The following is a 92,358-nucleotide window of genomic DNA, read 5'->3' as shown; positions in this document are numbered from 1 at the left end:
AGCGGTTCGATCCCGCTTGGCTCCACCACTTACTGCTTCTGTTTGAAAGCTTAGAAATGAGCATTCCACCCTGCAATACAAAGGGTGCATGAATGTTGATTTCTAGTCTTTGATTAGATCGTTCTTTAAAAATTTGGGTATGTGATAGAAAGAAATATAGACCGGGCACCTCTTTCACTGGTGTGTGTCCGGGCTAAGGTAAAGTTTGTGAAATGCAAACTTTCGGCGAATGTCGTCTTCACAGTATAACCAGATTGCTTGGGGTTATATGGTCAAGTGAAGAAGCGCATACGGTGGATGCCTTGGCAGTCAGAGGCGATGAAAGACGTGGTAGCCTGCGAAAAGCTTCGGGGAGTCGGCAAACAGACTGTGATCCGGAGATATCTGAATGGGGGAACCCAGCCATCATAAGATGGTTATCTTGTACTGAATACATAGGTGCAAGAGGCGAACCAGGGGAACTGAAACATCTAAGTACCCTGAGGAAAAGAAATCAACCGAGATTCCCTTAGTAGTGGCGAGCGAACGGGGACCAGCCCTTAAGTTGTATTGAGATTAGCGGAACGTTCTGGAAAGGACGGCCATAGTGGGTGATAGCCCTGTACGCGAAAATCCCTTTGCAATGAAATCGAGTAGGACGGGGCACGAGAAACCTTGTCTGAATATGGGGGGACCATCCTCCAAGGCTAAATACTACTGACTGACCGATAGTGAACCAGTACCGTGAGGGAAAGGCGAAAAGAACCGCGGAGAGCGGAGTGAAATAGATCCTGAAACCGTATGCGTACAAGCAGTGGGAGCCCACTTTGTTGGGTGACTGCGTACCTTTTGTATAATGGGTCAGCGACTTATTTTCAGTGGCGAGCTTAACCGAATAGGGGAGGCGTAGCGAAAGCGAGTCTTAATAGGGCGTCTAGTCGCTGGGAATAGACCCGAAACCGGGCGATCTATCCATGGGCAGGTTGAAGGTTGGGTAACACTAACTGGAGGACCGAACCGACTACCGTTGAAAAGTTAGCGGATGACCTGTGGATCGGAGTGAAAGGCTAATCAAGCTCGGAGATAGCTGGTTCTCCTCGAAAGCTATTTAGGTAGCGCCTCATGTATCACTGTAGGGGGTAGAGCACTGTTTCGGCTAGGGGGTCATCCCGACTTACCAAACCGATGCAAACTCCGAATACCTACAAGTGCCGAGCATGGGAGACACACGGCGGGTGCTAACGTCCGTCGTGAAAAGGGAAACAACCCAGACCGTCAGCTAAGGTCCCAAAGTCATGGTTAAGTGGGAAACGATGTGGGAAGGCTTAGACAGCTAGGAGGTTGGCTTAGAAGCAGCCACCCTTTAAAGAAAGCGTAATAGCTCACTAGTCGAGTCGGCCTGCGCGGAAGATGTAACGGGGCTCAAACCATGCACCGAAGCTACGGGTATCATCTTTTGATGATGCGGTAGAGGAGCGTTCTGTAAGCCTGTGAAGGTGAGTTGAGAAGCTTGCTGGAGGTATCAGAAGTGCGAATGCTGACATGAGTAACGACAATGGGTGTGAAAAACACCCACGCCGAAAGACCAAGGTTTCCTGCGCAACGTTAATCGACGCAGGGTTAGTCGGTCCCTAAGGCGAGGCTGAAAAGCGTAGTCGATGGAAAACAGGTTAATATTCCTGTACTTCTGGTTATTGCGATGGAGGGACGGAGAAGGCTAGGCCAGCCTGGCGTTGGTTGTCCAGGTTTAAGGTGGTAGGCTGAGATCTTAGGTAAATCCGGGATCTTAAGGCCGAGAGCTGATGACGAGTGTTCTTTTAGAACACGAAGTGGTTGATGCCATGCTTCCAAGAAAAGCTTCTAAGCTTCAGGTAACCAGGAACCGTACCCCAAACCGACACAGGTGGTTGGGTAGAGAATACCAAGGCGCTTGAGAGAACTCGGGTGAAGGAACTAGGCAAAATGGCACCGTAACTTCGGGAGAAGGTGCGCCGGTGGAGGTTAAGCATTTACTGCGTAAGCCCCTGCCGGTCGAAGATACCAGGCCGCTGCGACTGTTTATTAAAAACACAGCACTCTGCAAACACGAAAGTGGACGTATAGGGTGTGACGCCTGCCCGGTGCCGGAAGGTTAATTGATGGGGTTAGCGCAAGCGAAGCTCTTGATCGAAGCCCCGGTAAACGGCGGCCGTAACTATAACGGTCCTAAGGTAGCGAAATTCCTTGTCGGGTAAGTTCCGACCTGCACGAATGGCGTAACGATGGCGGCGCTGTCTCCACCCGAGACTCAGTGAAATTGAAATCGCTGTGAAGATGCAGTGTATCCGCGGCTAGACGGAAAGACCCCGTGAACCTTTACTATAGCTTTGCACTGGACTTTGAATTTGCTTGTGTAGGATAGGTGGGAGGCTTTGAAGCGTGGACGCCAGTCTGCGTGGAGCCAACCTTGAAATACCACCCTGGCAACTTTGAGGTTCTAACTCAGGTCCGTTATCCGGATCGAGGACAGTGTATGGTGGGTAGTTTGACTGGGGCGGTCTCCTCCTAAAGAGTAACGGAGGAGTACGAAGGTGCGCTCAGACCGGTCGGAAATCGGTCGTAGAGTATAAAGGCAAAAGCGCGCTTGACTGCGAGACAGACACGTCGAGCAGGTACGAAAGTAGGTCTTAGTGATCCGGTGGTTCTGTATGGAAGGGCCATCGCTCAACGGATAAAAGGTACTCCGGGGATAACAGGCTGATACCGCCCAAGAGTTCATATCGACGGCGGTGTTTGGCACCTCGATGTCGGCTCATCACATCCTGGGGCTGAAGCCGGTCCCAAGGGTATGGCTGTTCGCCATTTAAAGTGGTACGCGAGCTGGGTTTAGAACGTCGTGAGACAGTTCGGTCCCTATCTGCCGTGGACGTTTGAGATTTGAGAGGGGCTGCTCCTAGTACGAGAGGACCGGAGTGGACGAACCTCTGGTGTTCCGGTTGTCACGCCAGTGGCATTGCCGGGTAGCTATGTTCGGAAAAGATAACCGCTGAAAGCATCTAAGCGGGAAACTTGCCTCAAGATGAGATCTCACTGGAACCTTGAGTTCCCTAAAGGGCCGTCGAAGACTACGACGTTGATAGGTTGGGTGTGTAAGCGCTGTGAGGCGTTGAGCTAACCAATACTAATTGCCCGTGAGGCTTGACCATATAACACCCAAGCAATTTGCGTCGAATGACCAGATTGCGGTGACTGTGAAGATGACACGAACCGAAAGTTTGCGTCACGAACGACACCTGAAACAGCTTGCTATCACATACCCGATTTGCTGAAGCGCGCCGCAGGGCACGATTCGGTACCCGAATTTCTTGACGACCATAGAACATTGGAACCACCTGATCCCATCCCGAACTCAGTAGTGAAACGATGTATCGCCGATGGTAGTGTGGGGTTTCCCCATGTGAGAGTAGGTCATCGTCAAGATTAAATTCCAGAAACCCTCATCGCTTATGCGTTGAGGGTTTTTGTTTGTCTGGGGTTCCAGAAACCTCTGCATTCTCCTGAACTCATAACTCCACCTCTCCGGCAGTCATCCAGACCCACGTGCTTATGGCAATCCGGCGCGCTTGCCCTTATGGTTCGGCATCAGGTTCCACGCACCCGTCAAGGAAGCAAGCATGTCCGTTACAACCTCTCTGAGTGCAGGCTTCATGGTGGTTCAAGGCAACCGCCCTGATGAACTGCGCAGTCTGGTTGTGTCCTGGATGCGGCGATATCCATTGGCGCCCCTGGAAAACGAGATTGCTCTGGTGCAGAGCAACGGCATTGCGCAATGGCTGAAGCTGGCCTTGGCCGAAGATGCTCAGGATGAAGATAACGGTGGCTGTGGTATCGCTGCCGCCATCGACGTCCAGTTGCCCGGCAGTTTCATGTGGACGCTGTATCGCATGGTGCTGGGGGCGGATGAGATCCCCCAGACGTCCTTGCTCGACAAGACCCCTTTGACCTGGCGCTTGATGCGCTTGCTGCCGTCGCTGATCAATCAGCCACACTTCGAGCCCCTGCAGCGCTTCCTGACCGACGACACGGATCTGCGCAAGCGCTATCAACTGTCCGAGCGCCTGTCCGATCTGTTCGACCAATATCAGGTTTACCGCGCTGACTGGCTGGAAGACTGGGCTGCTGGCCGTCATCAATTGCGCGATGTACGAGGTCAGTCCAGACCATTGTCAGCTGCCAATTGCTGGCAAGCCGAACTGTGGCGCGCGCTGCTTGACGACGTCGGGGCTGAAGGGATGTCGCAGAGCCGCGCGGGGGTGCATCAGCGTTTTATCGAGCGCATCGGCAACACGACCGAAGCGCCACCGGGCTTACCGGCACGGGTCATCGTTTTCGGCATTTCGTCACTGCCGGCACAAGCGCTTGAGGCGTTGGCAGGGCTGGCCAGGTTCAGTCAGGTTCTGCTCTGCGTCCACAATCCGTGTCGTCATCACTGGACCGATATCGTCGCCGACAAGGACCTGCTGCGTCACCAGTACAAACGCCAGGCGCGCAAGAGCGGAATGCCGATGGTCCTCGACCCGCAAGCGCTGCATCAGCACGCTCACCCATTGCTCGCGGCCTGGGGCAAGCAGGGACGTGATTACATCAACCTGCTGGACAGCCATGACGACCCGCGCAGCTACCGTTCCTCGTTCAAGGACGAGCGCATTGATCTGTTCAGTGAAGCGCAGCCCACCACCCTGCTGAACCAGTTGCAGGACGATATTCTCGAGCTGCGTCCGCTGGATGAAACCCGTGAGCTCTGGCCGGCAGTCGATCCTCTCGAGGACCGCTCGATCCGCTTCCATGTGGCCCACAGCGCGCAGCGCGAAGTGGAAGTGCTGCATGACCAGCTACTGGCGAGATTCAGCAAAGACCCTGGCCTGCGCCCGCGTGACGTGATTGTCATGGTCCCGGATATCGACAGCTATGCCCCACACATACGCGCGGTATTCGGGCAGATCGAGCGCGAAGATCGTCGCTTCATCCCCTTTACGCTGGCTGACCAGGGCCAGCGCGGCCGCGAGCCGTTGCTGATCGCTGTCGAGCACCTGCTCAAACTCCCGGACAGCCGTTTCCCGGTCAGCGAGATTCTTGACCTGCTGGACGTTCCGGCCTTGCGCGCACGCTTCAGGATTCAGGAGCGTGACCTGCCAACGCTGCATCGCTGGATAGAAGGCGCAGGCATTCGTTGGGGCCTTAATGCCCAGCAGCGTGCTGGTCTGGGGCTGCCGGATGCCCTTGAGCAGAACAGCTGGCATTTCGGCCTGCGTCGTATGTTGCTGGGTTACGCCGTGGGTGCCGGTGCGGCTTATGACGGCATCGAACCTTACGATGAGATCGGCGGGCTTGATGCGGCGTTGATCGGTCCGCTGGTCGCGCTGATTGACGCCCTTCAGGTCGCCCACACAGAGTTGTCGACACCCACCACTCCGGAAGCGTGGGGTGCCCGTCTGCAATCGCTGTTGCAGTTGTTCTTTCTTGCCGACAGCGAGCATGACGATTACCTGCTTGCCCAGTTGGAAACACTGCGCGAGAACTGGCTGGAGACCTGTGCAACGGTAAGGCTGACCGATGAGCTGCCGCTGACCGTGGTGCGTGAGGCTTGGCTGGCCGGGCTCGATCAAGGGCGCCTGTCCCAGCGTTTTCTCGCGGGCTCGGTCAACTTCTGCACGCTGATGCCCATGCGCGCCATTCCGTTCAAAGTGGTCTGCCTGTTGGGCATGAACGACGGCGATTACCCACGCGCGCAACCGCCGCTGGATTTCGACCTGATGGGCAGCGATTACCGCCCCGGCGACCGTTCCCGGCGTGAAGACGATCGTTACCTGTTGCTGGAAGCCTTGCTCTCGGCCAGGGACCAGCTGTATGTCAGTTGGGTTGGCCACAGCATTCGTGACAACAGTGAGCGTCCTGCTTCGGTACTCATCGGACAGTTGCGCGATCACCTCGCCAGCGGCTGGAAGCTGGCCTGCGAGACCGACCCGGACGTTAAACAGGATGATGAGCGCTTGCTGAAGGCCCTGACTGTGAATCACCCCTTGCAACCCTTCAGCGCCAATTATTTCCACGCCGGCACAGGTTATTTCAGCTTCGCCCGCGAATGGCGCCTGCTGCATGAAACCGACCTTCAGGTGCCCGTGCCTCAAGCACTGCCCGCTCATGAACAGGAAGAACCGCTATCCATTGCGCAGCTACAGGATTTCCTGAGAAACCCGGTAAAGCACTTTTTCAGCCAGCGTCTGAAGATCTATTTCGAAGTCGCTGAAGCGCCGTTGGCTGATGAAGAACCGTTCGTGCTCGATGCCCTTGAACGCTATGGCCTGAGTGAAAGCCTGCTTGGCGCTGGCATGTCCTCTCCGGACAACATGGATGCTGCTCTGCAGACCCAAGCGCTGAAACTGCAAGCCAGTGGTCTGTTGCCGCTCGCAGGTTTCGGCACCTTGATGCAGAGCGAACTGATCGAGCCGCTGCCGGACGTACTCAGGCGCTACCACGATCTGTTGACCCTCTGGCCCGAGACCCTGAGCAGTGCTTTACCGATCAGCTTCAGCCATGCGGGTGTCAGCATCGACGGCTGGCTGGGCGGACTGCACCGTAATGCCCGTGGCGAGCTGTTGCTGGTCACCGCCATTCCCAACAGCATCGGCTCGAAAAAGACCCGCAAGTGGCACCGGCTGATTCGGCCGTGGGTCAATCATCTGGTGGCGTGCGCCTGCGATCTGCCGTTGAGCACGGCACTGGTCGCCAGTGATGAAACCCTGATGCTGGAGCCGCTGGACAAGGCGAGTGCCGTCACCACGCTCAATCACTTGCTGACGGCCTGGCTGCACGGCATGCAAGAACCCCTTCCGGTCGCGGTCAAAACCGCCTTCGCCTGGTTGGGCCAGCCTGCCGACAAAACCGAAGCGGCTGCCCGCAAAGCCTACGAAGGTGACGGACAGACCACCGATGGCGAGCGTCGCGAAAGCACGGCACTGGCCCGGCAGTTCCCGGACTTCGACGCACTGATGGGCAGTGAAGAATTCGCAGGCTGGTGCGAGACGCTCTACAGACCGATTTACGATGCGCCCTGGCAGTCATTGTCCGGCGGGGAGGGCGGCGCATGAGCGAGCAATCCCTTCCTCTCGCGCTGCGCTTTCCACTGCGCGGCAGTCAGCTGATCGAGGCCAGCGCCGGGACCGGCAAGACCTTCACCATCTCCGCCCTGTACTTGCGTCTGGTACTCGGCCACGGCACCGAGCAGTCCGGCTTTGGTCGCGAACTGCTGCCGCCACAGATCCTTGTGGTGACCTTCACCGACGCCGCGACCAAAGAGTTGCGTGACAGAATTCGTACCCGGCTGGCGGAGGCTGCCCGCTTCTTCCGTGACGAGATCGCCGCCCCCGATGGCCTGATTGCCGACCTGCGTGAACAGTTCGAAGCGTCGCTATGGCCAGCCTGCGCCAGCCGTCTGGACATCGCTGCTCAGTGGATGGACGAGGCCGCGGTCTCGACCATCCACAGTTGGTGCCAGCGCATGTTGCGCGAGCATGCATTCGACAGCGGCAGCTTGTTCACCCAGACGCTGGAAACCGACCACAGCGATTTGCTCGGCGAAGTCCTGCGTGATTACTGGCGCCGCTTCTGTTACCCCATGAGCGGCGACGCACTGCTCTGGGTGCGGGAAAACCTCAGCGGTCCGGCGGCGTTGTTGCCGCGTGTGCGAGGTCTGTTCGGCCGCGAGCGCAGTCCACTCAGCCAGGAACCGGCCGAACTGATCGCGGCGTCATTGCAAGAGCGCCGGGCAGCGCTTGCCGCGCTGAAAGCGCCGTGGGCCGTTTGGTCCGACGAGTTGTATGCGCTGTGTCAGGACGCGGTCGCCCGCAAGGCAGTCGACGGCCGCAAGATGCAGGAACGCTACTTCAAACCCTGGTTTGAAAAGCTTGCCGCCTGGGCCGCTGACGACACACAGGAAGCGCTGGATCTGGGCACCGGTTTCACTCGTCTGACCCCCGAAGGCATTGCCGAAGCCTGGAAGAGCGAGCCACCTGTGCACCCGGCCTTCGAGGCCATGGCGCAGCTGAAGGCGGCGCTCGACGGCTTGCCAAAACCCGATGCTGCCGTGTTGCAGCATGCGGCGCAGTGGGTCAGCGCGCGCTTTGAAGAAGAGAAGCGTCGCCGCGCCGAGATGGGCTTTGATGACATGCTGCTCAGGCTCGACGCTGCCTTGCATGGCGCTGGCGGCGAGCGTCTGGCCACCCTGATTCGCGAGCAGTTTCCGGTGGCGTTGATCGACGAATTCCAGGACACCGATCCGGTCCAGTACCGGATCTTCGACAGCATCTATCGTCTCGAGGCCAACGATGAGCAGACCGGGCTGTTCTTGATTGGCGACCCGAAACAGGCGATCTATGCGTTTCGCGGTGCCGATATCTACACCTACCTGCGTGCCCGTCAGGCGACCGATGGCCGTTGGCATACACTGGACACCAACTACCGCTCCAGCCATGCGATGGTCGAGTCGGTCAACCATGTCTTCACGCGGGCAGAGCAACGTGAGCAAGGTCGAGGTGCGTTCCTGTTTCGCGATGAGCACGGCAATCAGGTGCCGTTCTCCGATGCGCTGGCCCAAGGCCGCAAAGAGACGCTGCACGTCGACGGTGCACCCCTGACGGCGCTGACGTTCTGGAACCTGCAAAGTGACCAGCCGGTGTCCGGCGTGGTTTATCGTCAGCAGTTGGCAGCCAGTTGCGCGAGCGAGATCGTGCGTCTGCTCAATGCCGGTCAGCAGGGTAGTGCCGGTTTCGTTACGCCCGAAAACACAACACGCGGGCTGCGTCCCGCCGACATTGCGATTCTGGTCCGCGACGGCAAGGAAGCGCAGGCGGTGCGTCAACAACTGACCGCGCGCGGCGTGCGCAGCGTGTACCTGTCCGACAAGGATTCGGTGTTCGCCGCTCAGGAAGCCCACGACCTGCTGTCCTGGCTCAAGGCCTGTGCCGAGCCGGACTCCGAGCGCACGCTGCGTGCCGCGCTGGCGTGTATCACGCTGGACCTGCCGCTGGCCGAGCTGGAACGCCTGAATCAGGACGAGCTGGCATGGGAGCGGCGCGTCATGCAGTTTCGTGGCTATCGCGCCATATGGCGCAGCCAGGGCGTGCTGCCGATGCTGCGCCGTCTGCTGCATGACTTTGCTCTGCCACAGACCTTGATGACCCGCAACGACGGCGAGCGAGTACTCACCAACCTGCTGCACCTGTCTGAACTGCTGCAGCAGGCCGCCGCCGAACTGGATGGCGAGCAGGCGCTGATCCGTCATCTGGGCGACCACCTGGCACTCTCCGGTCAGGCCGGGGAAGAGCAGATCCTGCGTCTGGAAAGCGACGAGCAACTGGTCAAGGTGGTCACCATCCACAAGTCCAAGGGCCTGCAGTACCCGCTGGTGTTCCTGCCGTTCATTTGCTCCTCGAAACCGGTGGACGGCAGCCGCTTGCCTCTTCAGTTTCATGACGCCGACGGCAAGTCCCAGATCAGCCTGCAGCCTACCGAGGCGCTGATTCAGCAAGCCGATGATGAGCGTCTGGCCGAAGACCTGCGTTTGCTCTACGTCGCACTCACCCGATCGGAACATGCCTGCTGGCTGGGCGTCGCCGACCTCAAGCGTGGCAATGCCAACACCTCCATGCTGCACCGCTCCGCACTGGGTTACCTGCTGGGCGGTGGCGCAGTGCTGGCCGAGTCGGCGGAGTTGAACGTCTGGCTGCGTGATCTGGCCCAGGGGTGTGAGGCGATTGCCTTGCAGCCTGTTCCGGAGCCCACCGACGAGCGCTTCAGTGCGCCGCGCAACGAAGCGGCGCTGGTCAAGCTGCTGGTGCCCAAACGTCGCGCTGCCGAGAACTGGTGGATCGCGTCCTACAGTGCCCTGCGTATCGGCGACACGGTAACGGCCGGTGCCGATGAATCGCCTGACAGCCCGCAGGCACAGAAACTGTTTGACGACGAGCGTCTGGACCCCGAAGCCCCGCGCGACATCCTGACCAGCGGCGGCGATATCCATCGTTTTCCGCGTGGCCCCAATCCCGGCACCTTTCTGCACGGATTGCTCGAGTGGGCTGGCAACGAAGGGTTTGCGATCACCGCGCACGCGCCGGAGAAACTGCAGGACGCCGTCGCCCGGCGCTGCAATCGACGCGGTTGGGCAGGCTGGATCAATACCCTGAGCGATTGGCTGCAACACATGCTGAACATGCCGCTGCGCTTGTCGCCTGATGCCGCACCGGTGGCCCTGGGCGAACTGGATCAGCCCAATCAGTACCGTGTGGAAATGGAATTCTGGTTCGCCAGCAATAACGTCAACGTCGCGCAAATGGACGCCCTCGTGCGCCGCTTCACCCACGACAACGCGCCGCGTGCTGCGACCGAGACGGTCTCGCTCAACGGTATGTTCAAGGGCTTTATCGACCTGACGTTCGAACATGAGGGCCGGTATTACGTGGCGGACTACAAGTCCAACTGGTTGGGCAGTGACGACAGTGCGTACACCCAGCTGGCGATGGAAACCGCCATTCTCGACAACCGCTATGACCTGCAATACGTCCTCTACCTGCTGGCCCTGCACCGTCAGCTCAAGACGCGGATGGCCGACTACGATTACGACCAGCACATGGGCGGCGCTCTGTACCTGTTTCTGCGCGGCAGTCGTTCGGCCTCTCAGGGTGCGTATTTCACCCGTCCGCCACGTGAGCTGATCGAGAGTCTGGACCTGCTGTTTCAGGGCAAACCGATAGCGCATGACCTGCCGGGAGCATTGGCATGAGCCGCTCGTTCGATGATCTGTTGCCTACCGCGCTGGACGACATCAGCCTCGCGGAGTTGAGCCCGCTGACGCGTGTCAGCGATCTGCTGATCCTGCTCGAACGTTGGGTCGAGCGCGGCTGGTTGCGTGCTCTGGACAAGGCGTTCGTCGCGTTCCTCAGTGATCTCGATCCGCAGGCCGATCCGTTGGTGCTGGTGGCTGCGGCGCTTACCAGCCATCAGCTCGGCCACGGTCACGTCTGCCTCGATCTGTACGAGACCCTCAAAGAACCGGACTTCGCCCTGTCACTGCCACCCGAAGGCGATCAGCAGAGCGCGCCGATGCTGCTGCCCTCACAACTGCTGGCAGCGCTGGATGGCGCCGCCTGGTGCCAGGCGCTGGCAGACAGCATGCTGGTCGCCGAGGTGGGCGATTCAAGTGCCGAAGCGCGACAAAAACCGCTGGTGCTGGCCGAGCGGCGTCTGTACCTGCGTCGCTACTGGACTTACGAACGGCGTATCGCTGCAGCCTTGCGTCAGCGCCTGGCCCAGCGTGAAACGCCGCCGGAGGGTCTGCCGCAGCAGCTCGACGCGTTGTTCGGTCCGGCCGATCCCTCGCCACAAGCCGTCATCGACTGGCAGAAACTTGCCTGCGCGCTGGCGACCCGCAAGGGTTTCAGCATCATCACCGGCGGCCCCGGCACCGGCAAAACCACCACGGTGGTGCGCCTTCTGGCCTTGTTGCAAGCCCCGGCGGTACAGAATGGCCAGCCGCTGCGTATCCGTCTCGCGGCGCCCACCGGCAAGGCGGCGGCACGTTTGACCGAGTCCATCAGCCAACAGGTGCAGAGCCTGGATGTCAGTGACGACGTACGACAGAAAATCCCCAGCGAGGTGACCACCGTCCACCGTCTGCTGGGCAGTCGCCCCGGTACCCGGCACTTCCGTCACCATGCGGGCAATTTGCTGCCGCTGGACGTGCTGGTGGTTGATGAAGCGTCCATGATCGACCTGGAAATGATGGCCAATCTGCTCGACGCACTGCCGCCGCATGCACGCATGGTTCTGCTGGGCGACAAGGACCAGCTGGCGTCCGTTGAGGCGGGGGCGGTCCTCGGGGATCTGTGCCGCGACGCCGAAGAAGGTTTCTACAGCCCCGACACCCAGGCCTGGCTGGAAGCCGTCAGCGGCGAAGACCTCGGCAAGGGCGGTTTGCGCCAGGGCGATGCGCAGCAGCATCCGTTGGCCCAGCAAGTGGTGATGCTGCGCCACTCGCGTCGTTTCGGCCAAGGCAGCGGCATCGGCCAGTTGGCCCGGCTGGTCAACCAGCAGCAGGACCAACAGGCCCGCGCGCTGCTTGCGGCGGGCAGTCATGACGACCTGTTCGCCCTGGCCCTCAAGGGCGAGCAGGACCTCAAGTTCGAACGCCTGGTGCTCGACGGTCTTGGCAGGGGCGAGCAAGGCCCGCAGGGTTACCGGCATTACCTGAACGTACTCGCCGCCGAGCGGCCCGCCGATAATTCGGTACTGGACGATGAGTGCTGGACGCGTTGGGCGCGCTCGGTACTCAGCGCCTTCGACGCCTTTCAACTGCTGTGTGCCGTACGCAAAGGCCCGTGGGGCGTGGAGGGTTTGAACCAGCGCATCACTCACGCGTTGTTCAGCGCGAAGCTGATCGAAAGCGAACAGCAATGGTACGAAGGTCGCCCGGTGCTGATGACCCACAACGACTATGGCCTCGGCCTGATGAACGGCGACATCGGCATCACCTTGCGCCTGCCCGAGCGCGACGGCGAGGGCAAACAGGTACTGCGCGTCGCCTTCCCCCGCAACGACGGCAGCGAAGGCGTACGCTTCGTCCTGCCCAGCCGCCTCAACGAGGTCGAAACCGTGTACGCCATGACCGTACACAAATCCCAGGGCTCGGAATTCGCCCACACCGCCCTGATCCTGCCGGAAGCGCTCAACCCGGTACTGACCAAGGAGCTCATCTACACCGGCATCACTCGCGCCAAGCACTGGTTCAGCCTCATCGAACCGCGCCAAGGCATCTTCGAAGAAGCCCTGCGCCGCAAGGTCAAACGCCTGAGTGGGCTGATGTTGGGGCTTTGATCATGTCCGGGCTGTCTGGCGATTTGCAGGCACGAATTCGAGCGTCATAATCCCTAGGCTCTTCAATTGGGTTCAAGAGGCAACTGAAAAGGCCAGGGTGTAACTGCATGGCGGCGGATAAAGCGTGTGCTGTGGTTCTGCGTGACCGGGGAGTGCTGGAAATTCTGGCATTTGAGCATCCGTTGGCTGGCCTGCAATTGGTCAAGGGCAGTGTGGAACCAGGCGAGTCAAGTGGCGCGGCTGCTGTGCGGGAGTTAATGGAGGAGGCCGGGATTCAAGCGACAGCAAAGCGAAACCTGGGTGAGTGGCACTCCACCATAACGGGACATATCTGGGCATTTCATGAATGTGAGGTGGCTCAAGACCTTCCCGATAACTGGGTGCATTTTGCAGAGGATGATGGAGGACATGATTTCAGATTCTTCTGGCATCCGCTGATGAGTGAGCCGTCTGACAGATGGCATCATATTTTCAAGGATGCCTTGAGCTTTCTCAGGGAGACCGTTACTTGAGTCTGGGTATGGGGCAGCTCTTCTTTAGGTGCCGGGAGTGTCTTCTGTGTTTACTCATTGGCTGTGCCGAGTTTGACGTGGCGCGGGTCGCACGCCTCAGGGCTCGAAGGGGTCTGGTCGCCCCGGACACTGTTTCAGACGAGCAATGACCTCAGGCGCCGTTTTCGCCGTGTCGATCCTGCCGATATCATCAAGATAGATGTCTATCGTACTTCCCCATTTAGGCGTGATGTCGATGCACCGTGGCGGGGCCTTATCAGCCCACCAATCGAACATCATAAAGAAATCCTCGTCGGGCAAAATATGACCGGTGTCACCGGTTGTCTCGCCGGGCAGCAAGTCCCGTCGTAAGATTGAATGCTGCGTATTGAGTACGTAATGAAATCCTTTTGAGCCATCGGCTGAGTAATAAATGACGACCCTTGGCAGTGCTAAATACCATCCAGCGATCAGGAGGCAAGCAAAGCCTATAATCCATCGCGCTAGGTAGAAATTTTTCTCACTTGCAGACATGCGGTTGGACCCCTGTCGCCCAGTGGCTTATAGGTACGGCCAACACTTTGTCCATAACGATCTTTCCGGTAAGGCCGCCGTTTGGATACTCCTTGTACAGATTCATCCCTATCATGATCGAAACCCTATCGGGGGTGTCATCCCATGCACGCATACCCTCAACGCCCTCAGTCCTTCGCGGGCCATCAAATCTCTTAGGGTCTTTTATGAGACGCCAAGTGTCTGACCCAATCTGCTCAATACCCGCACCGTCCAGTAACACACTTTCAGAAAACCTACCTGCCACGCCAACGTAACCGTAATGAACGTTTGACCAGATATCATAGAAATATTCGTACTCTCCTTGCTTTTGCCATATCCCACCGAAGAGTTTCGCCAATATTGGCTTGTGGTCCCATGGCCTGTCTTGGCCGACACGCTCAGTCCAAATGGCAAACGCTTTGGTCTTTTTCACCAGTGCCATAGTGTAAAAATCCGGCCCTTGGCCGAGTCGCAGGTAAAATGGCAGTGCAGCGTATTTACGTGTTTCCTCATCAGGATCAAAGCTGTTCAGTTCTTGTATCTGTAGCACTTCTGGGCTGTTGATGTTGGCGTTCATCTCTCCAGCAATATAAGTCGCTAGCTCTTCCATCCTGTCAGGGTGTTTGCAAACAACAGGTTCCGCTTTTGACTCAGGCTGCGCATCTGACTTCTTGCCGGCTGCCTCAGGGCCTACCAAAGCATTCGCCGCCAAGGCTTTCTCCGTGAGCTTCGGGTCAGCCAGCAAGGTCGCCATCTTCTCATTATCCACGGAACCGTCTGGCCGGAAGGCCCCCAGCGCCATGAAGTTAATAAGGGTCGCGCCACCAGCGTCGCCCATGACGAAGCCGCCACCAACATTGCCTGAGCCCGTGATGATTGTCCCGCCGTGACTGGTGGGGCTTCCTAGGTGGGCCATAGGACGGCCATTCACCAGAATTGAAGGAAAGCCTGTAGTGATGACCGCGCCACACCCACAGGTATCCCCCACACGTGCCGCGCCCATGCCGTTGATGTTGACGTCACCGGATGCAGAAGCGATAGGCGTTGTACCGTGCCCCGGTAATGGGCAGGCGTGCTTGTCGCCCAATCGGGCTGAAGAAATCATTGCATCCCGTCCCTGCGTTTTGATCCGTAGACAACCAGCGTTTAGTTGACGCGTGGGAGGCTACCGGAAGCGCAAAAAGCGGTATGTAGGGGAAATCTTAGTTTTGCGAAGGACCTTGAGAACCTGATCGAAGAGTCGGGGTTACCTCAATGGTTGCGAACCAGCATCCGTGTCACAAACCGTCGGCCAACTCCGGTCTGCCCCGCTACGATACGGCCACCTGATCCCTTGAAAATCTGTCATTGAAGGAAGCGAATAGCGCGGTTTTCCCCCAACAAAAACCCCTTATTCAACTCCGTCACCTCCCGAATGTAATCCCACAGCAACGTGATCCGCTTCAACTTGCGCAGGTCCTCCCGGCAGTACATCCAGAATTGACGAGTGATGTTCACTTCCTCCCTCAGCACCGGCAGCAGTCGTGGGTCTTGGGCAGCGAGGAAGCATGGCAGGATGGCCAGTGCGCGGCCCTGCAGGGCGGCGGTGTATTGGGCGATGACGCTGGTGCTGCGCAGTTGTGCCTGGGCGTTGGGCAGCAGGTTGCTCATGTATAGCAGCTCGGAGCTGAACGCCAGGTCGTCGACATAGCTGATGAAGACGTGCTCGCTCAGGTCCGCCTTGTGTTTGATGGGCGAGTGGTTGTCGAGGTACGCCTGGGTCGCGTACAGACCCAGGCTGTAATCGCAGAGCTTGCAACACACGTAGGGGCCGTGTTCGGGCCGCTCCAGGGCGATGACGATATCCGCCTCGCGTTTCGACAGGCTGATGAAGTGCGGCAGCGGCAGGATGTCCAGCGAAATGCTCGGGTAGCTGTCGAGAAAGTGGCTCAGTTGCGGGGTGATGAAGAAGCTGCCGAAGCCTTCGGTGCAGCCCATGCGCACATGCCCGGACAACGCGACGCTGGACCCGGAAACCTGTTCGCAGGCCATGTGCAGTGTGCTTTCGATGGACTCGGCATAACCCAGCAGGCGCTGACCTTCGGCGGTCATGATGAAGCCATTGTTGCGCGATTTCTCGAACAGCAGCGTGCCCAGCGAGGTTTCCAGCGAGTTGATGCGCCGCGACACGGTGGTGTAGTCGACGCCCAGGCGGCGGGCCGCGCTGCTGACTTTTCGGGTGCGTGCCACCTCAAGGAAAAACTTCAGGTCATCCCAGTTCAACAACCCTAGGGAGGTGATGTTTTTTTGCATGTTGACCCTGCTTTTATCTGCGTTCTTGTTAGAAGTTTGCACATCTATACTCCAAAGCACGCCCCCTGACCAATTCAAAAACAAGACTGCCGGGAGGCCACGATCATCCTTCTGCACAGGCTGTGGATGCGTGGTTTGCTGAAGGGAGAATCGCTGAAATGAATGCCTCACTGAACCACACGACGACCTCGATTGCTCGCGTGAAACTGCTGATCAACGGCGAGTGGACTGACTCGCAAAGCAGCGAATGGCAAGACATCGTCAACCCGGCCACTCAGGAAATCCTCGCCCAGGTGCCATTCGCCACGGCCAGTGAAGTGGACGCCGCCGTCGCAGCCGCTCACGCGGCCTATCGAACCTGGCGTGAAATCCCCATCGGTGTGCGTATGCGCATCATGCTCAAGCTGCAGGCGCTGATTCGCGAGCACTCCAAGCGTATCGCGGCGGTACTCAGTGCCGAGCAGGGCAAGACGCTGGCCGATGCCGAGGGCGATATCTTTCGGGGGCTGGAAGTGGTCGAGCACGCCTGTTCGATCGGCACGCTGCAAATGGGTGAGTTTGCCGAGAACGTCGCCAGTGGCGTTGACACCTATACCCTGCGCCAGCCGATCGGCGTGTGCGCCGGGATCACGCCGTTCAACTTCCCGGCGATGATTCCGCTGTGGATGTTTCCGATGGCGATCGCCTGCGGCAATACATTCGTGCTCAAGCCTTCTGAGCAGGATCCGCTGTCGACCCTGTTGCTGGTCGAGCTGGCGATCGAGGCGGGGGTGCCGCCCGGTGTGCTCAACGTGGTGCATGGTGGCAAGGAGGTGGTGGACGCGATCTGCACGCACAAGGACATCAAGGCTGTTTCCTTCGTCGGTTCAACGGCGGTCGGCACGCATGTCTACGATCTGGCCGGTCGGCATGGCAAGCGGGTGCAGGCAATGATGGGGGCGAAGAATCATGCCGTGGTGCTACCCGACGCCAATCGCGAGCAAACCCTGAACGCGCTGGTAGGCGCAGGTTTCGGTGCTGCGGGTCAGCGGTGCATGGCGACTTCTGTGGTGGTGCTGGTCGGCGCGTCTAGACAGTGGCTGCCCGACCTCACGGCGCGGGCGCAGAAACTCAAGGTCAATGCCGGCCAGGAGCCGGGCACCGACATCGGGCCGGTGATTTCACGACGGGCCAAACAACGCATTCTGGATCTGATCGAGAGCGGCGTGCGTGAAGGTGCGACGCTGGAACTGGATGGTCGTGATGTTTCAGTGCCGGGGTACGAGGGCGGCAACTTCGTAGGGCCGACCTTGTTCTCGGGCGTCACCACCGACATGCAGATTTACACCCAGGAGATTTTCGGGCCGGTGCTGGTGGTGCTGGAGGTCGATACCCTCGATGAGGCTATCGCGCTGGTCAACGCCAACCCGTTCGGCAACGGCACCGGGCTGTTCACCCAGAGCGGTGCGGTGGCACGCAAGTTTCAAAGCGAGATTGATGTCGGGCAGGTCGGGATCAATATTCCGATTCCCGTGCCGGTGCCGTTTTTCAGTTTCACTGGCTCGCGGGGTTCCAAGCTGGGCGATCTGGGCCCTTACGGCAAACAGGTGGTGCAGTTCTACACTCAGACCAAGACCGTCACCAGCCGCTGGTTCGATGACGACAGCGTCAACGATGGCGTGAACACCACTATCAATCTGCGCTGAGCGCTGGCGGTCAATTCGCCCGGGAGAACAACCATGAACATCGCATTTATCGGTCTGGGCAATATGGGCGCGCCCATGGCCCGCAATCTGATCAAAGCCGGTCACGCCTTGCAGGTGTTCGACCTGAACAAGAGCGTACTGGCTGAATTCGCCGAGCTGGGCGCACAGGTCAGCGACTCGCCCGCACAGGCGGCCCAGGGCACTGAACTGGTCATCACCATGCTGCCCGCAGCGGCGCATGTGCGCAGCGTGTACCTGAACGACGACGGCGTGCTGAAAGGCATCGCGTCCGGTGTCTCGGCAGTTGATTGCAGCACCATCGACCCGCAGACCATCCGCGACATCGCCGCTGTCGCTGCGCAGCAAGGCGTGGTGTTGGGCGATGCGCCGGTGTCGGGCGGCACCGGTGGTGCGCAGGCCGGAACCCTGACCTTCATGGTCGGAGGTTCTGCCGGGCATTTCGCTGTGCTCAAACCGGTGCTGGAACAGATGGGCCGCAACATCGTGCATTGTGGTGACGTGGGCACCGGCCAGATCGCCAAGATCTGCAATAACATGCTGCTGGCGATTTCCATGATCGGCGTGGCCGAGTCCATGGCGCTGGGCAATGCACTGGGTATCGACACCGAAGTGCTGGCCGGCATTATCAATACTTCGACCGGTCGTTGCTGGAGTTCGGAGGCCTACAACCCGTGGCCCGGCATCGTCGAAACCGCTCCCGCGTCACGCGGTTACAGCGGCGGCTTTGGCGCTGAGCTGATGCTCAAGGACCTGGGGCTGGCAACCGAGGCCGCGCGCGCTGCGCATCAACCGGTCATCCTCGGCGCAGTGGCGCAACAGCTTTACCAGGCCATGAGCCTGCGTGGCGATGGCGGCAAGGATTTCTCGGCGATCATCGAGGGGTATCGCCCGAAAGCCTAGGCGTCACCCGTGTCGGGAATCAGTGGGGCGTTGCTGTGTATCCGGTTTTTACATTAGGAAAACGCGGCAGAACCGGCTACTTTGGACCCCGTCAGATCAGCGCAGGGATGCTCGGTACGCTTCGATGAGAAGTGCCGCATCCTCGCCTAGAGGCTGGCGCTTCACTCATCAAACGTCCCTGACCCAGAAAAAGAAGAGATCGACCATGAAGTTCGAACCCCTCGCCAGATCGTTGATCGCGACGGCACTGATTGTCGCGTATTCCCCCACATTCGCCGCGTCACAAGCCCCGGTCGCTGCCGAAAACGGCATGGTCGTGACGGCTCAGCACCTGGCTACTCACGTGGGTGTCGATGTACTCAAGGCTGGCGGCAATGCGGTCGATGCGGCCGTAGCGGTTGGCTACGCACTGGCGGTGGTCTATCCCGCTGCGGGCAACCTCGGCGGTGGTGGGTTCATGACCATTCAACTGGCCGACGGGCGCAAGACCTTCCTCGACTTCCGTGAAAAGGCGCCGCTGGCCGCGACTGCCAACATGTACCTGGACAAGGACGGCAAGGTCATCCCTGACCTGAGTGCCAAGGGCCATCTGGCCGTCGGCGTGCCGGGCACTGTGTCCGGTATGGAAATGGCCCTGAGCAAGTACGGCACCCGCAAGCGTGAAGAGGTCATCGCCCCGGCGATCAAGCTTGCCGAGGAAGGTTTTGTGCTGGGGCAGGGCGATGTCGACATGCTGTCGAGCGCCACGGATGTGTTCAAGGCGGACATGGCCGATTCCGGCTCGATCTTCCTCAACAAGGGCGAGCCGATGCAGGTCGGTCAGAAGCTGGTGCAGAAAGACCTGGCCAAGACCCTCAAGGAAGTGTCCGAGAAGGGCCGCGACGGTTTCTACAAGGGCTGGGTTGCCAAGGCGCTGGTCGACTCCAGTCAGGCTGGCAAGGGCATCATCACCCAGGCGGACCTGGACCATTACAAGACCCGCGAGCTGGCGCCGATCGAATGTGATTACCGTGGCTACCACGTGGTCTCGGCACCGCCTCCGAGCTCTGGCGGTGTGGTCATCTGCCAGATTCTGAACATCCTCGAAGGCTACCCGATGAAAGAGCTGGGCTTCCGCTCGGCGCAGGGCATGCATTATCAGATCGAGGCCATGCGTCACGCCTACGCAGACCGCAACAGCTACCTGGGCGACCCGGACTTCGTCAAGAATCCGGTCGAGCACCTGCTGGACGTCAAGTATGCCGCCAAGCTGCGCGCAGCCATCGATCCGCAAAAGGCCGGTGACTCGAGCAAGATCAAACCCGGCGTCGCGCCCCATGAAGGCAGCAACACCACTCACTATTCGATTGTCGATAAATGGGGCAATGCGGTTTCGGTGACCTACACCTTGAACAACTGGTTCGGCGCGGGCGTCATGGCCAGCAAGACCGGCGTGATCCTCAACGACGAAATGGATGACTTCACCGTCAAGGTCGGCGTGCCCAACATGTACGGACTGGTGCAGGGCGAAGCCAACGCCATCGCGCCGGGCAAGACGCCGCTGTCGTCGATGAGCCCGACCATTGTCACCAAGGACGGCAAGGCTGTGATGGTCGTCGGCACGCCGGGCGGCAGCCGCATCATTACCGCCACGCTGCTGACCATGCTCAACGTCATCGACTACGGCATGAACATTCAGGAAGCGGTCGACGCGCCGCGTTTCCACCAGCAATGGCAGCCTGAAGAAACCAACATCGATACCTTCGCGGTCAGCCCTGACACGCTGAAGATTCTCGAGAGTTGGGGTCAGAAGTTCGCAGGTCCGCAGCCGCTCAATCATGTGGCGGCGATTCTGGTGGGCGCGCCCTCGCTGGGTGGCAAACCGGTCGGTAACAACCGCTTCTACGGCGCCAACGACCCGCGTCGCAACACTGGCTTGTCGCTCGGCTACTGAGTCACGCTGTTAATCACGCCACGGCCCTGAGCTTCAGGGTCGTGGCGTTTTGCGTTCTGAGGTCTGCTCAGTTACGCACCCAGCGCTGCCTGCTCCAGCCGCTCAATGCGTCGACGGCGAATACCAGTATCAGCATCGCCAGAATCACGGTACTGGCCTGCGCTTCCTGAAACAGGCTGAGGCTGACATACAGCATTTGCCCCAGACCGCCCGCGCCGACAAAGCCCAGCACGCTGGCCATGCGAATGTTGTTCTCCCAGCGATACAGCGTATACGCCAGCAGTTGTGGCCAGAGGTTGGGCAGGGTGCCGTAGCTGAACGCCTGCCAGGCGCTGCCGCCCTGCAGACGAATCGCTGCAGCGGGTTGCGGCGCGGTATTTTCCAGCGCCTCGGCAAACAGACGGCCCAGAACGCCCGTGGTGTGCAGCGCCAGTGCCAGCGTGCCGGCATTGGGGCCGAGCCCGGCAGCCAGCACCATCAACACGGCCCACACCAGTTCCGGAATGGCGCGCAGCGCATTGAGCAGCAGGCGACTCAGGCTGCGCAGGAACCAGCCGAAGCGTCCGGCAGCGGGCAGTGCCAAGAGCAAACCTGCAATGGCGGCCAGCAAGGTGCCGAGTGCCGACATGGCCAGGGTTTCCAGGGCGCCCTGGCCGATTGCCTGCAGATGAGGGCCGCTCAGGTCCGGGCTCATGAAGCGCAACGCGTAACGGCCCATCTGTGTCAGGTTTTCGTGACTGCCCAAGGTGAGCAGGTCGAGGCCGAGGTACACAAACGACGCGATCACTGCTGCGATCAGCGCCAGCACCAGCAGCAGATTACCTGCGCGCTTCATGTGAACTGCCTGCGCAGCAAACGGCTGAGCTGGTCGGCGAGCAGCACCAGCAGCAGGAAGGTCAGCAGCATGCTCGCCACTTCGTCACCGGCGAACATGCGCATCGACAGGTCGATCTGCTGACCCAGTCCGCCTGCGCCGACGAAACCCATGACCACTGAAGCGCGCACGGCGCACTCCCAGCGGTACACGGTGTAGGAGGTCAGTTCGGCTGCCGCGTTGGGCAGGATGCCGTAAGCCAGTGCGGTCAGGCGACCGCTGCCTGCCTGGAGCAGCGCGTGGGCCGGGCGTTGGTCCACCGATTCGAAAATCTCCGCGTACACCTTGCCAAGCATGCCTGCATAGGTGATGGCGATGGCCAGTACGCCCGCCGTCGGGCCCAGGCCGACCGCGCGCACGAACAGCAGCGCCCAGACGATTTCCGGCACGCTGCGCAGAAAGATCAGTACCCCGCGTGCCGGCCAGCGCAGGCACTGGCCGAGCCAGCCTGGGCGGCCGCCACGGGAGGCGGCCGACAGCGACAATGCCTGGCTGGCGAGCAGGCTTGCCGGTACGGCCAGCAGCAAGGCAAGGGCAATGCCGGCTGTGGCGATCGCCAGGGTTTGCAGCGTCGCATCCAGCAGCAGCCCGAGGAATTCCGCAGAGTGCGCCACCGGCCAGAACCCGGCGAGAAAGCTGCCCATCGTCCGCGCATTATCGGCTTGCAGCAGTACCCACGGATTCAGTTCGGCCAGACGAATGCCCGGCCAGAGCAGGGCGACCGCCAGCAATGCCAGTAACAGGCGCGGCGTTGCCGCCGGGTCGCGCTGATCCCGACTCAGCATCGTGGCGTCCAGCGTGTTTCAGCTGCATCCGAAACCGCCTGAGGGCTGAGTTGTTCGTTGGCATACAGCGTGTCGAGATGCTCCCGGCCGACCTCGCTGGCGGCGAGGTCGAAGTGAATTCGCCCGTCGCGCACCCCGATGACGCGCGGAAAATGCGCCAGCGCCAGTTCCACCGCATGCAGGCTGGCGACCAGCGTCACGTTGTGCTCGATGGCGTGCTGACACAGCAGCGCCAGGGTGTGATCGGCGAGGCGCGGGTCCATCGCCGAAACCGGCTCGTCGGCCAGCAGCAGTTCGGGTTGCTGATACAAGGCGCGGGCAATGCCGACACGTTGCAGCTGTCCACCGGACAACTGCTGGCAACGTTCGAAAAGTTTGTCCGCCAGGTCCAGACGCGCCAGTACCTCGCGGGCGCCGCTGATGTCGAGGGGATGCAGCAGGTTCAGCAGGCTTTTGCCCAGCCCCCACTGACCAAGCCTGCCCGCCGACACCGCAGTCACCACCCGCTGGCGCGGCGGCAACGGCGGTGCCTGATGAATCAGCGCAATGCGGCTGCGCAGGCGCTGGCGTCGTGTGCTGGAGAGCTGCCAGGGATCAGTCCCCAGTACCTGCAGTTGTCCGGCACTGGGCGGCAGAGCGCTGGCCAGCAGGTTGAGCAGCGTGGTCTTGCCCGCACCGGACGGCCCGATGATCGCGACCCGTTCGCCACGAGCGATGCTCAGGTCCAGGCCGCGCAACGCCAGTGTGCCGTCGCTGTGGCGCAGCTCGATGGCGGACAGACGCAGGGTCATTTCAGCAGGTCGGCAGCGCGTGCGGCTTCTTCGATGCCTTTGTAGTTCTCGGGCTTGGTCTCGATGAAGCGGCTGGCGGCCTGGAGATCGAGGATCGCCTTCTGCTCCGGGTTGGCCGGGTCGAGGTCGAGGAAGGCCTGTTTGATCTTCGCTGCCAGTGCCGGGTCGAGGCTGCCGCGCACCGTCCAGTTGTAGTCGAAATAAGCCGGTGTGGTCTGGAAGACGTGAACCTTGTTGGTGTCGACCTTGCCGCTGGCGACCAGCTTGTCCCACACGCTGGCGTTGAGCACGCCTGCATCGACCTTGCCCGCCTGAACCCACGCGGCGGTTGCGTCATGCGCGCCGGAATAGGCGACGCGGCTGAAGAACGTTTCCGGCTTGATGTTTTCCTTGAGCATGAAATAGCGCGGCATCAGGCTGCCGGATGTCGACGACACCGAGCCGAAGGCAAACGTCTTGCCCTTGAGGTCCGCCAGGGTTGTCACGTTCGGATCGGAGGTGATGAATTTGCTGGTGAACTTGGCGTCCTGCTCACGCTGTACCAGTGGCACCGCATTACCGGTTTTGAGGTTGACCTGCACGAAGGTAAAGCCGCCCAGCCATGCCATGTCGAGCCGGTCAGTGGCCAGCGCTTCGACCACTGCCGGGTAATCCGCGACCGGAACGAACTCGACTTTCATGCCCAGCCGTTGCTCCAGATAAGCCCCCAGCGGCTTGAACTTGCGCAGCAGTTCGGTAGGCGCTTCGTCGGGAATGGCCGAGACGCGCAGGGTGTCGGCAGCGTGGCTGGTCAGGGCGGAGAAGGACAGGGCAAGGCCGGCGGCGAGCGCCAGGGTACGCTTGAGCATGGAGGTTCTCCGGTTCAATAGCGGAAAAAGGATAACGTGAAGCCCGCGTGCACGAGCAGGCGGCGCTTCACAGGATTCGGTGGTGATGCGCGGGGATTATAAGAGGCATGGCGAGAAAGGCCAGTTCGGCAGATTCACCGCCCGAATGCACGGCCGGCGCACGACGCGGTTTGCGCTGATAAGGGAACAGCCCCTAGACTCCACAGCCTGTTTCCCGGTAACCGAGAGTGTCGCGATGAATGAGCCAATCCGCCTGACCCAGTACAGTCACGGAGCAGGGTGTGGCTGCAAGATTTCCCCCAAGGTGCTGGACGTGATCCTCGCTGGCAGTGGCGCTCAGAACCTTGACCCCAAGCTCTGGGTTGGCAATGCCTCGCGTGATGACGCGGCAGTCTATGCGCTGGATGACGAACGCGGCGTGGTCTCGACCACGGACTTCTTCATGCCCATCGTCGATGACCCGTTCGACTTCGGCCGTATCGCCGCTACCAATGCCATCAGCGACATCTATGCGATGGGCGGCGACCCGCTGATGGCCATCGCCATTCTCGGCTGGCCGGTCAACATCCTGCCACCCGAAGTGGCGCGTGAAGTCATTCGCGGTGGTCGTGCCGTCTGCGACGCTGCCGGTATTCCGCTGGCGGGAGGGCACTCCATCGATGCGCCGGAGCCGATCTTTGGTCTGGCGGTGACCGGCGTGGTGCAGAAAAAGCACATGAAGCGCAACGACACTGCCCTGGCGGGGAGCACCCTGTACCTGACCAAGCCCCTGGGCATAGGCATCCTCACCACGGCCGAGAAAAAATCCAAGTTGCGCGATGAAGACATCGGTCTGGCGCGTGACTGGATGTGTACCCTGAACAAGCCGGGCAGCCGTTTCGGCAAGCTCGACGGGGTGCAGGCAATGACCGATGTCACCGGCTTCGGTCTGCTCGGGCATCTGGTTGAGATGGCGGACGGCGCAGGTCTGACCGCGCGTCTGGACTACGCTGCTGTACCGCGTCTGCCCGGCGTCGAGCATTACATTGCCGAGGGCTGTGTGCCGGGCGGCACATTGCGCAACTTTGAAAGTTACGGCGACAGGATCGGCGCACTGAGCGATGCCCAGCGTGACCTGTTGTGTGATCCACAGACCAGCGGCGGTCTGTTGGTCGCGGTCAGCCCTGAAGGTGAAGCCGAGTTTCTGATCGTGGCTGCCGAAATGGGACTGCTGCTCAACCCTATCGGCACTCTGCACGAGCGACAGACCCACGCCGTCGAGGTGTTCTGATGGCCGACAACAGCAGCGACTACCGCGCACTGTTTCTCAACGACGTGCCGATGATGGACGCTCGCGCTCCGGTGGAGTTTTCCAAAGGGGCTTTTCCTGGCGTGATCAACCTGCCGCTGATGAATGACATCGAGCGGCAAAGGGTCGGCACCTGCTACAAGCAACACGGCCAGGACGCCGCTATCCAGCTAGGGCATCAATTGGTCTGTGGTCAGGTCAAGGATGAACGCGTCAATGCGTGGATCGAGTTCGCCAAAGCCAATCCGGATGGCTACCTGTACTGCTTTCGCGGCGGGCTGCGCTCGCAGACGGTACAGCGCTGGCTGAAGGATGCCGGGGTCGACTACCCGCGGGTTCTTGGCGGCTACAAGGCGATGCGCACGTTTCTGCTGGATACCCTGCATGAGGCGGTGAGCGAATGCAGTATCGTCGTGCTCGGCGGAATGACCGGCACGGGCAAGACCGAAGTATTGACGCAGCTGCCTAACAGCGTGGACCTGGAAGGCATCGCCAATCATCGCGGCTCCAGCTTCGGCAAGCGTGCCACTGGGCAGCCGGCGCAGATCGACTTCGAGAACCGCTTGGCCATCGACCTGCTCAAGAAGCGCGCAGCCGGTATCGAACAGTTCGTTGTGGAAGATGAAAGCCGTCTGGTCGGCAGTTGCAACGTGCCGCTGGAGCTGCACCAGGCGATGCAGGGCTGCGCGATGGTCTGGCTGGAAGACAGCTTCGAGAACCGCGTCGAGCGCATTCTCGAGGACTACGTGATCAACCTCTGCGCAGAGTTCATCACCGTCAAGGGCGAAGAGCAGGGCTTCGGGCTGTTCGCCGAGCGTCTGTTGCAAAGCCTGAACAACATTCACAAACGCCTCGGCGGCGAGCGTCACCAGCGCCTGTCGGGCCTTATGCAGGCGGCGCTGGAAGAACAGCAGCGCAACGGTGCGGTTGATCTGCACCGAGGCTGGATCGAAGGGCTGCTCGGCGAATATTACGACCCCATGTACGCTTACCAGCGTGAACACAAGGCGGCGCGTATCGAATTCGCAGGTGATCAAGCGCAAGTGCTGGCCTACCTGCGCGAGCGCTCAGTAAAAGGTTAAGCCTCGACCTCTATCCATCTGGCAAGGGACGCCATGCACTCGATTCTCGACTTCTATCAAACGCTGGGCTGGGGCCTTTCGGCGCTGGTGATCGGCACCTTTCTGCTGGCCGGAACGGTCAAGGGTGTGATCGGCCTGGGCTTGCCCACGGTGGCAATGGGGTTGCTGGGGCTGGCCATGCTGCCGGCGCAGGCTGCGGCGTTGCTGATCATCCCGTCGACGTTCACCAATGTCTGGCAACTGGCGGCGGGTGGCAATCTGCGGCCTTTGCTGAAGCGGCTGTGGCCGATGCTGAGCATGATTTTCATCGGCACGCTGGTCGGGGCGTTCTGGCTGGGCATGAGTGGCGGTCATTCAATGACCCGCGCGTTGGGTGGCGCTTTGTTTCTCTACGCACTGAGCGGGCTGTTCCTGCCGACCTTCAAGGTTGCTGCCGCTGCCGAGCGCTGGCTGGGCCCGCTGTGCGGTTTGATCACCGGGGTGATCGCGTCGGCCACCGGGGTGTTCGTGATTCCCGTGGTGCCTTATCTGCAGGCGCTCGGGCTTGAGCGCGACCAACTGGTCCAGGCGCTGGGGTTGTCCTTCACCGTCTCGACGCTGGCGCTGGCGGCGGGTCTGTCGTGGAACGGCGCACTGGGCGGCGCAGAGCTGGGCGCATCCACGCTGGCGCTGATTCCGGCCCTGTTGGGCATGCTGTTGGGGCAATGGCTGCGCCAGCGAATCAGCGCAGTACTGTTCAAGCGTGTGTTCTTTATCGGCATGGGCCTGCTGGGGCTGCATCTGCTGATAAAAGGCTGATGAGTCATGCGCTGTATCGCGGGCATGCGCGACTTGCACTGAGGATTCAGTTTTTCCGGATTTCATGCAGGACAAGATGAAGGGTTACGCGCTGACTGCCATTTGCCGAGCCCGTCGCTGGACGGGCTTTTGACTGCTACGGATATCAGTGCGTACGGGCGACTGCAAACTCGCTCAGTTCGACCAGTGCGTCGCGGTACTCGCTGGGCGGCAGCGCGTCCAGGCAGGCAATGGCGCGGGCCGCGTAGTCGCGGGCGAGCTGTGCGGTGTAATCGAGGGCGCCGGCGCTTTCTACTGCGTTGCGGATGCTTTCCAGATCTTCCAGACCACCTTTCTGGATCGCCTGACGAACCAGTGCGGCCTGTTCCGGGCTGCCTTCGCGCATGGTGTAGATCAGCGGCAGGGTCGGCTTGCCTTCGGCGAGGTCGTCACCGACATTCTTGCCCAGCGTCTCGGCATCGCCCCGGTAGTCCAGCAGGTCATCCACCAACTGGAAGGCCACACCCAGATGGTCGCCGAACGTGCGCAGTGCTTCGCTCTGTTCCTGGGGGGCGTTGCACAGGGCTGCGGCGCTGTGGGTCGAGGCTTCGAACAGCATGGCTGTCTTGCCGCGAATCACTTCCATGTAGGTTTCTTCGGTGGTGCTGGCGTCACGAATCTTCGAGAGCTGCAGCACTTCGCCTTCGGCGATGATGCGGGTTGCCTTGGACAGAATCTTCATGACCTCCATCGAGCCCAGTTCGACCATCATTTCGAACGAGCGCGAATAAAGGAAGTCCCCCACCAATACGCTGGGCGCATTGCCCCAGAGCGCGTTGGCGGTGGAACGACCGCGACGCATGCCGGACATGTCGACAACGTCGTCATGCAGCAGGGTGGCGGTGTGCAGGAATTCGATAGTGGCGGCGAGCAGGCGAACATCATCGCCTTCGCGACCCAGTGCCTTGCCGCACAGCAGCACCAGCAACGGGCGCAGGCGCTTGCCACCTGCCGACGTGATGTAATCACCGATTTTCGAGACCAGCGGTACGCGCGACGTCAGTTGCTTTTTGATGATAAGGTCAACGGCACTAAAGTCGTCCGCCACCGCGCGGTAGAAGGCTTGGGGTTGCATCAGCGACAGGTGCTCCGGATAGGTTGCGCCGCATGCTAGGTCGCGGGGTAGAGCGTGTCAAGGTATGACGAGCCGCCTCTTGCAACACGCGAATGCCTTGCGTACAATCGCGCACCCTAACTTTCCTGGGCAGCACCTGCCTTACGCAATGCAAACGGGCCGTTCCAGCCCCATGCAGCCATGCCAGCCGATACTCTTCTTATAAAGAGCTGGGTGAGCAGGATTTTCGGAGAAATACCATGTACGCAGTAATTGTTACCGGTGGCAAGCAGTACAAAGTCGCCCCAGGTGAATACCTGAAAATTGAAAAACTGGAAATCGCTACTGGCGAATCCGTTACGTTTGACCGCGTTCTGCTGGTTGGCAATGGCGACGACGTCAATATCGGTGCTCCCGTTGTTGCTGGCGCTACCGTTGTGGCTGAAGTGGTTTCGCAAGGTCGTCACGATAAGGTTCGTATCATCAAGTTCCGTCGTCGTAAGCACCACATGAAGCGTATGGGCCACCGCCAGTGGTACACCGAGATCAAAATTACAGGTATTCAGGCTTAATTCAGCCTAATCCTCAACTGGAGAATTGACTCATGGCTCACAAAAAAGCTGGTGGTAGTACCCGTAACGGGCGCGACTCAGAAGCCAAACGCCTTGGCGTGAAGATGTATGGCGGCCAGGCTATCATCCCTGGCAACATCATCGTGCGTCAGCGCGGCACCCAATTCCACGCTGGCTACGGCGTTGGCATGGGTAAAGATCACACCCTGTTCGCGAAAGTGGAAGGCGTGATCAAGTTTCAGGTCAAGGGCGCCTTCGGTCGCCGCTACGTGAGCATCGTTCCGAAGACTGAAGTCTCCGCAGCGTAATCACGCAGTAGCTTAAGAGCCCTGTCTTGCGACGGGGCTTTTTTGTTTGTAGAGGTAGAGAGGCAGGTGAGTCTCTTGCAAAACTGTTTGTGCGGGCTGTTGTGATGTTGACCCATGGGGTCGCTGGTTTCTGATCGGTATCGCAACGCTCATTTTTGCAAGAGTCTTATGTAATTTATGTGGTTCTGCTCGTCCCTGTGGCGGGAGGCGTGCGTTATGAAATTTGTAGATGAAGTATCCATTCGAGTAAAAGCCGGTGACGGCGGCAACGGTTGCATGAGCTTCCGTCGCGAAAAATTCATTGAAAACGGTGGTCCTAACGGTGGTGATGGTGGTGATGGCGGCTCGATCTTCATGGTCGCCGACGTCAACCTGAACACGCTGGTCGACTACCGTTACACCCGTCACTTCGACGCCGAGCGCGGCTCCAACGGTGGCAGCGCCGACTGCACCGGTCGCAAGGGTGAAGAACTGGTGCTGCGTGTGCCGGTCGGGACCACCATCATCGACGCCACCACTCAGGAAATCATCGGTGACCTGACCAAAGATGGTCAGCGCTTGATGGTTGCCCAGGGCGGCTGGCACGGTCTGGGTAACACCCGATTCAAGTCCAGTACCAACCGCGCTCCGCGCCAGACCACGCCGGGCAAGCCTGGTGATCAACGTGATCTCAAGCTCGAGCTGAAAGTGCTGGCAGACGTCGGTCTGTTGGGCCTGCCGAATGCCGGCAAGAGCACCTTCATCCGTTCGGTGTCTGCGGCCAAGCCAAAGGTTGCCGACTATCCGTTCACCACGCTGGTGCCAAACCTGGGCGTGGTCAGTGTCGATCGCTGGAAAAGCTTTGTGGTTGCCGACATTCCGGGTCTGATCGAGGGTGCATCCGACGGCGCGGGCCTGGGGATTCGCTTCCTCAAGCACCTGGCGCGTACCCGTCTGTTGCTGCACCTCGTCGATATGGCGCCGCTGGATGAAAGCAGCGCTCCGGATGCGGCTGAAGTGATCGTCAACGAGCTTGAGAAATTCAGTCCGTCGCTGGCCGAGCGTGATCGCTGGCTGGTGCTGAACAAGTGCGATCAGATTCTCGAAGAGGAGCAGGAGGCGCGCAAGCAGGAGATCGTCGATCGTCTGGAGTGGACCGGCCCTGTTTACGTGATCTCTGCCATTGCCAAAGAAGGCACCGAGCAGCTGACTCGCGACATCATGCGTTACCTCGAAGAGCGCAGCCAGCGTATCGCCGAAGAGCCTGGTTACGCCGAAGAGCTGGCCGAGCTCGATCAGCGCATCGAAGACGAAGCCCGTGCCCAGTTGCAGGCACTGGACGATCAGCGTGCCCTGCGTCGCAGCGGCGTGAAGAGCGTGCATGACATCGGTGACGATGACTGGGATGAAGAAGACGTGGACGATGAAGACGGTCCGGAAATCATTTACGTCCGTGACTGATCGCTTGAAGTAAACTTGAACGCCGCTACGATTGTCAGCGGCGTTTTTGTATCCCGAATTTGAAAATCTCTGGCTAGGGTTGGAAGAAGATGCGCAGCAAAGTGACGGGCGCCCAGCGCTGGGTTGTGAAGATTGGCAGTGCCTTGCTGACGGCTGATGGCAAGGGCCTGGATCGCAACGCCATGGGTGTTTGGGTGGAGCAGATGGTGGCGCTGCACGAGGCGGGTGTCGAGCTGGTACTGGTGTCTTCCGGGGCGGTGGCTGCCGGCATGAGCCGTCTTGGCTGGACGGCCCGACCCAGTGCCATGCATGAGCTTCAGGCTGCTGCGGCGATTGGTCAGATGGGCTTGGTGCAGGCGTGGGAATCGAGCTTTGCCGAGCATGGCCGACATACGGCGCAGATCCTTCTGACCCACGACGACCTGTCGGACCGCAAACGCTACCTGAATGCCCGTAGCACCCTGCGCACACTGGTCGAGCTTGGGGTTGTGCCAGTCATCAACGAAAACGACACAGTGGTTACCGACGAAATTCGTTTCGGCGATAACGACACGCTGGCGGCGCTGGTTGCCAATCTGGTCGAGGCTGATCTGCTGGTCATCCTGACCGACCGTGACGGCATGTTCGACGCCGATCCGCGCAACAACCCGGAGGCGCAGCTGATTTACGAAGCGCGTGCCGATGATCCGGCACTGGATGCAGTGGCTGGTGGTACGGGTGGTGCGCTGGGGCGTGGCGGCATGCAGACCAAGTTGCGTGCAGCGCGTCTGGCGGCGCGTTCCGGTGCGCATACTGTCATCGTCGGCGGGCGCATCGAGCGCGTTCTGGCGCGGCTCAAGGGTGGTGAGCGGTTGGGCACGCTGCTGTCCCCTGAGCGTGGCATGCTCGCAGCGCGCAAGCAGTGGCTGGCAGGGCATCTGCAGACCCGCGGTACGCTGGTGCTGGATGATGGCGCGGTTGCGGCGCTGGCCAAGGATCAGAAAAGCCTGCTGCCGGTAGGCGTCAAGCTGGTCCAGGGCAGCTTCCGGCGCGGCGAGATGGTGGTATGCGTCGCCCCGGACGGTCGCGAGATCGCTCGCGGGCTGAGTAACTACAGTGCCATCGAAGCCCAGAAAATCATTGGTCACTCTTCCGAATCCATCGTGCGTGAGCTGGGCTATATGGCCGAGCCTGAGCTGATTCATCGGGATAACCTGATCCTCGTCTGACTCAAGACTGCAAAAAAGGACTATTTGATGCGCTTCATGAAAGGTTTGTTGGCCGCTGCGTTGCTGATGCCGGTGCTGGTCTCGGCCGAAGAGATCGGTCAGGTGTCGACCGTGTTCAAGATGGTCGGGCCTAACGATCGAATTGTGGTCGAGGCGTTTGACGATCCCAAGGTGGACGGTGTGACGTGCTACCTGTCACGCGCCAAGACGGGCGGCGTGAGGGGTGGTCTGGGATTGGCCGAGGACCGTGCCGAGGCGTCCATCGCCTGTCGTCAGGTCGGGCCGATCCGTTTCAAGGAAACCCTCAAGGATGGCGACGAGGTATTCAAGGAGCGTACCTCGCTGGTTTTCAAGACCATGCAGGTGGTGCGTTTCTTCGACAAGAAGCGCAATGCATTGGTGTACCTGGTCTACAGCGACCGGGTCATCGAAGGCAGCCCGCAGAATGCCGTGACCGCCATTCCGATCCTGCCATGGACAACCGCGCCCGCGCCTTGAGTCTGTAGCAGGATAGTTACAGGTCTATCGTTCCTCACGCTCCAGCGTGGGAATGCCCTTCGTGACGCTCTGCGTCACATCTCTGCGCCGCGCTGCACATTGATGTTTCCCGCTAATTTCCAGCAGGCAATAAAAAACCGACCCTGAGGTCGGTTTTTTAACAAGCGGGTCGCTTAGGCTGCAGCAGCAAGGCTCAGAGCCTTGATGTGACCGTTCAGGCGACCTTTATGGCGAGCAGCCTTGTTCTTGTGGATGATACCTTTATCGGCCATACGGTCGATAACAGGAACAGCCAGAACATAAGCGGCTTGCGCTTTTTCTGCGTCTTTTGCGTCGATGGCTTTAACTACATTCTTGATGTAGGTACGAACCATGGAACGCAGGCTGGCGTTGTGGCTGCGACGCTTCTCAGCCTGTTTTGCACGTTTTTTGGCGGAAGGTGTGTTGGCCACCGTCGAGCTCCTCGAAAGACTTTGTGAAATAGCAAACAAAATAGGCCGCGAATCATGCCGATGAGTTGAAGTCTTGTCAAGGGCAGTTAAGGTGTTCCGCTGAGTGGTTGCGACATTTGACTGGAGGATTTATTTCCGGCCTGTGACCTGTAAACTCGCGGCCTTTGCTTCGGGCGTTTTTGCGGCGCGAAGTATTGCATAAATGGCTGGCTTTATCGCCCATCCTTTGCCGAGGCGCACAACTCTTTCAATGAATCTACTCAAGTCACTCGCCGCCGTCAGCTCTATCACCATGGTTTCCCGGGTTTTGGGCTTTGTACGCGACACCATCATCGCGCGCACTTTCGGTGCCGGAATGGCCACGGATGCGTTCTTCATCGCCTTCAAACTGCCCAATCTGCTGCGCCGAATTTTCGCCGAGGGCGCCTTTTCCCAGGCTTTCGTGCCGATCCTGGCCGAATACAAGAGCCAGCAGGGGGAGGAGGCGACGCGCACATTCATTTCCTATGTCACCGGATTGCTGACCCTGGCGCTGGCCCTGGTGACGCTGCTCGGGGTGATCTTTGCGCCCTGGGTTATCTGGGCCACCGCGCCCGGCTTTGTCGACACCCCGGAGAAATTCGCCCTCACCTCGGATCTGCTGCGGGTGACCTTTCCTTATATATTGCTGATCTCCCTGTCCTCGATGGCCGGTGCGATCCTCAACACCTGGAACCGTTTTTCAGTGCCGGCGTTCGTGCCCACGCTGCTCAACGTCAGCATGATTTTCTTCGCGCTGTTCCTGACGCCGTATTTCGATCCGCCGGTCATGGCGCTGGGCTGGGCGGTTCTGGTGGGCGGTCTGCTGCAACTGCTTTACCAACTGCCGCACCTGAAAAAGATCGGCATGCTGGTGCTGCCGCGCCTGAATCTGCGCGACACCGGGGTCTGGCGGGTAATGAAGCAGATGCTGCCCGCCATCCTTGGCGTTTCGGTCAGTCAGATTTCTCTGATCATCAACACGATCTTTGCCTCGTTCCTCGTCGCCGGTTCGGTGTCATGGATGTACTACGCCGACCGCCTGATGGAGCTGCCTTCCGGCGTGCTGGGTGTGGCGCTGGGTACGATTCTGCTGCCGATACTGTCCAAAACTTACGCGCAACGGGATCGCCAGGAATATTCGCGAATTCTCGACTGGGGTCTGCGACTGTGTTTCGTGCTGGTTCTGCCTTGCACTCTGGCGCTGGGGCTGCTTGCCGAACCGTTGACCGTTTCGTTGTTTCAGTATGGTAAATTCGACGCGCTCGACGCTGCCATGACCCAACGTGCGCTGGTCGCCTATTCGGTCGGGTTGCTGGGGATCATCCTGATCAAGGTGCTGGCCCCCGGTTTTTATGCTCAACAAAACATCCGCACCCCGGTGAAAATCGCGATCTTCACCCTCATAGTGACTCAATTGCTCAACCTGGCCTTCATCGTGCCCTTGCAGCATGCCGGTCTGGCGCTGGCGATCAGTGTGGGGGCGTGCATCAATGCCGGGTTGCTGTTCTGGCAGTTGCGCAAGCAGGATCTGTTTCAGCCGCAGCCTGGCTGGACGAAGTTTCTGTTCAAGCTGGTGATTGCCGTCGCGGTGATGTCGGCGGTGCTGCTGGGGGTCATGCATGTCATGCCGGCGTGGGACGAAGGTCACATGCTGGAGCGTTTTCTGCGTCTGGGTGCGCTGGTTGCCGCCGGCGTCGTGACCTATTTCGCCATGCTTCTTTTATTAGGCTTCCGCCTCAGGGATTTCGCCCGCAAAGCCATTATGTAGGGCGCGTCGCAGGGGTTGACCTTCGGTTTTTGTCGCCACACGCCGAGAACCTTCATCCGGTCTTGGTGTGTTGCCTGTCGTCCACGGCCGTGTGTGGTTATAATCGGCCACTTTATGAGCAAGAAGTGCGTTATGCAGCTGGTTAGAGGCCTTCACAACCTGCGCCCCGAACATCGGGGCTGCGTCGCCACGATTGGCAATTTCGACGGCGTTCATCGCGGCCACCAGGCTATCCTGGCGCGTCTGTGCGAGCGTGCCGTCGAATTGGGTGTGCCCAGCTGTGTGGTGATCTTCGAGCCGCAGCCGCGTGAGTTCTTTGCGCCCGAAACGGCGCCGGCCCGTCTGGCCCGCCTGCGTGACAAGCTCGAGCTGCTGAGTGCCGAAGGCGTTGACCGGGTACTTTGCCTGTCCTTCAATCAGCGTCTGTGCAAGCTCAGCGCGGCGAGTTTCGTCGAAACCGTGCTGATCGACGGCCTGGGTGTTCAACACCTTGAAGTGGGAGACGACTTTCGTTTCGGCTTCGACCGGGTCGGTGACTTCGACTTCCTGCAACAGGCCGGCACAACGTATGGTTTTACCGTAGAAGCGGCGCAGACCGTTGAAATAGATGGCATCCGGGTCAGCAGTACCAAGGTGCGCAAGGCTCTGGCTGCGTCAGACTTTGCCCTGGCCGAGCGCATGCTCGGTCGTCCGTTCCAGATAGCCGGGCGGGTGTTGCACGGCCAGAAGCTGGCCCGTCAGCTGGGTACGCCCACCGCCAACGTGCAACTCAAGCGTCGTCGTGTACCGTTGAGCGGGGTCTATCTGGTCAGCACGGAGATCGATGGCAAAGCCTGGCCGGGGGTCGCCAACATCGGCGTACGCCCGACGGTAACGGGTGATGGCAGTGCCCACCTTGAAGTGCATCTTCTGGATTTTGCCGGCGATCTTTATGACCGGCGTTTGACGGTGGCTTTCCACCACAAGCTGCGTGATGAGCAGCGTTTCGCCTCACTGGAGGCGCTCAAGACGGCGATCAATGCGGACGTCGCCGCCGCCCGTGCCCATTGGCATGGCTAACCGCTAAACAAGAGCCTGAAATGACTGACTATAAAGCCACGCTAAACCTTCCGGACACCGCCTTCCCTATGAAGGCCGGCCTGCCCCAGCGCGAGCCGCAAACTCTGCAGCGCTGGGACAGCATTGGCCTGTACCAGAAGCTGCGCGAGATTGGCAAGGATCGTCCCAAGTTCGTCCTGCACGACGGTCCTCCGTACGCCAACGGCAATATTCACATCGGTCATGCGGTCAACAAGATTCTCAAGGACATGATCCTGCGTTCCAAGACCCTGGCGGGCTTCGATGCCCCGTATGTGCCGGGTTGGGATTGCCATGGTCTGCCGATCGAGCACAAGGTCGAAGTGACCCACGGCAAGAACCTCTCCGCAGACCGTACGCGTGAGCTGTGCCGCGCCTATGCGTCCGAGCAGATCGAAGGCCAGAAGTCCGAATTCATCCGTCTGGGCGTGCTGGGCGACTGGAGCAATCCGTACCTGACCATGAACTTCGCCAACGAAGCCGGAGAAATCCGCGCGCTGGCCGAGATGGTCAAGGGCGGTTTCGTCTTCAAGGGCCTCAAGCCGGTCAACTGGTGTTTCGATTGCGGCTCGGCACTGGCTGAAGCCGAAGTCGAGTATCAGGACAAGAAGTCCTCGACCATCGACGTTGCGTTCCCGATCGCCGACGAAGCGAAACTGGCCGCCGCGTTCGGCGTGCCGTCGCTGGGCAAGCCTGCGTCCATCGTGATCTGGACCACCACACCGTGGACGATCCCGGCCAACCAGGCGCTGAATGTCCATCCGGAATTCGAATACGCACTGGTCGATGTCGGCGACAAACTGCTGGTGCTGGCTGCCGAACTGGTCGAAAGCTGCCTGGCCCGTTACAAGCTGGAAGGTACCGTCATCGCGACCACCACCGGTCAGGCGCTTGAGCTGATCAACTTCCGCCATCCGTTCTACGACCGCCTGTCGCCAATCTATCTGGCTGACTACGTCGAGCTGGGTGCGGGCACGGGCATCGTTCACTGCTCGCCTGCCTATGGCGTAGACGACTTCAATATCTGCAAACAGTATGGCCTGAGCAACGACGACATCATCAGCCCGGTGCAGAGCAACGGCGTGTATGTCGAGTCGCTGGAGTTCTTCGGTGGCCAGTTCATCTTCAAGGCCAACCAGAACATCATCGACAAGCTGGTCGAAGTCGGCAGCCTGATGGACACCGAAACCATCAGCCACAGCTACATGCACTGCTGGCGCCACAAGTCGCCCTTGATCTACCGCGCGACCGCGCAGTGGTTCGTGGGCATGGACAAGCAGCCTGAGAGCGGCGACACCCTGCGCAAGCGTGCGGTCAAGGCCATCGAAGACACTGAATTCGTTCCGGCATGGGGGCAGGCGCGGCTGCACTCGATGATCGCCAACCGTCCTGACTGGTGCATCTCGCGTCAGCGCAACTGGGGCGTGCCGATTCCGTTCTTCCTGCACAAGGAAAGCGGCGACCTGCACCCACGTACCGTCGAGCTGATGGAAGAAGTGGCGCAGCGTGTCGAGAAAGAGGGCATCGAGGCCTGGTTCAAACTCGACGCCAGCGAGTTGCTCGGTGACGAAGCCGGCAAGTACGACAAGATCTCCGACACCCTGGACGTCTGGTTCGACTCGGGCACCACGCACTGGCATGTGCTGCGCGGTTCGCACCCGATGGGCCATGAAAGCGGTCCGCGTGCCGACCTGTACCTCGAAGGCTCGGACCAGCATCGCGGCTGGTTCCACTCCTCACTGCTGACCGGCTGCATGCTGGACGATCACGCACCGTATCGCGAGCTGCTGACCCACGGGTTCGTGGTCGACGAGAACGGCCGCAAGATGTCCAAGTCGCTGAACAATGTGGTAGCTCCGCAGAAGGTCAACGACTCGCTGGGTGCCGACATCATGCGCCTGTGGGTATCGGCGACCGATTATTCCGGCGAGATGGCGGTTTCCGACCAGATACTGCAGCGCAGCGCCGACGCCTATCGTCGTATCCGCAACACTGCACGCTTCCTGCTCTCCAACCTGACGGGCTTCAACCCGGCGACCGACATCCTGCCTGCTGAGGAAATGCTCGCGCTGGACCGTTGGGCCGTGGACCGTACGCTGCTGCTGCAACGCGAGCTGCAAGAGCATTACGGCGAATACCGTTTCTGGAACGTGTACTCGAAGATCCACAACTTCTGCGTGCAGGAGCTGGGCGGTTTCTACCTCGACATCATCAAGGATCGTCAGTACACCACGGCGGCCAACAGCACTGCGCGTCGTTCGTGCCAGACGGCACTGTTCCACATCTCCGAAGCGCTGGTGCGCTGGATCGCGCCGATCCTGGCGTTCACCGCCGACGAGCTGTGGCAGTTCCTGCCCGGCGAGCGCAATGAATCGGTGATGCTCAACACCTGGTACGAAGGCCTGACCGAAATGCCTGCCGACTTCGACATGGATCGCGCCTACTGGGAGCGGATCATGGCGGTGAAGACCTCGGTCAACAAGGAAATGGAAAACCTGCGCGCTGCCAAGGCCATTGGCGGCAACCTGCAGGCCGAAGTGACCCTGTATGCCGAGGAGTCGCTGGTGGCTGACCTGTCGAAGCTGAGCAACGAGCTGCGCTTCGTGCTGATCACCTCGACAGCCAGTGTGGCACCGTTCGCATCCGCGCCAGCCGATGCCGTGGTCACCGAAGTTGCCGGTCTGAAGCTGAAAGTGCTCAAGTCCAGTCATGCCAAGTGCGCCCGTTGCTGGCATCACCGCGAGGATGTAGGGGTAAATCCCGAGCATCCGGAAATCTGCGGTCGTTGCGTAGACAACATCAGCGGTGCAGGCGAGGTCCGTCACTATGCCTAACGCCTCGTTCGGCCGCCTGGCCTGGCTGTGGTTGAGCGTGCTGGTTCTGGTCATTGACCAGGCCAGCAAGTATTACTTCGAGAACGCGTTGAGCCTGTATCAGCAGATCATCGTGATTCCCGACCTGTTCAGCTGGACCCTGGCCTACAACACCGGTGCCGCCTTCAGTTTTCTGGCAGACGGTGCCGGTTGGCAGCGCTGGTTGTTCGCCCTGATCGCAGTAGTGGTCAGCGCTGTGCTGGTCGTCTGGCTCAAGCGTCTGGGGCGTGACGACACGTGGCTGGCCGTTGCACTGGCGCTGGTATTGGGCGGCGCACTGGGTAACCTCTACGACCGTATCGTGTTGGGCCACGTGATCGACTTCATTCTGGTTCACTGGCAGAACCGCTGGTACTTCCCGGCGTTCAACGTCGCGGACAGCGCCATCACCGTCGGTGCAATCATGCTGGCGCTGGACATGTTCAAGAGCAAGAAAACCGGAGAGACCGTCAATGACTGAGCAATCTTCGACTCAAGGCTCGTCTGACGAGCTGCGCATCGGTCAGAATACGCAGGTCACTCTGCACTTCGCCCTGCGTCTGGAAAACGGCGATACCGTCGACAGCACCTTCGAAAAGGCCCCGGCCACGTTCAAGGTCGGTGACGGCAACCTGCTGCCTGGCTTCGAAATGGCGATTTTCGGCTTCAAGGCGGGCGATAAAAAGACCGTTGAGATTCTGCCGGAAAACGCCTTTGGTCAGCCCAACCCACAAAACGTGCAGATCATGCCACGCTCGCAGTTCGTGGGCATGGAGCTGTCCGAAGGGTTGCTGGTGATCTTCAATGACGCCGCCAATACCGAGTTGCCCGGCGTGGTGAAAGCGTTCGATGACGAGCAGGTCACCATCGACTTCAATCACCCGCTGGCAGGCAAGACTCTGAGCTTTGAAGTGGAAATCTTTGAAGTGAAGGCGATTCTGGCTTCCTGACCTTCGCCGTCAAGCCCGGCTCAGGCCGGGCTACCCCGTACCAATCATGAGGCATCGCATGCAAATCAAACTCGCCAACCCCCGCGGCTTTTGTGCCGGAGTGGACCGCGCGATCGAAATCGTCAATCGCGCTCTGGAAGTGTTTGGTCCGCCGATTTATGTGCGCCATGAAGTTGTTCACAACAAATTTGTCGTCGAAGATCTGCGCTCTCGCGGTGCGATCTTCGTCGAAGAGCTGGATCAGGTGCCGGATGACGTCATCGTTATCTTCAGCGCCCACGGTGTTTCCCAGGCTGTACGTACCGAGGCGGCAGGCCGTGGTCTGAAAGTGTTCGATGCTACCTGTCCGCTGGTGACCAAGGTGCATATCGAGGTCGCCCGTTACAGCCGTGATGGCCGCGAGTGCATCCTGATCGGCCACGCCGGTCACCCGGAAGTCGAAGGCACCATGGGCCAGTACGACGCCGCCAACGGCGGTGCGATCTATCTGGTCGAGGACGAAGAGGATGTTGCCAGCCTGCAGGTGCGTAATCCTGAAGCCCTGGCCTTCGTGACCCAGACCACCTTGTCCATGGATGACACCAGCCGGGTGATCGATGCCTTGCGCAAGCGTTTCCCGGCCATTGGCGGGCCGCGCAAGGATGACATCTGCTACGCCACGCAAAACCGTCAGGACGCAGTCAAGCAACTGGCCGATGAGTGCGATGTGGTGTTGGTGGTGGGCAGCCCGAACAGCTCCAACTCCAATCGCCTGCGCGAGCTGGCCGAGCGCATGGCGACTCCGGCGTACCTCATCGACGGCGCCGAAGACATGCAACAAGGCTGGTTCGACGGGGTCGAGCGTATAGGCATCACTGCGGGCGCTTCGGCCCCCGAAGTGCTGGTGCGCGGCGTGATCCAGCAATTGCAGGCCTGGGGCGCCACCGGTGCAGATGAGCTTGCCGGCCGCGAGGAGAACATCACCTTCTCGATGCCCAAGGAATTGCGCGTCAAGTCGCTGCTCTGAGGCTATTCAGCCACACAGCGCTGCATCGATTTTCGTGTCCTCGACCCTCACGCGCCCGGCCGGTGCGACTATCACTCGATAGTTGCTCACCGGCTGGTCTGCAGCGCAAACGTGCAACGTCCTGGCGGTTCTGCGCCGCAACGTCCCCAAACCATTGAAACTGATCTCCTCCACACGCTTGCGGTTATCGACCACTCGCGCTGTGCCGCTATTGGCGCGTTCTATCAGCACCGGATCGTTTTCGTCGGGACCTTTGCCATCCGCGTCGAGTATGATCCGCCAGCCGTTGCTCCAGTCGTTCTCGATGGCATGAAGCGTAACGATCTGATTGCGTGTGATTGCGGCCGCTCTCGCCGAGCGAATGCCGCTGGCCAGCTCCCGGGCGGTTGCAAGGCCGCGGCTGGAATCGATGAGTTCCTTGAAAGAAGGGGTTGCTACGTTAGCCAGGATGGCCACCAGTGCAACGACGATCAATAATTCGATCAGTGTGAATCCTGCATGCTTCATATGCTTTCCTCCCTGGAAACCGCCGTTTCAACACTCTGCGGGCGTTCGTCGTCGCAAAACAACCGTACGTCCCGCTATGGATTTTCCAGCGGCGTTGCTGCCTTATAGTCGTAACGTCTAGGAGACACTCAATGCGTCATATAGCCAAGGGATTCAGCCTGATCGAATTGTTAGTCACTGTGTCCCTGGTGGGCATCCTGGCGGCTATCGCTATCCCGAATTTCACCAGCTCCATCCAGAGCAACAAGGCCGATACCGAGCTCAGCGATTTGCAGCGGGCGCTCAACTATGCGCGACTCGAGGCGATAAACAGGGGAGTGGCGGTGCGTATAGCGCCGACCAGCGGGACGGCGTGGACCAACGAATTGCAGGTGTATCTGGTTTCCGATACTCAGGCGACACCCACGGCGTTGCGAAAAGTAGCCGCCATGAGCAGTGGTGCCACGCTGGTGGCCGATAACAATGCCACGGCAATTGATTTCAACAACCTGGGCGCGCTCATTGCCCCGGCTGCGGCGGTGACCATGACCTACACCCGAGGCACCATTAGCAAAACCATAAAGGTCTGTCTGACCGGTCGGATCACCCTGGGTGGAGGCTGCTGATGGCCGGTGAAACCCGATATCGCCAGACCGGCATGACCTTGATCGAGGTGCTGGTCTCGGTATTGATTCTGGCCATCGGCCTGCTGGGCGCTGCGGCCATTCAACTCAATGCGCTCAAGTACACCGACAGCTCGGCCATGACCAGCCAGGCGAGCTTCATTGCCTACGACATGATGGATCGTATCCGCGCCAATGTTGATGGTAATGCCAGTGCCAATGGGTCGACCAATGTACTGGCGAGCTATGCATTGGCAAGCCTTGCTACAGCACAAGTTGCCAATTTGAACGATGCCAGGGTACAGGACTTGTTTGATTTCAAGACCAATATCGTTGGCTTCGCGGGCGCGAGCGGCACTGCCAGCATTGATGTCAGCAAGGCTCCGGAAGTGACTATCACCATCGGCTGGAGCGATACACGCGCTGCCGGGTCGAGCAATCAGGCCACCGGGAACACGACCGGCAGCCCAGATCCCCAGAGTTTCAAACTGGTCTCCCGGATCGGGGTCAACCCATGAGAAAGCTCTCCAGAGGCTTTGGCCTGGTCGAAATCATGGTGGCGCTGGTCCTGGGGCTAGTGGTCAGTCTGGGTATCGTGCAGATATTCACTGCGGCCAGAGGCACCTACCAGAGCCAGAATGCTGCAGCGCGGATGCAGGAGGATGCGCGTTTCCTGCTGAGCAAGCTGATTCAGGAAATCAGGATGACCGGTTTGTATGGTTGCCTGAGTTTCAAGGATTACTCGCCTACGCCGCCTGCAATCAACTGGCCTGTCGCGCTTGATAACCCCATCCTCTGGGATAACGCCAACAGGACGCTGACCTTGATAACCAGCGACGTGGGTACAGCGGGCAATGCACCTACCTGGACAATATTATCGGATTGCAGAACCGACACTCAGCTTTATACGGGGGCCCAGTCTCCGCTCGCAGGGCAGACGGCTTTTCCGTTGCGGCAATTGCTCTACACGCTGACCGGAACGAATCTGAACATCCAGTACGGAGCAGGGGGCGCTGTGCAACCGCTGTTACAGAATGTCTTGGATTTTTCAGTTTCCTTTGGAATGGCAGGCAACCCGATGTCCTATACCACGGCCGTCACCAACGCCAACGCTGCTAACGTACGTAGCGTTCGCATAAGCCTGACGCTTCAGGATGGTCAGAACGGCGTGGTGAAGAATCAGCAGTACAACGTCGTTGCTTACTTGCGTAACCGCTTTTGAACGGGCCGAGCATGAACAAGACCGTGCGATATCAAACGATAAGGCCTTTTCCTGTCAGGCAACGTGGCATGGTGTTGCTGGTCAGTCTGGTATTCCTTTTACTTCTCACGTTGTTGGGGATTTCTTCGATGCAGAACGCTACCCTTCAGGAAAAAATGGCGGGTAGCGTGATGATTCGCAATCAATCGTTCCAGTCCGCTGAAGCTCAGTTGCGCTTGGGAGAGTCCTCGATACTGGCCGCCAATTTTGCGCTAGCGGCTTGCAATACTTCCGCCAGCTGCGCGCCGCCTGCGGAGTCCACTGTGATTACAGCTGCTGGCGTAGGTGCTTCCGGGGTGAAGTGGATTGGCGGAAATGGCGCGTTTTACGGCATTCAGAACTTGGGCGCGCCCTTCGGTCCTCTTGTTAAATGCTCAAACCCTGACCTGCTCAAAAAAACGGTATACCGGGTGACGGCTGTCGCCATTCAAGGGCCATCGCGCACTGTTCTGGAGAGTATCTATGTCACGGGTTGCTAAGTCGCTCCGCCACTTCTACAGGTATATTTACGGAATCCTGCTGGCGTTGTATCTGACAACGCCGGTCTACGCATTTACCCCTGTGCAGGTTCCGTTGCTCAGCGCACCTGCCGTGCCTCCCAACCTGATGCTGCTCGTGGATAACTCGGGCAGCATGTACAACATTATCTGGGCATCGGGTTTTGATCCAACGGTCAATCGTCCCGACATCGGTTATTACTCCACCCAATGCTTGAGTGGCCTGGTTACCGTAGTTTGCCCTTTCATGAGTACGATTTCGGGAGACGATACCCTGACGTTGGGCGACATCAACGCTATCAGCGTGGTCAATCAGTCATTAATGTGTCTCTTCGGCGGCCGCTCGGTTTTTCGCAACGGCATCCAGTACTGTCTCAACCTGCCCGATCCTGCGGGAAACGGGCTCACGCGTTATACCGCCAACTACCTTTCCTATCTGATTGACCTGGTCAACCCCAATCTGTTCGGAGTACGTAACTACACCAATGGTGTTATCCCCAACGATTACCGGATGAATGTTGCAAAAACAGTGGCGACCAGCCTGGTCTCAAATAACCTGACACTCAGGATCGGACTTGCTTCCTACAACGAACCCATTAGCGGCGATCCAGGGCCTGGAGGAAAAATTGCCCGGGTCGTTACGGATCTTTCTCCGGTCACTGCCACCCCTGATCAGCCTGCTGGCGTTACCCAGTTCCAGGCAACGGCGAACGTCAATGCCCTGAAACAGGCGATTGCCAACCTGACGCCCTCGGCCAACACGCCGTTGGCTGAAACCTATTACGAGATTACCCGATACTTTAGAGGCATGACGCCGTTCTATCAAAGTGGCTCGACCTATGTAAGCCCGATCCAGTATCGCTGCCAGAAAAACTATGGCGTGGTGATAACTGATGGCTTGCCAACCTATGACCGAACTTTTCCGGTCAACGACCCTGACGACGTTCTGGATACCACTCGCTCACTGCCCAATTGGGATCTGAACGCCGCTAACGACGGTGACAATCTGGCTGGCGACGGTGAGGGGGACACACTCTATCTCGATGATCTGGCCAAGTTTGCCTACGATATTGATCTGCGCCGTGATGCCGTAAACGCCGGGGGGGATCTGACCGGTAAAAGTTGGGACACGGCAGGTTTCGCCAAGCAGAACATAAGTACCTACACCGTTGGTTTTACTCATTCGAACCAGATGCTGATCGATGCGGCAGACGATAATCACGGTCATGGTAAGTACTTTCAGACCAACGACAGCTTGGGGCTCAGCTCTGCGTTGAACCTGGCGCTGAGTGATATCTACGCCAGAATGGGATCGGGTGCTGCAGGCGTGGGCAATTCTTCCAGGCTCCAGGTGGGTACTCAGTTCTATCAAGCGCTTTACGATCCGACCGATTGGCACGGTACCATCAGGGCTTTTAATCTGGACCCGTCAACAAATACCTTGAGTGCGCCTGTCTGGAGCACGGACACGGCCATCGTCAGCGGATCAACTGCCCCTGTATTCGAGTCATGGAGCACAGTTGCCACACCGGCGAAAATAGCTCTGGATTACGCAAATTTCAGCCCTGCACAGCAGGCTGCCTTGAACGCCACATTACCGCCCAATGTTAGCGGGACAGAATTGATTTCCTGGGCCAAAGGGGCTGCCAGTTCGAAGCTGCGTACACGTACCCGGCTATTGGGCGATATTGTCAATTCGTCACTTGGCGTAGCGATACCTGCGCAAAAGACAGCTATCAGCCTGTTAGGTGATACCAGTTACATTACCTATCTGGCAACCAAAGCCAGCAGCATGAATTCCAGCATTCTGGCCAATGCCAACGATGGTTTTTTCAACGTAATCAATCCTGCGGATGGCTCCAGACGGTATGCCTATATGCCGTCGACTGCTCTGACGTCCCTGGCGACTATTGCATCGACCACTTATGGATTAGGCGTTCACAGATTCACCGTGGATGGTCAAATAGCCGTCTTCGACACGCAGCTTTCCGCGGGTTCCGCATGGCGGACCGTTGCTTATGGCGGTACCGGAGCGGGGGGCAAGGCGTTTTTTGCGATCAAGTTGTTTGAAGGCGTCAGCAATACCATCGGCGCACTGTGGGAAGTCAAGGCGCCTGACACCTCGGATACCACCAATAAGTTTAACAATTTGGGGTACGCATATTCAGAGCCCGATGTCGCTCGAATGGCAAATGGTACCGGGATCGTTGTGGTCGGTAACGGTTACGGCAGCTTCACCGGCAGAGCTTCGCTTTTTGTGCTGAATGCCAACACCGGGGCATTGATTGCCGAGATTCAAACGCCTGCCCTGAACAACGAAACCGACAATGGTTTGTCATCAGTCAAGCTGCGGGTCAACTCTCAGAATGTGGTTCAGGCCGCCTACGCAGGCGATCTGAAAGGACGACTGTGGAAGTTCGACATGAGCGGGGCCAGTGCTGCCAGCTGGAAAGTGGCGTTTTCGGGTGCACCGCTGTTTACCGCACCGCGCGGTGCCAATCAGCCGATAACCGTTCAGCCGTTTCTGCTCGATCATCCACTCAACGGCAAGATCGTTTATTTTGGAACTGGCAAGTTTCTTGAAGTAGCAGACAAACAAACCACAAGCCTGCAGGACTTCTACGCTATCTGGGATGCTGACGGTGGAACAGGAGGTATTGTCGAAGCAAATCTGCAGGCGCAGGCGGTCAATGGCACTATTGTCAGTAACGGGACTACCTACTTCACGTCAACTTCCAACGACGTGGATTGGTCAGTCAAAAAGGGGTGGTTCATGCCGCTCGCCACCGTTGCGCCTTATGTGGGGGAGCGGATTATCTACCCTGCGCTGACCAGCCGAGACCGGATAATCTTTCCCACTGCTTCCGTAAACTCAACTGATCCCTGTGAAAGTACGGGGACCGGCCGCGTGTTTGAACTGAATGCTGCCACCGGGAGTATGCTCAATTATCAGGTGCTTGACACCAACGGCGATAAACGTATTAACAGCTTTGATCTGGGGGTAGCAGGGTTTTCTGTGGGTTCGGGTATACCGGTAGTAGCCGCTGTTTACAGTGTCAAAAATACTGAGGTCAAGACCGTAAACGATTCCAGTGGTGGCCCTCCGACGGTGCTGCCTGAAGCCGGGAATAACCAACGCATCATGTGGCGACAAATCCAATAGGGAAACGAATCATGCGAGCGACATCCAGGGGCTTTACGTTGATCGAACTCATGATCGTCGTGGCGATTGTCGGTATTCTGGCCGCCATCGCGTATCCCAGTTACACCGAGTACGTGAAACGCACTCAGCGTTCGGCAATTGCCAGTCTGCTGTCCGAGCAGACCCAGGCGCTGGAGCGGTTTTACTCACGAGCGACCCCACAGCCCACTTACATGGGGGCCAACGTGAGCTTAGGCAATACGTACTACAAGATAACGTCGACCCTTAACGCTACCGACTTCACCCTGACAGCTGACCCCCTTGCAGGCACGCTGATGGCTGGCGACAAGTGTGGCAGTTTCGTGATCACTAGCACCGGGTCGCGTACCAACACTGGCGCAACCAGCGGTGTCACTGTCAAAGACTGCTGGGGCCGCTAAACCGTTTCCTTGTCACGAGACCAAGATGTCCAAGCAAAAAATAGTCATTGTCGGCGGTGGCGTCATAGGTCTGTTGACCGCCTTCAATCTGGCGTCCGAGCAGGTCAGCGTCGTGCTGCTGGATCGTTCGGGCGTTGGCCAGGAATCTTCCTGGGCGGGCGGCGGGATTGTTTCGCCGCTTTACCCGTGGCGCTACAGCCCGGCGGTCACCGCGCTGGCGCACTGGTCGCAGGACTTCTACCCGCACCTCGCCGAGCGTTTGTTGGCTCAGACCGGTATCGACCCTGAAGTACACAGGACCGGCCTATACTGGCTCGATCTTGATGACGAGCAGCCTGCGCTTGAGTGGGCGGTCCGTGAAAAACGCTCGTTGAACCGCGTGGATATCTCGGCGGTGAATGATGCCGTGCCGGTGCTGGGTGAGGGCTATTCGCGGGCGATCTACATGGCCGATGTGGCCAACGTACGCAATCCCCGTCTGGTCAAATCGCTCAAGGCGGCGTTGCTGGCAATGCCCAATGTCGAGATTCACGAGCAGTGTGAAGTCAGCGGCTTTACCCGTGAAGGCGGCAGGATTTCGGGTGTGCAGACACCTTCAGGGGATATCACCGGTGATCGGGTGATTCTGGCGGCGGGTGCGTGGAGCGGCGAGTTGCTCAAGACCTTGGGGCTGGAGCTGCCGGTCGAGCCGGTAAAGGGCCAGATGATTCTCTACAAGTGTGCATCGGACTTTCTGTCGAGCATGGTGCTGGCGAAAGGGCGCTACGCGATCCCGCGTCGTGACGGGCATATCCTGATCGGCAGCACCCTGGAGCATGAAGGGTTCGACAAAACCACCACGCAGGCCGCATTGGAAAGTTTGAAGGCGTCGGCCGTCGAATTGCTTCCGCCATTGGCCCATGCCGAGCCCGTCGCCCAATGGGCTGGCCTGCGCCCTGGCTCGCCTGAGGGCATCCCGTTCATTGGACCGCTGGAAGGTTTTGACGGCCTGTGGCTCAACTGCGGGCATTACCGCAATGGTCTGGTGCTGGCGCCGGCGTCCTGCCAGTTGATTACTGACCTGCTGTTGGACCGTGAGCCGATCATCGATCCGGCACCCTACGCGCCGGCGGGGCACCTCGCAGGCTAGTCATCCTGTCGGTCACGCGGAGCGTGGGGCGCGACGATGTTCTCGCGCGCACCTATCGTTCCGCACGCGCCAGTGGAATGCCTTTCGTGACGCTCTGCGTCACACAGTCTTTGCCGCGCAACGCATTCAATCCAGCCCCAGTTTCTTTAGCCGGTAACGTAGCGATCGGAACGACAAACTGAGCCTTTCTGCTGCAGCGGTGCGGTTCCAGCGGGTTTCTTCCAGCGCCTGCAGAATGAGCTGGCGTTCGACGCTTTCCAGGTAGTCTTCAAGGTTGTCGATGTCGGCCAGGCTCGGGCCATCGCCCTCCTGAGGGCTGGCGGACTCTGTCAGGCGCAGGTCGCTGGCGTGGATTTCGTCGTTCTCGCACAGCGTGTAGGCGCGCTCCAGCATGTTTTCCAGTTCGCGCACGTTACCGGGGAAGCGGTAGCTCTTCAGCGTTTCCAGCGCCTGCGCGTTCAGGCGCGCGACGGGTTGTGCGCCGTTCCCGGCAAGTCGCTTTAGCACGCTGCCCGCCAGCTGGTCGATATCCTCACGCCGCTCGCGCAATGAGGGCACGCGCACTTCGATCACGTTCAATCGGTAATACAGATCCTGACGGAACCGACCTGCCGCGACCTCCGCATTCAGGTTCTTGTGGGTGGCGCACAGAATGCGCACGTCGACGATCTGCTCTTGCTGGCCGCCGACGCTGCGAATGGATTTTTCCTGGATAGCGCGCAGCAGTTTGACCTGCATGGCCAGCGGCAGGTCGGCGACCTCATCGAGAAACAGCGTCCCGGTGTGCGCCGCCTGAAACAGACCGGGCTTGTCTTCGTGGGCACCGCTGAAACTGCCTTTGCGATGGCCGAAGAATTCGCTCTCCATCAGCTCGGAAGGAATGGCGCCGCAGTTCACCGGTATGAAAGGTTTGTCGATGCGCGGGCCCTGCTCGTGGATCAGACGCGCTACAAGCTCCTTGCCGCTGCCGGACTCGCCGCTGATGTAGATCGGCGCCTGGCTGCGGGCCAGCTTGCCGATCTGATTGCGCAAGGTACGCATTGCCAGCGAGTCGCCCAGCAGTCGGTTGTCGATGCTTCGCGTGGGGGGCGCGCCGGGCAGGCTCAGCGCGCTATTGACCAGCTCGCGCAGCCTGCCGAGGTCGACCGGCTTGGTCACAAAATCGAAAGCCCCGGCCTTCAGCGCGTTGATCGCGGTATCCACATTGCCGTGTGCAGTGATCATCGCCACCGGCACGTGGGGGTAGCCGTGCTGTATGTGTTGCACCAGCTCAAGGCCATTACCATCAGGCAGACGCATGTCGGTCAGGCACATGTCGAACGGTTCGCGGGCCAGCCAGTCATGGGCTTCGGCAACGTTACGTGCACTGCGGGTGTCGAGTTTCATGCGTCCCAGCGTGATCTCCAGGAGTTCGCGAATATCCGGCTCATCATCGACTATCAGGATTTTTTGCCGTTGGCTCATGCTCAGCTCGTCTTGAACGGGTGGGCGAAGGTAATGCGCAGGCAGCTGCCACCCGTGGGGCGGGGCGCATATTCCAGATGCGCCTGATTGCTTTCGCACAGTTCACGTGACAGATATAGACCAAGGCCAGTGCCTTTGCTTTCTGTGGTGAAAAACGGTTCGAAGATCTTGCTCAGGTGTTGCTCGCTGACCCCCGGCCCATCGTCCAGCACTTCCAGCGTAGGCAAATCGCTTCTCGGTTCATTGTGCAGTTTCAGCCAGACCTGCGCTGACGGATGATTCTTGCCGCTGTAGCGCAGGCCGTTCTGCACCAGGTTGGTCATGATTTGCGTCAACTGTCCAGAATCCATGCGGGTTGTCAGCGTGCCGGGGCTGATGTCGACATGAATCGCCTGATTGGGCGCTGTGGAACTGCGAAATTCAGCGACAAAGTGTTCCAGCCAGGTTTTCAGATCGAGCAGTTCGGGTTGCGCTTCGCGTCTGCGCGACAATTGCAGGACATTTTCGATGACTCGGTCAATGCGCCCCGACTGCTCATGAATGATCTGCCCCAGGCGTCGATCCGCTGCACTGAGCTCTTCCGATTCATTAAGCAGTTGAGCCGCATGACTGACGGCGCCCAGCGGATTGCGTATCTCATGGGCAATCCCGGCGGTCAGGCGTCCCAGTGCGGCGAGCTTGAGCTGCTGCGCCTGGTGGGCGATCTGCGACAGGTCTTCGAGAAAAACCAGCGTCTGACGCTGATCGCCACGGTTGAGTGTGGCAAAGCTCGGTTGCAGTACCAGCCCGACGGGGGCGGTGGTGATACTGCGCGGCACCATGATCGGATTGACGAGCCACTGGCGCAGGCGTTCAACCAGATGCGGCGAGCAGGTGTCGATCATCTGGCCGACCAGTTGCTCCTGGCCCAGCAGGTGCAAGGCACTCTGGTTGGCCAGCAGCACCTGGTGATTGGCATCCAGCACCAGAATGCCGGTACGCATGCGCTGCAAAATGAGTGCGTTGAGTGCCTCGAGGCTGTCGACATCCGCTGCGCGCTGTTCGGCCAGTACCTCGCTGACCTGCATGCGCGCTGTCAGCGCCTGCACCAGCAGGGCGGCGGCGAAGCATAAAGCGCCCAGCGAGCCAGCCTGCACGTAGTCGTTGGAGACCGAGGGTGTGCCGAAGCTGATGTAGAACGTCAGGTAGATGATGCCGATGGCCGAAACCGCAGCGATCAACAAGCCGATACGGCCGCGCAGCAACACGTTGCTGATCGCCACCGAGGCAATCAACAGGTTGCCGATACCGCTTGAAGGCCCGCCCGCTGCATAGAACAGCGCGGAGAGCATGATCGCGTCAGTCATCGCCAGGCCGAAAAACTGTGCCTGACGGCTGGGGCGTTCCAGCAGCACGACGACCAGAATGTTGAACACCAGATACAGCCAGCAGCCCGAGCGGAACAGGTTCGGGTTGGCCAGTTGCAGCAGCTCGGTTTCCAGGCTGCTGGAAATCAACAGCACCAGTACGACGCCGATGGTCAGTCGATAAAGGTGGTACAGCCGCAGAATCCGCTGTGCCTGCGGGCTGACAAGGGACGGTGAATCAGCGGTCACGTGCCGCGGGGCCTTGCAGCCTGTGTGCCTCGCTGCAATACCATTGCTGTGCCTGGCTCAGTGCACGATCCTGTGGCAGATGCACGCCACATTGCGCGCATCGCACCATGGGTGTCGACGCCAGTTCAGGCGGCTCGGCGCGGGATTTGGGCTTGGGGGGATTGATCAGACGCTTGACGAACCAGACCACCGCCGCGATCAACGCGACCCACATAAGTAAGCGAATCATGACTACCAGCTTAGTGATTGACGATGGCGCAGTGTAGCCAAGCCGCGAGCGGGCGCACAGTGGCAAAATTGATGCACAAAAAAAGAGGCCCGAAGGCCTCTTTTTTCATGCGCTCAGGATCAGTCGAACAGACCCAGGGTCATGTAGCTGAACCACGAACGGCTCTTGGTGCCTTTCGCTTCGGCGTCTTTTGCTGCCTGTTCGTCCAGCTCGGCCTGATTCTCCGGCAGCAGCTCTTTCGGAATGGAGTCCTTGGCGTCCTGGTACTGCTTCTTCATGTCCTGATCGGCGCGGGTCTGGCCCGGTGGCAGCGGTGCGCTGCCGTCGATCAGGCCAAGGGTCGCTTTCGACAGCCATGAGCGGTTATCGGCTTCTGCTTCACGCGGGGTGAATTTGCCGTCAGCCAGTTGCGGGTGGTTCGGGTAGTTGGTCTTCAGCACTTCCAGGCTGGTGGCAGCCAGGTCGTCAAGGTGCAGACGCTGATAAGACTCGACCATCACCGCCAGACCGTCGCCGACCGAAGGCGTCTCCTGGAAGTTTTCCACTACATAGCGGCCACGGTTGGCGGCGGCGACGTAGGCCTGACGGGTCAGGTAGTAGTCGGCTACGTGGATTTCGTAGGACGCCAGCAGGTTGCGCAGGTAAATCATGCGCTGCTTGGCGTCAGGCGCATAGCGACTGTTCGGAAAGCGGCTGGTCAGCTGGGCGAACTCGTTGAACGAGTCACGGGCAGCACCCGGGTCACGCTTGGTCTGGTCCAGCGGCAGGAAGCGCGCCAGAAGGCCCACGTCCTGGTCGAAGGAGGTCAGGCCCTTCATGTAATAGGCGTAGTCGACGTTCGGGTGCTGCGGATGCAGGCGGATGAAACGCTCGGCAGCGGATTTGGCTGCTTCGGGTTCACCATTTTTGTAGTTCGAGTAGATCAACTCGAGCTGAGCCTGATCGGCGTAGCGACCGAACGGATAGCGAGATTCCAGCGCCTTGAGCTTCTCAGTGGCACTGTTATAGCTGTTATTTCCCAGGTCGGCCTGCGCCTGCTGGTACAGCTCGACTTCGCTGAGGTTTTCGTCGATGACTTCCTTCGACGAACAGGCCGCAGTCAATGCGAGGATGGCGATCAGCAGCAGGTGTTTCACTTGCATGGCGGCTTGCGTCCCTATAACGGCCTGCTGTCTTGGGCGGGGCCGTCCTGTTATGATGAGCGCCCCGCGATACCGGCGGGACAAAAGACGCCGTATTTAACCACAAGCGCGCTGCCGAAACCAAAGGCTAGCCGCCACCTAGTCTGGTCATGTCCGAAAATATAGAACTCCGCGCAGAGGTGCCGTCCGAATTGGGCGGTCAACGCCTCGATCAAGTCGCCGCACAATTATTCGCTGAGCACTCGCGCTCGCGCCTTTCCGCCTGGATCAAGGACGGCCGCCTGACTGTGGACGGAGGCGTTCTTCGCCCTCGCGACATCGTGCACGGTGGCGCTGTTCTCGAGCTGATTGCCGAGCAGGAGGCCCAGGGTGAATGGGTCGCTCAGGACATCGAGCTCGACATCATCTATGAAGACGACCAGATCCTCGTCATCAACAAGCCTGCCGGGCTGGTGGTGCATCCGGCTGCCGGTCATGCCGATGGCACGCTGCTCAACGCCTTGCTGCACCATGTGCCGGACATCATCAATGTTCCGCGTGCCGGCATCGTGCACCGTCTGGACAAGGACACCACCGGTCTGATGGTGGTCGCCAAGACCATTCAGGCGCAGACACAGCTGGTTACCCAGTTGCAGAGTCGCAGTGTCAGCCGCATCTACGAGTGCATCGTGATCGGCGTGGTGACCGCAGGCGGCAAGATCGACGCGCCCATCGGCCGTCACGGCCAGCAGCGCCAGCGCATGGCGGTAATGGAAGGCGGCAAGCAGGCGGTAAGTCATTACCGGGTGCTGGAGCGCTTCCGTTCGCACACCCATGTACGGGTCAAGCTGGAAACCGGGCGTACCCACCAGATTCGCGTACATATGGCGCATATCAACTATCCGTTGGTCGGCGACCCGGCCTATGGCGGGCGTTTCCGTATTCCACCAGCGGCCAGCCTGACCATGGTCGATTCGCTCAAGACCTTCCCGCGGCAGGCGTTGCATGCCCGCTTCCTGGAGCTGGATCATCCGACCACCGGTAAGCGCATGAGCTGGGAATCGCCGTTACCGGACGATTTCGTCTGGTTGCTGTCCCTGCTCAAGCAGGATCGCGAGGCGTTCATCGGGTGAATGACTGGCTGATACCTGACTGGCCTGCGCCAGCACAGATCAAGTCCTGCGTTACCACTCGCTCGGGTGGGGTCAGCCTGGCCCCATTCGACAGCTTCAATCTGGGCGATCACGTCGATGACAGCCCGCAGGCCGTGGCGACCAATCGCCAGCGTCTGACCTCCAGTCTCAATGCGCAGCCCGCCTGGTTGAAGCAGGTGCACGGCGTAGACGTCGTACCTGCCGATCCATCCCGCGTCGTTGAAGCCGATGCCAGCTGGACGAGCACGCCTGGCGTGGCTTGCACCATCATGACCGCCGATTGCCTGCCCGCGCTGTTCTGTCGTCGTGACGGTACGCGTGTGGCTGCCGCGCATGCCGGCTGGCGCGGGCTGGCGGCCGGGGTGCTGGAAGCGACGGCCAACAGCCTGCAGAGTGCTCCCGAAGACATCATGGTCTGGCTAGGACCGTCTATCGGTCAGCCGTCGTTCGAAGTTGGCCCCGAGGTGCGCGAGGCCTTTACCGCCAGCCACCCGCAGACAGCCGCTGCGTTTGTCGCCAGTTCGAATCCTGATCGTTTCATGGCCGACATCTACGCGCTCGCCCGGTTACGACTGGCAGCCCAAGGTATCTCTGCCGTGTACGGCGGCGGGCTGGATACCTTCACCGACCCGCGCTTCTTTTCCTACCGCCGCGCCGCGCGCACTGGCCGCTTTGCTTCGCTGATCTGGATCGAACACGCCTGATTGCCGGGCTGTTTTGCACAAGCCAGCTAGGCTTGCCTGAACGCTCGTCTGATCTGTATCAACCCCGGCCCGCTTGAAACGCGCAGAATCGTCCGCATCTAACTGGCTATTCAGCAGGTTTTCTTTATAGGTGTGTTCATTGCTCCGGCCTGCATTAAAGGAAGGTGACAAATGCGTATCGACAGATTGACCAGTAAATTACAGTTAGCGTTATCCGATTCCCAGTCGCTGGCCGTTGGCCTCGACCATCCCGCCATCGAACCTGCGCATTTGATGCAGGCGCTGCTTGAGCAGCAGGGCGGTTCCATCAAGCCTCTGCTGTTGCAGGTAGGCTTCGACATCAACAGCCTGCGCAAGGAACTGAGCGCAGAGCTGGACCGCCTGCCAAAAATCCAGAACCCGACCGGCGACGTCAACATGTCGCAGGATCTGGCGCGCCTGCTCAATCAGGCTGACCGTCTGGCGCAGCAGAAAGGCGACCAGTTCATTTCCAGCGAGCTGGTGCTGCTCGCGGCAATGGACGAGAGCAGCAAGCTCGGCAAATTGTTGCTGGGGCAGGGCGTCAGCAAGAAGGCCCTGGAAAATGCCATTAACAACTTGCGCGGCGAAGGTGCCGTGAATGACCCGAACGTCGAAGAGTCGCGTCAGGCGCTGGACAAGTACACCGTTGACCTCACCAAGCGTGCCGAAGAGGGCAAGCTCGACCCGGTGATCGGTCGTGATGACGAGATTCGTCGCACCATTCAGGTCCTGCAGCGCCGCACCAAGAACAACCCGGTGCTGATCGGCGAACCTGGCGTGGGCAAGACCGCCATTGCCGAGGGCCTGGCGCAGCGCATCATCAATGGCGAAGTACCGGACGGCCTGCGCGGCAAACGCTTGCTGTCGCTGGACATGGGTTCGCTGATTGCCGGTGCCAAGTACCGTGGCGAGTTCGAAGAGCGCCTCAAATCGCTGCTCAACGAACTGTCCAAGCAGGAAGGCCAGATCATTCTGTTCATCGACGAGTTGCACACCATGGTCGGCGCCGGCAAGGGCGAAGGCTCGATGGACGCTGGCAACATGCTCAAACCTGCGCTGGCGCGCGGCGAGCTGCATTGTGTGGGGGCTACCACGCTCAACGAGTACCGCCAATATATAGAGAAGGATGCGGCGCTTGAGCGTCGATTCCAGAAAGTCCTGGTCGACGAGCCAAGTGAAGAAGACACCATCGCGATCCTGCGTGGCCTTAAAGAGCGCTACGAAGTGCACCACAAGGTCGCCATCACTGACGGCGCGATCATCGCGGCGGCCAAGCTGAGCCATCGCTATATCACCGATCGCCAGTTGCCGGACAAAGCCATCGACCTGATCGACGAAGCGGCCAGCCGTATTCGCATGGAGATCGACTCCAAGCCTGAGGTGCTCGACCGCCTTGAACGTCGCCTGATCCAGCTGAAAGTAGAAGCTCAGGCCCTCAAGAAGGAAAAGGACGAGGCAGCGATCAAGCGCCTGGAAAAACTTCAGGGCGAAATCGAGCGTCTTGAGCTTGAGTACGCGGATCTTGAAGAAATCTGGACCTCGGAAAAAGCCGAGGTCACCGGCTCGGCACAGATCCAGCAGAAAATCGAACAGTCTCGCCAGGAACTGGAGGCCGCGCGCCGCCGGGGCGATCTGAACCGCATGGCCGAGTTGCAGTACGGGATCATTCCGGACCTGGAGCGCAGCCTGCAAATGGTCGACCAGCACGGTAAGCCGGAAAACCAGTTGCTGCGCAGCAAGGTAACCGAGGAAGAAATTGCCGAGGTCGTGTCGAAGTGGACCGGTATCCCGGTGTCGAAGATGCTCGAAGGCGAGCGCGAGAAACTGTTGCGCATGGAAACCCTGCTACACAACCGGGTGATCGGCCAAGAAGAAGCGGTGGTCGCGGTCTCCAATGCCGTGCGTCGTTCGCGTGCCGGGCTTTCCGACCCTAATCGTCCGAGCGGATCGTTCATGTTCCTCGGCCCGACCGGCGTGGGTAAGACTGAGCTGTGCAAGGCGCTGGCCGAGTTCCTGTTCGACACCGAAGAGGCGATGGTGCGTATCGACATGTCCGAGTTCATGGAGAAACATTCCGTGGCTCGCCTGATCGGTGCACCGCCAGGCTACGTTGGTTACGAAGAGGGCGGCTACCTGACCGAAGCCGTGCGTCGCAAACCGTATTCGCTGATTCTGCTCGACGAGGTCGAGAAGGCGCATTCCGATGTATTCAACATCCTCTTGCAGGTGCTTGAAGACGGACGCCTGACTGACAGCCACGGGCGCACGGTGGACTTCCGCAATACCGTGATCGTCATGACCTCCAACCTGGGCTCGGCGCAGATCCAGGAACTGGTCGGTGATCGTGAGGCGCAGCGTGCTGCGGTGATGGACGCAGTCGGTACGCACTTCCGTCCGGAGTTCGTTAACCGGATCGATGAAGTGGTGATCTTCGAGCCGCTGGCGCGTGATCAGATCGCCGGTATCACCGACATCCAGCTGGGACGCCTGCGCAAGCGTCTGGCCGAGCGCGAGCTGTCGATGACCCTGAGCCCCGAGGCGCTAGACAAGCTGATCGCCGTTGGTTACGACCCGGTCTATGGCGCACGCCCGTTAAAGCGTGCGATCCAGCGCTGGATCGAGAACCCGCTGGCGCAGATGATCCTCTCGGGCAGCTTCATGCCTGGCACGACCATCACCGGCAAGGTGGTCGACGACGAGATCACGTTTGTCTGACAGCGCTCGTCACCGCTCTATAGAAGGGCCCTCGAACCGAGGGCCTTTTTTTGAGGCGCGGTCAGCAGTAGAATCAGGCCCGAGAGGCGATCTGAAAAAAAATCGCAAATCATTGTCTTAAAAAGCAATTTATAGGGTTGACAGGTGTTTTTAAAATTGTAGAATAGCGCGCCTCAGAGACGTGAACGCAACGATACAAACGAAGCGGAAAGGTCGATGAGATTGAAATCAACGAGTTAACAGCGAGCTGATTTCAAGGCGACAGGTTGTAAAGTTGAATCTGAAATCGATAGTTCCGCGATAGCTCAGTTGGTAGAGCAAGTGACTGTTAATCACTGGGTCCCTGGTTCGAGTCCAGGTCGTGGAGCCAGATTTCGCAAGGTTCAATGCAGTTTCAGTCGGGGTATAGCGCAGTCCGGTAGCGCGCCTGCTTTGGGAGCAGGATGTCAGGAGTTCGAATCCCCTTACCCCGACCATATTTGGGTCGTTAGCTCAGTTGGTAGAGCAGTTGGCTTTTAACCAATTGGTCGTAGGTTCGAATCCCACACGACCCACCATTTTTAGTCAGTTTGTATCTGGCTGGATCTTAGGGAGTGACGCCACAAGCGTCACCCAAATAGAAAACGCCTCCTCGGAGGTGTTTTTTAGCATCATCGGGGTATAGCGCAGTCCGGTAGCGCGCCTGCTTTGGGAGCAGGATGTCAGGAGTTCGAATCCCCTTACCCCGACCATTTTCGCCCAGCTGTATCAGGGTTGAAGATCAGGACTCAAGAACAGTGGTTTTGAGTCCAACAAAAAAGGCGTCCTTCGGGACGCCTTTTTTGTTGGATGCATTTTCAGGTGAGAGCGCTTCAAGCAGCCGCCTGACACGAAATAGGGCACCGGCAAACGGCGATGTAAAAACTGGAGCGCCCCGTACCGAGCGAATGCTTGTGTACGGGGCGTTTTTTTTGGCAAAAAATGCTGTGCTGCGCTTGCATCGTCACATATGACGCAGTCATTACCCACGATACTTGATCGGCTTGCGCGCTCATTTCCCCCTCGCGCTCAGCTTCCGTTGGCTTGACGAGCACTTTCCATTGTTTAGGCAGGATTGGGAGTGTTTCCAGGCTCCAGTTTTTCAGGTGCTCGCCATAGGCATCCGAAGGAGCTGTTTCCAACACGTGTCCAATTCCCCAGGTGACGGCCACGCCGTTGCCTTTGATGCCGCCGTCACCTCGTGTCTTGTCCGAGTATGGCGGCAATGCCTTTACCCTGGCCGGGTCTCTCGTACAGACATAAACGCAGCGTGGAACGATATGCCATGTGGTTTTTTCCAGCGCCGTGGGCCCGGAACGCGAAACATTAATAAACTGCGTGATGCGCGTAGGTATGCTTACAGCCGCAGTAACCGTTGGATTGATAATTCTTCGCGAGATAGCTCATGGATTTACGTTCGCTGGACATGAACTTGATCACCGTTTTTGGAGCCCTGCTCGAGTGCCGTAGCGTCAGTCGGGCCGCCGATCGCATTGGCCTCAGCCAGCCAGCCATGAGCGCGGCACTGGCCAGATTGCGGGTGCAATTCGATGATCCTTTGTTTGTGCGTAGCGGTTCTGAAATGAAGCCTAGCCCACGTGCGATTGCGCTAGCACCAGCCATTGAAAAAGTGTTGCAGACCGTACGTCAGGAGTTGTTGCAACCTGCGTTATTCGAGCCCGCCCAATGCACACGAGCTTTCAGTATCCTGATGCCCGACTTAGGCGAGGTAATTATTGTCCCTTCGTTGCTGAGGGCCCTGACACTTGTGGCTCCCTCCGCCACGCTGCGGGTCATGTCGTGTGCTCGCGCCGCCACTTTGGAGCTAATGGAGTCGGGGGATGCCGAACTGGCTGTCGGATATTTTCCGGACCTTGATCGAGCCCATTACTTTCAACAGAAGCTGTTCGACAGCACGCATATCGGTGTCATGCGTGCGAAGCATCCGCTGCTGGCTGGTGGCACACATCTATCGCTGGCAGCATACCGTGATGCTGACCACGTGTTAGTGAGGGTGGATGGACGCCATCATTTCATAGAACAGTTTATGATTGACCACTGTCTGCGGATAAGCGTGCGGCTCGAACTAGCACATTTCATGAGTCTCTTACCTGTCCTCGAAAGCTCTGACCTGATTGCAACAGTACCCAGCGACATCGCCCAAATACTTGTCCGCTATGCCAGTGTGTGCCTCGTAACGTTACCAATCATCCCTCCCAGTATACCCGTCCGACAATACTGGCCCGAGAGAGTGCACAAAGACCCTGCGCATATCTGGTTACGTAGTTTGATCCGCGCTCAGTTCTCCTCGCTAAATCGTTCTGCCCTCTGATTGCAGTGTTCACACTATCCATGCCATGGATAGTGTGAACAAGCCCAACGCTATGGTGCCCTGACTTACTATTCTCTAGGCTGGTCTGGTATCCATTTATCAGGACTGTATGCCATGACTCTATTAACTCTTGCACAGACCAACCGGCTCATCGACCCCGCCCTTGCTCAAGCCCGAGAGCATGACCTGATATCAATGGCTGGTACTATATTCGACATCCTGGCCATCTAGTGGCACTCAAGCGCGAGGACGGCTCCAGCACGTTTCGGCAGGACATTGCCATGGGGAAGGCCCTGGCAAGTATTGCAATAGGGCGTTAAGCCGCATGCCCCTTGAGCGCCTAAAAAGCATCACATTTTCTGGCGACGTCACAAAATCCGGCGAGGGTAATGGCGATCGCCGCCTACCGAGACTTGATAAGTCGGCTGAATCATCCTGCAACCTGAGGTGCGTGTACTACCAGGCATTCAGGCCAAGCGGTGGCCGTCTACGAAAGGTTACTTTTGGTTTCGCTGGAGGCAGACTCCGATGGGCGAATATCTGCTAATGGAAAAGAATTCTGAAATGACGGGAGATCAGTCGGACTATTTCATGGCGCTAGGCAAGTTAATTGAAAGCGTGGGCGATGCAAGATTCGCCTCTAATATGCACAAGATCATTGCGGCTACCGTGTCTATCGATTTCCTCGATTTGAGTGAATGGACCATCAACGAGCATGAACGGCGTATTATCAGTGTCCAGCCTTTGGGGCAAGAAAGCGCCGGACATAAGTTGATGAGCCCGCCTTCTTCGCCGCATGAGATTCTGCTCAATCGAATAGTCGAAGGTGAACTGACTCTGTTAGTTCACTTGAAACCGACGTGTAGCGCTGGAGCAGCGTGCGCGGGTGCGCCAGGTTTTTATAACTGCAATCTGGTATTGCACAAGTCAAAAAAGCTTTGGGCTATTTCCCTGTACCGCGAGCATCACCATCGTGATTTCTCACTTTCCGAATTATCGTTTTTGAAGAATTTTTCAGAGGCTTTGCTCCCCATGCTGGAGCAGCACGCTGGTGCAATGCTCAGTTCTTGCATGGCGAATGCTGAAAACGAAGCCTTTAGGCAGGGCGCCCTGCAACTTGAGCATGATTTCAACGAAAAGTTGAGTCGATCGAAGCTACGGTTGTCGACGCGTGAAAGAGAAATATGCCTCGGTCTATTGATGGGGTCTTCGATTCGAGCGCTCGCCGACAAGCTTAATGTCAAGAGCAGTTCCATCGAGACCTATTTGAAGCGGGCTGCAGCGAAGCTTGGCGCAACAGGCCGGAACGGCTTGATCAAGTGGATGGCGGGATTTTCTGAAGAAAGTTGAGTGCTGAAGGCAGTTTGCAATCGCAGGCTGCCCCGTTCATAAATACTATGCATTGCAATATGAAAATTGTAACATGGCTAACGTAGATACTGGTCTCAGTACGTTGACGCGACGTCATCCATAAAGCCAGACGAGGAGAAGTGGATTGAAATCAATCACAACGGTAGCCATAAGCCTGCTAATGTTCATGAACGGCGCGTATGCCGAAGGACTGACAACTTCGGCGGACAGTAAAGAACTGACCGTCAGCTTCGGTCAGCCCACCATTAAGCAAGTGCTGCATTACCGTAAAATGTACGACAAAAAACCTTTCCCCGATGCCGAAATTTATTACTACGACAACGGCACCTACAAACTCATTTCTCAGGGTGAAAACCACTATGGCGTTTACTCCATCCAGGGCAATGTAGATGAGGAATCGTTCACCGTGCGGTTCATTTCTCTGCCCTCTAGCGACTGGGGGAATAAAACGGCCTTTCATCAGTTAACGTTCGTCCGTGGAGACAAGGAAAACATGTTCATCCAGAACGCTATTGTTGATACCGGCGAGGCCCTTGCCCAGCAGAACGGCACTTATACCCAAGAAAAAAACACCGTCACGAATCCGGTGTCTACCACGTGGAAAAATAAATAGCCCTGATGGCGATTTAATGGTGATTGTAGTTATATACCCGCCTGGAAAGTTTACCCTGACCTCCGTTGCGCATCCCTGAGGAAACAGCGCGCTGTCACGTAAGTAGAGCGTTTCTCTGGAGGTCGGAAGTCAACCTTCAGCACGTGCTCAGCGCCAGGTGGCTATCGGTATCTCTGAACAAATCTCTCAATGCGCTGAATATACGAAGTGCGTTGGTGCGAGGCTGACTTACAGGCGCATACGGAAGGTGAGGGGCTCCCGTAGATAGCACGTGGGGCAGCGGTTCGGCGAGCCTCTCAGGAGAACGTATAAGGGTGTAGCGTTAGCTCGATTTTGTAGACTGTCGAAACGGGTTTAGGTTAGCGGATTGCGCAAAAGTATATCAACCGCGAACACGCCCAGTAACGTACCCGATGCCCAGCGGTGCGCGCGCATGGCCGTCGGGCGAGCGGCAAGGAAGCGACTGACTCGCGCGGCAGCCAAGACAATCAGACCGTTCAATGTAAGTGCAATTGAGATCTGCACCAGCCCTAACTGTATGTATTGCTTCAGGGTCGAGCCTGCCGAGGGATCAATGAACTGGGGGATCAGTGCGGTATACATTAGTGCTATCTTCGGGTTCAGTAAGTTCGTCACCAGTCCCATGGTGAAAAGCTTACGAGGGGAGTGCGGGGGAAGTTTGCGCGGCTCGAACAGTGAAGCACCGTTGAACATATTCCAGGCTAGGTAGCCGAGGTAGCACGCCCCCCCAAATCGGACCACGTCATAAGCCATCGGGACGGCCTTGAATAGCGCTGCCAGACCCAGACCTGAAGCAATCAGGTAGCAGGCGAATCCCAAAGCGACCCCTGCCAGCGAAATCATACCGGCCATACGCCCTTGTGAAATTGCTCTGGACGTTAGGTAGACCATGATCGGGCCAGGCGTCATGACCATGCCCAGCGCGATGATCGCCACACCAATCATATTCTCCAATGGCATCTCAATAGGCTCCTGTTCTCATGCTCAATTATTTTTGTGGGTAGCGATTATAGAGTTGAAGGTTGTTACTCAATGGGTAGCGGACTGACCATTGCCGATTGCACAATCCCACGCGTGCTGTGTACCAGGACTGTTTCTTTTGAATGAATGTATAAAGCTCGCCAGCGTAATGGAATCGAAATGTTGCACGTTAATGACATTTTTTTAAAAGGCGTATTAGTCTCTTTTATACTGTTTTTATCGTGTTCACTGTTGCTGCTGATTGTAGGGGATTAAATAGAGAGGTAACGTTAAAAGATTTTCACATCCGCATCAGCTTTTTGACGCTGTCGAATTAGCAGGGTTCGATTAAATCCTGAATTAAGCAAGACCACGCAGAAAAAGTCTGCAATGGAATACAGGGACACTGCTTAATATGCAGACCGTCATTTTCGTTTCTCACGATCATAAGGCCACTTCAAAGGCGCAGGGCACAGACGGGTCGCTGGGTGAGCCAGCAACCAAGTCCAACGATAAAAATATTAGACCTCGGCCCAGCGACGCTTCAGGTAGTCAACCACCTGCTGAGTCTGTGAGGCCCGCAGAAATATATGTCGAAAAAACATGCACCCGGACACCTCAGCCAGAGAATCATTCAGGTCAAGCTGACGAGTCATTTCAGCCACGCCCCCCTCAACCGTCCAGTCGGGCTCGGCTGCTGATGCCGTTCCCACTTTATACAGAGCCATACCAATATATAACGCTGTGCCGGTACCCCTCACGGTATCCGCCCACCACTGTGTGATGACGTCATAGCGGGCAACTTCCCGGGCAAACGGCCAGTAGACCTGCGGGGCAATATAATCAATGATGCCGTCAATGACCCATTTCCGCGTGTCTGCATACGCGAAGTCGTAGTTGGACGCACCGGCCTGCGTATCAGACCCCAGCGGGTCGTCAGATTTATTCCGCCAGACGCCTGCCGGACTGATACCAAACAAGACATCCGTGTTAACGGCGGCTATTTTTTTATGGCATGCATCAACCAGCGAATACGTGTTATTCCGTCGCCAGTCGGCCTTTGTGGTAAAGGTCGTATTGTAGGTCTGGTAGGTCGCATCATCATTGAGCAGGGAATCTGCGGATTCATAATAAAAGTAATCATCGAACTGAATGGCATCAACATCGTATCGAGTGACAATTTCTTCAACAATACGACTCACCCACGCCTGAACTTCAGGTATGCCGGGATTGAGCACAAAGCGCTTCGCTGATGTTCCTGTCCATTCAGGATGCAGTTTAAACACACTGGCCGGCGAGTCAGAGGATGAGTTATTCAACTCTTCTATTGTGGCATCACTGGTGTTCATTGATACGCGGTACGGGTTCACCCATGCGTGCAGCTCAATATGACGAGCGTGTGCCTGCTCAACAGCATAAGCCAGTGGGTCGAAGCCGGGATTTTTCCCGAGGGTTCCCGTCAGGTATTTCGACCATGGAAGCAGGTCTGATGCGTAGAATGCATCTGCGCAGGGAACAACCTGGAATATAACCGCATTCATTTTCATTGCCACAAGGTCATCAAGAATGCTGGTCAACTCTTCTTTCTGTGTATTGACACGTGCAGCCTCATCAGTGATGGCCAGAGATGAGACTGACGGCCAGTCAAGATTCGTAACGGTTGCGACCCAAGTCGCCTTGAGATTTTTCTTCGCGGTCGCCATTGCGGCTTCTCCTTTGTGCTGGGGTCTGAGGAAACGAAATACGCTGTCCATGCATGGGCATTTTGAAATGCCTATTCATTAACGAGTACGACACCTTCCAAGACGCTGGTAGGTAACCATGGCCGAGCAGATTATCGCGATGAGCGAGTTGCTGGGCTGAACGCCTGAAGAACGCCTGCTTGCACAGGCGTTCTTCAGGCATCGTACGTGGACGGCGTGTCAGCTCAGCTGCACGTCTTTCATCGCAGGAATGTAACCGTAGTCATATTCTTCCTGCACGAACGAGCGATCCCCTTTCAACAGGATTCTCACCGTCGGCGCCTCGGTGCCGCCGATACGATAATCCTCACCTTCGGTGGGCACGCTGTCGATGAATGAAGTCACCAGGCCGTTCGGCATGACGCAGTGGGAATACGTCTGGAAAGGCTGCTCGGGCGGATTGCCGAGCACCAGGCCGGAAGCGTTCATTGGCCGGTACGGGCCGAACAAATGTTCGCCGACAAAACCGTAGACACCGTCTGGTCCCGTAATACCATCGGCATACGTAAACTTGTGACTGATGGTGAACAAGTAATACTTGCCGTCCTGAAAGACATAGTGCGGGCGCTCGGTCTGATCGTTCACGCCGACGGCTGTCACCAAGGGCGGAAGTATTTCCCACTCTTCACCAGTGAGATCTTTTGCGACCGCCAGGCCGATACAACCTACCTGGAATCTGGCCCCTCCCACGTCTTCATGACCTGGTGGCACAGGACCCAGTTCGACACTCCCTACTGTGTGCGAACCGCGTTCACCGGCGACGTTGCCTTCAAACACCATATACAACTTGCCGTCATGGGGATCAATGAACGGGCTGGGGTCGCGAAAGTTCCAGGTCGAGTTCTGCGCTTCGGTTTGATAATAGGTGCCGTCGGCCTCGAACAGTTTTTTGACCTGAGTAAAGTCTTTCAACTCCACGCCCTGATCGGACGTCACAATACGGCCACGTACTTTGGCGATCGCTGCGCCGGGCGTGACGCAGGTGTAATAAAGATCAATATCGCCTTTGTCATTCAACAGTATGGGGGTGCCCGCCCACTCTCGGGTGGTGGGCGATACACCCTCGGCCATTACGCGACCACCAAAGATCCAGTCCTTGCCGGTACGCGAGTACCAGTAGCACATGCGTGCGCGGCCATGACGATCTTCCCAGTCACGCTTGATGTCATAACGGCCATTGGCGTCGAGGTATTGCGGATCATTGGGGTGACGGTCAGCCGTCAGGGTCAGGATGACCGACCAGCCGTTGACCGAAACCACCGTGCCATCCAGCTCGCGCAGCGGCATGGTGTCCCAGATGAATACCGTATCACTCATGACCGGGAAGTCCGCACTGACCAGTGGCTGCGTGGTGGTCGGGTCATTTTCATTGACCTTCAGCGCATCGGCGCGGGACCAGACAGTAGGGGCGTATTTGATGTTACCTACGAGAGGACTATTTTTGTGCTGGATTACAGCAGAGCTGCTATTGGACATAATTGATACCTTTAAATAGCTTTGGGAGGCAGCAGCGACGCTGCTGTACCTCTTTCGCTCAAAGGCGATAACTCGAGGCTCGCGGCCTTCACATGATTCAGCGTCCCGCAGCGGGGGCACTTGATTTGGAGTTCGGTGTAGTCACCCATGCGAGCCAGCAGCTTCTTGCACTGTCCGCATCGGTAGTCTTTCAACATTTGCACGGGTCTCCTTGTATTTCGCCCAATGAAAAACCCCGCCGAGGCGGGGTTTGGGGTGGATCGCAATGTATCGGTTGGCGCTGTTAAAAAGCCCGTATCCGATGGCTGCCCTGAGGCGCAAATCGCATATCGTGGTGTCTTTTTACCCGCATCCGGAAAGTCTGGAAAGAAGCACTTTCGGGGAAGGTCGAGTTTGGCCGGAGTTCAGCAAGAGTTCGACCACAGCTGCGCAATGGACCCGGATAAACGGTGCAAGACAGCGCTTTCATTGATGGCGCGGCGTTTCAGAAAAGCAAGCTGCCCATCAATTCACGATAGCAGCGTTTTTTCGTCTACCGGACAAGCGCCAATGCTCTATCTTATTTACGCTTCAAGGCCAGGGAAATCGCCTCGCCCAGCGCGCTGACGTGAGGTTCTCTCATCATGGTGTGATGCTCTCCGGGCACCAGGGTTACTTGCAAGTGATCATCGTGAAAGGCGCCCCAGCCCAGAGTGGTGTCGGGGTATGATTCGTCCTCGGCGATAAATAGCGAGACCTTGACTGCCGTGCGGGGGCTGACATGGGTTTCCATTGCCTGGCAAATCGAGTAGGCCACTGCCAGGTGAGTTCGCAGCAGTGCGGTATCGATATCCTTCCATAGCTCTGGTAGCAAGTTATTGCTAAGGATTAATTCAAGCATAGGTTGGATTTCGACGATGGCGGCCAGTTCTTGAAGTGATTTCTCCAGCGCTGGTGCCATGCGTTCTTTTACCTGCTCCAACAGGAACTGTGCTTCGCTAATTGGATGATTGGGCGCTGTCTCTTGTATGTTGGAATCGATAATACCCAGGAACTCTATCGTTTCACCCATGGCGATTGCCTGATGGGCCATTTCGTGGGCAATCGTCCCCCCTGCCGACCAACCGGCGATGCGATAAGGTCCATGTGGTTGCACTTCGCGAATAGCCGTCAGGTAGTGGGCAGCGATATCCGGTATCGTGCTCAGCGTCTTTTCTCCAGCGAAAAAACCATTGGCTGCAAGGCCGTAGACCGGTATGTCGGCGTCCAGCCAGGGTGCCAGATCCCGAGCATATTGCACCTCTCCACCCGCCGGGTGCACCAGAAACAAAGGGCGCTGGTTACCGTCGCGGCGGACGGGCACGAGGTTACTTCGAGGAGCCATCCGTGATTGTGGCGTCAGTGTTTGCGCGAAGCCAGTAACCGTAGGTTCCACGAACAAGCCTCGTAGACCGATGGTCTTGCCCAGTTCCGTTTGCAGCCTCGAGATCATCTGCACTGCCAAGAGCGAGTGGCCGCCGAGTTCGAAGAAGTGGTCATGACGACCGACTTGATCAATGCCCAGCAGGTCTTGCCAGATCTCGGCAATGGCCTGTTCGGTGGCACCTTGCGGCGCCTGGTATTCGCGGCTGATCACCGAGGACTGATCCGGTGCGGGCAGGGCCTTGCGATCCAGTTTTCCGTTGGGAGTCAGCGGTAGAAACTCGAGACGAATGTAGGCGGCGGGCACCATGTAGTCCGGCATCTGCGCCAGCAAATGCTCGCGCAGTACGTCGAGGCTCACTTCAGCCTCAGCGGTGAAATAGGCCACCAGGCGCTTATCGCCGGGCACGTCTTCACGGGCCATGACCACGGCCTGCTGCACTGTCGGGTGACGGCTCAGGCGGGCTTCGATTTCACCCAGCTCGATACGGAAACCACGGATCTTGACCTGATCGTCATTGCGGCCCAAGTACTCGAGGTTACCGTCTGCCAGCTGACGCACCAGATCGCCGCTGCGATACAGGCGATCACCGTCAACGAAGGGGCTGTCAATGAATCGTTCGGCCTGCTGCTGCGGCAGGTTCAGATAGCCGCGGGTGACACCGGCACCGCCTATGTGCAGTTGACCGATCACGCCTAGCGGAACGGGCTGGTCATGCGTATCCAGCACGTAAAGCCGCGTATTGCTGATCGGACGACCGATCGGCAGCGTGGCTTCTGGCACCGGCATGTGCGGCTCTAGTGTCCAGGCGCTGCAATCCACAGTGGTTTCCGTCGGTCCGTAAGCGTTGTGTAAACGTGCCCATGGCAGGCGCTGGCGGACCTGTTCGGCCAGCGCGACCGTCAGCTCACCGCCGCCGCAAACGATGTCGGTCAGACTGAGGCACTGGCTGCTTTCCGGCAGATAGAGGAATTGCTGAAGCAGCACCGGTACGAACTGCACCACGCTGACGTGCTGCTCACGAATCAGCCGAGCCAGATAGGCTGGATCATGCTGCCCGTCGGGACGCGCGAGTACCAAGGGCAGACCGCTGCAAAGCGGCCAGAAGATTTCCGACACCGAGGCATCGAAACTGATCGATGTCTGGTGCAACAGCGCGCCGTGCTGCGTTGCCGGGCAAAGTATCGAATCCCACTGCACCAGATTCGCGACGTTTCGATGTTCGACCTGGACGCCCTTGGGCAGACCGGTGGAACCAGAGGTGTAGATTACGTAGGCCAGATGCGAAGCGCTCAGGCCCGGCACGTGCGGATTCTGGACGTATTGCGTCTGCACAGCGGCGTCGTCCAGATTGATAACAGGCAACGAGTCGAGCGGCAGCATATCCGCTGTCGCGGTGTGCACCAGCACTGCGGCCGGTGCGCTGTCCTGCAGCACATAAGCCAGACGCTCGGCAGGGTAGGCGGGGTCCAGCGGTACATAACCGGCCCCGGCCTTGAGGATCGCCAGCAGGCCGACGATCATGGCCGGCCCACGCTCGACACAGATCGCCACCCGATCATCCGGGACAATGCCCAGGCCGATCAGGTGATGCGCCAGGCGGTTGGCCTCACGGTTCAGCTTGGCATAGCTCAGGCGCTGGGCTTCGAAGACCACCGCGATGGCGTCCGGTTGTACCCGCACTTGCTCTTCGAACAACTGATGAATGGTGCTGTCTTGCGGATACGGCACGGCGGTGGCGTTGAAGTCCACCAGCAGTTTTTGTAGCTCCTCCTGCGGCAGGATTGGCAAGGTGTTGAGCGCGGATGACGGTACATGCTCAAGTGCTTGCACCAGGCTTTCCAGTGCCTTTTTTACGTAACCAGCGATCCGTTCAGCCCCGATGTCGACCGGGCAGGTGAGGGTCAAGGCAAAACCTTGGCCCTCATCATCCACGTCCAAGGCCAACGGGTAGTTGGTGCGGTCCGTGCCTTTTAACCGCTCGATATCGATCCAGGTACCCAGACCCTCGGCGGTACTACTCGGTGCGTCGGTGTGCCGGTAGTTGAGCAAGGCGCTGAACAACGGAGTCGGTGCTTGCACCCCACTGCAGCGCTGAGCCAGTACCAGAGACGCATGTTCATGGCCGAGCAACGCGGTCAGGCGGGCGTGGGTCTGCTTCACGCCGTTGCGCACCCCCTGACTGCCCAGCTCGACCCGCAACGGCAGGGTGTTGATGAACATCCCCAACGAGCGGTCGGCGCCGTCGCCACCTTGCATCCGGCCCATCAATACGGTGCCGAAGACCACCTCATCTTTGCCGGTGACTTTGCTCAGTACCTGAGCCCAGGCCAAGTGGTACAGGCTAGCCGCACTGACGCCCAGGCTCTGTGCCTGCTGGCGTAAGCGGCCAGCCAGTTCAGCCTCGACCTCTTGGCGCACTTCTTCGAGTTCGCTGCCATCGCCTTGTACATCGTGCAGGTCGAACGGCAGGGTGGGCTCGTCGATGTCGCCGAGCAGGTCGCGGAAGAAAGCTTCGTGGGCCTCGAGGCTGACGCCCAGACGCGCCTGCGCCACGTAGTTGCGGTACGGCACCGAGGCGGGCAACAGGTGTTCCTGACCCTGCATACAGGCTTCGATCTCATGGGCCAGCACGGGTAGCGAGGTGGCGTCGTTGACCAGGTGATGAAACACCAGCAGCGCTGCCCAGCGGTCATTGACCGGGTCATGGGCATAGGCGATGCGCATCATGGGCGCCTTACGAATGTCCAGATGGTGGTGACGCGGGTCGAGGGCTTTCTGCAACTGCGCGTTGAGAACCGTGGCCTCGGGGTCGATGCGGAGCTCTTCCACGCTCAGCTCGGCATGGCGCCAGACCACCTGAACCGGTTCGTCGAGGTCTTCCCAGAGTACGCTGGTGCGCAAGATGTCGTGGCGGGTAATCACCGTTTGCAAGGCCGCAGCAAACTGTTGCACGCGTTCCAGTCTGTCAAAGTTGAATATTACCGTTCGCCGGTACGGGTCATCCTCGGGGGCCATCAGGTGGTGATAAAGAATACCTTCCTGCAGCGGTGCCAACGGGTAGATATCCTGTACGTTGGCCACGCCGCCCGGCACACGGGTCACGATCTGGTCGATGGAGTTCTGAGCCAGGTCCACCAACGGCAGCATGTCCGGGGTAATCCGTTCGCAGTGCTCAGGAATCAGGTTGGCCGGCACCACGATTTCCATGCCGCCGCCCACGGCTGCGGCCAGCGCGGCCAGGGTTGGCTGGCTGAACAACACACGCACATCGGCGCTCATGTTCTGTTGGCGCATGCGTTCGATCAGCTTCACGGCCAGCAGCGAGTGCCCGCCGAGCTCGAAGAAGTGGTCATGGCGACTGACCTGGTCGATGCTCAGCAGGTCTTGCCAGAGATCGGCGATGGCAATCTCGGTATCACCAATAGGGGCCTCGTATTCATGGCTGACCACCGATGACTGATCCGGAGCGGGCAGGGCCTTGCGGTCCAGTTTGCCGTTGGCGGTCAACGGCAGAGAATCGAGGCGCACATAGGCAGAGGGCACCATGTAATCCGGCAGTTGGGTTTGCAAATGGCTACGCAATAGGCCGATGTCCGGCGTCTCGTCCGCCCCCCTTGATGTGTAATAGGCCACCAGACGTTCGTCGCCGGGCACGTCTTCACGGGCCATGACCACGGCGTCTTTTACCGCCTCGTGCCTGGCCAGTCTGGCTTCGATCTCACCCAGCTCGATGCGGAAACCTCGGATCTTCACCTGATCGTCATCACGTCCCAGATACTCGATGTTGCCGTCTGCCAGCTGACGCACCAGATCGCCGCTGCGATACAGGCGATCACCGTCAACGAAGGGGTTGTCAATGAATCGCTCGGCCTGCTGTTGCGGTAGGTTCAGGTAGCCGCGGGTGACACCGGCACCGCCTATGTGCAGTTGACCGATCACGCCCTGAGGCACGGGCTGGTCATGTGTGTCCAGCACATAAAGGCGCGTATTGCTGATCGGACGACCGATCGGCAGCGTGGCTTCTGGCACCGGCATGTGCGGCTCCAGTGTCCAGACGCTGCAATCCACAGTGGTTTCCGTCGGTCCGTAAACGTTGTGTAAGCGTGCCCAGGGCAGGCGCTGGCGGACCTGCTCGGCCAGCGCGACCGTCAGCTCACCGCCGCCGCACACGATGTCGGTCAGACTGAGGCACTGGCTGCTTTCCGGCAGATAGAGGAATTGCTGGAGCAGCACCGGTACGAACTGCACCACACTGACTTGCCGCTCACGAATCAGTCGAGCCAGATAGGCTGGATCATGCTGCCCGTCGGGACGCGCGAGTACCAATGACAGACCACTGCAAAGCGGCCAGAAGATTTCCCACACCGAGGCATCGAAACTGATCGACGTCTTGTGCAACAGCGCGCCGTGCTGCGAGACCGGGCAAAGTAGCGAGCCCCACTGCACCAGATTCACGACGTTTCGGTGTTCGACCTGAACGCCCTTGGGCAGACCGGTGGAACCAGAGGTGTAGATCACATAGGCCAGATGGGCCGGCGTCAGGCCCGGCACGTGCGGGTTCTGGACGGATTGCGCCTGCCAGGCGACGTCGTCCAGATTGATGACAGGTAGCGAGCCGAGCGTCAGCACATCCGCAGTCGCGGCCTGCACCAGCACTGCGGCCGGTGTGCTGTCCAGCAGCATATAGGCCAAGCGTTCAGCGGGGTAGGCTGGGTCCAGCGGTACATAACCGGCCCCGGCCTTGAGGATCGCAAGCAGGCCGATGATCATGCCCGGTCCACGCTCGACGCAGATGGCCACCCGATCATCCGGGCCGATGCCCAATTCGATCAACTGGTGCGCTATCTGGTTGGCGCGGTTATTCAGCTCGTAATAACTCAGGCGAACATCGCCATGCACCACCGCGAGCGCCTGCGGCGTACGCTCGACCTGGGCTTCAAATAGCCCGTGGAGGGTCTGCTCCACCGGATAATCCAGCGTGGTGGTATTGAACTCGACCATCAGTTGATGGTGTTCCTGCTCCGGTAGAATCGAGAGGCTGTGCAAGGGCGCTTGAGGTGCATGCTCAAGTGCTTCTGCCAGGCTTTGCAGTGCCGCTTGCATGTAATTGCAGATACGCTGAGCGCCGATGTCGACAACGGTCTGGGCGTTGAGTACGAAGTCCTCTCCCAGATCGTCCACGTTCAACGTCAATGGGTAGTTGGTGCGTTCCTGCCCGCCCAGCATTTGAATGCCAGTCCATACGGCATCAGCTTGCGGACTCAATGCTTCGCTACCGCTGTGTCGGTAGTTGAGTAAGGCGCTGAACAACGGAGTCGGCGCCTGTACTCCACTGCAGCGCTGAGCCAGTACCAGAGAGGCATGTTCATGGCCGAGCAACGCGGTCAGACGGGCGTGGGTCTGCTTCACGCCGTTGCGTACGCCCTGCTTGCCCAACTCGACTCGCAACGGCAGGGTGTTGATGAACATACCCAAGGAGCGGTCTGCGCCGTCGCCCCCCTGCATCCGCCCCACCAATACGGTGCCGAAGACTACCTCGTCCTTGCCGGTGACCTTACTTAGTACCTGAGCCCAGGCCAAGTGGTACAGGCTGGCCACACTGACGCCCAGGTTCTTTGCCTGCTGGCGCAAGCGGCGGGCCAGTTCAGCGTCGACCTGCTGGCGCACTTCTTCGAGTTCGATGCCGTCGCCCTGTACATCGTGCAGGTCGAACGGCAGGGTGGGTTCGTCGATGTCGCCGAGCAGTTCGCGGAAGAAGGCTTCGTGGGCCTCAATGCTGACGCCCAGACGCGCCTGAGCCACGTAGTTGCGGTATGGCACCGAGGCGGGCAGTTGGTGTTCCTGGCCCAGCATGCAGGCTTCGACTTCACGGGAAATAACGGCCAGTGAGGTGACATCGTCAATCAGATGATGAAACCGCAGCATTGCCACCCAGCGCTCGTTAGCCGGGTCTTGCGCGCACACCATGTGCATCAGCGGTGCCTGACGAAGATCCAGGCGATGGTGACGCGGGTCGAAACGCTCGTGTAACCGGGCGGCAATATCGCCATCGGTCGGCTCCAGCAACACGTGCTCAAGCGTCAGGTGCGCTTCGCGCCAGACCACCTGAACCGGGTCGTCGAGGCCTTCCCAGAGTACGCTGGTGCGCAAGATGTCGTGGCGGGCAATCACCGTCTGCAGGGCCGCAGCAAACTGATGCACGCGTTCCAGTCTGTCAAAACCGAACAGTACATATTGCAGGTACGGATCCCCCTCGGCGGCCATTAGATGATGGTAAAGAATGCCTTCCTGCAGCGGTGCCAACGGATAGATATCCTGTACGTTGGCCACGCCGCCTGGCACCGTAGCCACAATGTGGTCGATTGCTGCCTGGCTTAGGTCCACCAGTGGCAGCATGTCCGGAGTGATGTGTTCGCCGCCCTTAGGAATCAGGTTGGCCGGCACCACGATTTCCTGGCCGCCACCCACGGCAGCGGCCAGCGCCACCAGGGTTGGCTGGCTGAACAGCACGCGCACATCGGCACTCAGGCCGACCTGGCGCATGCGTTCAATCAGCTTCACGGCCAGCAGCGAGTGGCCGCCCAGTTCGAAGAAGTGGTCATGACGACCCACCTGGTCAATGCTCAGCAGGTCTTGCCAGATCTCGGCAATGGCCCGTTCGGTAGCCCCTTGCGGGGCCTGATACTCGCGGCTGATCACCGACGACAGATCCGGAGCGGGCAGGGCCTTGCGGTCCAGCTTGCCGCTGGAAGTCAACGGCAGTTTTTCCAAGTGCACATAGGCGGTCGGCACCATGTAGTCCGGCAGTTGCGCCAGCAAATACTCACGCAGTACGTCGAGGCTCACTTGCGGCTCAGCGGTGAAGTAGGCCACCAGGCGCTTGTCGCCAGGCACGTCTTCGCGGGCCATGACCACGGCTTGCTGCACTCCCGGATGACGGCTCAGGCGGTCTTCGATTTCACCCGGCTCGATGCGCAGGCCACGGATCTTCACCTGGAAGTCATTACGGCCCAGGTATTCGATATTGCCGTCGGCCAGCCAGCGGCCGAGGTCACCGGTCCTGTAGAGGCGAGCACTCGGGTCGTCACAGAATGGATCCTTGATGAACCGCTCGGCCGTCAGTTGCGCAAGGTTCAGATAACCCCGTGCAACTTGAACCCCGCCAATGTAAATCTCTCCCGCTACCCCAAAGGGGACTGGCTGTTGATGGGCGTCGAGCAGGTAGATACGGGTATTGGCAACCGGTTTGCCGATCGGCGTGCTGTCAGGCGTGTCTAGCCCCGAGCAGTCCCATGCGGTGACATCAATGGCTGCTTCGGTCGGGCCGTACAGGTTGTGCAGCGCGATACCCGGCATTTGAGTCTTGAAGCGACGAACCAGATGCCCCGGCAACGCTTCACCACTGCACAGCACGCGCCGCAGGTCACTGAAGCCCTGGCTGTCGCCATGTTCCAGAAAAGCCTCGAGCATTGAGGGCACGAAGTGCATCAGGGTGATGCGTTGCTCACGTATCACCTGAGCCATGTAAGCCGGGTCCTGATGGCCGCCCGGTCGGGCCATGTGTAACTGCGCACCGGCCAGCAAGGGCAGGAAGAATTCCCACACCGACACGTCGAAGCCGAAGGGCGTCTTTTGCAGGACGCGGTCGGTCTCATTCACTCTGTAGTGGTCCCGCGCCCAAAGCAGACGATTGACCACACCACGGTGCTCGTTCATCACGCCCTTGGGCGTACCGGTTGAGCCCGAGGTGTACAGCACGTAAGCCAGGTGAGCCGAGGTCAGACCAGGCACGTGTGGATTGGCAACCGGTTGATCCTGCAATGACTGAGTGTCCAGATCGATCACCGGCACTGATACATCGGCCAGCAGACCCCGAGTAGCGCTGTGAGTCAGGACTGCGGCGGGAGCGCTGTCCTGCAGCATATGGGCTATCCGGTCCGCAGGATAAGCCGGGTCCAGCGGCACATAACTGCTGCCTGCCTTCAGGATCGCGAGTAAACCAATCACCATCGACTCGCTACGCTCGGCGCAGATCGCTACCCGGCCATCCGGTCTGGCTCCGCTATCGATCAAGTGATGCGCCAGTTGGTTGGCCCGGTTGTTCAGCTCGCGATAGCTCAGGCGCAGATCGCCATGCACCAAAGCGACCGCTTGCGGGGTACGCTCGACCAGGGCTTCGAACAAGCCGTGGAGGGTCTGCTCTAGCGGATAATCGAATTCAGTCGCATTGAAGCCGACCACCAGTTGATCGCGCTCCTGTTCCGGCATGACCGAGAAACTGTACAAGGGCGCCTGAGGTGCATGTTCAAGTACATGCACCAGGCTTTCCAGTGCTGCCTGCATGTAGTTGCAGACACGCTGCGCACCGATGTCGACAACGGTCTGGGCGTTGAGTACGAAGTCCTCCCCCAGATCGTCCACGTTCAAAGCCAACGGGTAGTTGCTGCGTTCCTCTGCGCCCAGGCTTTGAATGCCCGCCCATGCAGCACTGGCCTCCGGACTCAAGACTTCGCTGCCACTGTGCCGGTAGTTGAGCATGGCGCTGAACAGCGGCAGCTCGCCAGATACACCGCTGCAGCGTTGCGCCAGTGCCAGTGAGGCATGCTCGTGCTCGAGCAGTGCCGAAAGCTGTGCATGAGTGGCTTTGACGCTGGCCTGAGCACCCTGATGACCCAGGTCAATGCGCATCGGCAAGGTGTTGATGAACATGCCCAGCGCGCGGTCAGTCCCCGCGCTGCCGCTCATGCGGCCCATCAGAACGGTGCCGAAGACCACTACGTCGCGTGCTGAAAAGCGTCCGATGACCTGAGCCCAGGCCAGGTGCACTAGGCTGGCCGCACTCACCCCGGACTGTCGGGCCTGCTTGCGCAGGCGCTTGCTCAACGTGACATCGATACGGTGGTGAACTTCATCGATCGCGCGGCCGTCGCCTTGCACATTGTGCAGGTTGAACGGCAGGGTCGGCTCGTCGATGTCGCCAAGCAGATCGCGAAAGAAGGCTTCGTGGGCATCGAGACTGACGCCCAGACGGGCTTGGGCAACATAGTTGCGGTAAGGCTCTGATGCAGGCAGCTCATGGCCTTCACCCAGCATCAGGGCCTGTACTTCGTGACGCATCACCTCCATAGCCGTGTGGTCGAGCACCATGTGATGGCACAGCAGCAACGAGACGATGCGCTGGTTGGGTGCATCGTAGGCACTGACCAGCCGCATCAAGGGCGCCTGGCCCAGGTTCAGGCGATAGTGCCGAGGGTCATAGCGGTGCTGCAGTTGCGTGGAGATATCGCCCTGCGCCGGGTCAAGGTCAAGGTTTTCCATGCCCAGGGAAGCCTGACGCCAGACCACTTGTACAGGTTCATCCAGACCTTCCCACAGCAAAGAGGTGCGAAGGATGTCGTGGCGCTGGATCAACTGTTGCAACGCCTGGCTGAATGCGTCCAGACGGGCTTGATCCTGAAAGGCGAAAACCGATTTCAGTACGTAGGGATCGCCGCGTTCAGCGCTGAGGTGGTGGTAAAGAATGCCTTCTTGCAATGGCGCCAGGGCATAGATGTCTTGCACATTGGCTACACCACCTGGCACACGGGCCACGATGCGGTCGATGGCATCCTGATTCAGATCCACCAACGGCAGCATGTCCGGAGTGATGTGTTCGCCGTCCTTAGGAATCAGGTTGGCCGGCACCACGACTTCCGTGCGACGGCCATTGCCTATGGCTGCACTCAGCGCCGCCACGGTCGACTGGTTAAACAGCATGCGAACATCGGTGTTCAGGCCGATATGGCGCATGCGCTCGATCAGCTTCACGGCCAGCAGCGAGTGGCCGCCGAGCTCGAAGAAGTGGTCATGACGACCCACCTGATCGATGCCCAGCAGGTCCTGCCAGATATTGGCAATGATCTGTTCGGTAGCACCTTGAGGCGCCTCGTATTCGCGGCTGACCAGGGCCAGTTGATCGGGGGCGGGCAAGGCCTTGCGGTCCAGTTTGCCATTGGGAGTCAGCGGCAGAGAGTCAAGACGGACGTAGGCGGCGGGGATCATGTAGTCCGGCAGGTGTGCCTGCAAATGGGCACGCAGGGTTTCGATGTCCAGCGTTTCGTCCGCCACCTGTGATGTGTAGTAGGCCGCCAGACGCTTATCACCCGGCACGTCTTCGCGTGCCATGACTACTGCTTCTTTTACCGATTCATGTTTTGCCAGACAGGCTTCGATCTCACCCAGTTCGATACGGAAACCACGGATCTTGACCTGATCATCGTTTCGGCCCAGGTATTCGATGTTGCCATCGACCAGCCAGCGGCCCAGATCGCCTGTTTTGTACATCCGGGCGTTCGGAATCTTGCTGAATGGATCGCTCAGGAAGCGCTCGGCGGTCAGGTCATCACGGTTCAGGTAACCCCGTGCTACACCGGCACCGCCGATGTGGATTTCTCCTGGTACACCCAGCGGTACGGGCTGCATCTGTTTATCCAGCAGGTAAAACTGGGTGTTGCCGACGGGTTTACCAATGTGCGCCGCAAAACCCTGTTCGCGGTCCATTGATACCCAGCTTGAGTATGTGGTGGTTTCCGACGGGCCATAGAGGTTGCACAGGCGTTTGACGCTGGTCTGTTCGAACAGGCTCTCCACCAGGCTGCGTTTCAGCGCTTCACCGGCGACGTTGACGGTGTGCACGCTTTCACTCAATCCACCTGACTCCAGCAGCGCTTTAAGCGCCGAAGGTACGGTGTTGATCAAGGTAATATCGTGTTCATCCTGCTGCAGTGCCAGCACATTAGTGACCACATCGACGCTGCCACCGCAGGTCAGTGGCGCGAAGCACTCGTAGACCGCGAGGTCGAAGTTCAGTGAGGTAGAGAACAGGGTTTTTTCCAGTGCAGAGCCGTCGAAAGCCGTGTGCGCCCAGGTCAGGAAATTCACCGTGTTGCGGTGTTCGATCATCACGCCTTTTGGCAGACCGGTGGAGCCGGAGGTGTAGATCACATAGGCCAGATGGGCCGGCGTCAGGCTCGGCACGTGCGGGTTCTGGACGGATTGCGCCTGCAAAGCGGTATCGTCCAGATTGATCAACGGCACCGAAACATCCGCCAACAGAGCCAGTGTCGTGCTTTGCGCCAGCACTGCTGCCGGGGCACTGTCCTGCAACATGTAGGCAATTCGGTCCGCAGGATAAGCCGGATCCAGCGGCACGTAACCGCCGCCTGCTTTCAAAATGGCCAGCAGACCGACGACTATCGACTCACTACGTTCTACGCAGATGGCGACACGAGAATCCGGTTTGACCCCGATATCACGCAAGTGATGCGCCAGCTGGTTGGCCCTGTTATTCAGCTCGCGATAACTCAGGCGAACATCGCCATGCACCACCGCGGCCGCTTTTGGGGTGCGCTCGACCTGGGCTTCGAACAAGCCATGGATGGTCTGCTCCAGAGGGTATTTCAGCGCGGTGGTATTGAAGTCCACCAGCAGTTTTTGTAGCTCCTCCTGCGGCAGGATTGGCAACGTGTTGAGTGCGGATGACGGGGCGTCTTCCAATGCCTTGACCAAACTTTCCAACGCCGTTTGCACGTAGCCAGCGATCCGTTCAGCCCCGATGTCGACCGGGCAGGTGAGGGTGAAAGTAAAGCCCAAGCCCTCATCATCAACGTTCAAGGCTAACGGGTAGTTGGTGCGTTCCACGCCTTTGAACCGCTCGATATCGATCCAGGTACCCAGCCCCTCTGCGGTACTCGATGTGGCGGTGTGGCGATAGTTGATCAAGGCGCTAAACAATGGAGTCGGCGCCTGCACCCCGCTGCAACGCTGAGCCAGTACCAGAGACGCATGTTCATGGCCGAAGAGGGCGGTCAGGCGGGCGTGGGTCTGCTTCACGCCGTTGCGTACGCCTTGGTTGCCCAGCTCGACGCGCAACGGCAGGGTGTTGATGAACATCCCCAACGAGCGGTCGGCGCCGTCGCCACCTTGCATCCGGCCCATCAGTACGGTGCCGAAGACCACCTCATCTTTGCCGGTGACTTTGCTCAGCACCTGAGCCCAGGCCAGGTGGTAAAGGCTGGCCACACTGACGCCCAGGCTCTGTGCATGCTGGCGCAAGCGGCCGGCCAGTTCAGCCTCGACCTCTTGGCGCACTTCTTCGAGTTCACTGCCATCGCCTTGTACATCGTGCAGGTCGAACGGCAGGGTGGGCTCGTCGATGTCGCCGAGCAGTTCGCGGAAGAAGGCTTCGTGAGACTCGATACTGACGCCCAATCGCGCCTGCGCCACGTAGTTGCGGTACGGCACGGAGACCGGCAGTTGGTCTTCCTGGCCCTGCATGCAGGCTTCGATCTCATGCGCCAGTACGGGTAACGAGGTGGCGTCGTTGATCAGGTGATGGAACACCAGCAACGCTGCCCAGCGGTCATTGACTGAGTCACGGGCATAGGCGATACGCATCATAGGCGCCTGACGAATGTCCAGGTGGTGGTGACGCGGGTCGAGGGCTTCCTGCAACTGCGCGGGGTCGATGCGGATCTCTTCCACGCTTAGCTCGGCATGGCGCCAGACCACCTGAACCGGTTCATCGAGGTCCTCCCAAATTACGCTGGTGCGCAAGATGTCGTGGCGGGCAATCACCGTCTGCAAGGCCGCAGCGAGCTGATGCACGCGTTCCTGGCTGTCAAAGTTGAACAGTACCGTTCGCCGGTATGGATCATCCTCGGGGGCCATCAGGTGGTGGTAAAGAATACCTTCCTGCAGCGGTGCCAACGGGTAGATATCCTGTACGTTGGCCACGCCGCCCGGCACACGGGTCACGATCTGGTCGATGAAGTTCTGAGTCAGGTCCGCCAGCGGCAGCATGTCCGGAGTGATTTTCCGGCAGTCGGGCTCGATGAGATTGGCAGGGACGATGATTTCGCTGTTATTGCCCACCGCAGCGGCCAGCGCAGCCAACGTCGGTTGACCAAACAGGGTTCGCACATCGGCACTCAGGCCGATCTGACGCATGCGTTCGATCAGCTTCACGGCCTGCAGCGAGTGGCCGCCGAGCTCGAAGAAGTGGTCATGACGACCCACCTGATCGATGCCCAACAGGTCTTGCCAGATATCGGCAATGGCCCGTTCGGTAGCCCCTTGCGGCGCCTGGTACTCGCGGCTGACCAAGGCAAGCTGATCGGGAGCGGGCAGGGCCTTACGGTCCAGCTTGCCGTTGGGGGTCAACGGTAGAGACTCAAGACGGACATAGGCCGCAGGCACCATGTAATCCGGCAGTTGATTCAGCAAATGCTCGCGCAGTACGTCGAGGCTCACTTCAGCATCCGCGGTGACGTAGGCCACCAGGCGTTTATCACCCGGCACATCATCGCGGGCCATGACTACTGCTTCTTTTACCGATTCATGTTTTGCAAGACAGGCTTCGATTTCACCCAGTTCGATACGGAAACCCCGGATCTTGACCTGATCATCGTTTCGGCCCAGGTATTCGATGTTGCCATCGACCAGCCAGCGGCCTAGATCGCCGGTTTTGTACATCCGGGCGTTCGGGGCCTTGCTGAATGGATCGCTAAGGAAGCGCTCAGCGGTCAGGTCATCACGATTCAGATAACCGCGAGCGACACCGGCACCACCGATGTAGATTTCTCCCGGCACACCCAGCGGGACGGGCTGCATCTGTTTATCCAGCAAGTAAAACTGAGTGTTGCCGACGGGTTTGCCGATGTGCGCAGCGAAGCCCTGTTCCCGATCCATGGCCACCCAGCTTGAGTAGGTAGTGGTTTCCGACGGGCCATAGAGGTTGCACAGGCGTTTGACGTGGGTCTGCTCGAACAGGCTTTCCGCCAGACTGCGTTTCAGCGCTTCACCGGCGACGTTGACGGTGTGCACGCTTTCACGCAAACCACCCGATTCCAGCAGCGCCTTGAGGGCCGAAGGTACGGTGTTGATCAGCGTGACATCGTGTTCACCCTGCTGCAGTGCCAGCACATCAGTGACCACATCGATGCTGCCACCCGACGTCAGCGGTGCAAAACACTCGTAGACCGCGAGGTCGAAGTTCAGTGAGGTAGAGAACAGGGTTTTTTCCAGTGCAGAGCCGTCGAAAGCCGTGTGCGCCCAGGTCAGGAAATTCACCGTGTTGCGGTGTTCGATCATCACGCCTTTTGGCAGACCGGTGGAGCCGGAGGTATAGATCACATAGGCCAGATGGGCCGGCGTCAGGCTCGACACGTGCGGGTTCTGGACGGATTGCGCCTGCAAAGCGGCGTCGTCCAGATTGATCAGCGGCACCGAGACATCCGCCAACAGACCCAGTGTCATGTTTTGTGCCAGAACCGCCGCTGGTGCGCTGTCCTGCAACATGTAGGCAATTCGGTCCGCAGGGTAAGCCGGGTCCAGCGGCACATACCCGCCGCCTGCTTTCAAAATGGCCAGAAGACCGACGACCATAGCCTCACTGCGTTCGACGCAGATGGCGACACGAGAATCCGGTTTGACTCCGATATCACGCAAGTGATGCGCCAGTTGGTTGGCCCGGTTATTCAGCTCGCGGTAGCTCAGGCGGACATCGCCATGCACCACAGCGACCGCTTGCGGTGTGCGCTCGACCTGGACTTCGAACAATCCATGAATGGTCTGCTCCAGCGGGTAATCCAGCGTGGTGGCGTTGAACTCGACCATCAGTTGATGGCGTTCCTGTTCCGGCAGGATCGACAGGTTGTGCAAGAGAGCCTGAGGTGCATGCTCAAGTGCTTCCACCAAACTTTCCAAGGCCGCCTGCATATAGGCGCAGACCCTTTGCGCGTCTGCCTGCCCGGCAACCAGAGCCGTGAGTTTGAAGCCATCGCCCAAGTCATCGACGTTCAGGGTCAGTGGGTAGTTGGTGCGTTCTTCCCCACCCAGCACTTCAATACCGTGCCAGGCGTAGAGCGCTTCTGCCGAGGCGGTGCCAGCCGCGCTATGCCGGTAGTTGAGCAAGGCACTGAATAACGGCGCCGGCGCAGCTACACCGCTGCAGCGTTGCGCCAGAGCCAGCGAGGCATGCTCATGCTCAAGCAGTGCCGACAGTTGTGCATGAGTGGCTTGAGCGCTTGCCTGAGCCCCCTGATGACCCACATTAATACGCATGGGCAAAGTGTTGATGAACATCCCCAGGGCGCGGTCAGCACCTTCTCCGCTATTCATGCGGCCCATCAGTACGGTGCCGAAAACCACATCGTCCTTGCCAGAAATCCGGCTCAGCACCTGTGCCCACGCCAAGTGATGCAGGCAGGCTGCGCTGACGCCCAACTGCCGGGCCTGCACACGCAAGCGCTTGCTCAGGGACGAATCCAGCGGCAGATGAGCCTCTTTGACACCGCTGCCGTCACCTTGTACATCGTGCAGGTCAAACGGCAGGGTGGGTTCGTCGATGTCGCCGAGCAGTTCGCGGAAGAAGGCTTCGTGGGCCTCAATGCTGACGCCCAGACGCGCCTGAGCCACGTAGTTGCGGTACGGCACCGAGACGGGCAATTGCTGTTCCTGGCCGAGCATGCAGGCTTCGACTTCGCGGGAAATAATGGCCAGTGAGGTGACATCGTCAATCAGATGATGAAACCGCAGCATTGCCACCCAGCGCTCGTTAGCCGGGTCTTGCGCGCACACCATGTGCATCAGCGGTGCCTGACGAAGATCCAGGCGATGGTGACGCGGGTCGAAACGCTCGTGTAACCGGGCGGCAATATCGCCATCGGTCGGCTCCAGCAGCACGCGCTCAAGCGTCAGGTGCGCTTCGCGCCAGACCAGCTGAACCGGGTCGTCGAGGCCTTCCCAGAGTACGCTGGTGCGCAAGATGTCGTGGCGAGCAATCACCGTCTGCAGGGCCGCAGCAAACTGATGCACGCGTTCCAGGCTGTCAAAACCGAACAATACATATTGCAGGTACGGGTCCCCCTCGGCGGCCATCAGATGATGGTAAAGAATGCCTTCTTGCAATGGCGCCAGAGCATAGATGTCCTGCACGTTGGCCGCGCCGCCGGGCACCGTGGTCACGATGCGATCTATGGCATCCTGATTCAGGTCCACCAACGGCAGCATGTCCGGAGTGATTTTCCGGCAACCGGGCTCGATGGGATTGGCCGGTACTGCCACTTCCGTGCCGCCACCCACGGCAGCGGCCAGCGCCACCAGGGTTGGCTGGCTGAACAGCACGCGCACATCGGCGCTCATGTTCTGTTGGCGCATGCGCTCGATCAGCTTCACGGCGAGCAGCGAGTGTCCGCCCAGTTCGAAGAAGTGGTCATGACGACCCACTTGGTCGATGCTCAGCAGGTCTTGCCAGATATCGGCAATGGCCCGTTCGGTGGCACCTTGCGGCGCCTGGTAGTCGCGGCTGATCACCGACGACAGATCCGGAGCGGGCAGGGCATTGCGGTCCAGTTTGCCGTTGGGGGTCAGCGGCATGGACTCGAGACGGACGTAGGCCGTGGGCACCATGTAGTCCGGCAATTGCGCCTGCAAATGGGCACGCAAGGTTTCGATGTGCAGGTGATCATTTTCTGCGGACGAGGTGAAGTACGCCACCAGACGCTTGTCGCCGGGTACGTCTTCGCGGGCCATGACCACAGCGTCATGAACGGCCTCATGTGCGGCCAGTTTGGCTTCGATCTCACCCAGTTCGATACGGAAACCGCGGATCTTGACCTGATCATCGTTTCGCCCCATGTACTCGAGGCTGCCGTCGGCCAGCCAACGCACCAGATCTCCGGTGCGGTACAGCCGGGCGCCGGGCTGTTCGCTGAACGGGTTGGCCAGAAAGCGCTCTTCATTCAGATCGGGACGATTCAGGTAGTCACGGGCAACCCCCGCGCCGCCGACATACAGCTCACCGGCCACGCCCAGAGGCACGGGCTGGCGTAAGGCATCGAGCACATAAAGCTGCAAATCCGGTATTTGCCGGCCAATCGGGCTGACGCCTGTGCGCTCGGCATCGGCGGCCTGCAACGGGTAATACGTCACGTGCACCGTGGTTTCGGTGATGCCGTACATGTTCGCCAGTTGCGTCCCTGCGTTGGCCGGCCTGGCGTACCAGGGTTGGAGCATGGCCGTATCCAGTGCTTCGCCACCGAAGATCACCTGACGCAACGAGTGCGATTGCTGGCTTTCGCCTTGTGCCGCGATCAATTGACGGAACGCGCTTGGGGTCTGGTTGAGCACCGTGACGCCAGTGTCGCAGAGCAGCGCATAGCATTCCTGCGGCGAACGGCTGACCAGGTGCGGCACGATCAGCAGTTGCCCGCCGTGCACCAGTGCACCCCAGATTTCCCAGACCGAGAAGTCGAAAGCGAACGAATGGAACAGCGCCCAGACGTCATTGGCGTTGAAGCCGAACCATGCGTCGGTGGCCGAGAACAGACGCGCCACGTTGCGATGTTCGACCTGCACGCCCTTGGGCAGGCCGGTGGAGCCGGAGGTGTAGATTACATAGGCCAAATGGGCCGGCGTCAGGCCCTGCACGTGCGGATTCTGGACGGATTGTGCCTGTAAAGCGGCATCGTCCAGATTGATAACAGGCAGAGAGCCGAGCGACAGCACGTCCGCTGTCGAGGTTTGCACCAGCACTGCGACCGGTGCGCTGTCCTGCAGCAGATAGGCCAGGCGTTCAGCGGGGTAAGCGGGATCCAGCGGCACATACGCACCGCCCGCCTTCAAAATACCCAGCAAGCCCACCACCATTTCCAGGCTGCGCTGCGCACAGATCCCGACCCGATCATCCGGCTGGATACCCAGGCCGATCAGGTAATGTGCCAGTCGATTCGCCCGGGCGTTGAGTTCGCCATAGGTCAGGCTTCCGGCGTCATCGACCACCGCCAGGGCATCCGGCTGTTGTGCCGCCTGTTCCTCGAACAGTTGATGGAGCAACTTGTCCGCCGGGAAGGCCGCTGCCGTATCGTTGAACGACTCCAATACCTGCCGACGTTGCTCGCACGACAGCAGCGGCAGTTCTCCGACCGCTTGCTGGTCATCCGCCACCATGCCTTCCAGAAGCACCTGCAGGTGCCCCGCCATCCGTTCGATCGTTGCACGCTCGAACAGATCGCTCGCGTATTCCAGAGAGCCGATCAACCCGCCATCCGCCTCGACCAGCGCAAGCGACAGGTCGAACTGGGCCGTCGTGTGCGGCGCTTGCAGCGGCTCCAGGCTCAGCTCCGGCAGGCTGAGTTCGCTGCCGCCCGGGGTATTGTTCAGCGCCAGCATGACCTGGAAGATCGGGCTGTGACCCAGGCTGCGCGGGGGCTGCAGCGCCTCCACCACCTGCTCGAACGGCAGGTCCTGATGTGCATGCGCCGCCAGCATGACCGCCTTGACCTGCTCCAGCAACGCCGCCACGCTCAGGCGCCCTTCCGGCCGGATGCGCAGCGCCAGTGTGTTGACGAAGAAGCCGATCAGCGACTCCAGTTCGCTGCGCGGACGATTCGCCACCGGCGTGCCGATCACCACATCGTCCTGCCCGCTGAAGCGGCTCAACAGACTCGACCAGCCCGCCAGCAAGGTCATGAACAGCGTCGCACCGTGACGCTGACCCAACTGTCGCAACCCTGCCGTCAATGCCGGGCTCAGGGCCAGGCTCACTCGTCCGCCGGCATAACTGCGCAACGGTGGGCGGCGGTGGTCGGTTGGCAGCTCCAGCAAGGCCGGTGCGCCACTCAGGTGCTGCCGCCAAAAGTCGACCTGCGTTTGCAGGGTTTCGCCCTGCAACCACTGCCGCTGCCACGCGGCGTAGTCAACATACTGGAAGGCCAGTGCCGGCAGAGGATCGGCCAGCCCCTGGCTGAAGGCGCGGTACAACGTACCGATTTCGTGTAGCAGAACGCCCGTCGACCAACCGTCCGAAACGATATGGTGCTGCGTCACCAGCAGGATGTGCTCCGCCTCCGACAGTTGCACAAGCCGCCCGCGAATCAGCGGACCGCTCGACAAGTCGAATGGCGCCAGCGCCTCCTCGCCAGCGAGCCGCTCTACGGCCTCGTGTTGCGCCGCGCTGTCCAGCGGGCGCAGGTCATGAGTGACCAGGGCGAACCCTTGGGTCGCTGGCGCGATCACCTGGATCGCCTGACCCTCGTGCAAGGCAAAATGGGTGCGCAGGGTTTCATGACGCGCCACGATCCGGTCCAGCGTGGCCTGCAAGGCCTCGCTGTCCAATCGGCCGCGCAAGCGCAGTCCCGCCGGGATGTGATAAGCAGCCCCCGCCGCCCGGTCCAGTTGATCGAGGAACCACAAGCGTTGCTGCGCCCAAGACAGCGGCAAAGGCAGATCGCGATCCACCAGCGTCAACGGCGTCTGCGCCGATAGCCGGGCGTTCGCCACCTGACGTGCCAGACCTTGCAGTGTCGGCTCGGCAAACACATCCCGCAGCGCCACTTCGACTTCGAAGCGCTGACGCAGACGCGACACCAGTTGTACCGCCAGTAACGAATGCCCGCCCAGTTCGAAGAAGTGGTCATGACGACCTACCCGCTCCAGCCCCAGCAACGCCTGCCAGATCTCTGCCAGCGCATGCTCGACGTCACCTGCCGGCGCCTCATAGACGCGACTGGCATAAGCGTCGTCCTCCGGCGCCGGCAATGCCCGACGATCCAGCTTGCCGCTCGGCGTTTGCGGAAAACGCGCCACCGTTACGAAGGCACTCGGAATCATGTATTCCGCCAGCCCTTGCGACAGTTGCTCGCGCAACTGCGCCGCCGACAATACGGCACCTTCCTGCGACGTCAGGTACGCCACCAGGCGTTTGTCTCCGGGACGGTGCTCGCGCACCAGCACCACCGCCTCCCTGACTCCAGGGCACTCAGACAGTTTCGACTCAATCTCGCCCAGTTCGATACGAAAACCGCGTAGCTTGACCTGATCGTCGTTACGCCCCAGATACTCGATATTGCCGTCCGCCAACCAGCGCCCCAGATCGCCGCTCCTGTACATGCGCGCCGCCGGCTCGGCACTGAACGGGTCGTCCAGGAAACGCTCCGCCGTCAGTTCGGGCAGATTCAGATAGCCACGGGCAACCCCAGCGCCGCCGATATGGATCTCGCCGCTGACCCCGATGGGCACCGGCTGGCCGTGTGTATCCAGCAGGTAAATCCGTGTATTCGCGATCGGACGGCCGATTGGAAGTGAATGACCCGCTTGAACAGCGCTGTCGCACAGGTAAAAAGTAGAGTCACCCGCCGCTTCCGACGAACCGTAGAAATTCAGTATCGTGGCCGAAGGTAACCAGGCGCGAGTGCGAGCAAGCAGGGAGGCCGAAAACACCTCGCCACTGCAAACGATCAGCCGCTTTTCTGGCGAAATTTGTCGGTTCTCTATCCTCGACAGTTCTTCCAGCAGTGAAGGGACAAGAACCAGACGGGTCAACTGATGCTCTGTAACCGCCTGCCATAGCTGTAGCGGATCCCTGGAGGCCAGCGGCGACACGATATGCAGCTGCGCGCCAAACAGTAAGGGCATCAGCGTTTCAGTCACCGAATCGAGAAAACTGATCGACGTTTTTTGTGCATGCTTTTCGAGTCGCTGACCACCGAAAGTGCTATGCATCCAGTAAAGACGGTTAACCATGGCCTGATGTGGACCGCCCACGCCTTTGGGTTTACCGGAGGAGCCCGAGGTATAAATCACATAGGCCAGGTGCTGCGGCGTGATGGCCGGCACTACAGGATTGTGTTCAGCTTCAACCTCCCACTCGCCATCTTGCAGATCGAGCGTCGGCACCGCCAACTCGCCCAGCAACGGCCGGGTCTCGGCCTGCACCAGCACCGCCACCGGCGTGCTGTCCTCCAGCATGTAGCGCAACCGCTGCTCCGGATACGCAGGATCCAGCGGCACATACGCGCCACCTGCCTTAAAAATCCCCAGCAAGCCCACCACCATTTCCAGGCTGCGCTGCGCACAGATCGCAACCCGATCATCCGGCTGGATACCCAGGCCGATCAGGTAATGTGCCAGTTGATTCGCCCGGGCGTTGAGTTCGCCATAGGTCAGGCTTCCGGCGTCATCGACCACCGCCAGGGCATCGGGCTGTTGTGCCGCCTGTTCCTCGAACAGTTGATGAATCAACTTGTCCGCCGGGTAGGCCGCTGCCGTATCGTTGAACGACTCCAGTACCTGCCGACGTTGCTCGCAGGACAGCAGCGGCAGTTCTGCGACTGATTGCTGGTCATCCGCCACCATGCCTTCCAGAAGCACCTGCAGGTGCCCCGCCATCCGCTCGATCGTTGCACGCTCGAACAGATCGCTCGCGTATTCAAGAGAGCCGATCAACCCGCCATCCGCCTCGACCAGCGCAAGCGACAGGTCGAACTGGGCCGTCGTGTGCGGCGCTTGCAGCGGCTCCAGGCTCAGCTCCGGCAGGCTGAATTCGCCGCCGCCCGGGGTGTTGTTCAGCGCCAGCATGACCTGGAAGATCGGGCTATGACCCAGGCTGCGCGGGGGTTGCAGCGCCTCCACCACCTGCTCGAACGGCAGGTCCTGATGCGCGTGCGCCGCCAGCATGACCGCCTTGACCTGCTCCAGCAACGCCGCCACGCTCAGGCCCCCTTCCGGCCGGATGCGCAGCGCCAGTGTGTTGACGAAGAAGCCAATCAGCGACTCCAGTTCGCTGCGCGGACGATTTGCCACCGGCGTGCCGATCACCACATCGTCCTGCCCGCTGAAGCGGCTCAGCAGACTCGACCAGCCCGCCAGCAAGGTCATGAACAGCGTCGCACCGTGACGCTGACCCAACTGCCGCAACCCTGCCGTCAACTCCGGGCTCAGGGCCAGGCTCACCCGTCCGCCGGCATAACTGCGCAACGGTGGGCGGCGGTGGTCGGTTGGCAGCTCCAGCAAGGCCGGTGCGCCACTCAGGTGCTGCCGCCAGAACTCGACCTGCGTTTGCAGGGTTTCGCCCTGCAACCACTGCCGCTGCCACGCCGCGTAGTCGACATACTGGAAGGCCAGTGCCGGCAGAGGATCAGCCAGCCCCTGGCTGAAGGCGCGGTACAACGTACCGATTTCGTGCAGCAGAACGCCCGTTGACCAACCGTCCGAAACGATATGGTGCTGGGTCACCAGCAGGATGTGCTCCATCTCCGACAGTTGCACAAGCCGCCCGCGAATCAGCGGACCGCTCGACAAGTCGAATGGTGCCAGCGCCTCCTCGCCAGCGAGCCGCTCTACGGCCTCGTGTTGCGTCTCGTCTTGCGTCTTGTGTTGTGCCGCGCTGTCCAGAGCGCGCAGGTCATGAGTGACCAAGGCGAACCCTTGAGTCGCCGGCGCGATCACCTGGATCGCCTGACCCTCGTGCAAGGCAAAATGGGTGCGCAGGGTTTCGTGGCGCGCCACGATCCGGTCCAGCGTGGCCTGCAAGGCCTCGCTGTCCAATCGGCCGCGCAACCGTAGTCCCGCCGGGATGTGATAAGCAGCCCCCGCCGCCCGGTCCAGTTGATCGAGGAACCACAAGCGTTGCTGCGCCCACGACAGCGGCAAAGGTAGATCGCGATCCACCAGCGTCAACGGCGTCTGCGCCGAGAGCCGGGCGTTCGCCACCTGACGTGCCAGACCTTGCAGCGTCGGCTCGGCAAACACATCCCGCAGCGCCACTTCGACTTCGAAGCGCTGACGCAGACGCGACACCAGTTGTACCGCCAGTAACGAATGCCCGCCCAGTTCGAAGAAGTGGTCGTGGCGACCGACACGCTCCAGCCCCAGCAATACCTGCCAGATCTCTGCCAGCGCATGCTCGACGTCACCTGCCGGCGCCTCGTAATCACGACTGGCATAAGCGTCGTCTTCCGGCGCCGGCAATGCCCGTCGATCCAGCTTGCCGTTCGGCGTCAGCGGGAAACGCGTCAGCGTTACAAAGGCGCTCGGAATCATGTACTCCGCCAGCCCTTGCGACAGTTGCTCACGCAACTGTGCCGCCGACAACACGGCGCCTTCCCGCGCCGTCAAATACGCCACCAGGCGTTTGTCTCCGGGACGCTGCTCGCGCACCAGCACCACCGCCTCCCTGACTCCAGGACAAGCCGCCAGCTGCGACTCGATCTCGCCCAGCTCGATACGGAAGCCGCGGAGCTTGACCTGATCGTCGTTGCGCCCCAGGTACTCAAGGCTGCCATCGGCCGACCAGCGCACCAGATCTCCGGTGCGATACAGCCGGGCACCGGGCTGTTCGTTGAACGGGTTGTCGAGGAAGCGTTGTTCATTCAGCTCAGGGCGGTTCAGGTAGCCGCGTGCTACACCAGTGCCACCGACATACAACTCACCGACCACGCCCATAGGCACGGGCTGGCGCTGGTTATCGAGCACATAAAGCTGCAAATCCGGAATCCGCACACCAATCGGGCTGAGGCCCGCGTACTGGGCATCGGCGGCCTGCAGCGGGTAATACGTCACATGCACCGTGGTTTCGGTGATGCCGTACATATTGACTAGTTGCGTCCCAGCGTTGGCCGGTCTGGCGTACCAGGGTTGGAGCATGGCGGTGTCCAGCGCTTCGCCACCGAAGATCACCTGACGCAACGAGTGCGATTGCTGGCTTTCACCTTGAGCGGCAATCAACTGCCGGAAGGCACTTGGCGTCTGGTTCAACACCGTCACGCCTGCATCACACAACAAGGCATAGCATTCCTGCGGCGAACGGCTGACCAGTTGCGGGATGATCAGCAGCTGCCCGCCGTGCACCAGCGCGCCCCAGATTTCCCAGACCGAGAAGTCGAAAGCAAACGAGTGGAACAGTGCCCAGACGTCATTGGCGTTGAAGCCGAACCACGCGTCGGTGGCCGAGAAAAGACGCGCTACGTTGCGATGTTCGACCTGCACGCCTTTTGGCAAACCGGTGGAGCCGGAGGTGTAGATTACGTAGGCCAAATGGGCCGGGGTCAGGCCCGGTATGTGCGGATTCTGGACGGATTGCGTCTGCAAAGCCGTGTCGTCCAGATTGATAACAGGCAGCGAACCGAGCGTCAGCACATCCGCAGTCGCGGCCTGCACCAGCACTGCGACCGGTGCGCTGTCCTGCAGCAGATAGGCCAGACGTTCAACCGGATAGGCGGGGTCAAGCGGCACGTAGCCCGCGCCTGCCTTGAGGATCGCCAGCAGGCCGACGATCATGCCCGGCCCGCGCTCTACGCAGATTGCCACCCGGTCATCCGGGCCGATGCCCAGTTCGATCAACTGGTGCGCCAACTGGTTGGCCCGGTTATTCAGCTCGCGATAACTCAGGCGGACATCGCCATGCACCAAAGCGACCGCTTCCGGCGTACGGTCGACCTGCACTTCGAACAGGCCATGAATGGTCTGTTCTAGTGGGTAATCCAGCGTGGTGGCATTGAAGTCGACAATCAGTTGGTTGCGTTCCTGTTCTGGCAGGATCGAGAGGCTGTGCAAGGGCGCCTGTGGTGCATACTCAAGTGCTTCCACCAGGCTTTGCAGCGCCATGTGCACGTAACCAGCGATCCGTTCCGCCCCGATGTCGACCGGGCAGGTGAGGGTCAAGGCGAAACCCTGGCCCTGATCATCCACGTTCAAGGCTAACGGGTAGTTGGTGCGCTCCGTGCCTTTTAACCGTTCGATATCGATCCAGGCACCCAGACCCTCGACGGTACTATTCGGTGCGTCGATGTGGCGATAGTTGAGCAAGGCGCTGAACAACGGAGTCGGTGCCTGCACCCCGCTGCAGCGCTGAGCCAGTACCAGAGACGCGTGTTCATGACCGAGCAGCGCGGTCAGGCGATCGTGGGTCTGCTTCACGCCGTTGCGTACGCCCTGACTGCCCAGTTCGACCCGCAACGGCAGGGTGTTGATGAACATCCCCAAGGAGCGATCTGCGCCGTCGCCACCCTGCATCCGGCCCATCAGTACGGTGCCGAAGACCACCTCTTCTTTGCCGGTGACCTGGCCCAGTACCTGAGCCCAAGCCAGGTGATACAGGCTGGCCGCACTGACGCCGAGGCTCTGTGCCTGCTGGCGCAAGCGGCCGGCCAGTTCAGCCTCGACCTGCTGGCGCACTTCTTCGAGTTCGCTGCCATCGCCCTGCACATCGTGCAAGTCGAAAGGCAGGGTGGGTTCGTAAATGTCGCCGAGTAGTTCGCGGAAGAAAGCTTCGTGGGCTTCGAGGCTGACGCCCAATCGCGCCTGCGCCACGTAGTTGCGGTAAGGCACCGAGGCGGGCAGCAGGTGTTCCTGACCCTGCATACAGGCTTCGATCTCATGGGCCAGCACGGGTAGCGAGGTGGCGTCGTTGATCAGGTGATGGAATACCAGCAGCGCTGCCCAGCGGTCATTGACGGGGTCGTGGGCATAGGCGATGCGCATCATGGGTGCCTGGCGGATGTCCAGGTGGTGGTGACGCGGGTCCAGGGCTTCCTGCAATTGCGCGGAA

Annotated in this window: 53 protein-coding genes, 5 tRNA genes, 2 rRNA genes and 2 pseudogenes (2 of these 62 only partly in view); 42 read left to right on the top strand and 20 right to left on the bottom strand. The window is 59.4% G+C overall.

Going from position 1 to position 92,358, the window contains the following annotated elements; translation table 11 throughout:
• The 7 genes from JOE29_RS21230 to JOE29_RS21200 form a co-directional block, all read left to right on the top strand.
• Positions 1–28 (top strand) — tRNA-Ala (locus tag JOE29_RS21230); it begins 48 nt to the left of the window's first position.
• Positions 29–270: 242 nt separating this feature from the next.
• Positions 271–3,164 (top strand): 23S ribosomal RNA (locus JOE29_RS21225).
• Positions 3,165–3,322: 158 nt separating this feature from the next.
• Positions 3,323–3,438, top strand: a 5S ribosomal RNA gene (gene rrf, locus JOE29_RS21220).
• 194 nt (positions 3,439–3,632) lie between these two features.
• Positions 3,633–7,106 (top strand): exodeoxyribonuclease V subunit gamma, encoded by a 3,474-nt coding sequence (recC, locus tag JOE29_RS21215; protein ID WP_210079840.1) that lies wholly within the window; start codon positions 3,633–3,635, stop codon positions 7,104–7,106.
• A complete protein-coding gene (recB, locus tag JOE29_RS21210) occupies positions 7,103–10,795 on the top strand; it encodes an exodeoxyribonuclease V subunit beta (RefSeq protein WP_210079839.1) in 3,693 nt (1,230 codons plus the stop codon). The genes recC and recB overlap by 4 nt, the downstream gene beginning before the upstream one ends.
• Entirely contained in the window at positions 10,792–12,885 is a 2,094-nt protein-coding gene (gene recD / locus JOE29_RS21205) for an exodeoxyribonuclease V subunit alpha (protein WP_210079838.1), read from the top strand. The genes recB and recD overlap by 4 nt, the downstream gene beginning before the upstream one ends.
• 107 nt (positions 12,886–12,992) lie before the next feature.
• The gene (locus JOE29_RS21200) at positions 12,993–13,397 is read left to right on the top strand and encodes an NUDIX domain-containing protein (protein ID WP_003392875.1); all 405 of its coding nucleotides are present in this window, start codon (positions 12,993–12,995) and stop codon (positions 13,395–13,397) included.
• A gap of 96 nt (positions 13,398–13,493) precedes the next feature.
• On the opposite strand, the gene JOE29_RS21195 is transcribed toward JOE29_RS21200, so the two are convergent.
• The 3 genes from JOE29_RS21195 to JOE29_RS21185 form a co-directional block, all read right to left on the bottom strand.
• A complete protein-coding gene (locus JOE29_RS21195; protein WP_044313485.1) occupies positions 13,494–13,910 on the bottom strand; it encodes a hypothetical protein in 417 nt (138 codons plus the stop codon).
• A complete protein-coding gene (locus tag JOE29_RS21190) occupies positions 13,897–15,036 on the bottom strand; it encodes a polymorphic toxin type 44 domain-containing protein (RefSeq protein WP_032660996.1) in 1,140 nt (379 codons plus the stop codon). The genes JOE29_RS21195 and JOE29_RS21190 overlap by 14 nt, the downstream gene beginning before the upstream one ends.
• A 239-nt stretch (positions 15,037–15,275) precedes the next feature.
• Positions 15,276–16,223 (bottom strand): LysR family transcriptional regulator, encoded by a 948-nt coding sequence (locus JOE29_RS21185; protein WP_024664679.1) that lies wholly within the window; start codon positions 16,221–16,223, stop codon positions 15,276–15,278.
• Between the two features lie 158 nt (positions 16,224–16,381).
• Between JOE29_RS21185 and JOE29_RS21180 the strand changes: the two genes are divergently transcribed.
• From JOE29_RS21180 to ggt, 3 genes are all read left to right on the top strand, one after another.
• On the top strand, positions 16,382–17,908 hold the full coding sequence (locus JOE29_RS21180) for a CoA-acylating methylmalonate-semialdehyde dehydrogenase (RefSeq protein WP_210079837.1): 1,527 nt from the start codon (positions 16,382–16,384) through the stop codon (positions 17,906–17,908).
• Between the two features lie 33 nt (positions 17,909–17,941).
• Positions 17,942–18,829 (top strand): 3-hydroxyisobutyrate dehydrogenase, encoded by an 888-nt coding sequence (gene mmsB / locus JOE29_RS21175; protein WP_210079836.1) that lies wholly within the window; start codon positions 17,942–17,944, stop codon positions 18,827–18,829.
• Between the two features lie 205 nt (positions 18,830–19,034).
• Complete coding sequence (ggt, locus tag JOE29_RS21170) at positions 19,035–20,762, top strand: gamma-glutamyltransferase (RefSeq protein ID WP_210079835.1); 1,728 nt, start codon at positions 19,035–19,037, stop codon at positions 20,760–20,762.
• Positions 20,763–20,829: 67 nt separating this feature from the next.
• On the opposite strand, the gene phnE is transcribed toward ggt, so the two are convergent.
• The 4 genes from phnE to JOE29_RS21150 are packed head-to-tail and all read right to left on the bottom strand — an operon-like array spanning position 20,830 to position 24,060.
• Complete coding sequence (gene phnE, locus JOE29_RS21165; RefSeq protein WP_074955971.1) at positions 20,830–21,597, bottom strand: phosphonate ABC transporter, permease protein PhnE; 768 nt, start codon at positions 21,595–21,597, stop codon at positions 20,830–20,832.
• The gene (locus JOE29_RS21160; protein ID WP_103365264.1) at positions 21,594–22,421 is read right to left on the bottom strand and encodes an ABC transporter permease; all 828 of its coding nucleotides are present in this window, start codon (positions 22,419–22,421) and stop codon (positions 21,594–21,596) included. Before JOE29_RS21160 ends, phnE begins: the two co-directional genes overlap by 4 nt.
• On the bottom strand, positions 22,415–23,212 hold the full coding sequence (locus JOE29_RS21155) for an ATP-binding cassette domain-containing protein (RefSeq protein ID WP_058445496.1): 798 nt from the start codon (positions 23,210–23,212) through the stop codon (positions 22,415–22,417). The genes JOE29_RS21160 and JOE29_RS21155 overlap by 7 nt, the downstream gene beginning before the upstream one ends.
• On the bottom strand, positions 23,209–24,060 hold the full coding sequence (locus tag JOE29_RS21150) for a putative selenate ABC transporter substrate-binding protein (RefSeq protein WP_044313492.1): 852 nt from the start codon (positions 24,058–24,060) through the stop codon (positions 23,209–23,211). Before JOE29_RS21150 ends, JOE29_RS21155 begins: the two co-directional genes overlap by 4 nt.
• A gap of 235 nt (positions 24,061–24,295) precedes the next feature.
• On the opposite strand from JOE29_RS21150, the gene selD reads away from it, so the two are divergent.
• The 3 genes from selD to JOE29_RS21135 are packed head-to-tail and all read left to right on the top strand — an operon-like array spanning position 24,296 to position 27,228.
• A complete protein-coding gene (gene selD / locus JOE29_RS21145) occupies positions 24,296–25,330 on the top strand; it encodes a selenide, water dikinase SelD (RefSeq protein ID WP_210079834.1) in 1,035 nt (344 codons plus the stop codon).
• Complete coding sequence (mnmH, locus tag JOE29_RS21140) at positions 25,330–26,430, top strand: tRNA 2-selenouridine(34) synthase MnmH (RefSeq protein ID WP_137983568.1); 1,101 nt, start codon at positions 25,330–25,332, stop codon at positions 26,428–26,430. The genes selD and mnmH overlap by 1 nt, the downstream gene beginning before the upstream one ends.
• 33 nt (positions 26,431–26,463) lie before the next feature.
• Entirely contained in the window at positions 26,464–27,228 is a 765-nt protein-coding gene (locus JOE29_RS21135; protein WP_003318796.1) for a sulfite exporter TauE/SafE family protein, read from the top strand.
• A 145-nt stretch (positions 27,229–27,373) separates the two neighbouring features.
• Here JOE29_RS21135 and JOE29_RS21130 read toward each other — a convergent pair whose 3' ends face one another.
• Entirely contained in the window at positions 27,374–28,342 is a 969-nt protein-coding gene (locus tag JOE29_RS21130; protein ID WP_003344609.1) for a polyprenyl synthetase family protein, read from the bottom strand.
• A gap of 239 nt (positions 28,343–28,581) precedes the next feature.
• Here JOE29_RS21130 and rplU point away from each other — a divergent pair, with 239 nt between their 5' ends.
• The 5 genes from rplU to JOE29_RS21105 all read left to right on the top strand — a co-directional run bounded on the left by rplU (position 28,582) and on the right by JOE29_RS21105 (position 32,347).
• The gene (rplU, locus tag JOE29_RS21125) at positions 28,582–28,893 is read left to right on the top strand and encodes a 50S ribosomal protein L21 (RefSeq protein ID WP_002551971.1); all 312 of its coding nucleotides are present in this window, start codon (positions 28,582–28,584) and stop codon (positions 28,891–28,893) included.
• Positions 28,894–28,925: 32 nt separating this feature from the next.
• Complete coding sequence (rpmA, locus tag JOE29_RS21120) at positions 28,926–29,201, top strand: 50S ribosomal protein L27 (protein ID WP_002551972.1); 276 nt, start codon at positions 28,926–28,928, stop codon at positions 29,199–29,201.
• 216 nt (positions 29,202–29,417) lie between these two features.
• Positions 29,418–30,641 carry an Obg family GTPase CgtA gene (cgtA, locus tag JOE29_RS21115; protein WP_002551973.1) on the top strand — a complete coding sequence of 408 codons (1,224 nt, stop codon included), beginning with the start codon at positions 29,418–29,420 and terminating at the stop codon, positions 30,639–30,641.
• An 89-nt stretch (positions 30,642–30,730) separates the two neighbouring features.
• On the top strand, positions 30,731–31,849 hold the full coding sequence (proB, locus tag JOE29_RS21110; RefSeq protein WP_003318792.1) for a glutamate 5-kinase: 1,119 nt from the start codon (positions 30,731–30,733) through the stop codon (positions 31,847–31,849).
• 27 nt (positions 31,850–31,876) lie between these two features.
• On the top strand, positions 31,877–32,347 hold the full coding sequence (locus JOE29_RS21105; RefSeq protein ID WP_003318791.1) for a CreA family protein: 471 nt from the start codon (positions 31,877–31,879) through the stop codon (positions 32,345–32,347).
• Positions 32,348–32,520: 173 nt separating this feature from the next.
• On the opposite strand, the gene rpsT is transcribed toward JOE29_RS21105, so the two are convergent.
• Positions 32,521–32,799, bottom strand: coding sequence for a 30S ribosomal protein S20 (gene rpsT / locus JOE29_RS21100; protein WP_003344603.1), 279 nt, complete (start codon positions 32,797–32,799; stop codon positions 32,521–32,523).
• A 250-nt stretch (positions 32,800–33,049) separates the two neighbouring features.
• On the opposite strand from rpsT, the gene murJ reads away from it, so the two are divergent.
• The 6 genes from murJ to ispH all read left to right on the top strand — a co-directional run bounded on the left by murJ (position 33,050) and on the right by ispH (position 40,473).
• Positions 33,050–34,588, top strand: a complete 1,539-nt coding sequence (murJ, locus tag JOE29_RS21095) for a murein biosynthesis integral membrane protein MurJ (protein ID WP_044313496.1) — start codon at positions 33,050–33,052, stop codon at positions 34,586–34,588.
• 132 nt (positions 34,589–34,720) lie between these two features.
• Positions 34,721–35,647, top strand: coding sequence for a bifunctional riboflavin kinase/FAD synthetase (gene ribF, locus JOE29_RS21090; RefSeq protein ID WP_210079833.1), 927 nt, complete (start codon positions 34,721–34,723; stop codon positions 35,645–35,647).
• Positions 35,648–35,667: 20 nt separating this feature from the next.
• The gene (gene ileS, locus JOE29_RS21085; protein ID WP_024683042.1) at positions 35,668–38,499 is read left to right on the top strand and encodes an isoleucine--tRNA ligase; all 2,832 of its coding nucleotides are present in this window, start codon (positions 35,668–35,670) and stop codon (positions 38,497–38,499) included.
• Positions 38,492–38,998: a signal peptidase II gene (gene lspA, locus JOE29_RS21080; RefSeq protein ID WP_003318787.1), complete on the top strand. Its 507-nt coding sequence runs from the start codon at positions 38,492–38,494 to the stop codon at positions 38,996–38,998. The genes ileS and lspA overlap by 8 nt, the downstream gene beginning before the upstream one ends.
• On the top strand, positions 38,991–39,467 hold the full coding sequence (locus JOE29_RS21075) for a peptidylprolyl isomerase (RefSeq protein ID WP_003318786.1): 477 nt from the start codon (positions 38,991–38,993) through the stop codon (positions 39,465–39,467). The genes lspA and JOE29_RS21075 overlap by 8 nt, the downstream gene beginning before the upstream one ends.
• Before the next feature lie 58 nt (positions 39,468–39,525).
• Complete coding sequence (gene ispH, locus JOE29_RS21070; protein ID WP_003318785.1) at positions 39,526–40,473, top strand: 4-hydroxy-3-methylbut-2-enyl diphosphate reductase; 948 nt, start codon at positions 39,526–39,528, stop codon at positions 40,471–40,473.
• Positions 40,474–40,479: 6 nt separating this feature from the next.
• Here the strand turns inward: ispH and JOE29_RS21065 are convergent, their stop codons facing one another.
• Entirely contained in the window at positions 40,480–40,980 is a 501-nt protein-coding gene (locus tag JOE29_RS21065) for a GspH/FimT family pseudopilin (RefSeq protein ID WP_003318784.1), read from the bottom strand.
• 131 nt (positions 40,981–41,111) lie between these two features.
• On the opposite strand from JOE29_RS21065, the gene JOE29_RS21060 reads away from it, so the two are divergent.
• The 7 genes from JOE29_RS21060 to thiO are packed head-to-tail and all read left to right on the top strand — an operon-like array spanning position 41,112 to position 48,051.
• A complete protein-coding gene (locus JOE29_RS21060; RefSeq protein ID WP_024683040.1) occupies positions 41,112–41,585 on the top strand; it encodes a GspH/FimT family pseudopilin in 474 nt (157 codons plus the stop codon).
• The gene (gene pilV, locus JOE29_RS21055) at positions 41,585–42,100 is read left to right on the top strand and encodes a type IV pilus modification protein PilV (RefSeq protein WP_024683039.1); all 516 of its coding nucleotides are present in this window, start codon (positions 41,585–41,587) and stop codon (positions 42,098–42,100) included. Before JOE29_RS21060 ends, pilV begins: the two co-directional genes overlap by 1 nt.
• Entirely contained in the window at positions 42,097–42,804 is a 708-nt protein-coding gene (locus JOE29_RS21050; protein ID WP_024683038.1) for a prepilin-type N-terminal cleavage/methylation domain-containing protein, read from the top strand. Before pilV ends, JOE29_RS21050 begins: the two co-directional genes overlap by 4 nt.
• A gap of 11 nt (positions 42,805–42,815) precedes the next feature.
• A complete protein-coding gene (locus JOE29_RS21045; protein WP_024683037.1) occupies positions 42,816–43,322 on the top strand; it encodes a PilX N-terminal domain-containing pilus assembly protein in 507 nt (168 codons plus the stop codon).
• On the top strand, positions 43,306–46,503 hold the full coding sequence (locus JOE29_RS21040) for a PilC/PilY family type IV pilus protein (protein WP_024683036.1): 3,198 nt from the start codon (positions 43,306–43,308) through the stop codon (positions 46,501–46,503). Before JOE29_RS21045 ends, JOE29_RS21040 begins: the two co-directional genes overlap by 17 nt.
• 11 nt (positions 46,504–46,514) lie before the next feature.
• Positions 46,515–46,922, top strand: a complete 408-nt coding sequence (locus tag JOE29_RS21035; protein ID WP_017279558.1) for a type IV pilin protein — start codon at positions 46,515–46,517, stop codon at positions 46,920–46,922.
• Positions 46,923–46,947: 25 nt separating this feature from the next.
• Complete coding sequence (gene thiO, locus JOE29_RS21030) at positions 46,948–48,051, top strand: glycine oxidase ThiO (RefSeq protein ID WP_137983464.1); 1,104 nt, start codon at positions 46,948–46,950, stop codon at positions 48,049–48,051.
• A 126-nt stretch (positions 48,052–48,177) separates the two neighbouring features.
• Here the strand turns inward: thiO and JOE29_RS21025 are convergent, their stop codons facing one another.
• From JOE29_RS21025 to JOE29_RS21010, 4 genes are all read right to left on the bottom strand, one after another.
• Positions 48,178–49,515, bottom strand: a complete 1,338-nt coding sequence (locus JOE29_RS21025) for a sigma-54 dependent transcriptional regulator (RefSeq protein WP_210079832.1) — start codon at positions 49,513–49,515, stop codon at positions 48,178–48,180.
• Between the two features lie 2 nt (positions 49,516–49,517).
• Entirely contained in the window at positions 49,518–51,110 is a 1,593-nt protein-coding gene (locus JOE29_RS21020; protein WP_103365272.1) for an ATP-binding protein, read from the bottom strand.
• Positions 51,100–51,339, bottom strand: a complete 240-nt coding sequence (locus JOE29_RS21015) for a PP0621 family protein (RefSeq protein ID WP_032607804.1) — start codon at positions 51,337–51,339, stop codon at positions 51,100–51,102. The genes JOE29_RS21020 and JOE29_RS21015 overlap by 11 nt, the downstream gene beginning before the upstream one ends.
• A 119-nt stretch (positions 51,340–51,458) precedes the next feature.
• On the bottom strand, positions 51,459–52,481 hold the full coding sequence (locus JOE29_RS21010) for an outer membrane protein assembly factor BamD (RefSeq protein WP_003344571.1): 1,023 nt from the start codon (positions 52,479–52,481) through the stop codon (positions 51,459–51,461).
• Between the two features lie 149 nt (positions 52,482–52,630).
• Between JOE29_RS21010 and rluD the strand changes: the two genes are divergently transcribed.
• From rluD to JOE29_RS20975, 7 genes are all read left to right on the top strand, one after another.
• Positions 52,631–53,593: a 23S rRNA pseudouridine(1911/1915/1917) synthase RluD gene (rluD, locus tag JOE29_RS21005; RefSeq protein ID WP_002551999.1), complete on the top strand. Its 963-nt coding sequence runs from the start codon at positions 52,631–52,633 to the stop codon at positions 53,591–53,593.
• Positions 53,590–54,318, top strand: coding sequence for a peptidoglycan editing factor PgeF (gene pgeF, locus JOE29_RS21000; RefSeq protein WP_017279845.1), 729 nt, complete (start codon positions 53,590–53,592; stop codon positions 54,316–54,318). Before rluD ends, pgeF begins: the two co-directional genes overlap by 4 nt.
• A 171-nt stretch (positions 54,319–54,489) precedes the next feature.
• Positions 54,490–57,054 carry an ATP-dependent chaperone ClpB gene (gene clpB, locus JOE29_RS20995; protein ID WP_003414754.1) on the top strand — a complete coding sequence of 855 codons (2,565 nt, stop codon included), beginning with the start codon at positions 54,490–54,492 and terminating at the stop codon, positions 57,052–57,054.
• A 294-nt stretch (positions 57,055–57,348) separates the two neighbouring features.
• Positions 57,349–57,424, top strand: a tRNA-Asn gene (locus JOE29_RS20990).
• A 29-nt stretch (positions 57,425–57,453) separates the two neighbouring features.
• Positions 57,454–57,530: transfer RNA gene (locus JOE29_RS20985), tRNA-Pro, on the top strand.
• Positions 57,531–57,535: 5 nt separating this feature from the next.
• A tRNA-Lys gene (locus tag JOE29_RS20980) sits at positions 57,536–57,611 on the top strand.
• 97 nt (positions 57,612–57,708) lie between these two features.
• Positions 57,709–57,785, top strand: a tRNA-Pro gene (locus tag JOE29_RS20975).
• A 327-nt stretch (positions 57,786–58,112) separates the two neighbouring features.
• Here JOE29_RS20975 and JOE29_RS20970 read toward each other — a convergent pair.
• Positions 58,113–58,341 (bottom strand): annotated as a pseudogene (locus tag JOE29_RS20970) (DNA topoisomerase III); the annotation flags it as partial.
• Positions 58,342–58,477: 136 nt separating this feature from the next.
• Between JOE29_RS20970 and JOE29_RS20965 the strand changes: the two are divergent.
• From JOE29_RS20965 to JOE29_RS20955, 4 genes and pseudogenes are all read left to right on the top strand, one after another.
• Entirely contained in the window at positions 58,478–59,404 is a 927-nt protein-coding gene (locus JOE29_RS20965) for a LysR family transcriptional regulator (RefSeq protein ID WP_003424976.1), read from the top strand.
• 221 nt (positions 59,405–59,625) lie between these two features.
• Positions 59,626–59,718: pseudogene (locus tag JOE29_RS25515) on the top strand (heme-binding protein); the annotation flags it as partial.
• Positions 59,719–59,932: 214 nt separating this feature from the next.
• Positions 59,933–60,754 carry a helix-turn-helix transcriptional regulator gene (locus JOE29_RS20960; protein ID WP_017279818.1) on the top strand — a complete coding sequence of 274 codons (822 nt, stop codon included), beginning with the start codon at positions 59,933–59,935 and terminating at the stop codon, positions 60,752–60,754.
• Positions 60,755–60,935: 181 nt separating this feature from the next.
• Positions 60,936–61,388, top strand: a complete 453-nt coding sequence (locus JOE29_RS20955; RefSeq protein ID WP_161632615.1) for a hypothetical protein — start codon at positions 60,936–60,938, stop codon at positions 61,386–61,388.
• Between the two features lie 354 nt (positions 61,389–61,742).
• Here JOE29_RS20955 and JOE29_RS20950 read toward each other — a convergent pair whose 3' ends face one another.
• The 5 genes from JOE29_RS20950 to JOE29_RS20930 all read right to left on the bottom strand — a co-directional run.
• On the bottom strand, positions 61,743–62,369 hold the full coding sequence (locus JOE29_RS20950) for a LysE family translocator (protein ID WP_065089000.1): 627 nt from the start codon (positions 62,367–62,369) through the stop codon (positions 61,743–61,745).
• Between the two features lie 521 nt (positions 62,370–62,890).
• A complete protein-coding gene (locus JOE29_RS20945; protein WP_103365275.1) occupies positions 62,891–64,072 on the bottom strand; it encodes a glycoside hydrolase family 10 protein in 1,182 nt (393 codons plus the stop codon).
• A 219-nt stretch (positions 64,073–64,291) separates the two neighbouring features.
• Positions 64,292–65,587, bottom strand: coding sequence for a glycoside hydrolase family 68 protein (locus JOE29_RS20940; protein WP_016567139.1), 1,296 nt, complete (start codon positions 65,585–65,587; stop codon positions 64,292–64,294).
• Positions 65,588–65,598: 11 nt separating this feature from the next.
• Positions 65,599–65,784 carry a Com family DNA-binding transcriptional regulator gene (locus JOE29_RS20935; protein WP_003317600.1) on the bottom strand — a complete coding sequence of 62 codons (186 nt, stop codon included), beginning with the start codon at positions 65,782–65,784 and terminating at the stop codon, positions 65,599–65,601.
• 362 nt (positions 65,785–66,146) lie between these two features.
• Positions 66,147–92,358, bottom strand: the 3' portion of a protein-coding gene (locus JOE29_RS20930) for a non-ribosomal peptide synthetase (RefSeq protein WP_210079831.1). Its footprint extends 6,779 nt past the window's final position; the window shows 26,212 of its 32,991 coding nt (coding positions 6,780–32,991); the start codon falls outside the window, past its right edge — the gene reads right to left on this strand; it ends in the stop codon at positions 66,147–66,149.

The sequence above is a fragment of the Pseudomonas sp. PvP009 genome, assembly GCF_017832995.1.
In the GTDB taxonomy this organism is placed as follows: Bacteria; Pseudomonadota; Gammaproteobacteria; order Pseudomonadales; family Pseudomonadaceae; genus Aquipseudomonas; species Aquipseudomonas syringae.
This window is presented reverse-complemented; position numbering and strand designations above follow the sequence as displayed.

Coding starts and splice junctions, on each gene's coding strand:
- cgtA (WP_002551973.1), top strand. CDS start 29,418: ATGAAATTTGTAGATGAAGTATCCATTCGAGTAAAAGCCGGTGACGGC.
- proB (WP_003318792.1), top strand. CDS start 30,731: ATGCGCAGCAAAGTGACGGGCGCCCAGCGCTGGGTTGTGAAGATTGGC.
- JOE29_RS21035 (WP_017279558.1), top strand. CDS start 46,515: ATGCGAGCGACATCCAGGGGCTTTACGTTGATCGAACTCATGATCGTC.
- JOE29_RS21050 (WP_024683038.1), top strand. CDS start 42,097: ATGAGAAAGCTCTCCAGAGGCTTTGGCCTGGTCGAAATCATGGTGGCG.
- pilV (WP_024683039.1), top strand. CDS start 41,585: ATGGCCGGTGAAACCCGATATCGCCAGACCGGCATGACCTTGATCGAG.
- lspA (WP_003318787.1), top strand. CDS start 38,492: ATGCCTAACGCCTCGTTCGGCCGCCTGGCCTGGCTGTGGTTGAGCGTG.
- JOE29_RS21155 (WP_058445496.1), bottom strand. CDS start 23,212: ATGACCCTGCGTCTGTCCGCCATCGAGCTGCGCCACAGCGACGGCACA.
- rluD (WP_002551999.1), top strand. CDS start 52,631: ATGTCCGAAAATATAGAACTCCGCGCAGAGGTGCCGTCCGAATTGGGC.
- JOE29_RS21190 (WP_032660996.1), bottom strand. CDS start 15,036: ATGATTTCTTCAGCCCGATTGGGCGACAAGCACGCCTGCCCATTACCG.
- JOE29_RS20965 (WP_003424976.1), top strand. CDS start 58,478: ATGGATTTACGTTCGCTGGACATGAACTTGATCACCGTTTTTGGAGCC.
- mmsB (WP_210079836.1), top strand. CDS start 17,942: ATGAACATCGCATTTATCGGTCTGGGCAATATGGGCGCGCCCATGGCC.
- JOE29_RS21180 (WP_210079837.1), top strand. CDS start 16,382: ATGAATGCCTCACTGAACCACACGACGACCTCGATTGCTCGCGTGAAA.
- JOE29_RS21150 (WP_044313492.1), bottom strand. CDS start 24,060: ATGCTCAAGCGTACCCTGGCGCTCGCCGCCGGCCTTGCCCTGTCCTTC.
- rplU (WP_002551971.1), top strand. CDS start 28,582: ATGTACGCAGTAATTGTTACCGGTGGCAAGCAGTACAAAGTCGCCCCA.
- clpB (WP_003414754.1), top strand. CDS start 54,490: ATGCGTATCGACAGATTGACCAGTAAATTACAGTTAGCGTTATCCGAT.
- JOE29_RS21065 (WP_003318784.1), bottom strand. CDS start 40,980: ATGAAGCATGCAGGATTCACACTGATCGAATTATTGATCGTCGTTGCA.
- recD (WP_210079838.1), top strand. CDS start 10,792: ATGAGCCGCTCGTTCGATGATCTGTTGCCTACCGCGCTGGACGACATC.
- selD (WP_210079834.1), top strand. CDS start 24,296: ATGAATGAGCCAATCCGCCTGACCCAGTACAGTCACGGAGCAGGGTGT.
- murJ (WP_044313496.1), top strand. CDS start 33,050: ATGAATCTACTCAAGTCACTCGCCGCCGTCAGCTCTATCACCATGGTT.
- recC (WP_210079840.1), top strand. CDS start 3,633: ATGTCCGTTACAACCTCTCTGAGTGCAGGCTTCATGGTGGTTCAAGGC.
- recB (WP_210079839.1), top strand. CDS start 7,103: ATGAGCGAGCAATCCCTTCCTCTCGCGCTGCGCTTTCCACTGCGCGGC.
- JOE29_RS21010 (WP_003344571.1), bottom strand. CDS start 52,481: ATGCAAGTGAAACACCTGCTGCTGATCGCCATCCTCGCATTGACTGCG.
- JOE29_RS21060 (WP_024683040.1), top strand. CDS start 41,112: ATGCGTCATATAGCCAAGGGATTCAGCCTGATCGAATTGTTAGTCACT.
- JOE29_RS20950 (WP_065089000.1), bottom strand. CDS start 62,369: ATGCCATTGGAGAATATGATTGGTGTGGCGATCATCGCGCTGGGCATG.
- JOE29_RS20960 (WP_017279818.1), top strand. CDS start 59,933: ATGGGCGAATATCTGCTAATGGAAAAGAATTCTGAAATGACGGGAGAT.
- phnE (WP_074955971.1), bottom strand. CDS start 21,597: ATGAAGCGCGCAGGTAATCTGCTGCTGGTGCTGGCGCTGATCGCAGCA.
- rpmA (WP_002551972.1), top strand. CDS start 28,926: ATGGCTCACAAAAAAGCTGGTGGTAGTACCCGTAACGGGCGCGACTCA.
- ileS (WP_024683042.1), top strand. CDS start 35,668: ATGACTGACTATAAAGCCACGCTAAACCTTCCGGACACCGCCTTCCCT.
- ggt (WP_210079835.1), top strand. CDS start 19,035: ATGAAGTTCGAACCCCTCGCCAGATCGTTGATCGCGACGGCACTGATT.
- JOE29_RS21185 (WP_024664679.1), bottom strand. CDS start 16,223: ATGCAAAAAAACATCACCTCCCTAGGGTTGTTGAACTGGGATGACCTG.
- JOE29_RS20945 (WP_103365275.1), bottom strand. CDS start 64,072: ATGGCGACCGCGAAGAAAAATCTCAAGGCGACTTGGGTCGCAACCGTT.
- JOE29_RS21135 (WP_003318796.1), top strand. CDS start 26,464: ATGCACTCGATTCTCGACTTCTATCAAACGCTGGGCTGGGGCCTTTCG.
- JOE29_RS21130 (WP_003344609.1), bottom strand. CDS start 28,342: ATGCAACCCCAAGCCTTCTACCGCGCGGTGGCGGACGACTTTAGTGCC.
- JOE29_RS21195 (WP_044313485.1), bottom strand. CDS start 13,910: ATGTCTGCAAGTGAGAAAAATTTCTACCTAGCGCGATGGATTATAGGC.
- JOE29_RS21105 (WP_003318791.1), top strand. CDS start 31,877: ATGCGCTTCATGAAAGGTTTGTTGGCCGCTGCGTTGCTGATGCCGGTG.
- JOE29_RS20935 (WP_003317600.1), bottom strand. CDS start 65,784: ATGTTGAAAGACTACCGATGCGGACAGTGCAAGAAGCTGCTGGCTCGC.
- JOE29_RS21025 (WP_210079832.1), bottom strand. CDS start 49,515: ATGAGCCAACGGCAAAAAATCCTGATAGTCGATGATGAGCCGGATATT.
- JOE29_RS20955 (WP_161632615.1), top strand. CDS start 60,936: ATGTTCATGAACGGCGCGTATGCCGAAGGACTGACAACTTCGGCGGAC.
- JOE29_RS21040 (WP_024683036.1), top strand. CDS start 43,306: ATGTCACGGGTTGCTAAGTCGCTCCGCCACTTCTACAGGTATATTTAC.
- thiO (WP_137983464.1), top strand. CDS start 46,948: ATGTCCAAGCAAAAAATAGTCATTGTCGGCGGTGGCGTCATAGGTCTG.
- JOE29_RS21075 (WP_003318786.1), top strand. CDS start 38,991: ATGACTGAGCAATCTTCGACTCAAGGCTCGTCTGACGAGCTGCGCATC.
- ribF (WP_210079833.1), top strand. CDS start 34,721: ATGCAGCTGGTTAGAGGCCTTCACAACCTGCGCCCCGAACATCGGGGC.
- JOE29_RS21015 (WP_032607804.1), bottom strand. CDS start 51,339: ATGATTCGCTTACTTATGTGGGTCGCGTTGATCGCGGCGGTGGTCTGG.
- JOE29_RS21200 (WP_003392875.1), top strand. CDS start 12,993: ATGGCGGCGGATAAAGCGTGTGCTGTGGTTCTGCGTGACCGGGGAGTG.
- ispH (WP_003318785.1), top strand. CDS start 39,526: ATGCAAATCAAACTCGCCAACCCCCGCGGCTTTTGTGCCGGAGTGGAC.
- JOE29_RS21160 (WP_103365264.1), bottom strand. CDS start 22,421: ATGCTGAGTCGGGATCAGCGCGACCCGGCGGCAACGCCGCGCCTGTTA.
- mnmH (WP_137983568.1), top strand. CDS start 25,330: ATGGCCGACAACAGCAGCGACTACCGCGCACTGTTTCTCAACGACGTG.
- JOE29_RS20940 (WP_016567139.1), bottom strand. CDS start 65,587: ATGTCCAATAGCAGCTCTGCTGTAATCCAGCACAAAAATAGTCCTCTC.
- JOE29_RS21045 (WP_024683037.1), top strand. CDS start 42,816: ATGAACAAGACCGTGCGATATCAAACGATAAGGCCTTTTCCTGTCAGG.